Origin of the sequence: Pseudomonas sp. WS 5071, from assembly GCF_012985765.1 — a bacterium.
In the GTDB taxonomy this organism is placed as follows: domain Bacteria; phylum Pseudomonadota; class Gammaproteobacteria; order Pseudomonadales; family Pseudomonadaceae; genus Aquipseudomonas; species Aquipseudomonas lundensis_A.
Genome location: NZ_JAAQWY010000001.1, coordinates 1 through 115,343, shown reverse-complemented (window position 1 = coordinate 115,343; position 115,343 = coordinate 1). Strand labels below are relative to the sequence as shown.

The 115,343-nt window shown below is 58.3% G+C and carries 85 protein-coding genes, 2 tRNA genes, 3 pseudogenes and 1 riboswitch (1 of these 91 running past the window's edge); of the genes and pseudogenes, 33 read left to right on the top strand and 57 right to left on the bottom strand.

The features are described 5' to 3' along the window. The 7 genes from dnaB to rnr form a co-directional block, all read right to left on the bottom strand. A protein-coding gene (gene dnaB / locus HBN61_RS00435) for a replicative DNA helicase (protein ID WP_047273273.1) crosses the window boundary here: on the bottom strand, positions 1–1,015 show its 5' portion. The gene continues 380 nt to the left of window position 1, outside the view; 1,015 of the gene's 1,395 nt are visible here — the first part of the coding sequence; its start codon is at positions 1,013–1,015; its stop codon lies off the left edge, out of view. Between the two features lie 121 nt (positions 1,016–1,136). Beyond that, entirely contained in the window at positions 1,137–1,583 is a 447-nt protein-coding gene (gene rplI / locus HBN61_RS00430) for a 50S ribosomal protein L9 (protein WP_010563337.1), read from the bottom strand. Between the two features lie 19 nt (positions 1,584–1,602). After that, complete coding sequence (locus tag HBN61_RS00425) at positions 1,603–2,499, bottom strand: YybS family protein (RefSeq protein WP_170045953.1); 897 nt, start codon at positions 2,497–2,499, stop codon at positions 1,603–1,605. A 35-nt stretch (positions 2,500–2,534) separates the two neighbouring features. Continuing rightward, positions 2,535–2,765, bottom strand: coding sequence for a 30S ribosomal protein S18 (rpsR, locus tag HBN61_RS00420; protein WP_003171373.1), 231 nt, complete (start codon positions 2,763–2,765; stop codon positions 2,535–2,537). Between the two features lie 28 nt (positions 2,766–2,793). After that, the gene (gene rpsF / locus HBN61_RS00415; RefSeq protein WP_003439045.1) at positions 2,794–3,219 is read right to left on the bottom strand and encodes a 30S ribosomal protein S6; all 426 of its coding nucleotides are present in this window, start codon (positions 3,217–3,219) and stop codon (positions 2,794–2,796) included. 269 nt (positions 3,220–3,488) lie between these two features. Next, positions 3,489–4,256 carry a 23S rRNA (guanosine(2251)-2'-O)-methyltransferase RlmB gene (gene rlmB / locus HBN61_RS00410; protein WP_047273136.1) on the bottom strand — a complete coding sequence of 256 codons (768 nt, stop codon included), beginning with the start codon at positions 4,254–4,256 and terminating at the stop codon, positions 3,489–3,491. After that, entirely contained in the window at positions 4,253–6,919 is a 2,667-nt protein-coding gene (rnr, locus tag HBN61_RS00405) for a ribonuclease R (RefSeq protein WP_170045952.1), read from the bottom strand. Before rnr ends, rlmB begins: the two co-directional genes overlap by 4 nt. A gap of 224 nt (positions 6,920–7,143) precedes the next feature. Between rnr and HBN61_RS00400 the strand changes: the two genes are divergently transcribed. From HBN61_RS00400 to HBN61_RS00365, 8 genes are all read left to right on the top strand, one after another. Continuing rightward, positions 7,144–7,230, top strand: a tRNA-Leu gene (locus HBN61_RS00400). Positions 7,231–7,395: 165 nt separating this feature from the next. After that, positions 7,396–7,482: transfer RNA gene (locus HBN61_RS00395), tRNA-Leu, on the top strand. Between the two features lie 194 nt (positions 7,483–7,676). Next, a complete protein-coding gene (locus tag HBN61_RS00390; protein ID WP_094991966.1) occupies positions 7,677–8,183 on the top strand; it encodes a sigma-70 family RNA polymerase sigma factor in 507 nt (168 codons plus the stop codon). 62 nt (positions 8,184–8,245) lie between these two features. After that, complete coding sequence (locus tag HBN61_RS00385; protein ID WP_170045951.1) at positions 8,246–9,217, top strand: FecR domain-containing protein; 972 nt, start codon at positions 8,246–8,248, stop codon at positions 9,215–9,217. Between the two features lie 318 nt (positions 9,218–9,535). Next, a complete protein-coding gene (locus HBN61_RS00380) occupies positions 9,536–12,178 on the top strand; it encodes a TonB-dependent receptor (protein ID WP_262498655.1) in 2,643 nt (880 codons plus the stop codon). Positions 12,179–12,360: 182 nt separating this feature from the next. Then, positions 12,361–13,287 (top strand): cytochrome-c peroxidase, encoded by a 927-nt coding sequence (locus HBN61_RS00375; protein WP_249275310.1) that lies wholly within the window; start codon positions 12,361–12,363, stop codon positions 13,285–13,287. Positions 13,288–13,408: 121 nt separating this feature from the next. After that, the gene (locus HBN61_RS00370; protein WP_094991963.1) at positions 13,409–14,434 is read left to right on the top strand and encodes an iron ABC transporter substrate-binding protein; all 1,026 of its coding nucleotides are present in this window, start codon (positions 13,409–13,411) and stop codon (positions 14,432–14,434) included. After that, positions 14,434–15,987, top strand: coding sequence for an ABC transporter permease (locus HBN61_RS00365; RefSeq protein WP_094991962.1), 1,554 nt, complete (start codon positions 14,434–14,436; stop codon positions 15,985–15,987). The genes HBN61_RS00370 and HBN61_RS00365 overlap by 1 nt, the downstream gene beginning before the upstream one ends. A 59-nt stretch (positions 15,988–16,046) precedes the next feature. Here HBN61_RS00365 and HBN61_RS22865 read toward each other — a convergent pair. The 13 genes and pseudogenes from HBN61_RS22865 to HBN61_RS00305 form a co-directional block, all read right to left on the bottom strand. Then, positions 16,047–16,541 (bottom strand): annotated as a pseudogene (locus HBN61_RS22865) (methyl-accepting chemotaxis protein); the annotation flags it as partial. 411 nt (positions 16,542–16,952) lie between these two features. Then, a pseudogene (locus HBN61_RS22860) lies at positions 16,953–17,165 on the bottom strand (methyl-accepting chemotaxis protein); the annotation flags it as partial. 955 nt (positions 17,166–18,120) lie between these two features. Further along, positions 18,121–19,410 (bottom strand): adenylosuccinate synthase, encoded by a 1,290-nt coding sequence (locus HBN61_RS00355; RefSeq protein ID WP_047273128.1) that lies wholly within the window; start codon positions 19,408–19,410, stop codon positions 18,121–18,123. A gap of 54 nt (positions 19,411–19,464) precedes the next feature. After that, positions 19,465–20,652: an ATP phosphoribosyltransferase regulatory subunit gene (locus HBN61_RS00350; protein ID WP_094991960.1), complete on the bottom strand. Its 1,188-nt coding sequence runs from the start codon at positions 20,650–20,652 to the stop codon at positions 19,465–19,467. A gap of 323 nt (positions 20,653–20,975) precedes the next feature. Then, entirely contained in the window at positions 20,976–21,854 is an 879-nt protein-coding gene (gene hflC, locus HBN61_RS00345; RefSeq protein ID WP_094991959.1) for a protease modulator HflC, read from the bottom strand. Beyond that, positions 21,854–23,038, bottom strand: coding sequence for an FtsH protease activity modulator HflK (gene hflK / locus HBN61_RS00340; protein ID WP_094991958.1), 1,185 nt, complete (start codon positions 23,036–23,038; stop codon positions 21,854–21,856). Before hflK ends, hflC begins: the two co-directional genes overlap by 1 nt. Before the next feature lie 96 nt (positions 23,039–23,134). Next, positions 23,135–24,436: a ribosome rescue GTPase HflX gene (hflX, locus tag HBN61_RS00335; protein WP_047273124.1), complete on the bottom strand. Its 1,302-nt coding sequence runs from the start codon at positions 24,434–24,436 to the stop codon at positions 23,135–23,137. A gap of 12 nt (positions 24,437–24,448) precedes the next feature. Further along, complete coding sequence (gene hfq / locus HBN61_RS00330; protein WP_047273123.1) at positions 24,449–24,709, bottom strand: RNA chaperone Hfq; 261 nt, start codon at positions 24,707–24,709, stop codon at positions 24,449–24,451. An 89-nt stretch (positions 24,710–24,798) separates the two neighbouring features. Continuing rightward, a complete protein-coding gene (gene miaA / locus HBN61_RS00325; RefSeq protein WP_094991957.1) occupies positions 24,799–25,779 on the bottom strand; it encodes a tRNA (adenosine(37)-N6)-dimethylallyltransferase MiaA in 981 nt (326 codons plus the stop codon). Next, on the bottom strand, positions 25,779–27,692 hold the full coding sequence (gene mutL / locus HBN61_RS00320; RefSeq protein ID WP_170045949.1) for a DNA mismatch repair endonuclease MutL: 1,914 nt from the start codon (positions 27,690–27,692) through the stop codon (positions 25,779–25,781). Before mutL ends, miaA begins: the two co-directional genes overlap by 1 nt. Then, on the bottom strand, positions 27,689–29,113 hold the full coding sequence (locus HBN61_RS00315) for an N-acetylmuramoyl-L-alanine amidase (RefSeq protein WP_222931620.1): 1,425 nt from the start codon (positions 29,111–29,113) through the stop codon (positions 27,689–27,691). The genes mutL and HBN61_RS00315 overlap by 4 nt, the downstream gene beginning before the upstream one ends. Further along, entirely contained in the window at positions 29,113–29,586 is a 474-nt protein-coding gene (gene tsaE, locus HBN61_RS00310) for a tRNA (adenosine(37)-N6)-threonylcarbamoyltransferase complex ATPase subunit type 1 TsaE (RefSeq protein ID WP_094991955.1), read from the bottom strand. The genes HBN61_RS00315 and tsaE overlap by 1 nt, the downstream gene beginning before the upstream one ends. Then, a complete protein-coding gene (locus tag HBN61_RS00305) occupies positions 29,574–30,434 on the bottom strand; it encodes an NAD(P)H-hydrate dehydratase (protein WP_170045948.1) in 861 nt (286 codons plus the stop codon). Before HBN61_RS00305 ends, tsaE begins: the two co-directional genes overlap by 13 nt. Positions 30,435–30,496: 62 nt before the next feature. Here HBN61_RS00305 and queG point away from each other — a divergent pair, with 62 nt between their 5' ends. Further along, complete coding sequence (queG, locus tag HBN61_RS00300) at positions 30,497–31,561, top strand: tRNA epoxyqueuosine(34) reductase QueG (RefSeq protein WP_170045947.1); 1,065 nt, start codon at positions 30,497–30,499, stop codon at positions 31,559–31,561. Between the two features lie 10 nt (positions 31,562–31,571). Here the strand turns inward: queG and HBN61_RS00295 are convergent, their stop codons facing one another. Then, on the bottom strand, positions 31,572–36,254 hold the full coding sequence (locus HBN61_RS00295) for an RHS repeat domain-containing protein (RefSeq protein WP_170045946.1): 4,683 nt from the start codon (positions 36,252–36,254) through the stop codon (positions 31,572–31,574). Between the two features lie 55 nt (positions 36,255–36,309). Beyond that, the gene (locus HBN61_RS00290; RefSeq protein WP_169963720.1) at positions 36,310–37,305 is read right to left on the bottom strand and encodes a hypothetical protein; all 996 of its coding nucleotides are present in this window, start codon (positions 37,303–37,305) and stop codon (positions 36,310–36,312) included. A 597-nt stretch (positions 37,306–37,902) separates the two neighbouring features. Between HBN61_RS00290 and HBN61_RS00285 the strand changes: the two genes are divergently transcribed. After that, entirely contained in the window at positions 37,903–38,187 is a 285-nt protein-coding gene (locus HBN61_RS00285) for a hypothetical protein (RefSeq protein ID WP_170045945.1), read from the top strand. Here HBN61_RS00285 and HBN61_RS00280 read toward each other — a convergent pair. Together HBN61_RS00280 and orn are read right to left on the bottom strand one after the other, a co-directional pair. Next, complete coding sequence (locus tag HBN61_RS00280; protein WP_094991949.1) at positions 38,169–38,780, bottom strand: trimeric intracellular cation channel family protein; 612 nt, start codon at positions 38,778–38,780, stop codon at positions 38,169–38,171. The genes HBN61_RS00285 and HBN61_RS00280 overlap by 19 nt on opposite strands. A gap of 170 nt (positions 38,781–38,950) precedes the next feature. Continuing rightward, complete coding sequence (gene orn, locus HBN61_RS00275; RefSeq protein ID WP_170045944.1) at positions 38,951–39,493, bottom strand: oligoribonuclease; 543 nt, start codon at positions 39,491–39,493, stop codon at positions 38,951–38,953. Positions 39,494–39,599: 106 nt separating this feature from the next. On the opposite strand from orn, the gene rsgA reads away from it, so the two are divergent. Further along, complete coding sequence (gene rsgA / locus HBN61_RS00270) at positions 39,600–40,631, top strand: small ribosomal subunit biogenesis GTPase RsgA (protein ID WP_094991947.1); 1,032 nt, start codon at positions 39,600–39,602, stop codon at positions 40,629–40,631. Between the two features lie 41 nt (positions 40,632–40,672). On the opposite strand, the gene motB is transcribed toward rsgA, so the two are convergent. Then, positions 40,673–41,665 carry a flagellar motor protein MotB gene (gene motB / locus HBN61_RS00265; protein WP_094991946.1) on the bottom strand — a complete coding sequence of 331 codons (993 nt, stop codon included), beginning with the start codon at positions 41,663–41,665 and terminating at the stop codon, positions 40,673–40,675. A 3-nt stretch (positions 41,666–41,668) separates the two neighbouring features. Beyond that, entirely contained in the window at positions 41,669–42,520 is an 852-nt protein-coding gene (gene motA / locus HBN61_RS00260) for a flagellar motor stator protein MotA (RefSeq protein WP_094991945.1), read from the bottom strand. A gap of 165 nt (positions 42,521–42,685) precedes the next feature. Here motA and HBN61_RS00255 point away from each other — a divergent pair, with 165 nt between their 5' ends. The 3 genes from HBN61_RS00255 to asd are packed head-to-tail and all read left to right on the top strand — an operon-like array spanning position 42,686 to position 45,956. Beyond that, the gene (locus tag HBN61_RS00255; RefSeq protein WP_170045943.1) at positions 42,686–44,224 is read left to right on the top strand and encodes an HDOD domain-containing protein; all 1,539 of its coding nucleotides are present in this window, start codon (positions 42,686–42,688) and stop codon (positions 44,222–44,224) included. Positions 44,225–44,267: 43 nt separating this feature from the next. Beyond that, positions 44,268–45,095, top strand: a complete 828-nt coding sequence (locus tag HBN61_RS00250; protein WP_094991944.1) for a rhodanese-like domain-containing protein — start codon at positions 44,268–44,270, stop codon at positions 45,093–45,095. Positions 45,096–45,104: 9 nt separating this feature from the next. Beyond that, positions 45,105–45,956 carry an archaetidylserine decarboxylase gene (asd, locus tag HBN61_RS00245; RefSeq protein WP_169963714.1) on the top strand — a complete coding sequence of 284 codons (852 nt, stop codon included), beginning with the start codon at positions 45,105–45,107 and terminating at the stop codon, positions 45,954–45,956. A gap of 47 nt (positions 45,957–46,003) precedes the next feature. Here the strand turns inward: asd and serB are convergent, their stop codons facing one another. Next, the gene (serB, locus tag HBN61_RS00240) at positions 46,004–47,218 is read right to left on the bottom strand and encodes a phosphoserine phosphatase SerB (protein WP_170045942.1); all 1,215 of its coding nucleotides are present in this window, start codon (positions 47,216–47,218) and stop codon (positions 46,004–46,006) included. Between the two features lie 132 nt (positions 47,219–47,350). Between serB and HBN61_RS00235 the strand changes: the two genes are divergently transcribed. Continuing rightward, positions 47,351–48,883 carry an AhpA/YtjB family protein gene (locus HBN61_RS00235; protein ID WP_170045941.1) on the top strand — a complete coding sequence of 511 codons (1,533 nt, stop codon included), beginning with the start codon at positions 47,351–47,353 and terminating at the stop codon, positions 48,881–48,883. Positions 48,884–48,986: 103 nt separating this feature from the next. Here HBN61_RS00235 and HBN61_RS00230 read toward each other — a convergent pair whose 3' ends face one another. The 9 genes from HBN61_RS00230 to HBN61_RS00190 form a co-directional block, all read right to left on the bottom strand. Next, positions 48,987–49,691: a PqiC family protein gene (locus HBN61_RS00230; RefSeq protein ID WP_169963712.1), complete on the bottom strand. Its 705-nt coding sequence runs from the start codon at positions 49,689–49,691 to the stop codon at positions 48,987–48,989. 180 nt (positions 49,692–49,871) lie between these two features. Continuing rightward, on the bottom strand, positions 49,872–52,136 hold the full coding sequence (gene parC / locus HBN61_RS00225) for a DNA topoisomerase IV subunit A (protein ID WP_170045940.1): 2,265 nt from the start codon (positions 52,134–52,136) through the stop codon (positions 49,872–49,874). 11 nt (positions 52,137–52,147) lie between these two features. Continuing rightward, a complete protein-coding gene (locus HBN61_RS00220; RefSeq protein ID WP_170045939.1) occupies positions 52,148–52,669 on the bottom strand; it encodes a retropepsin-like aspartic protease family protein in 522 nt (173 codons plus the stop codon). After that, the gene (locus HBN61_RS00215; protein WP_094991937.1) at positions 52,666–53,646 is read right to left on the bottom strand and encodes an esterase-like activity of phytase family protein; all 981 of its coding nucleotides are present in this window, start codon (positions 53,644–53,646) and stop codon (positions 52,666–52,668) included. The genes HBN61_RS00220 and HBN61_RS00215 overlap by 4 nt, the downstream gene beginning before the upstream one ends. Continuing rightward, positions 53,646–55,550, bottom strand: coding sequence for a DNA topoisomerase IV subunit B (gene parE / locus HBN61_RS00210; RefSeq protein WP_094991936.1), 1,905 nt, complete (start codon positions 55,548–55,550; stop codon positions 53,646–53,648). Before parE ends, HBN61_RS00215 begins: the two co-directional genes overlap by 1 nt. Positions 55,551–55,604: 54 nt before the next feature. Then, on the bottom strand, positions 55,605–56,213 hold the full coding sequence (locus HBN61_RS00205; RefSeq protein ID WP_094991935.1) for a YqiA/YcfP family alpha/beta fold hydrolase: 609 nt from the start codon (positions 56,211–56,213) through the stop codon (positions 55,605–55,607). A gap of 111 nt (positions 56,214–56,324) precedes the next feature. Then, positions 56,325–57,140 (bottom strand): 3',5'-cyclic-AMP phosphodiesterase, encoded by an 816-nt coding sequence (cpdA, locus tag HBN61_RS00200; RefSeq protein ID WP_169963704.1) that lies wholly within the window; start codon positions 57,138–57,140, stop codon positions 56,325–56,327. A 105-nt stretch (positions 57,141–57,245) separates the two neighbouring features. Continuing rightward, positions 57,246–57,698, bottom strand: coding sequence for a DUF1249 domain-containing protein (locus HBN61_RS00195; RefSeq protein WP_094991933.1), 453 nt, complete (start codon positions 57,696–57,698; stop codon positions 57,246–57,248). Next, complete coding sequence (locus HBN61_RS00190) at positions 57,689–58,312, bottom strand: NUDIX domain-containing protein (protein ID WP_094991932.1); 624 nt, start codon at positions 58,310–58,312, stop codon at positions 57,689–57,691. The genes HBN61_RS00195 and HBN61_RS00190 overlap by 10 nt, the downstream gene beginning before the upstream one ends. Before the next feature lie 220 nt (positions 58,313–58,532). Here HBN61_RS00190 and HBN61_RS00185 point away from each other — a divergent pair, with 220 nt between their 5' ends. After that, positions 58,533–59,279 carry an RsiV family protein gene (locus HBN61_RS00185; protein WP_094991931.1) on the top strand — a complete coding sequence of 249 codons (747 nt, stop codon included), beginning with the start codon at positions 58,533–58,535 and terminating at the stop codon, positions 59,277–59,279. Positions 59,280–59,321: 42 nt separating this feature from the next. Here the strand turns inward: HBN61_RS00185 and HBN61_RS22525 are convergent. Together HBN61_RS22525 and thiC are read right to left on the bottom strand one after the other, a co-directional pair. Next, positions 59,322–59,551 (bottom strand): annotated as a pseudogene (locus HBN61_RS22525) (putative hydroxymethylpyrimidine transporter CytX); the annotation flags it as partial. Positions 59,552–59,581: 30 nt separating this feature from the next. After that, the gene (thiC, locus tag HBN61_RS00180) at positions 59,582–61,471 is read right to left on the bottom strand and encodes a phosphomethylpyrimidine synthase ThiC (RefSeq protein ID WP_094991930.1); all 1,890 of its coding nucleotides are present in this window, start codon (positions 61,469–61,471) and stop codon (positions 59,582–59,584) included. Between the two features lie 154 nt (positions 61,472–61,625). After that, positions 61,626–61,731, bottom strand: a riboswitch (TPP riboswitch). A 182-nt stretch (positions 61,732–61,913) separates the two neighbouring features. On the opposite strand from thiC, the gene HBN61_RS00175 reads away from it, so the two are divergent. The 3 genes from HBN61_RS00175 (at position 61,914) to HBN61_RS22520 (ending at position 68,199) form a co-directional block, all read left to right on the top strand. Continuing rightward, positions 61,914–63,350 (top strand): TolC family outer membrane protein, encoded by a 1,437-nt coding sequence (locus HBN61_RS00175; RefSeq protein WP_094991929.1) that lies wholly within the window; start codon positions 61,914–61,916, stop codon positions 63,348–63,350. Between the two features lie 138 nt (positions 63,351–63,488). After that, complete coding sequence (locus HBN61_RS00170) at positions 63,489–66,677, top strand: dermonecrotic toxin domain-containing protein (RefSeq protein WP_262498654.1); 3,189 nt, start codon at positions 63,489–63,491, stop codon at positions 66,675–66,677. Next, positions 66,631–68,199, top strand: a complete 1,569-nt coding sequence (locus HBN61_RS22520) for a hypothetical protein (protein WP_262498653.1) — start codon at positions 66,631–66,633, stop codon at positions 68,197–68,199. The genes HBN61_RS00170 and HBN61_RS22520 overlap by 47 nt, the downstream gene beginning before the upstream one ends. 30 nt (positions 68,200–68,229) lie before the next feature. On the opposite strand, the gene waaA is transcribed toward HBN61_RS22520, so the two are convergent. Continuing rightward, on the bottom strand, positions 68,230–69,507 hold the full coding sequence (gene waaA / locus HBN61_RS00165) for a lipid IV(A) 3-deoxy-D-manno-octulosonic acid transferase (protein WP_170045938.1): 1,278 nt from the start codon (positions 69,505–69,507) through the stop codon (positions 68,230–68,232). A 147-nt stretch (positions 69,508–69,654) separates the two neighbouring features. On the opposite strand from waaA, the gene HBN61_RS00160 reads away from it, so the two are divergent. The 4 genes from HBN61_RS00160 (at position 69,655) to HBN61_RS00145 (ending at position 73,071) form a co-directional block, all read left to right on the top strand. Further along, positions 69,655–69,987 carry a DMT family transporter gene (locus HBN61_RS00160; protein ID WP_094991926.1) on the top strand — a complete coding sequence of 111 codons (333 nt, stop codon included), beginning with the start codon at positions 69,655–69,657 and terminating at the stop codon, positions 69,985–69,987. Positions 69,988–70,076: 89 nt separating this feature from the next. Continuing rightward, the gene (locus HBN61_RS00155; RefSeq protein ID WP_094991925.1) at positions 70,077–71,252 is read left to right on the top strand and encodes an NAD(P)/FAD-dependent oxidoreductase; all 1,176 of its coding nucleotides are present in this window, start codon (positions 70,077–70,079) and stop codon (positions 71,250–71,252) included. After that, complete coding sequence (locus HBN61_RS00150; RefSeq protein WP_170045937.1) at positions 71,249–72,061, top strand: aldo/keto reductase; 813 nt, start codon at positions 71,249–71,251, stop codon at positions 72,059–72,061. Before HBN61_RS00155 ends, HBN61_RS00150 begins: the two co-directional genes overlap by 4 nt. Positions 72,062–72,102: 41 nt before the next feature. Then, entirely contained in the window at positions 72,103–73,071 is a 969-nt protein-coding gene (locus HBN61_RS00145) for a metal ABC transporter ATPase (RefSeq protein WP_094991923.1), read from the top strand. Between the two features lie 41 nt (positions 73,072–73,112). On the opposite strand, the gene hldE is transcribed toward HBN61_RS00145, so the two are convergent. Both hldE and msbA read right to left on the bottom strand, forming a co-directional pair. Beyond that, positions 73,113–74,534 carry a bifunctional D-glycero-beta-D-manno-heptose-7-phosphate kinase/D-glycero-beta-D-manno-heptose 1-phosphate adenylyltransferase HldE gene (gene hldE, locus HBN61_RS00140; RefSeq protein ID WP_094991922.1) on the bottom strand — a complete coding sequence of 474 codons (1,422 nt, stop codon included), beginning with the start codon at positions 74,532–74,534 and terminating at the stop codon, positions 73,113–73,115. Positions 74,535–74,704: 170 nt separating this feature from the next. Beyond that, the gene (gene msbA / locus HBN61_RS00135) at positions 74,705–76,513 is read right to left on the bottom strand and encodes a lipid A export permease/ATP-binding protein MsbA (RefSeq protein WP_094991921.1); all 1,809 of its coding nucleotides are present in this window, start codon (positions 76,511–76,513) and stop codon (positions 74,705–74,707) included. A 157-nt stretch (positions 76,514–76,670) separates the two neighbouring features. On the opposite strand from msbA, the gene HBN61_RS00130 reads away from it, so the two are divergent. Beyond that, on the top strand, positions 76,671–78,539 hold the full coding sequence (locus HBN61_RS00130; RefSeq protein WP_170046002.1) for a bifunctional O-antigen ligase/aminoglycoside phosphotransferase family protein: 1,869 nt from the start codon (positions 76,671–76,673) through the stop codon (positions 78,537–78,539). A gap of 2 nt (positions 78,540–78,541) precedes the next feature. Further along, positions 78,542–79,759: an acyltransferase family protein gene (locus HBN61_RS00125; protein WP_170046001.1), complete on the top strand. Its 1,218-nt coding sequence runs from the start codon at positions 78,542–78,544 to the stop codon at positions 79,757–79,759. A gap of 3 nt (positions 79,760–79,762) precedes the next feature. Here the strand turns inward: HBN61_RS00125 and HBN61_RS00120 are convergent, their stop codons facing one another. The 7 genes from HBN61_RS00120 to HBN61_RS00090 form a co-directional block, all read right to left on the bottom strand. Then, the gene (locus tag HBN61_RS00120) at positions 79,763–80,647 is read right to left on the bottom strand and encodes a glycosyltransferase (RefSeq protein ID WP_170045936.1); all 885 of its coding nucleotides are present in this window, start codon (positions 80,645–80,647) and stop codon (positions 79,763–79,765) included. After that, on the bottom strand, positions 80,644–81,795 hold the full coding sequence (locus tag HBN61_RS00115) for a glycosyltransferase family 4 protein (protein ID WP_094991917.1): 1,152 nt from the start codon (positions 81,793–81,795) through the stop codon (positions 80,644–80,646). The genes HBN61_RS00120 and HBN61_RS00115 overlap by 4 nt, the downstream gene beginning before the upstream one ends. After that, positions 81,792–82,676 carry a DUF6625 family protein gene (locus HBN61_RS00110; RefSeq protein ID WP_169963683.1) on the bottom strand — a complete coding sequence of 295 codons (885 nt, stop codon included), beginning with the start codon at positions 82,674–82,676 and terminating at the stop codon, positions 81,792–81,794. Before HBN61_RS00110 ends, HBN61_RS00115 begins: the two co-directional genes overlap by 4 nt. A 64-nt stretch (positions 82,677–82,740) precedes the next feature. Then, a complete protein-coding gene (locus tag HBN61_RS00105) occupies positions 82,741–84,135 on the bottom strand; it encodes a PIG-L deacetylase family protein (RefSeq protein WP_170045935.1) in 1,395 nt (464 codons plus the stop codon). Between the two features lie 112 nt (positions 84,136–84,247). Then, complete coding sequence (locus tag HBN61_RS00100) at positions 84,248–85,144, bottom strand: antimicrobial resistance protein Mig-14 (protein ID WP_170045934.1); 897 nt, start codon at positions 85,142–85,144, stop codon at positions 84,248–84,250. Next, positions 85,144–86,274, bottom strand: a complete 1,131-nt coding sequence (locus HBN61_RS00095; RefSeq protein ID WP_094991914.1) for a glycosyltransferase — start codon at positions 86,272–86,274, stop codon at positions 85,144–85,146. Before HBN61_RS00095 ends, HBN61_RS00100 begins: the two co-directional genes overlap by 1 nt. Continuing rightward, entirely contained in the window at positions 86,258–88,015 is a 1,758-nt protein-coding gene (locus HBN61_RS00090; protein ID WP_094991913.1) for a carbamoyltransferase family protein, read from the bottom strand. The genes HBN61_RS00095 and HBN61_RS00090 overlap by 17 nt, the downstream gene beginning before the upstream one ends. 282 nt (positions 88,016–88,297) lie before the next feature. On the opposite strand from HBN61_RS00090, the gene HBN61_RS00085 reads away from it, so the two are divergent. Together HBN61_RS00085 and HBN61_RS00080 are read left to right on the top strand one after the other, a co-directional pair. Further along, on the top strand, positions 88,298–90,400 hold the full coding sequence (locus HBN61_RS00085; RefSeq protein WP_170045933.1) for a TonB-dependent receptor family protein: 2,103 nt from the start codon (positions 88,298–88,300) through the stop codon (positions 90,398–90,400). Between the two features lie 119 nt (positions 90,401–90,519). Then, positions 90,520–94,749 (top strand): membrane-targeted effector domain-containing toxin, encoded by a 4,230-nt coding sequence (locus HBN61_RS00080; RefSeq protein ID WP_170045932.1) that lies wholly within the window; start codon positions 90,520–90,522, stop codon positions 94,747–94,749. A gap of 123 nt (positions 94,750–94,872) precedes the next feature. Here HBN61_RS00080 and HBN61_RS00075 read toward each other — a convergent pair whose 3' ends face one another. From HBN61_RS00075 to glnE, 9 genes are all read right to left on the bottom strand, one after another. Then, a complete protein-coding gene (locus HBN61_RS00075) occupies positions 94,873–96,336 on the bottom strand; it encodes a lipopolysaccharide kinase InaA family protein (RefSeq protein ID WP_170045931.1) in 1,464 nt (487 codons plus the stop codon). Continuing rightward, positions 96,336–97,088, bottom strand: a complete 753-nt coding sequence (locus HBN61_RS00070) for a lipopolysaccharide kinase InaA family protein (RefSeq protein ID WP_170045930.1) — start codon at positions 97,086–97,088, stop codon at positions 96,336–96,338. Before HBN61_RS00070 ends, HBN61_RS00075 begins: the two co-directional genes overlap by 1 nt. Continuing rightward, positions 97,085–97,819: a lipopolysaccharide kinase InaA family protein gene (locus HBN61_RS00065; protein WP_094991908.1), complete on the bottom strand. Its 735-nt coding sequence runs from the start codon at positions 97,817–97,819 to the stop codon at positions 97,085–97,087. Before HBN61_RS00065 ends, HBN61_RS00070 begins: the two co-directional genes overlap by 4 nt. After that, positions 97,819–98,625 carry a lipopolysaccharide core heptose(I) kinase RfaP gene (gene rfaP / locus HBN61_RS00060; RefSeq protein WP_170045929.1) on the bottom strand — a complete coding sequence of 269 codons (807 nt, stop codon included), beginning with the start codon at positions 98,623–98,625 and terminating at the stop codon, positions 97,819–97,821. The genes HBN61_RS00065 and rfaP overlap by 1 nt, the downstream gene beginning before the upstream one ends. Continuing rightward, a complete protein-coding gene (locus tag HBN61_RS00055) occupies positions 98,625–99,746 on the bottom strand; it encodes a glycosyltransferase family 4 protein (RefSeq protein WP_094991906.1) in 1,122 nt (373 codons plus the stop codon). Before HBN61_RS00055 ends, rfaP begins: the two co-directional genes overlap by 1 nt. After that, positions 99,746–100,807 carry a lipopolysaccharide heptosyltransferase I gene (waaC, locus tag HBN61_RS00050; protein ID WP_169963668.1) on the bottom strand — a complete coding sequence of 354 codons (1,062 nt, stop codon included), beginning with the start codon at positions 100,805–100,807 and terminating at the stop codon, positions 99,746–99,748. The genes HBN61_RS00055 and waaC overlap by 1 nt, the downstream gene beginning before the upstream one ends. Beyond that, a complete protein-coding gene (gene waaF / locus HBN61_RS00045) occupies positions 100,808–101,842 on the bottom strand; it encodes a lipopolysaccharide heptosyltransferase II (RefSeq protein WP_094991904.1) in 1,035 nt (344 codons plus the stop codon). A gap of 155 nt (positions 101,843–101,997) precedes the next feature. Beyond that, a complete protein-coding gene (locus HBN61_RS00040; protein WP_047273066.1) occupies positions 101,998–102,921 on the bottom strand; it encodes a branched-chain amino acid transaminase in 924 nt (307 codons plus the stop codon). A gap of 84 nt (positions 102,922–103,005) precedes the next feature. Next, positions 103,006–105,978 carry a bifunctional [glutamate--ammonia ligase]-adenylyl-L-tyrosine phosphorylase/[glutamate--ammonia-ligase] adenylyltransferase gene (glnE, locus tag HBN61_RS00035; protein WP_170045928.1) on the bottom strand — a complete coding sequence of 991 codons (2,973 nt, stop codon included), beginning with the start codon at positions 105,976–105,978 and terminating at the stop codon, positions 103,006–103,008. Positions 105,979–106,361: 383 nt separating this feature from the next. Between glnE and aceE the strand changes: the two genes are divergently transcribed. The 6 genes from aceE to HBN61_RS00005 all read left to right on the top strand — a co-directional run bounded on the left by aceE (position 106,362) and on the right by HBN61_RS00005 (position 115,234). Next, a complete protein-coding gene (aceE, locus tag HBN61_RS00030; RefSeq protein ID WP_094991902.1) occupies positions 106,362–109,007 on the top strand; it encodes a pyruvate dehydrogenase (acetyl-transferring), homodimeric type in 2,646 nt (881 codons plus the stop codon). 11 nt (positions 109,008–109,018) lie between these two features. Continuing rightward, positions 109,019–110,662: a dihydrolipoyllysine-residue acetyltransferase gene (aceF, locus tag HBN61_RS00025; RefSeq protein WP_170045927.1), complete on the top strand. Its 1,644-nt coding sequence runs from the start codon at positions 109,019–109,021 to the stop codon at positions 110,660–110,662. A 437-nt stretch (positions 110,663–111,099) separates the two neighbouring features. Next, entirely contained in the window at positions 111,100–113,181 is a 2,082-nt protein-coding gene (gene tssI / locus HBN61_RS00020; RefSeq protein ID WP_170045926.1) for a type VI secretion system tip protein TssI/VgrG, read from the top strand. Further along, positions 113,178–114,032 carry a DUF4123 domain-containing protein gene (locus tag HBN61_RS00015; RefSeq protein WP_170045925.1) on the top strand — a complete coding sequence of 285 codons (855 nt, stop codon included), beginning with the start codon at positions 113,178–113,180 and terminating at the stop codon, positions 114,030–114,032. The genes tssI and HBN61_RS00015 overlap by 4 nt, the downstream gene beginning before the upstream one ends. Further along, the gene (locus tag HBN61_RS00010) at positions 114,029–114,811 is read left to right on the top strand and encodes a hypothetical protein (protein WP_170045924.1); all 783 of its coding nucleotides are present in this window, start codon (positions 114,029–114,031) and stop codon (positions 114,809–114,811) included. Before HBN61_RS00015 ends, HBN61_RS00010 begins: the two co-directional genes overlap by 4 nt. A gap of 12 nt (positions 114,812–114,823) precedes the next feature. After that, on the top strand, positions 114,824–115,234 hold the full coding sequence (locus tag HBN61_RS00005) for a hypothetical protein (protein ID WP_170045923.1): 411 nt from the start codon (positions 114,824–114,826) through the stop codon (positions 115,232–115,234). The last annotated feature ends 109 nt before the right edge of the window (positions 115,235–115,343 follow it).

Sequence of the window (115,343 nt, the reverse complement as noted above, 5' to 3'; positions counted from 1 at the left end):
GCATCAATTGCAGGTAGTCGATCATGATCAGGCCAATGTCACCGTGCTCACGCACCAGACGCCGGGTCCGCGCACGCATCTCTGACGGGCTGATACCCGCCGTGTCATCGATGAACAGTTTGCGGTCGTTGAGCAGGTTGACTGCCGAGGTGAGGCGCGGCCAGTCATCGTCTTCAAGACGGCCCGCACGCACCTTGCTCTGATCGATACGCCCAAGGGACGACAGCATACGCATGATCAGCGATTCGCCTGGCATCTCGAGGGAGTACACCAGTACGGCTTTTTCACTGCGCAACACGGCGTTTTCTACCAGGTTCATCGCGAACGTGGTTTTACCCATCGAGGGACGACCAGCGACGATGATCAAGTCGGCAGGTTGCAAGCCGCTGGTCATGTTATCGAGGTCGGTGTACCCCGTGGAGAGCCCGGTAATGGCGTTGTCGGTGTTGAACAAGGTATCGATGCGATCGATGGCCTTGGTCAGCAAGTCATTGACGCTTACCGGGCCGCCGGTTTTTGGCCGGGCCTCGGCAATCGCAAAGATCTGGCGCTCGGCCTCATCGAGGATCTCCTCGGCGGTTCGGCCTTCGGGGTTGAATGCACTGTCTGCGATTTCAGTGCTGATGCCGATCAGTTGGCGCAGCGTCGCACGCTGCCGAACGATCTGGGCATACGCCTTGATGTTCGCCACCGACGGGGTGTTTTTCGCCAGTTCGCCGAGGTAGCCCAGCCCCCCAACTTGCGAGGTCTGACCTTCCTTGTCCAACTGCTCGGCAAGGGTCACGACATCAATCGGGGAATTCTGGTCCGCCAGCTTGGCAATCGCCCGGAAGATCAGGCGGTGGTCATGCCGATAGAAATCGCCGTCCGAGACCTGATCCAGCACGCGCTCCCAGGCGTTGTTGTCCAGCATCAAACCACCGAGCACGGCCTGTTCGGCCTCGATGGAATGCGGTGGCACCTTCAGGGATGCGGTTTGCAGGTCATATTGCTCAGGAGCTGAGATATCGTTCATGGCCACGTGTAATTTTGGGGTGAAAATCAGGGTCTGCAGAAAGACAAAGGGCACGACCTGTAAACAGGATCGTGCCCGATGTTAACCGTCCGACACACAAGGTGCCAGTCAGTCAGACTGCTTAAGCAGCTACCACAACAACGCGTACGGTTGCTTCAACTTCGGCGTGCAGGTGCACAGCCACGTCGAATTCGCCAACGTTACGGATAGTGCCGTTCGGCAGACGAACTTCGCTTTTTGCAACTTCAACGCCAGAGGCGGTCAGTGCATCAGCGATGTCGTGAGTACCGATCGAACCGAACAGCTTGCCTTCGTCACCAGCGGTGGCAGTGATAGTCACTTCCAGCTCAGCCAGTTGGGCAGCGCGAGTTTCAGCCGAAGCTTTCTTGTCAGCTGCTGCTTTTTCCAGCTCAGCGCGACGCTCTTCAAACGCAGCCAGGTTGGCAGCGGTTGCAGCGGTAGCTTTGCCGTATGGCAGCAGGTAGTTACGACCGTAACCGGCCTTAACATTTACTTTGTCGCCCAGGTTGCCCAGGTTTGCGACTTTTTCCAGAAGGATCAGTTGCATGTGAAAATCCTCTTAACTTTTAACCTTCACCGTTCGCAGAGTCTTTATCGACGTCTTTCGGCGCCAAACGTCCGCGAAAATCAATCAGGCTGTCGACAATGGCCAAAACCACGAGCAACGGATAGATCAGCTGCATGAACAGCAACAGCGTGACGTACAACCCCACCAGCCAAAATTTGGCCAGTCGCTTTTGCGCCACCAGCCCATGAATCAGGGCCAGCCCGGCGAAGAACAACGCTACGCTGCACAACGGCGTGAGCATGGCCATTTGTGGTCCGAAGTTCGGACCGACCAGCATGCACGCCAGCAACAATAGCGCTGGACCCAGCGGTAGGCGGATGCTGCGAAATTCGCTGGCAAAACCGCCCGGGTTGTACAACCACGCTTGCCAATAACGCCCAAGCATCAGACTCAGCACGCTGACGACCTGCATCAAAGCTGCAATCAAACCGGTCAGGACGGGTGCAATCAGTGCCCCAAGGCGCGCTCGCTCTACGTCAGATAACTTGTCGTAGAGACCATTGAGGACCTGCGGCAAGAGTTTTTCCAACTCCTGCGCCATCGCACCAATGGGTTCGCGGAAAACCGTGCCCAGGATTACGCCATACACACCACCCAACGCCACGCTGACCAGCAGCACGCGATGCCAGGGCTGCCCGGCGCGCAAAAACAACGCCAGACCCAGAGTTCCCAACAACACCATTAAGGTGCGGGGCTCTCCGATAAACCACCAGACCAAGGCCGGCAGTAACGCCCATGAGAGGATGCTTAACGCATCTCTCGGACCGCGCCGCAGGAGCACAAGGCTACCTGCAGCAGCACTCAACCAGAACAAGAACGGCAATGCCGCACATCCGGCCACGACTAACGTGGCCTGCACACGGCCTCGCATGATGAACTCAGCTAAGGCGCGCATGCTTCAATCCTTTACTGCTTGTCGACTGCCCGGTCTCAGCGGCCGTGGCTGTCGGTGTAGGCCAGCAGGGCCAGGAAGCGGGCGCGCTTGATAGCGGTGGCCAGCTGACGCTGATAACGAGCTTTAGTACCGGTGATACGGCTTGGAACAATTTTGCCGGTCTCGGATACGTAAGCTTTCAGAGTGTTGAGATCCTTGTAATCGATCTCTTTCACTTCTTCTGCTGTGAAGCGGCAGAATTTACGACGACGGAAGAAACGTGCCATGTAATTGGCTCCTCAAAAGGTCCGTGGATTACTCGTCAGCGTTATCGCTGGCGTCGCTGTTATCGCTGTCATCGCCATCGGCGCTGTCAGAATGCTCAGGACGGTCACGACGCTCACGGCGCTCACTGCGGTTCTCTTCAGCCTTGAGCATCTCGGACTGGCCAGTTACGGCTTCGTCGCGACGGATGACCAGGTTACGGATCACAGCATCGTTGTAACGGAAGTTGTCTTCCAGCTCAGCCAGGGCTTTGCCAGTGCACTCAACGTTCAGCATCACGTAGTGAGCCTTGTGAACATTGTTGATTGCGTAGGCCAGTTGACGACGGCCCCAATCTTCCAGACGGTGGATTTTGCCGCCGTCTTCTTCGATCAGCTTGGTGTAACGCTCTACCATGCCGCCGACTTGTTCGCTTTGATCCGGGTGGACCAAAAAGATGATTTCGTAATGACGCATGAATGCTCCTTACGGGTTGTAGCCTGCCGCTAACTGAAAAGCGGTCAGACAAGGAGTGAATGACACTTGTGTGTCTTGCCTAGAGAGGCACATATGCGCCCGCCATGACGGCAAGGGGCGCAATTGTAGAGAAGGCACAAGAGAGGCGCAAGGCAATTGGTGATTATTTGAACAATCAACCTATGCCTGTTTTTTTGTAGCCGCTGCTGTTGACTGCACACCGAGCCTCGCGCTCGATCGCAGCCGCAGGCAGCGGCCCCAAAGCTGGTTTATTTCTTTTTCGCGGGCGACTTGGCTTTGACGCTGCGCTGACGCAGGGCTTCGAACAGGCAAACACCCGTAGCCACGGAGACGTTCAAGCTGCTGACGCTACCCGCCATCGGCAAGCGCACCAAGTAGTCGCAGTGCTCGCGCGTCAGGCGGCGCATGCCTTTACCTTCAGCGCCCATGATCAGAATGGTCGGGCCTGTCAGGTCTTGCTCGTACAGCTCTTGCTCGGCTTCGCCGGCAGTGCCGACGATCCAGAGACCGCGCTGTTGAAGCTTTTTCAGGGTTGCCGCGAGATTGGTCACCGCCACCAACGGGATAACTTCCGCCGCACCACAAGCCACTTTTCGCACCGTCGGCGTCAACGTTGCGGACTTGTCTTTAGGCACGATCACAGCCAAAGCACCCGCCGCATCGGCAGTACGCAAGCAAGCACCCAAGTTATGCGGATCCGTTACGCCGTCCAGCACCAGAATCAGCGGAGCCCCTTCAGTGCGATCCAGCAGTTCGTTGAGCATGGCCTCGCCCCACACCTGGCTCGGGCTAACATCTGCCACAACGCCCTGGTGCACGCCTTCGACCCACACGTCCATTTCACGACGCTCAGCATTGCCGACCGGCACACGATTTTCATCGGCCAGCGTGATCAGCGTCTGCACGCGTGGATCGCTACGACCCTCGGCCAACCACACTTGCTTGACGCGCTTTGGGTGATGACGAAGCAACGCTTCTACGGCGTGAATGCCGTAGATTTTTTCCAACTGACTCATGACTTGGCCTTAGGTTTGCGCGACCCGCCGCTTTTAGCAGCTGGCGCGGCGCCCGATTTTGGCGGGCCTTTACGGTGTTTGCTTGGCTTGGAAGGCTTGCCCGCGTCTTTAGCGGGTGCTGCCCTCCCCGACTTTCCCGGCGCCGATGTCCGACCGCCGTTTTTCGATTCGTTCAGCAGTGCCTGCTTCAATTCACGACTTTTGCGCAGCTCGGCATTTTTGGCTGCCGCATCACTGGGGCGATAGGCATCGTCCGTATTCTTGCTGGTCTTTGCAGGAGCGCGACGCGGCGCCTTGGCAGGCTCGACGGCTTTTTCAGTTTCGTACCCGCTTGGCTTGCCCGCAGGCTTGGTCGATTTAGCAGCCGGCTTTTCGGTCCCGCGATTTTTACGACCGATCGGCGCAGTCAGCGTTTTCTCAGCCATTTCGAAGTCGATTTTGCGCTCGTCGAGATCGACGCGCATCACCCGCACTTCAACAGTATCGCCCAGACGGAAGCTGCGACCGGTGCGCTCACCCGCCAGGCGGTGGTGCACAGGGTCGAAGTGGTAATAGTCACCCGGCAAGGCCGTGACATGCACCAGGCCTTCCACATAGATGTCAGTCAATTCCACGAACAGGCCGAAACCGGTCACGGCAGTAACAACACCCGGGAACGATTCGCCTACGCGGTCTTTCATGAATTCGCACTTGAGCCAGTTCGTCACGTCACGCGTGGCTTCGTCTGCACGGCGCTCGCTCATGGAGCATTGCTCGCCGAGTTGCTCAAGAGCGGCTTCGTCGTACGGGTAAATACGCGCTTTCGGAATGGTCATCGCGCCAGCACGACGAACGTGCGGAGTGTCCATTTTGGAATGGATCACACTGCGAATCGCACGGTGCGTGAGCAAGTCCGGGTAGCGACGGATCGGTGAGGTGAAGTGGGTATAGGCTTCGTAATTCAGGCCGAAGTGACCCTGGTTATCAGCGCTGTACACCGCCTGACTCAGCGAACGCAGCATAACGGTCTGGATCAGGTGGAAATCCGGACGGTCCTTGATGCTGGCCAGCAATGCCTGATAGTCCTTGGGCGTAGGGCCGTCCTTGCCTTTATGCAAGGTCAGGCCCAGTTCGCCCAGGAAGGCGCGCAGCTTTTCCAGACGCTCTGGCGGCGGGCCATCATGCACACGGTACAACGCAGGAATTTCATGCTTCTTGAGGAACTCAGCCGTGGCCACGTTGGCCGCCAGCATGCACTCTTCAATCAGCTTATGGGCGTCATTACGTGTAGTTGGGCGAATTTCAGCGATTTTGCGGTCAGCCCCGAAAATAATGCGGGTTTCCTGAGTTTCAAAATCAATCGCGCCCCGAGTGTGACGGGCCGCCAGCAAGACCTTATACAGTGAATAAAGCTGCTTGAGGTGTGGCACCACATCGGCGTATTCACTGCGCAGTTGCTTTGCTTCGCTGGTTTTAGCGTGCTCAAGCATGGTGCTGACCTTGTTGTAGGTCAGACGCGCCTGGGAGTGGATCACCGCCTCATAAAACTGATAGTCAGTCATTTCGCCGGTTTTCGAGATGGTCATCTCGCACACCATCGCCAAACGGTCGACTTTCGGGTTCAGGGAGCACAGGCCGTTGGACAGTTCCTCGGGCAGCATCGGAATCACGCGCTCCGGGAAGTACACCGAGTTGCCACGCACTTGCGCTTCGGTATCCAGCGCCGAACCGATTTTCACGTAACTGGAAACGTCGGCGATGGCCACGTACAGCTTCCAGCCACCCGAGAACAGGCGCAACTTGCCAGGCTTGGCTTCACAGAACACAGCGTCATCGAAGTCACGCGCATCTTCGCCGTCAATGGTGACGAACGGCAGATGACGCAGATCGATGCGCTTCTCTTTGTCTTTCTCTTCTACTTCAGGCTTGAGGCGGCGCGCTTCTTTAACAACGCCCTCAGGCCACACATGCGGAATGTCGTACGTGCGCAGGGCAATGTCGATTTCCATGCCAGGCGCCATGTAGTTACCCACGACCTCGAGCACATCACCCTGCGGCTGGAAACGCGGAGTCGGCCAGTGAGTGATCTTCACTTCAACGAACTGACCGATTTTGGCACCGGCATTGCGCCCCGGTGTCACCAACACTTCTTGCTGGATTTTCGGGTTATCGGCTACGACAAAACCGATGCCGCCTTCTTCGAAGTAACGGCCGACGATGGTTTCGTGAGCGCGGGAGACGACTTCAACAATCACGCCTTCACGACGTCCACGGCGATCAAGCCCCGAAACACGGGCCAGCGCACGGTCACCATCAAACACCAGACGCATTTGCGCCGGGCTCATGAACAAGTCGTCGCTGCCGTCATCCGGGATCAGAAAGCCGAAGCCATCGCGATGACCACTGATACGACCAAGAATCAGGTCAAGCTTATCCACCGGGGCGTAGGTGCCGCGGCGGGTATAAATAAGTTGCGCATCGCGCTCCATCGCTCGCAGGCGACGGCGCAGGGCTTCGATCTGGTCTTCCGTGGTAAGACCAAACTCTTCTACCAACTGCTCGCGAGCAGCCGGCGAACCGCGCTCGGCCAGATGCTGAAGAATCAGCTCGCGGCTAGGAATAGGGTTTTCGTATTTTTCCGCTTCACGTGCGGCCTCGGGATCGAGGGTCTGCCAATCGGCCATTAGATAGTTTTCACCTTGTCTATATGCGGGTTAGTTTGGCATACGCGTATTGAAACGGGAAATTTCGGACTCACTCAGAGCCTTATTAGTCCTTTCTGACGCGCTTTACGCTTGCCGTGTAACCATTCGCGAAAAATTTTCGATATTTTTATCCACAACGCTTTACAGGTCAAAGGGGCATCCGTATAGTGCGCGCCATCGACAACGGCAACGTTGAAGATGCTGCCCAGATGGTGAAATTGGTAGACACGCCAGCTTCAGGTGCTGGTGACCGCAAGGTCGTGGAAGTTCGAGTCTTCTTCTGGGCACCAATTTAGAGATGGAGATTAGTACAATCTTCAGCCTCACACAAAAACCCGCGAAAGCGGGTTTTTGCGTTCTAAGCCACTGATTTAATAAAACTAAAACAGGGGTTTACAGATTTAAAAGTGCTCCGTATAGTGCGCCACATCAACAGCGGCAACGTTGCTGATACTGCCCAGATGGTGAAATTGGTAGACACGCCAGCTTCAGGTGCTGGTGACCGCAAGGTCGTGGAAGTTCGAGTCTTCTTCTGGGCACCAATTCAGGTTTACAGATTTACTCTGTGTAACCCCACAAAAAGCCCGCGAAAGCGGGCTTTTTAGTTTCTGCCATTCCGTTCCCCTCCCCGTTAAAAACCTTCTATTACTCCCCTTAACGCTGTATTTGATAATCCATCTCAATCGCACTAATATCCGGCCATCTTCAGATCGCTCATGCGTACTCCTGGAAACCCGTGCCCGACACCAACGAAAGGCTTCAACTGTACCTCGCGCATCGACATGCTCTGGTGGACTATGCCGCCCCCATCGTGGGCTGCCGCGCCAAGGCAGAAGATGTTGTACAAGACGCCTGGTTGCGATTCAGCCAAGGGGCGGACAACCTCAGCCCCTTGACCCAACCCGTTGGCTACCTCTACCGAATCGTGCGCAACCTGGCGTTTGACCTCAATCGCCGCATCAGCCTTGAGAACCGCCACACCACCCGCGATGACACACCCGACGAGCACATTTCCAGCACCCCATCGCCCGAGCAGCAGGCCCTGCATCTGGACGAGCTGCGCAAATTGCAACATGCTCTGGCCCGGCTTCCGGAACGTACCCGCCAAGCGTTTATCCTGCATCGCTTGCAAGGCCTGACGTTCCAGCAAATCGGCACACAACTGGGGATTTCTGTCAGCCTGGCCCATCAATTGGTACGCGACGCCCTGACCTACTGCGCGGAACAAATGAGCGATGACTGACTTTTTCGATACGCCGCCACCTGCCGCACCCACCCACATGTTTGAATCGGGTGGCGTGCGCCGTGACGTCTGAAACCCCGAACCCGGTCTGGGAGACTGCGCTCGACTGGCTGCTGCTGATTCAGCAGCACCCTGACGACCCCCGCCTGAACAAACAGCTGAGCGAATGGCGTGCCAGTGCACCCGAGCATGAAGCGGCCTACCGTAAAGCCTTGAAAGTCTGGCGCATGAGCGGCGAGGCGCTGAGCCTGCCCGTGGAACCTTCAGCCTCGCCCATGGTGTCGGCCGCGCCTGCCCCAAGACGCTTTAGCCGCCGTAACCGCTCGCTGATCGGCGCAGCCGTCGCAGCCTGCGCGATGTTCATGCTGCTGCCGGACTGGCAAGCCGTGCGTGCCGATTTTCATAGCCCGACGGCCGAACACCGCGACATCACCCTGAGCGACGGCAGCCACGTATTGCTCGACAGCAATAGCGTGGTGGACGTGCAAATCGACCCGCAGCGAAGGGTGGTCACGTTGTTGCGCGGCCAGGCATTTTTCTCGGTAAAGCCCGATGCTGCGCGCGCGTTCTACGTCAATGCTGGCGCTGTGCGCGTGCGGGTAACCGGGACTGAATTTGCCGTGAACCTGAACGATAGCAATGTAGACGTCAGCGTTGAAAGCGGCACGGTGGCCGTCAACACTTCGCAATCATCTGACGGGCCCGACCACGTACTGCACCACGGTGATCAACTTCGCTTCAACGCGTCGGAGCAAAGCACCCGCCTCACTCAACTGCCCGCCGAACACATCGCACCCTGGCGACGCTGGCAACTGGTGGCGATCAACCAAACGGTGGATGACGTAATCGCACAATTGCGGCGCTATCAGCCGGGTCTGATTGTGCTGACAGACAACACACTCGGCCAGCGTCGCATTACAGCCGCCCTCAACCTGCGCGACCCCAAGCGCGCCCTGCAAGCAGCCATCGCGCCGCTTGGCGGACATGTGCAGGACAGCATGCCGTATACGTTGATCGTTTCGACAAAACCCTAGCGGTCACCCCCGCGCGAGGCGATGACAAGCAATACCGGGGCGGGCCTGCGCTCGCCTTTTCGGCTCCCACGATTATTTTCATTTATTTATGGAAATCCTGATTCGTCGGGCGTCTTTACCTACGAACGTCACTGATAAAGATTCGCATTAGTGACTATGACGTTTCATTTCGTAGGTCATCTCATGCCTTGTCCGCGTTTGCGTTGTTGCGTCAGCCTGCCTCGCTACAGGTCGTTTTCCTTTGCTGCGTGCCTGCTTCTACCCTCACTGAGCTGCGCCGCTCTTCCTGAAGCGCAGGCTCAGATTAGTCAGCAGCAGTTGCGCTTTCAGATTCCGGCCCAGTCGTTGGCTACCGCGCTGATTGCGTTTTCACAACAGTCCGGCTGGCAAGTCAGCGCGGAAAGCGCGCTACTGGCAGCCCATGGCAGCGCCGCCGTAAGTGGCAACATGACCCCCGAGAAAGCCCTCGCCCGCCTGATGAGTGGCAGCGGGCTGCAATGGGAAGTCACGTCCGCCGACAGCGTGTCCATCCTGCCGCCCACCGAAAGTGATGTGCTGTTAATTAAAAGCACGCCCATTACCGCTATGGATTCGGTGTACCAAGGTGAGCAAGTCATCGACCGGCAAATGATCGAGAGCCTGCCTTCGGGCAATGGCGACATCACCAGCCTGTTGCGCACCAACCCCAACGTGCAATTCGACAACAATCAGCTCAACAGTAAGTCCCCCGGTGAAATCGCCCCGGCCAACATCAGCATCAACGGTGCCCAGCCCTGGCAGAACCTGTTCATAGTCGACGGCATGAACATGAACAACGACCTGGACCCCGGCAACACCAACGATGACATGGACGAGATACCTGGCCGCAGCCAAGGCCTGGCCCTCGACACTGACCTGCTCAATGACATCAAGGTCTACGACAGCAACGTGCCCGTCGAATATGGTGGCTTCAACGGCGGTGTGGTGCAGGCAGACACACGTGACCCGAGCATGGACCTGCACGGCAAGCTGTCGGTACAAATGACGCGCTCGGAATGGACCCGGTATCACCTGAACGAAGACGACCCCGATCTGGAGAATTACGAGGCGGGGTTCGGCAATAGCTCACAGCCAGAATTTAAAAAAATCATCACCCGCGCCACCCTCGAAGGTCACTTGACCGAGAACTTCGGCTTGCTCGGTAGCTTTTCGCGCAAGGACTCCACGATCCCGACCCGCGTGTTTTCAGTCTCCAACCAGACGGAAACGGCCAATGCCGCCGAGGTTCAGACCCGACGCATCGACAACTACTTCCTCAAGGCCGCTTGGCAGGTCAACGACGACTGGAAGTTGGACGTGAGCATCACCCACGCACCAGAAACTGCTGAAACGTTTGGGCCCAACGCTATTTATTCCGGTCGCATCATGAAAGCCGGCGGTGACAGTATCAGCACTCGCGCGGTCTGGAATGCCCCGCTGGCACGGGTTGAGCAAAATCTCAGCTGGAGCCAGATGAACACCTCCCGCACCTCGGACAGCGATTACATGGTGTTCTGGCGCACCTCTACAACCAAAGACTGGACCAATGCGCTCACGGCCACGGAAGGCGGGTTCGGCGATATCGATGAAGCGCAGAAAACCCTGGCCTACAAGCTCAAGGCAGACTGGAACAGCGTCAACTGGCTGGGCGTCGATCATGCCGTGCAAACCGGTCTGGAGCTGGCGCAAAACTCGGTGATGTACGAACGCGCCACGCCCTACACCAGTTATTCAGTGGCCAAGGCCACGTCCTGCCCGGCCAATGACCCGCTGTGCTCGATGGGCACGACCGTCAATGGTTGGGAAGGGCAATATGCCAACAAAAAAACCGTGACCCAAGGTAAGACGTCCTTCGACACGCGCTCCTGGGCGCTCTATATCCAGGACGAAATGCGCTACAAACGCCTGACCGTGAGACCCGGCTTGCGCATGGACGGCGATGACTACATGAAACAAGTCACACTTGCGCCGCGATTCGCCGTGGAGCTGGATGTATTCGGCAACGGGCAGACCCGACTCACCGCGGGCGCCAATCGTTACTACGGACGCAACCTGTACGCCTACAAACTGCGCGACGGGGTGGGCGCCATGAACACCGAATACACGCGACCCACACCTTCGGCCGATTGGCAAATGACCAAACGCGCGCCCAACGACAGCAAGTTCAACCAATTGAAGGTGCCCTACGACGACGAACTCACCTTGGGCCTGAGCCACGTGCAGTGGGACACCGAATTCGCCGTCAAATACGTCAACCGTAAGGGGCGCGAGCAAGTCAGCCGCGCCTGGGGCTCGCAGATCGGTGCGCCCACCGACGACCCCACCACCCTGGCGGCCAATTACTACACCTATTACAACGGCGGCCAAAGCGAAGCTGACATCTACACCCTGATCATCACCCCGCTGCACCCCCTCGTGGTGGGCAGCACCCGCACCACAGGGCAATTCGCCATGGACTGGAGCAATGTGCAAAACACTGGCCTGTCCAACTACAGCGCTAACATCGGCGCCCTTTATGTGGAAGACCCTACGATCCAGTACGACGGCAAGTTCATGAACTATTCGGACATGCCCGCGAGCAATTACAACCGCCCCTGGACGGCACGCCTGACCACCGTCACCGAGGTGGAACCGTTGCACCTGACGTGGAGCAACTTCCTGCGCTATCGCGACGGCTACCGGCGCATCGCGGCCACGGGTAAAACCACGGCGTTTCAGGGGGATGCCGTGCGCGTCTGGGAAGAGACAGCGTTTTCCGGGGCCTTGACCTGGGATACCCGCCTGGCCTGGAAAATGCCAACAGCCAGGGACCAGTCGGTGTTCGTCAACCTGGATGTCACCAACCTGCTGGACAAACAAATCGTCAGCACCACCGACACCACGGGGCTGACAACCTTTGAAGTGGGTCGCCAATTTATGGTCGAAGTGGGTTACACATTTTGAACAGTCTCCTTCATCGCTGCGTGCTTGGGTTATGGCTGGGCGCACTAGCTTGCAGCGCGCACGCCGCTGAACCCTGCATCGCAGGGTCCGCCGAGTACAAAACCTGCATCGCGAATCTTTATCGCCAGCCCATTGCGCAATGGCCAGCACCTCGCATAGACGCCGACGTGCAATGGCAAGAGATGGCCGCTCTCCCCGCTCATGCCCCAGCGCCCCCCAGCAACCCCTTCAACGAGGACAAGGCCGCCCTGGGTAAAAAACTGTTCAACGACCCCAAGCTGTCGCGCTCAGGGCAGATTGCCTGTGCGTCCTGCCATGAAGCCGACATGGCGTTTGCCGATGGCCGACGCGTATCTTTTGGCCATGACCGCCAAAGCGGCCGCCGCAATGCGCCCAGCCTGGTGATGAGCGGCTACAGCACTGCGCTGTTCTGGGATGGCCGCGGCGGTAATCTTGAACAACAGGCCATGCACCCGATCACTGACCCAGTGGAAATGGCCTTCGACATCCCGCAACTGTTGCAACGACTCAACTCAGACACGTCCTACGTGGCGCAGTTTGCCCGCGTCTTTGGGCCCGGGCCGATTACCCAGGAAAAAACCGCACACGCATTGGCGACCTTTCAACGCACGCTGGTAACGGCTACCCGCACGACCGCCTTTGAACAATTACTGCGCGGGCGCCCGCAGCGCATGAGCGAGGAGCAACTTTACGGCCTGCACCTGTTCCGCACCAAAGCGCGTTGCATGAACTGCCACTTCGGCCCCGCCTTGAGCGACGAACAATTCCATAACGTGGGACTGAGTTATTACGGACGTAAATATGAGGACCTGGGACGTTACGAAGTGACCCACAAGCCCGAAGACGTCGGCGCCTTCCGTACGCCGTCCCTGCGACTAGTCAGCAAAACCGCGCCGTGGATGCATAACGGTCTGTTCGTGAACATGGAAGGCACGCTGGCGTTTTACAACATGGGCATGCCGCGCCCACGGCCCACCGCGCAACAAATCAACGATCCGCTGTTCCCCACCACCAGCGAACGTCTGAAAGCCCTGAACATGGATAAGGAAGAATTACGGGCCTTGCGCAGTTTTCTCGACACGCTATGAGGGCAACGGCATCACAGTTGGTCGCGTTTGCGCAATTGGACGCTGGGTCAAGCGCACATGAGAAACAATATCGTTTATTATTGTTACAAGTTTTGTAGTACCCAAGCGAGGAACCCAGCGAATGATGCTCCGAAATACCCAGCTTGCGACATTCCTACTGCGCGGCCTGTCGATCGCCGCTATCGGTCTCACACTCACCGCACCTACCGCCTACGCCGCCGACAAAGTCTCCCTGACGCTCTACAACGGTCAGCACAAGGAGGTCGGTGATAACCTCGCCGCCGCGTTCGAAGCCAAGACCGGCATTCATGTGAATGTGCGCAAAGGCAGCAGCAACCAGCTGGCCAGCCAAATCATGGAAGAAGGTGATCGCTCGCCCGCCGACGTGTTCTACGCCGAGGAATCCCCGCCACTGAACAACCTGGGCGAACAGGGTTTCCTGGCCAAGGCTGATGACGCCACCCTGCAAGCACTGCCCAAGGAATACGTGGCCGCCAATGGCACGTGGATCGGCGTGACTGCACGTACTCGCGTGGTTGCGTTCAACCCGAAAAAGATTGATGAAAAGGACCTCCCCAAGTCGGTACTGGACTTTGCTGACCCCGAATGGCAAGGCAAGATCGGTTTCGTGCCCACCAGCGGCGCGTTTCAGGAACAAGCCGTGGCCATCATCAAACTGCATGGCCGTGAAGCCGCAGAAGAATGGCTGACTGGCCTGCGTGCCTTCGGCAAGACCTACACCAACAACATGGTGGCGCTCAAAGCTGTCGAGAATGGCGAAGTGGCGGCAGTGTTGGTCAATAACTACTACTGGTTTGCCTTGCAGCGTGAAAAAGGCCAACTGGACTCCAAGCTGCATTACTTCACCGACGGTGATGCGGGCGGCTTGATTACCGTGTCCAGCGCAGGTGTGCTCAAAGCCAGCAAGCATCCGAAAGAAGCCCAGCAATTGCTGGCGTACATGGCCAGCGAAGAAGGCCAGCGCGTGATTACCAACACCACTGCGGAATACCCGATGCGCAAAGGCATGGTCTCGGAGCGCGGGCTCAAGCCGTTCGATGAGTTGCAACCGCCTAAAGTAACCCCGGCCGATCTGGGCAACGCCGAAGAAGCGCTGGACCTCGAACGCGACGTTGGCCTGCTCTAATGCTCGCGGCCACCCAACCTGCCCGCTTCACCCTGAAACGCAAACGGCCTTCGATCTGGTTGCTGTTGCCCGTCCTGTTGCTGGTGGGTCTGAGCCTGTTGCCGCTGCTGTATGTCGGCACCAAAGCCTGGCAAGCCGGATGGGCGCAAGCGGCGCATATGTTGTGGCGGCCTTATGTGTTCGGCCTGATGCGCAACACGTTACTGCTGATGGTAGGCGTAACCGTGACCTGCGCACTGGTCGGTCTGTCACTGGCGTGGTTGCTGGAACGCAGCAACCTGCCGGGACGCCGTTTGTGGGGGGTGATTTTGTGCCTGCCGTTCGCGGTCCCGGCGTTTGTTAGCAGCTTCACTTGGGTGTCGCTCAGCTCCAGTTTTGAAGGGTTGGGCGGCGCCATTCTGGTGATGAGCCTGTCCAAGTACCCGCTGATTTTCCTCCCGGTTGCGGCCACGTTGCGCAACCTCGACCCGGCCCTGGAAGAGTCGGCCCGCACTTTGGGCCAGAACCGCTGGGGCGTGTTTTTCAGGATCACCCTGCCGCTGTTGTGGCCATCGCTACTGGCCGGTTCGCTGCTGATTGCACTGCATATGCTGGTGGAGTTCGGCGCGCTGTCGATCATCGGCCTGCAAACGTTCACCACTGCGATTTATCAGCAGTTCGAACTGGAATTCAGTAATGCCAATGCGGCAATGCTGTCAGCCGTGCTGCTGGTGATGTGCCTGACGTTGTTGTGGCTGGAACTCAAAGTGCGCGGCAAGGGGCGCCATGTGCGCATCGGCCAGGGTGCCGCACGTCATGCCGAACAAGTGCGTCTGGGCACGTTTGCGTTGGCAGGTCAGTTGTATTGCCTGGTACTGGCGATCATTGGCAGCGGGATTCCGTTGGGTATGTTGGTGTACTGGCTGGTCAAAGGCAGCTCGGCCGCCTTCCCGATGGCGGAGATTGGCGAAGCTTTGTTCTCATCGCTGTCCTTGGCATTGGGCGGTGCAGCGCTGTGTCTGGTACTGGCGGTGCCGGTGGGATTGCTGGTGGTGCGTTATAAAGGTCAGTTGGCGATCTGGGCCGAACGTTTACCGTATCTGCTGCACGCCTTGCCGGGCCTGGTGATTGCCTTGGCGCTGGTGTACTTCGCCCTGCATTACGTGCCTGCGCTGTACCAAACCTCGGCCTTGCTGCTGATCGCATACGCGTTGTTGTTTTTACCGCTGGCTCAAGCCCCGATCCGCACGGCGCTGAACAAGGCCGCGCCGCAACTTGAAGAGGCGGCACGCACGCTGGGGGCTTCATCGTTCTCGGCATTTTGCCGCGTGACATTGCCGATTATCTTCCCGGCCTTGGGCGCAGCGTTTGCGCTGGTGTTCCTCGATGCGATGAAAGAACTGACGGCGACATTGCTGCTGAGCCCGACCGGGCTTAATACGCTGGCTACGCAAGTGTGGTCGCACACCTCAAACATCGAATTCGCTGCGGCGGCGCCGTATGCCGCGCTGTTGATTCTGGTGTCAGGGTTGCCGGTGTATTTGCTGACCACACGGATGTATTTAAGCCGGTAAACAGTAGGCCCTCACCCCGCCCCACTCACGCAATGAGAGGCAGGGTGAGGCCTTGGCTTTCAGGCACGAAACTGCCCAAGACTCGCCTTCAACTGCGCTGCCAACCCATCCAGCACCCTTCCACTGGCCGTAGTTTCACTCACAGCCTGCGCCGCCCGCTCGGTCTGCGCATGGATCACTTGCACCCGCGCACGCACCGCATGGGCACCCTGCGCCTGATGAGCTGCGGCTCGGGTGGCGTCGTCAATGGCGGCATGCACCTTCTCCACCGAGGCCTGGACGGTTTTCTGTAATTGCACGCTGCCACGCAGCACCGCCAGCCCCTCATCCGCTTGACGCCCCGCTAGCCCGATAGCAGTGACCGCTTCTTTAGCACCTTGCTGCAAGGCCACGATGTGCGCCTGGATATCGCCCGTCGAGCTTTGCGTTTTGCTCGCCAGTGCCCGCACCTCGTCTGCCACAACCGCAAAGCCCCGACCGGTCTCTCCCGCTCGCGCCGCCTCAATGGCTGCGTTAAGGGCCAGCAAGTTAGTTTGCTCTGCGATACCGTGAATCACAGTCAGGACCACTTCGATCTGCTCGCTTTGCTGTGCCAATCGCTCGATCACTTTGGCCCCGGCACCGACCTGCTCGGCCAGCGCTTCGATCAGACCGCCTACCTGCGCGGAGGTACGGGTGTTTTCATCAGTGGCCTGGCGAATATCCATCACCTGTTGCAGCGCTGCCTGCATCGCCTGGCTTTCCGTTTGCGCGTCATCGGCCATGGTCGACAAGGCGTCCAGACTTTGAGCCACCTCATCACGCTGCAATTGCGCGGCGGCGTCCGCTCCGGCATTGCGCAGGGTCATGGCACCGATTTCGACACCGGTGCGCTGCGCCACGTCCCCTGCTTCACGCACGATGGGCTGTAATTTATCGACAAAGCGGTTGACCGCGCCCGCCATGTCACCGATTTCATCTTTACTGGTAAGCCCTACGCGCTTGGTCAGGTCGCCCTCCCCGGCAGCCAAGTCATCCAGTGCCGCGATCAGCAACAAGAGCTTGTTGACCACGCGCCGCCCCAGCACTACGGCCACCAGCAGCAGGACAGCAAAGCCGACAATCGCCAGCCCCAGCCCGATGCGCCAGCGCAGGGTGTCCGCCGCATCACGCACAGTGCTGGCGGTATTGGCCTGCATCTGGGCGGCTGCGGCTTGGGCCGATTCCAGTCGCGAACGCAATGCGCCCGCACTGTCGGCGGCCGCCCCTTGCAGACTTTCGCTGACCAACTGCTCACTGCTGGCAATCAACCCGTTAAAACGTTTATCGAGCGCCACCACGTCCTGCTCAATCGTCGCGGTGGAAACCCCCATGAGAACTTTGCCAATCTCCACACCATTGGGGCTGATAGGGGCTTCGAGGTAATACACCGCCGGATCATGGCGTGCCGCATCCAGCACTTTATCCAGCGCACGCTCCCCCTGACCCTTTTCCAGCAGCGCTTTGTTGATTGGGTTTTCACGGTTGAGGTAACGCGTGAGGTGCTGGCCGGTGGCGTCGTCGTAGACCACAAACAGCACGTTGGGATTACGCTGAGCACGACGGGCGAATTCAGACAGGGTAGGCACGTCGCTGTCCCACATCGCACGCGGCGCTACGGCGGCAAGGAGTTGCGCCATGTCGTTCGCGGAATCCATCAAGCTTTTTTCAAGGGTCGTACGCACCTGCGCCTGCTCGGCTTTCAAGCGCGGGGATAACCCTGCTGTCAGGCGTTGCCGCGTACTCGCCGACAAGCCTTCCAGACTGCCCTTTACTTCGTTTCCGGCTTGCTCCAGTTCCGCCGAGAGTTTTTGACTGTCGGCCCCCAAACGCGTGTGCAGATCCGACTCCAACGCCGTGACCGTGCTCCGTGTCAGTGCAACCGCGACCAGTACTTGCACCAAAAGGGCGATACCAAGGGTAACGAACACGGGCCGCAACAGTCGGCTTCGTAACAGAGAAAGAATGGCTGACATGACGAACCCCTCTACGACGGTGCCATTACATTGATGGCACCTTTGATGGGTTCTCTACAGCAAGGGTCATGCCGTGAACTGCATTCGCGGCAAAAACAACAAAGGGCCCCGAAGGGCCCTTTGTTTGACAGCGTACGACTTAAGCGAACGGGTGACGCAGAACGATGGTTTCGTTGCGGTCCGGGCCAGTCGAAATGATGTCGATCGGTGCGCCGATCAGTGCTTCTACGCGCTTGATGTAAGCACGTGCGTTAGCTGGCAGCTCTTCCAGGGTTTTGGCGCCCACGGTCGATTCAGTCCAGCCCGGCACTTCTTCGTACACAGGCTGCAGGCCCACGTAGCTGTCAGCGTCGGTCGGTGCGATCTCGTTACCGTCTGCGTCTTTGTAACCTACGCAGATGTTGATGGTTTCCAGACCGTCCAGTACGTCCAGCTTGGTCAGGCAGATGCCCGAGATGCTGTTCACGTCGATAGCGCGACGCAGGATAACGGCGTCGAACCAGCCGCAACGACGGGCACGGCCAGTGGTGGCACCGAACTCGTGACCTTGCTTGGCCAGGTGAGCGCCGACGTCGTCGAACAGCTCAGTCGGGAATGGACCCGAGCCCACACGCGTGGTGTAAGCCTTGGTGATGCCCAAGATGTAATCCAGGAACATCGGGCCTACGCCCGAACCGGTCGCAACGCCACCGGCAGTGGTGTTGGAGCTGGTCACGTACGGGTAGGTGCCGTGGTCGATGTCGAGCAACGAACCTTGCGCGCCTTCGAACATGATGTCTTTGCCAGCGCGACGCAGGTCGTGCAGCTCGGCAGTCACGTCGAGCATCAGCGGCTTGAGCAGCTCGGCGTATTCCTTGCACTCGGCCAGGGTCTTGTCGAAGTCGATGGCTGGCTCTTTGTAGAAACCCACCAGCATGAAGTTGTGGTATTCCACCAATTCACGCAGCTTGGCTTCGAAACGCGGCATGTTCAGCAGGTCACCGACACGCAGGCCACGACGTGCAACCTTGTCTTCGTAAGCCGGGCCGATGCCGCGACCGGTTGTACCGATCTTCAGCTCGCCACGGGCCTTTTCACGGGCCTGGTCCAGCGCCACGTGGAAGGACAGGATCAGCGGGCAGGACGGGCTGATACGCAGGCGCTCACGCACCGGTACGCCTTTCTCTTCCAGCTTGATGATTTCACGCAGCAAGGCATCGGGAGCAACCACGACGCCGTTGCCGATCAGGCATTGCACGCCTTCGCGCAACACGCCCGACGGAATCAGGTGCAATACGGTTTTTTCGCCGTCGATAACCAGCGTGTGGCCAGCGTTGTGGCCACCCTGGTAACGCACTACAGCGGCAGCATGTTCGGTCAGCAGATCAACGATCTTGCCTTTGCCCTCATCACCCCATTGGGTGCCCAGGACTACGACATTCTTACCCATAACACTTGTCCTCATTCGCGCAAACTTGGTGCCGGCAGCCGCCGGCGGGAAAACTCAAGAAGCGAGCGGCATCACTTGCCACACGCCGTTCTGCAGAATCAATTGGCGATCACAATCGGCCTCGCGGGCGGCGGTCAACGCCTGCCCAGGCAATGCCTGGACCACGCGCTGGCCTTGGCTGCGAAGCTGGCAAACGTGCTGCCAGAGTGCCGCATCCGTGCTGTCAGGCATCCAGATACCGCCAGACGGTAGCTCGACTTCAGCACGCCCCAGGGTTACCAGGGTTTTCAAATCGGTCGAGAAGCCGGTTGCCGGACGGGCACGACCGAAGTCGGCGCCGATGTCGTCATACCGCCCCCCCTGAGCAATGGAGTCCCCAACGCCCGGTACAAAAACCGCAAACACCACACCTGTGTGGTAGTGATACCCACGCAACTCACCCAGGTCGAAATACAACGGCAACTGCGGGAAACGCACAGACAACCGCTCGGCAATCGCCAGCAAGTCATCCAGAGCAGCCATGACCTGCGCCGGAGCCCTGGCCAGTCGCTCACGCGCAGCAGCCAGTACCTCACGACCGCCACACAAATCAACCAATGCCCGCAGCATGTCCGCCAGATCGGCAGGCAAGCCTTCGGTCAAGGCCGTTACTTCGTCGATCGCCTTGCGCTGCAGGGCGTCGAACAATTGTTGTTCCACTTCAACCGACAGTCGGGCCGCACGGGCCAAACCACGGTAAATACCGACATGCCCCAGGTCCATGTGGACATCCGGGACGTCAGCCAGTTGCAGCATTGCCAGCATCAGGCTGATGACTTCAACATCGCTGCTCGGGCTCGCATCGCCATACAGCTCGGCACCCAGCTGGATCGGGCTGCGCGAAGATGACAGGGCACGCGGCTGAGCATGCAACACGCTGCCGGCGTAGCACAAACGGCTAGGACCGGCACGGCGCAAGGTATGCGCGTCGATCCGCGCTACTTGCGGCGTGATGTCGGCACGAAAACCCATCTGGCGACCCGTCTGCGGGTCAATAACCTTGAAGGTCCGCAGGTCGAGATCCTGGCCAGCCCCGGTTAGCAGGGACTCCAGGTATTCGATATGCGGGGTGACGACGAACTCATAGCCCCAGCTCTGGAACAGATCCAACACCTGACGGCGCGCCACTTCGATGCGGGCTGCTTCAGGTGGAAGTACTTCTTCGATGCCATCTGGCAAGAGCCAGCGGTCTACCGTTGCCATTACGCCATTCCCCTATGATCCGGGCGGCCAGCCAGCAGGCGAGCCTTGAGTAAAGCAGAACGTGGCTGCGTCTTGAACGCGCACAGCAAAAAAGCCTTAAACGAAAGGCTCACACAGCACATTCCTCGAAAAATCTGCCGACGCTGTACCAGCCGATCGGTCAATCAAACATGCAGACGCAAAAAAGCCGGGAATTTCCCGGCTGCCGCATCATACACACGTTTTCTTAAAGGATCACCCCGCCAGGCCATTTGCCCGCCAGGCGGAGTGAAAGCATGCGCCCGATTGTTACGTCAGAGACCACAATCGGACGGCATGACGCCTTATTGTTGCTGCGGCTTGGACTTTTCCAGGTAACGGAAGAAGTCGCTGCTCGGGTCAAGAACCAGTACGTCGCTCTTGTTCGCAAAGCTTTCGCGGTAAGCGCGCAGGCTGCGATAGAACTTGTAGAACTCTTGATCCTGACCGTAAGCCTTGGAGTAAATCGAAGCAGCCTGGGCATCACCATCACCGCGCAACTCTTCAGACTGACGATATGCCTCAGCCAGCAGAACACGACGTTGACGATCGGCGTCGGCACGAATGCCTTCTGCCAGCTCATTACCCTTGGCCCGGTGCTCGCGCGCTTCGCGCTCACGCTCGGTGCTCATGCGCTCGAACACGCTGCGGTTTACTTCTTTTGGCAGGTCAATGGCCTTGACGCGAACGTCGACCACTTCGATGCCCAGCTCTTTTTCAGCCATTTTGTTCAGCGACGCAGTGATGTCAGCCATCAAAGCATCACGCTCACCCGACACCACTTCGTGCAGGGTGCGCTTACCAAACTGGTCACGCAGGCCGGATTCCAGACGACGCGACAAGCGCTCGTCAGCAATCTGCTTCATGCCGGAGGTGGCGGTGTAGAAGCGCTCGGCATCTTTCACACGCCACTTGGCGAAGGCATCAACCATTACAGCTTTCTTTTCCAGCGTCAGAAAACGCTGGGTCGGCGCATCCAGCGTCATCAGGCGGGCGTCGAACTTGCGCACCTGGTTAACGTAAGGAATCTTCACGTGCAGGCCGGGCTGGACATCTGCCTGAACCACACGGCCGAAGCGCAGCAGAACCGCACGTTCTGTTTGCGAGACGATGTAGAAGCTGTTCCAGGCCACCACTGCCACGACTACGCCGACAATAAGGGCGATCAGCGATTTATTGCTCATCAGCGGCTCTCCCTGGTACGCGGCTGTTGCGGCAGATCGGTGCTGGTATGTGAAGCAGCATCATTATTGGTGCTCGCTGCAGCGCCAGAACCCGTTGCCGGCGTGCTGTTGCCATTACGGCCTTCGATCATTTTGTCCAGCGGCAGGTAAAGCAGGTTGCTCTGGCCGTTTTTATTGCCGGTCACGAGTACCTTGCTGGTATTGCTGAAGACGTCCTGCATGGTGTCCAGGTAGAGACGATCACGCGTGACTTCCGGCGCCTTGCGGTACTCGGCAACCAGTTTGGTAAAGCGGTCAGCCTCACCCTTGGCGCGAGAAACCACTTCGTCGCGGTAGCCGTTGGCATCTTCGATGATGCGCTGAGCCTGACCACGTGCTTCCGGCACCACACCATTGGCATAGCTTTCAGCCTGGTTGCGAGCACGTTGCTCGTCTTCACGGGCACGGATCACGTCATCAAAGGCTTCCTGCACTTCACGCGGTGCTGCGGCGTTCTGCACGTTGACCTGAGTCACAGTGATGCCCGTTTTGTAGGTATCGAGGAAGCGCTGCAAGCGTTCCTTGATTTCTATCGCCATCTGCTCACGGCCTTCGGTCAGAACCTTGTCCATCGAGGTCGAACCCACGACGTGACGCAAGGCACTGTCGGTCGCCTGTTGCAGACTGACTTCCGGTTGATCGACATTCAGCACGAAGTCGCGCAGGTTGCTGATCTTGTACTGCACGGTCAGCGGCACTTCGACGATGTTTTCGTCTTCAGTCAGCATCTGGCCCTGCTTGGTATACGCACGCTCACGCGTCACGTTTTCCATGTACTTTTTATCGAACGGCGGGAAGTAGATATTCAGGCCCGGCCCAACTGTGTCGTAGTACTTGCCCAGGCGCAGCACCACGGCTTGCTCCTGTTCGTCGACCACGTAAACAGCGCTGTACAGCCAGATGGCTGCCATGACGACCAGTACGATGCCCAGCACGCCAAAGCCGGCGCTTTTGCCGCCGTTTGAACCGCCATCGCTACCGCCTGTACGTTTTTTCCCACCACCGAACAACCCATTCAGGCTTTCCTGCAGCTTTCGGAAGGCCTCGTCGAGATCTGGTGGTCCCTTGCGGTCGCCATTTTTAGGGCGTTTGCTACCCCAAGGATCCTGATTGTTCGAGTTGCCACCCGGCTCATTCCAAGCCATAGCGCTCTCCATCTGATAAAGCAAAGACGCGCCCACGGCGCGCCGACCAATGCTACAGAATGCCTATCACAGCGGCACGACCGCTTTGCGAGGCTTTTATTGCAAAGTGTGTTCTTCGATGAACACTGCTGGCTCCATCCCTTCGCGGCTGACCAGGCGGTTAAGCTCGGCTCGCGGCAGGCGTACATCCAGCAGGCACACACCTTCATCGTCGTGTTCTTCTTTTTGCACCGCGCCCAGCTCAAAGAACTGTGCACGCAGTCGAGCAAAACGCTGCGGCAAGCGCAAGGTGCCAACGAACAATTCATTGCCCAACAACTCGGCGATGGCTTGTTGCAGCAGCTCCAACCCCTCACCGTCGCGGGCCGACAACCAGACCCGCTGCGGTTTGCCATCGGCATCACGCTGGATCTGCGGCTCAACCGCTTCGAGCAAATCGATTTTGTTGTAGACCTCAAGGATCGGCAAGTCCTGAGCGCCAATCTCGTTCAGCACCACCATCACCTGCTCGATCTGCGCCATGCGCTCCGGCTCGTGTGCATCAATTACATGCAGCAACAAATCCGAATTGCTCGACTCTTCGAGCGTAGACCGGAAAGCTTCAACTAGCTTGTGCGGAAGATGACGAATGAAGCCCACGGTGTCAGCCAGTACGATGGGGCCAAGGTCGTCGAGATCGAGACGGCGCAAGGTCGGATCGAGTGTGGCGAACAACTGGTCGGCGGCAAACACGTCAGAGCCGGTCACCGCATTAAACAGCGTGGACTTCCCGGCGTTGGTATAGCCCACTAACGAAACCGTAGGAATGTCGGCGCGTTGGCGCCCTCTACGGGACTGCTCGCGTTGACTGCGGACTTTTTTCAGACGGGCCTTGATCTGGCTGATGCGTACACGCAGCAGACGCCGGTCGGTTTCGAGCTGGGTTTCACCCGGCCCGCGCAAACCGATACCGCCACCCTGACGCTCAAGGTGGGTCCAGCCGCGCACAAGACGCGTGCTCATGTGATCAAGCTGTGCAAGTTCGACCTGCAGCTTGCCTTCATGGGTACGGGCGCGTTGAGCGAAGATATCGAGGATCAGCCCGGTACGGTCAAGCACGCGACACTCGAAAACACGTTCGAGGTTTCGCTCCTGACTGGGCGTGAGGACATGATTGAAAATCACAATGTCGACCTTCTCGGCCTTGACCAGGTCGCGCAACTCCTCGACCTTGCCACTGCCAATCAGGTACTTGGCCGATGGCCGATGACGCGGCACGTTAAAAAACGCGACGGTCTCGGCGCCGGCCGACACAGCTAACTCCTGGAACTCCTGCGGATCTTCGCGCGCCTCAGGGTCCTGACCTTCCAAGTGAACGAGGATTGCTCGCTCACCACCACCGTGGCGCTCAAAGAACAAAGCAGACTCCTATCAGGCGTTACCTGGCTCAGCGTCTGCTTGTTCCGATTCTGCTGCGCTTGGCAGACGAATTGGACGCACAGGAACGACTGTCGAGATAGCGTGTTTATAAACCATTTGGCTGACGGTGTTTTTCAACAGAATCACGAACTGGTCGAAAGACTCAATAGTCCCCTGCAGCTTGATCCCGTTGACCAGGTAGATGGAAACGCCAACCTTCTCTTTACGCAAAGTATTCAAGTAAGGGTCTTGTAGCGAATGCCCTTTTGACATATGCCGCACTCCTGTAAGGATAAAAAAAGAAACAAAATTTAGAGGGTCGATGACGCCACACCCATAGGATAGACGGCATTTCCGGAGACTCAGCTCAATATGGAGACCGATCCCAGGTATTTCAAGGCTCGTGGCAGATTGTCGCAGGCCAGGCTGTCAAGCCAATGCAGGTCATCCCAGCTGCGCAACCAGGTGAACTGCCGCTTGGCCAACTGGCGCGTGGCAATGATGCCGCGCTCCTTCATCTCGGCCTGCGACAGCTTGCCGTCGAGGTAGTCCCAGACTTGTCGATAGCCCACTGCACGTATAGACGGCAACCCTGCATGAAGGTCACTTCTATTACGCAGGGCTAGGACCTCATCTATGAACCCCTGTTCCAGCATTTGCCCGAATCTTTGTGCAATTCGTTCATGCAGTACCTGACGTTCCGCCGGAGCGATGGCCAAGTGCGCGACAGTATAGGGCAATTGGCTAGCGCCTGAAGCCGCTGCTTTAGTAGATTGCTCAGATTGTTTCAGACGATGTTCAGTCATGCTCAGACCACTCACCCGATAGACCTCAAGCGCGCGCGTCAAACGCTGAGGATCGTTGGGGTGAATCCGCGCTGCCGACTCCGGATCGATCGCCGCCAACTGATCGTGCAGAGCTTGCCAGCCCAGGCGCTGTGCCTCTTCTTCGAGCTGCGCACGCACCTCGGGATCGGCAGCCGGCATGTCTGCCAGCCCATCAATCAATGCCTTGTAATACAGCATGGTACCGCCCACCAGCAGCGGAATATTGCCGCGAGCAGTGATTTCGGCCATGGCTTTTAGGGCATCGGCACGGAAGTCGGCCGCTGAATAGCTCTGTGCCGGATCGAGAATGTCGATCAATTGGTGCGGATGTTTGGCCAATATGTCGCGGGAGGGTTTGGCAGTGCCAATGTCCATGCCGCGGTACACCAGCGCCGAATCCACACTGATCAACTCGCAGGGCAGAACTTTGCTCAGTTCAATGGCGAGGTCAGTCTTGCCGGCCGCCGTCGGCCCCATCAAAAAAATGGCGGGAGGTAATGCGTTGGAACCTGTCATCAGCGACCGCGCAAAAAGAGTTTGTCCAAATCGTCCAGGCCCATTTGGGTCCAGGTGGGACGACCATGATTGCACTGACCACTGCGCTCGGTGTTTTCCATGTCACGCAACAAGCCGTTCATTTCCGGGATCGCCAAGCGGCGGTTGGCCCGAATCGCACCGTGGCACGCCATGGTGCCGAGCAGTTCGTTGAGGTGCGCCTGAATCCGGTCACTGGTGCCATATTCCATCAAGTCCGCGAGTACGTCATGCACCAGACGCTGGGCCTCTGCTTGCTTGAGCAATGCCGGGATCTGGCGGATGGCCAATGTTTCCGGGCCCAGACGCTGCAGTTCAAAGCCCAGACGCTGGAACCATTCGGCATGCTCTTCAGCACAATCGGCTTCGCGCTGACTGACGGCGATCGATTCGGGCACCAGCAATGGCTGCCCGCTCAAACCCTCGCTGGCCATAGCGATTTTCAACCGCTCGTACATGATCCGCTCATGCGCTGCGTGCATGTCTACCAACACCAACCCCAGAGCATTTTCGGCCAGGATATAAATGCCTTTAAGCTGCGCCAGCGCAAAACCCAGCGGCGGGATATCACCCTGCCCCTCAGGCAGCGGCGATGCATTGGCTTCGGGCAACGGCGCGAAAAATTCGCGGTAGGCATTGCGCGCCTCTTCGGCGGGCACCGAGGGCGTGGAAGGCTGCGGGCGATATTGATACTGATAACCGGCCCCGGCGCCTGATCCGGCAACGTGCGGGGTGGGCGCGGACTGCGGCTGCTCCAGTACGTGGGCGGCCAGGCGCATTTCACCTTGCGGACCAAACTCACCCGCACCCAGACCGGTCGGGCGTTCAGCCCCCGGCACCGGCGCCGGGGCGGCCAATTGGTCTTCGGGGCGTACATCACCCAGCGCGCGGTGCAAGGTGCCGTACAAAAAGTCATGCACCATGCGCCCATCACGGAAACGCACTTCGTGTTTGGTCGGGTGAACGTTAACGTCGACCACCGCAGGGTCGACCTCGAAAAACAGTACAAACGTCGGATGACGGCCGTTAAACAGTACGTCGCGGTACGCCTGACGCACCGCATGCGCAACCAGCTTGTCGCGCACGGCCCGGCCATTCACGTAGAAATATTGCAAGTCGGCCTGGCTACGCGAGAACGTTGGTAAGCCCACCCACCCCCATAAATGCAAGCCGTTGCGCTCGACTTCAATCGGCAACGCCTGCTCCAGGAACGCCGAACCGCAGACTGCGGCCACACGCCGGGCTCGCGCCACATCGTCGCGGGCTTCATGCAGGTTGAGGATCGGCTTGCCGTTGTGACGCAAATTAAATGCCACGTCGAAGCGCGCCAGCGCCAAGCGTTTGATCACTTCTTGCAGGTGATCGAATTCGGTTTTTTCGGTCTTGAGAAACTTGCGCCGCGCAGGCGTATTGAAGAACAGGTCGCGCACTTCAACCGATGTACCCACGGGATGGGCAGCCGGCTGAACCCGGGGCGCCATGTCGCGGCCTTCAGTTTCAACTTGCCACGCCTGGTCGGCGCCACGGGTGCGCGAGGTCAGGGTCAACCGCGCTACGGAACTGATGGACGCGAGCGCCTCCCCGCGAAAACCGAGGCTCATCACCCGCTCAAGGTCTTCAAGGTCACGAATTTTGCTGGTGGCGTGCCGCGCCAGTGCCAGAGGCAAATCGTCGCTTGAGATACCGCTACCATCGTCGCGCACACGCAACAACTTGATACCGGCCTGCTCAACGTCCACATCAATGCGCTTGGCGCCGGAGTCCAGGCTGTTTTCCAGCAGCTCCTTGATCACCGACGCGGGGCGCTCAACCACCTCGCCCGCAGCAATCTGGTTGGCCAGGCGCGGGCTGAGCAGCTCAATCCGCGCACTGCTCGTGAGTTCAATCTCACTCATTGCTTGGACACCAGTTCAGCAGCGGGAATGCTGAGGGTCTGACCCACCTTGAGTTCATCGCTTTTCAGGCTGTTGCTGGAGCGCAGCGTGGCCACGCCGACCTGATAACGCACGGCGATCATGGCCAGGGTTTCGCCCGGCAACACACGGTGCTCGCGGGCGCTTTGGGCAATTTTGCCCGTATCACGCAGCCAGGCAATATAGGTGCCCGGCGGCGGGTTTTGCTGGAAGAACTGACGAACACCGCTGCTGATCGAACGCGCCAGTGCCTGCTGGTGGTTCGCCGACGCCAGCTTCGAGGCTTCGTTGGCATTGGAGATAAAGCCGGTTTCCACGAGGATCGACGGGATGTCCGGCGATTTAAGCACCATAAACCCGGCCTGCTCCACGCGTTGCTTGTGCAACGGGGTTACGCGGCCAATGTTGGTCAGGACTTTCTGGCCCACGTTCAAGCTGGAGGTCAACGACGCCGTCATCGACAGGTCGAGCAGCACACCGGCCAGCATGCGGTCTTTGTCGTCCAGGCTGACGTTACCGGCACCGCCGATCAAGTCAGAACGGTTTTCACTGTCGGCCAGCCAACGCGCCGTTTCAGACGTGGCCCCGCGTTCAGACAATGCAAACACCGAAGCGCCAAACGCGGCCTTGGAAGGCGCGGCGTCAGCGTGGATCGAGACGAACAGATCGGCGCCCTTCTTGCGGGCAATCTCAGTACGGCCACGCAGAGGAATGAAATAGTCGCCCGTCCGGGTCAGCTCGGCGCGGAAGCCTTTCATGCCGTTGACCTGACGCTGCAATTCTTTGGCAATCGCCAAGACCACATCTTTCTCGCGTTGACCGCGGGAACCTGAAGCTCCCGGGTCTTCACCGCCGTGGCCGGCGTCAATCACGACCACAACACTGCGCTTGCCACTCGGAATCGGGGGCAATGCGACATCAGGCTGCGCAGGGGTCACTGGCACCACGGGCACTTTCGCCACGTTGGTGGCAGGCAGGCTTGGCGCCAGATCAACGCCCTGATCATAAAGGTCAACCACAAGACGGTTGCCGTACTGGGCGTTAGGCGCCAGCACGAAACTCTTCGGGGTAACGGACTTTTTCAGGTCGATCACCACGCGCAGGTCGGTAGGTGTTCGTTGCGCCGAGCGCAAGCTGGTAATCGGCGTGTTGGCCGTCGGCACATTCAATGCGCCTGCCAGAGTAGCGCCGTTGATGTCGATCACCAGCCGGTCGGGCGATGTGAGGGTAAACACGCTGTGTTGCACCGGGCCTGTCAGGTCAAACACCAGACGTGTGTTGTCCGGTGCGCGCCACAGTCGCACGCTTTTTACCTGGGTCGCGGCCAAGGCGTTGACGGCCATGACACTGAGCAACACTCCAACGACACTCACTAACGCGCGAAAGCGCATACCAAACCCCATCATTGATTGTTTTCCGGTGCCAAGGCGGCACACCAAGACTCGCCACGCGAACCTTGGGGCGTCAGCGTCAGCAAACGCCCGGTGTTATAAGGGGTAATGGTAATGGTCAGGTCGGGCTTTGGCAAAAAGCCTGCACCCTTTTCGGGCCACTCGATCAAACACAGTGCGTCATCTTCGAAATAGTCGCGAATGCCCAGAAATTCCAGCTCTTCAGGGTCAACCAAGCGATAAAGGTCGAAATGGAAGGCGCGAATGTCGCCAATCTCGTAGGGCTCAACCAACGTAAAGGTCGGACTTTTAACCGCACCCACATGCCCAAGCCCGCGAATCAAGCCGCGTGACAGGGTGGTTTTGCCCATTCCAAGGTTGCCTTCAAGGAAGATCAGACCATGGCCTTCGGTGATACTCGCCAGCTTTGCGCCAAACGCGGTCATGGCCGCTTCATCGTCCAGTTGCAGTTTTAATGTGTGCACGGTGCGTGTTCCTCCAACAACTGACGAATGGCTGGAATCAAATCAGTGGCCGCCAGCCCTCTGCCCAGAATCCCTTGTTGCTCTCCGGCGCGGGCATGCAGCCACACCGCCAGACACGCCGCATCAAACGCTGACATGCCTTGTGCCAGGAATGCGCCAATCACGCCTGCCAACACATCACCCAACCCGGCTGTGGCCATGGCAGGATGCCCGAGATCGCAGAGCGCCAATTGGCCATCCACCCCGGCAATCAAACTGCCTGCGCCTTTAAGCACGCACACAGCTGAGTATTTTTTAACCAGTGCCCGCGCCGCCGCAGGACGATCGGCCTGCACCTGTTCAGCGCTGATGCCCAACAACCGCGCCGCTTCGCCAGGATGCGGCGTCATCACGGAGCCCGGCGCCAATGCAAGGTCAGCGTTGGACAACAGATTCAACGCATCGGCATCCCACACCTGCGGGATTTTTGCCTGCGCCGCTGCAGACAGCAGGCTGCGGCCCCATGCTGCCTGCCCCAAACCGGGGCCAACCACCAACACCGAGGCCTGCACCAAAAGGCTCATCAACTGATTGGCAGACGACACACCTAAGGTCATCACTTCCGGCAGGCGGGTCAACGCCGCGGGCACATGCTCCGGGCGCGTGGCCAGTGACACCAGCCCGGCGCCGCTGCGTAAGGCTGCCTGGGCACTCAAGGTGATGGAACCGCCGAAACCTCGATCTCCACCTATGAGCAGCACGTGCCCGAACTGGCCTTTATGCGCATCAGGCGCGCGTGCAGGCAGGCGCGGCAAGGTGGCTACGTGCAGGAGGTCGGGTTCAGATAACAGGTGTTTGGTCTGCGGCATACGTGTCGGGCTCCGATGTCTGGCAGAATTATACGCATCTCAGCCCCGGTTTCTCTTGCCTCATGCCTGCTATTACTGTCGACCTACCCGCTCTCGCTCAATCCATCAAGGAATGGGGCCGCGAGCTGGGCTTTCAACATGTCGCCATTGCCGGCCTCGATCTGGGAGAGCACGAGCAACACCTCGAACGCTGGCTCGCAGCGGGTTATCACGGCGAGATGGACTACATGGGTGCTCACGGCAGCAAACGCTCGCACCCTGAAGAGCTGGTGCCCGGTACCTTGCGCGTGGTGTCGCTGCGCATGGACTACCTGCCCGGCGACACGCACATGGCGCAATTACTGGCCCAGCCAGAAAAAGCCTACGTGTCGCGTTACGCCTTGGGGCGCGACTACCACAAACTGATCCGCAAGCGCGTGCAACAACTGGCGGACCGTATTCAAGCCCAGATCGGCCCGTTCGGCTTTCGTGCCTTCGTCGACAGCGCACCGGTGCTGGAAAAAGCCATCGCTCAAAAAGCCGGTTTGGGCTGGATCGGCAAGAACACCTTGATCCTCAATCGCAAGGCGGGCAGTTACTTCTTTTTGAGCGAGCTGTTTGTCGACCTGCCGTTGCCCGAAGATGCACCGCACGAAACCGAACACTGCGGGCGTTGCACGGCCTGCCTGGATATTTGCCCGACCAATGCGTTTGTCGGGCCGTATGTGCTGGATGCACGGCGGTGTATTTCGTACCTCACTATTGAGCTAAAAAGCGCCATACCGGTAGAACTGCGCGCCATGATCGGCAATCGGGTGTTTGGTTGCGATGACTGCCAGATCGTATGCCCCTGGAACCGCTTCGCCCGCACCACGGCTGAAGGTGACTTCAAGCCGCGGCACAACCTGGACAACGCTGAGCTGGCCGAATTGTTCATGTGGGATGAGGACACATTCCTGCGCAGCACAGAAGGCTCGCCACTGCGACGGGCTGGTTATGAGCGCTGGCTGCGCAATCTGGCCGTGGGGCTGGGCAATGCGCCGTCGACCATTCCTGTGCTGGAAGCATTGAAGGCACGCCGCGATTACCCGTCAGCACTGGTGCAGGAGCATGTGCAGTGGGCGCTTGATCAGCACGCGGCGCGCTAGAGGCTTTGGCTTACTTCTTCATCAGTGCGTGCCCGCCAACCTGGAGTATTTCTACTGAATCCTTGTGTAATAAAAACGTGACGCGGTCCTTTCCACCTATACGAATCTCATATTGATGTATGTTTTTAGCCGTGCCACTCATTCTGGTGTACTTGGCGTCACCGAGTTTTTGCGCGGCTATACCCGGGTGCAAATTCTGCTCTTCGATGCTTTTAACAAACCGGTGATAGTCATTCAGCGCACTCTCACTCAAATCTGAACGTATATTTTTCGGCTTGGGCGCAATAACTTTCCATTTGACAGCGGGTGCCGTCGTTTTCCCCTTGGCACCGCTTGCCATTGCCTTGCCCCCCTTTAGCGCCCCTTTTCCATCGAGCCCACTCTTAAAGGCGTCGTGCAAACGATTACCAAAATGGCTGAAAACTTTACCCGAGGCTGCAAGGCCTACACCCACTGATAGAAGCCCAAGCCCCAGGCTTACATAACCCAATATTTCGCCTGCACCTGACTCCGGGCAAGCCCCTTGAAACACAGCACTGGCAATCCCCGCAATGCCACTGGTCACGCCCGCCACGAGTCCCGCGATTGCCAGCGGGGTAGCCACACCAAACGTTGCAATGCTTGCCAGGATACCCAGCGCAGCTATACCGGCGCCTACGATAGCTTCCCAAACGGAATGCCCTGTAGGATCGCTTCGATTGATCGGATCACCCAAACAATAGGCATAGGGATTCAACCCTCCGGCGCCAAACGGACTCTGGTTGTCCGGGCTCTGAAAACGCATCAGTAAAGGATCGTATGCCCGATAGCCATTCCCCAGCAGGTAACACTCAGTCACGGAGTCAAAACGCTCGCCATTGAAACCGAGCCCGGTCAGCACCTCACCTTGCATCGACCGGTTGCCATAAGGGTCATATGCAACCGAGGAAACATGATCATTCACAGAGGCACCCAGCACGGTCTTCTGTGAGTCACCCGCCAGTAAGACTGTACGTGTCGCGCCCCCTTGCTCCTCCTGCCCCAGCAGCGTATTCCCCATGCGCAGAAACGTCGTGGTATCCGAGCCCTGAACTTCATTGACCAAACAGTCATCGCGATAAAAAAAATGCCGGGGGGCCGTGTCGCTATCGATCATCTCGACCAAACGGTCCCCCGCGTCGTAGCCGTACTTGCGAACGGCAGCATTCACGGCCAGCGACACCTGTGTGAGACGACCCAAGCCGTCATAACTCAACGTCCGTCCGGCAGCATCCAGAATCAAATGCCCATTGGCCTCGTAGCGCAACGTAACCGGCGCCGGATAGTCCGCATGAGAGTGCTCAACCTTGATCAACTGCGTCGGGTCACTCTCGCTCATGGTGTAGGTCGTGGTGTTTTGGCCGCCCTCGAAGGTTGTCTGCAGCGACACAATGTTGTCCCAAGCATCAAATTCGAAGCGCTGGGCCACAATCTCTTTACCCAACGGGTTACAGGGGCGCTGGGTGCCATTACACCGGTAATGGACAAGTCGCCCCCGACGGTCATAGTCGAAATACTCATCGCGCAGGACGACCCCGTTATTCAACAGGCTGCGCTGAGCAACTTTACTGGCGCGGGTGTAACGGGTTTTCAAGGTGAATTTTTCGACACCATTGGCGTGCACCATGCGCTGCACTTCCCGCCCCACCTCGTCATAGCTCATGGTCGTTGTAAGCTGTTGTTGCGCGGCATCACTGGCCTTGATGATGTGCATCTGACCCAGGGCGTTGTACTCGCACTCGGCCTTTAAAGCGTCGCAACTCATGGTTTTCAGCCGGCCGTATGCGTCATAACCGTGCTCACTGCGCGAACCGTCTACACCCACATGGCTCAGCACGCGCCCCCCCAGGGAGTAGGTGTAAAAAGCTTCGTACAACTTCCCCGCCAGGGCCCATTGCTCCCGCTTCAGCCTTCCCGCCCGTGAGTATTCATAGGTGCTGGTACGTCCCAGTTCGCTGGCGCGAGTGAGCAAGCCGGAACGGGGGTCATAACCATAAACAGAAGTTTGATTCGCACTCGTACGCCCGACCACTGCCCCATCAAGCATCGCTTCATAGTCGCGGGTGCTACGCTGACCGTCGGGTCGACTGACCGCACGTGGAAGTGAGCTACCCGGTGCATATTCATAAGTCGTTTTCCGCCCCCCGGTGTTGCTTGCGACCAAACGCCCCAAGCCATCGAACGTCTGGGTGCCGATCACTTTGTCAGCCGCTTGAATTTGCACCGGCAGTTCTTCGCTGCTGAACAACGCATACCGGGTCTCTACAACCGTCGCGTCGGGCAAAGTGCTTCGACAGAGGCGCCCAAAGGCGTCGTACTCAAATGCCGTCTCATTGCCTGCGGGATCCGTCTGCCGAATGCATCGACCAAACCCATCATAGGCATGGGTCGTTTTGGACTGGCTAACGCCCTGCAAATCGAAGGTCTCAACACTTAGAGGTTTGCCTTGAGTATTAAAAAACGTGACCGTTTTACCCTGCCCCTGTTTCCAGCAGGTCTGCGATAAATGCTCAGGGGATCGCTCGACATGCGCCTGCACACCTTCAGGATGAAGCGTTGTTTTGACCTGTCCCCAATCGTCATAGGCATAGCGTGTCTGAAGCACCAACGGCCTGACACCCAGCCAGTCTGTAACGGTTTCGCTATGAAGCTGACCCAGGCTGTTGTACTGGTTGCGCTTGATGAGCCGCAATGGCTGTTCGTTCGAAGTGCTTTCTACGTCTTGCTCCTCAATCGTGCAGACACGCCCAATACCGTCGTATGTCACTCGCTGCTGCATGCCATTGACATCAGTAATGAGGAGCGTGGGGTACTGCGTCTCGGATTGAGGGAGCTGGTAAGCCCTGGTTTTTGAGGCTTGGTACGACGAAGCCTTCGACACCGTTTCGCGTGTCACCCGCCCCAATGCGTCATATTCATACTCGACTGGTGCCTTGTCTTCTTCGCTAAGCGATAAACAGCCCCCCGTAAATGCGCAGTAAACAACCCGGTCCGTTGCGCGGCTTTCGTCATGGCCTGTCAGTACAGTTTCTACCGTCACTGCATGATGGCTGATGGCATAGCTTCGGGTTTCTTTGGTAGCCAAGCCGTTGAGGGTCGAAGTTTTGGCTACCGGGCGTCCATGGAGAGTGGGGTCCTGAGGTGTTGCAGCGTATTCATAATCGGTTTGCTCATGCAAAACCTCGGTTTCACCAACACGCACATAGAACTGCTCGCGCTCGGGAATAATCGAAGCAACTGTCGCGCCCTCAAGCAGCGCCAATGCGGTATACCGAAATCGTGTGATGTGATGAGGTTCTTGCGGGTGAGTGCCAGAGAAGACCGTTTTTTGACGTGGAAACCGGACAAACATCAAGGGATCCGCCGGGCAACCGTCAGCACCTTCACTCGGGAAGTAGTCAGTCAGCGTGGTAAGGCCATCAGGTGTGACACGTTTGACTTCATTGCCATACGTGTCGAACTCAAACTGCGTAACCTCCTCACGGAAAATGCCTGTTTTGACATCCTCGTAGCGCTTCAGCGAGCGCTTTGGCAGTCGGCATTGCGCAGGCTGGTCCCTGAAGCACTTGCCTGCCTCGGTGTGATAATCCACCCGCTCGGATATTTTTTTTGCACCGCACCGAGTCACTTCAGCGTCCAGCAAATGAAATTTGTTAAAGGTGCGCACTGTTTCACTGTGCACCTCCCCCCCTGACATCAGGGTTTCGGTCGATGCATAGCTGTAATCTCCAACGACTTTGTAAAGCCTGTCGCCAGACGTTTCTGATGAGAAACCGGCCGCGCCAAAGCCCAGGAAGTTGGTATCTGAAAAGTTGAAGTGTTTATGAATAGAGGGCTGCCCATTACCCGGGAATACCGAGTGTGTCGCCACTGAAGCCATTGCAGGCATGCTGCTTCCTTCAGGAAAGCGCAGCCCCATTGTTTTGTAACTTATATGTTCAATCGCTCCCAGGGGCGAGTACAAACGCGACAGATAGGCCAGCCCGTTGAGCACCAGATAACGTATTTCCCATCGCCCACCACCGGGCAACGTAATACTGGAGAGGCGGCCATTGACTAAATGAATAACGAAAGTGGCCTCCTTATCGGAACCGGGAAAGCGCTTGAGCTCTAATCCTGCGCCCGTACGCGTGATCGACAACAGCGTTCGACGGCTATCGCGCACCTCGCTCAACATCGGATGACCGTTATAAAGCGTGTAAGCCAGTTCAATACTTGCCCCGTTGGCACTCCATATTCGTTGCGTCATCGCCACGTTGCTGAGCCCCATCATGGCCAGTTCTTCACATTGACCATTTTGGGTAGACAAGAGAAAGCGTTTTTCCCCTGTGACATGCAACTTGTGGTGCTCAAGCTTCTGATCCGTCAGCAAAACCCTGGACGGTAACTCCTGCGTTTTATAGGTTTCTCCGCTTGCCAGCGATAGCGTTTTAGCTGTCCGGTCATAACGCGTACCCGTCAGCATCCAGCCGATACCAAAACCGCGATCAAAGGAATTAAGCGGATTAAAGTGAAGACTCAGTGGTAGGGCTGGACCATTGAGCGCTTGAGACTGGATGTTGCCCAACGACAACCTGCAACTGTAAATACCTGTGCGAGGATCCACCCCTCCCGACAGGAAACTGTCGAAGTTAAAAGCATTTGAATAAATATCGTTATTTCCCGCAACTGGCATTACGCACCCCTTTCATATTTTATTTATCACGCAGAATAGACCCCCCCTTTTTTTGCTACTTCAACTCGAAACCCTGTTCATATTCATTCACAAAAATATGCAGCGCATGTTCCGTCCCGAAAGCGTCAATAACGGTGATAAAACAAGGATTTTTTTTGACCGGACAAGATCGATCCCCCCATCCAGAAAGCCCTTGAACAAGTGTCAGTTCTCCAGGCCTGTCATTCACATTAACGATGTAGTCCTGCCGGAAACGCCCTGAATGGTCTGCCGAATCTGTAGGCAGCCAGACATGAGTTAATTGGGTACCTGCATGAATGAGAGTACCCACAACATATAAGGGAGAGTTGATTACATTGCCCGTCCAAGGATCGCAGTAAAACGGTTGCCCTCTGAATACATCGATATCGTTAGTCATCCAGTCTTGTAGGGGAATGTTACTTGCACCCACACGCAACCCCAAATACCACTTGTAAATCTTGTGCCCAACCCCCGCAGGTTCAGCAACTTTCTCCAACCTGAAATACTCCGCACCATAACGAACTGGCGCAATCGCCTCCAAGGTCACCGAGCTGTCACTTCCACCCATCAAAGAGTGAGGGTTATTGCTCTTTGCCACCCGACCATTGGGGAGGGTAATAGCAACCGCGATCCTGGTTTCATCAATTTGATCACAGCTGACCCAGCGCTCAACCACCACCCCGCGCTCATCTTCATCACTGGCGTCACGACGCTGACGCCCTGCCACGCCCGAGATGTCATGCCTGTATTGGTTGGGTACTTCACGAACGGTCCACTGCGACCCAAGATCATGGCCTCCGTTATAGTGAATAAGTTTAAGGCTTTTGAGCATGGCGTCCGGAGGCCGAACATCACGGCCATTATTATCGATACAATTTATTAATACAGTGATTCGCGCCTGCATCCGCGCATTCGCAAAAATCTTTTTAGACACATTATTGGGGTGCGAGTCAAAAACCACACTTAGCCTTGAAACACCTACAATTTCGCCCTCATCGACTGCAGCACTACCCTTTAATAATTCGCTCACAAGCACTCTCCCTGATTAACGGTGACCGCACAGATCCTTCCATGCCTTTGCAGATTAGTTCAGCCACTCAGCAACAGCGCACCGCAAATTCTCTATAAGGTGTAGGCTGATTCAGCGTAATCGCAGCAAACTATGTTACCCAGCCACTGAATACCGTTCAGGCGCGCCTAAAACAAAATACTCAACAAAGAAAATCCTTATCAGGATAATTGAGTTATACGCTGTTGTTCACAAAAAATAGTTATATCAACATGACGGCCAAACATTCGCCTACAAAGACCGCGTTAAGTTATGAAAAACCTCCTACAGAAGTTGCAACGTCTGCACCTGGATCATCGCTTTCGTTCGGGGCAAGTTCCCGAGAGAATCCTCCCGCCTTGTGACACGCATCATCCGAGAACAGTCTCGCCGCGTCGCTGAAATCAGTGACCGGTTTTGACAGACCGCAAGAGGACAAGCAAGGCAACCGCTAGCAACCCTTCACCGTGTTATGGCTGTTGAGCGCGCCGGGTCTTGGTTGTTCTCGCACACAACTGCCACCTTTCGATTGACAGCGAATAACAGCAGTTTTTCCAACTTATTTATGAGAGCAAATCAATGAAAGCAATCGCCCTCGATCCACTTCTCAATTCTTTACACACCACACCCCATTGCGGCTCTTCCTTATTCAGCATCAACCCCGGTGTCACGGCTGAGGAAGCCTTGTACCAGCTCTCACTATTGCTCGAAGGGGCGGAACTGAACGCCGACAACACCAGCCCCCACCTCAGCCGCTTTGAAGCCGAGCGGTTATGGCGCGTGGCTCACAACGTAGAGAGGGCGCGCGCCGTGGTCGACGCGCTATTGGCAGGTGTGCAGCCGACTCAGTGCGCGTCGTTGTAGACGAACTTGGGCATTTCCCAGTTAAAGCGAATTGCCAGCAAGCGCAGCAAAAGACCACCGAACAAGGTGACGAAAATCGCCTGTTCGTTGGGCATGTTCAGGTAAGTGCAAAGCAAAAAGCACCACGCAGCCGCAAATGACACGCTGGCATACAGCTCACGACGAAAGATCAACGGGATGTCATTGCAGAAGATGTCACGCAGGATGCCGCCAAAGACGCCGGTAATCACCCCACTGACTGACGCCACCAGCATGCCTTGGCCCATTTCCAGCGCGGTCATGCAGCCGATCAGGGTAAACGCCACCAACCCCAGCGCATCGAGTACCAAAAACAGCGAGCGTAAATGGCGCATCAGCGGTGCGATAAAAATCGTCACCAGCGCGGCAAAAGTGGTGAGCACCAGGTATTCCGGGTGCTTGACCCACGTTAGCGGGTAATGCCCCAGCAGCACATCGCGCACCGAACCGCCGCCGAGCGCCGTGACGCACGCAATCAGCACCACACCAAACCAGTCCATGCCCCGACGCCCGGCAGACAACGCGCCGGTCATGGCTTCGGCAGTAATGGCAACTAAATAGAGCATCAGCAACATGGCGGCGTTCCTTGCAATAAGGCGCGCAGTCTACTCAGTTGGCGCGGGCACCAAAAGGGGGCAGCGGGGGCAGTACTTTTGTAAACGATGCCGGCAGGCCGCGAACCCCTTCGCAAACGGGTTGCGGCGCAGCATTTGGCAGCCCATGGCAGCGGCCAGGGACACGATCTTCAGAACTTGATGAAATGTTTACGGTAGTGCTGCAACTCGGCAATCGACTCCCGGATGTCGTCCAGTGCCAGATGCGTGCCTTTTTTCACTAGGCTGTCGCGCACTTCAGGTGCCCAGCGGGCAACCAGTTCCTTAAGCGTCGAGACGTCGAGGTTGCGGTAATGAAAGTAGCTTTCCAGGGTTTTCATGTGGGTATAAAGGAAGCGACGGTCCTGGCAGATGCTGTTGCCGCAGATCGGCGATTTGCCTTTAGGCACCCATTGTTCGAGGAAGGCAATGGTTTGTGCCTCGGCCTCGGCCATGCTGGTGGTGCTGTCTTTGACGCGCTGGGTCAGGCCGCTGCTGCCGTGGGTGCGGGTGTTCCACTCGTCCATGCGCGCCAGTACGTCGTCGCTGTGGTGGATGGCGATGACCGGGCCTTCAGCCAGGGTATTGAGGTTGCTGTCAGTGACGATGGTGGCCATTTCGATAATGACGTCGTTGTCTGGGTCCAGACCGGTCATTTCCAGGTCAATCCAAATCAAATTCTGTGGGTTTTGCATAGAAGGCTCCTGGGCTTAGTCGCGCAGTTTAGCTTAGGCACGCAGCCCACGTGCTAAACTCGCCAGCGTTTTACCCTCCTTATCGTTTTATCAACACGGAACACCCATGGCCAAACGCCAGCTCAACCGTCGCCAAAACTGGCGCATCGAAAAGATCCAGGGCGAGCGCGCTGCCCGCGCCGCCAAACGCGAATCCAGTGCCGTAGAAGCGCTTGAAGGGGGCGATCTGGGCCCCGAGCAACTCGGTCTGGTGATCGCGCACTTCGGTGTGCAGGTCGAGGTCGAGGCCCAAGAAGGCGAGCTCAAAGGCCAGATGTTCCGCTGCCACTTGCGCGCCAACCTGCCAGCGCTGGTGACCGGCGATACCGTCGTATGGCGCGCGGGCAATCAAGGGATTGGCGTGATCGTCGCCCAATTGCCGCGCAAAACCGAACTGTGTCGCCCGGACAGCCGTGGCCAGCTCAAGCCGGTTGCCGCCAACGTCGACATGATCGTTATTGTGTTTGCGCCGATGCCCGAGCCGCACGCCAATCTGATCGACCGTTATCTGGTAGCTGCCGAGCACGCGGGGATTCGCCCGTTGCTGCTGCTCAACAAAGCCGACCTGATCGACGAACAAAACGCCCCGGCGCTGAATGCGCTGCTGGGCGTTTATCGTCAGCTGGGTTATCCGGTGCTGGAAGTGTCCGCGCACCACGGCGACGGCATGCAGCAGTTGCAGGCCAAGCTGGACGGGCATATCAGCGTGTTTGTGGGTCAGTCAGGCGTGGGCAAATCGTCGCTGGTCAACAGCTTGCTGCCTGAGGTCAACCTGCGGGTCGGCCCGCTGTCCGAGATTTCCGGTCAGGGCACGCACACCACGACCACGGCGCGGCTGTTCCACTTCCCGGGCGGCGGCGAGCTGATCGACTCCCCCGGTATTCGCGAGTTTGGTCTGGGCCACGTGAGCCGGGCGGATGTGGAAGCCGGGTTTATCGAGTTCCACGACTTGATCGGCCGTTGCCGTTTCCGCGACTGCAAGCACGACCGCGAGCCGGGATGTGCCTTGCTGATGGCGCTGGACGATGGCCGCGTGCAGCAACAACGCATGAACAGCTACCGTTCGATCATTGCCAGCTTGCCTGAGTCGAGCTACTGAACGGTGCCCTCACCCTCTGTGCGGGGTGAGGGCACGCGGGATCAAGGCTTCGGTGTCACTGGCGCCTTGTCATCAAACAGGTTCAGTTTTTCCCGCTCTTCATGCATGGCGGGCGGCACTTGGTCAGCAGGCAAGGTGATCGGGTCAATCGGGGTGGTCGGCGTTTCCGGCTTGGCCATCTCGGCGCCCTGCTCACCTTCAATCGCCCGCTGCGCTTTCTTCGTCAACACCACGATGTCGATGCGGCGGTTGATCGGGTTCAACGGGTTGACCTTGTCGAACAGTACTGACGAGGCATAACCCACGATCCGCGCGACTTGATCCTGCGGATAACTGCCCGCAATCAATGCCCGGCGCGCTGCGTTTGCTCGGTTGGCCGACAACTCCCAGTTACCAAACTCTGCATCGCTGGCATAGGGCGTGGCATCGGTGTGCCCGCTGATGCTGACTTTGTTCGGCACGGCTTTGATGGTGTCCGCCATGGCCAGCAATATGTCTTCAAAGTAAGGCTTGAGCCGCGCACTGCCGACGTCGAACATCGGGCGGTTTTCCGCGTCCATGATCTGAATGCGCAAGCCGTCGGGGGTGATTTCGAACAACAGTTGGTCTTTGAATTTGCGCAGTTGCGGATTTTCTTCAACCTTGTTCTGCAACTCCTGAAGCAACAGTTCGAGGCGTTCTTTCTCGACCTGCTCGGCCATGCCTTCGACTTGATCGGTGTCGACCGTGATCTTGTCGGGCTGGGGCTGCATTTTTTCTTCAGGGTTGAGCGTGGTGTCCGGCGCCAGGGTGGGCGTGCCGCCTAGGTCAATGATGTACGGCGTGCCGGTTTCGGTGAACCCGATCGGGTCTTTGAAGTAACCGGCAATGGCGATTTTCTGTTCCGGGGTGGCTGTGGATAACAGCCACAGCACCAGGAAGAACGCCATCATCGCCGTAGCAAAGTCAGCAAACGCAATTTTCCAGGCGCCACCGTGGTGGCCCGCCGCGAAGCGCTTGACGCGCTTAATGATGATTGGCTGATTGTTTTCCATGGATCAGCGACCGCGGACTACTTGTTCCAGCTCGGCGAAGCTCGGACGGTGCTTGGGATACAGCACTTTACGGCCGAACTCGACCGCCAGCGAAGGCGGCATGCCCGAGGCAGAGGCGACCAGTGACGCCTTGATGGATTCGTACACGTTGAGTTCTTCTTTCGCATCGTGGGACAGCGAGGTCGCCAGCGGGCCGAAGAAACCGTAAGCCGCCAAAATACCGAAGAAGGTACCCACCAGCGCCGCGCCTACGTGCACGCCGATCATCGCCTGATCGCCATCACCCAGGGAGGCCATCGTCACCACGATACCCAATACCGCGGCCACAATACCGAAGCCCGGCATGCCATCGGCAACCCCGGTCACGGCATGGGAAGGATGCTCAAGCTCTTCTTTAAGGCTGAACAGCTCCATGTCGAACAGACCTTCCAGCTCGTGGGGCGCCATGTTGCCCGACGACATGATGCGCAAGTAATCGCAGACAAACGCGGTCATGCGGTCATCTTTGAGCACGGAAGGGTATTTGGCGAAGATCGGGCTGGCCGCGGCGTCTTCAATGTCGCCTTCGATGGCCATCATGCCTTCGCGACGACTTTTGTTGAGAATCTCGTAAACCAGGCCCAGCACTTCCAGATAGAACGTGTGGGTGAAGCGCGAACCGAACATGCCCAGCGATTTTTTGATCACGTGCATGGTCATGTAGCCGGGGTTCGCCTGCAGGAACGCACCAAACGCCGCCCCGCCGATAATCAAGACCTCGAACGGCTGAATCAGCGCCCCGATCTTGCCGTGGGAAAGCACGTATCCGCCGAGCACGCTCGCGAACACGACAATGATGCCGATAATTTTAGCCATAGGTATTCAGGTACTTCTGCGTCGGGTTCAAGGTCATATTCGAGAGTTAAAAAACTCTTCTTCTACTTATCGGCAAAACTGCGCCAGACTATAGGCCATAAAGGCGAAAAGCCAGTTGGGCCCGCTCCGGGCGTGTAAACAATGGATGATGACCACTCTCCCATCATGGCTAATGAAACCGGCAACGCGACTCCAACTCCCAATACCCTCGATGCGTGGGTCAAACAGCTCGATGCTGTTCGTCTGCCCATCCCGCAAGACAGCCACGAGCGCGTCTGCAAGGCAATCAACGACAATCGCCGCTCGTTACGCGACATTGCCGAGCTGATGCAGGACAGTCCTGCACTGGCGCTGAGCTTGATACGGGACGCCAATCACCACACGCACGGCAGTTTGAGTGAGCCTGCCGAGAGCCTGGAAGTCGCGATCAATCGCCTGGGGTTGGCCCGCACGCAAGAATTGCTTGAACGCCTCCCCGCGTTGCCGTGGGAAGAAATCCCGCAGGCTTTTCGCCAGATTCAGCTGATTAGTCAGCACGCTGCGCAACAAGCCAGCGGCCTGTTTGGCAATCGTCTGGCACGCCTGTGGCAAGAAATCTATTGGGGCAGCCTACTGTTTCTGTCGCCGCTGTGGGCGATGGCCCTCACGCACCCCGAACAGCTCGAAGAGTGGGAGCTGCGTGTGATTCACAAAGGTGAATGCGCAAGCACGGTGGAGCTAAAACTGTTCGGCGTGCGCCTGTTTGAAATATGCCGCGCACTGGCGCAATTGTGGCGACTGCCGGAGTGGGTGTTGCAGGGTTATACCGTCATTACCGATGAGCAGCGCACCTTGGTCAAGGTGCTGCACATTGCCCGCGACAATCATCATCGCTTGCGCCAGCAACAACGCCTGGACGCTGACCCGGCCCTGCGCCGCTGGTTGAATCAGCCCTCGAATACGGTATTGCTGGCCAATGGCCTGGCACTCTCAGCCCAGCAAGCATGGGATACACCTCACAACTTGCGCTGGCAATACCTGACCAGTCTGTACCTGCAAATGCCACTGGAAGAACTGCAACAACTGGTCCACCAGAATGCGGCCAGCAGTGCACGTTATCACTCGATGCCCGACCTCTGGCACCCGGCCGAATCGCTGTTGTGGCCATGGGGCATGCGGCGCATGCACCGGGGTTTGTTGCCTGCCCCGCCGCCGTCGGCCGAATCGCTGGTGGTGTGGCGCAAGCAATGCAGGCAACTGCTGGCCGAACCGAGTTCGTTCACTAATTCGATGCACCTGACCACCTGCGCCCGTGATGCGCTGGTGGCCTGCGGCATGCGCCGCGTGCTGCTATTGATGGCCGATAAAACATCGACCAGCCTGAGCGTGCATCAGATTGCCGGCCTGCCCAAGGCAGCCTTCGACTTGAGCCTGCAAATCAACCAGAGCGCAGTCCTGCAGCGCTTGATGGCACAACCTGCACAATTTCGCCTGACGCCAGAGAACAATGCGCAAATTTCAGCGGTCTTACCCAAGAGTTTGCGTAACCTGTTCCCCGGCGAGCACCTGCTGTTGCGCTCGCTCAGTAACCACGGCCGCATGGTGATGCTGGTGCTGGCCGATCAGGGCGGCGGGCCGTTTTCGGAGACCACCGTGCAGGCCTTCGGCAAAACCGTGCAGTGCATCGAAAAAGCGCTCAACAGCTTTACCACGCGCGGACGCTGACGCTTGCGCTACAATCCGCCCCTTTTCGCCCTGGAGACCTCACATGCCTGACTTCTCTGGCTTGCCATTGGTGATTGAGCCCAGCGACCTGTATGCGCGGCTCGACGCACCAAACCTGATTATTGTCGACCTGACCAGCGAGGCACGCTACGCCAAAGGCCACGTGCCAGGCGCACGCTTCGTGGACCCCAAGCGCACCCAGCTCGGCCTGCCGCCTGCTCCGGGTTTATTGCCCACTCAAGCAGCGCTCGAAAAACTGTTCAGCGAATTGGGGCACTGCTCAAACGCCGTTTACGTGGTGTATGACGATGAAGGCGGCGGTTGGGCTGGCCGGTTTATCTGGTTGCTGGATGTGATCGGGCACAAGGCTTATCACTATATGGACGGTGGCATTCACGCATGGATCGCCGATGGCCTGCGCGAATCGACCGAGGTGCCGACGCCTAAAAACGCACAGGTCTCGTTGACTCTGCACGATGAACCCACTGCCACCCGCGAATACCTGCAAAGCCGGTTGGGTGCTGCAGATCTGGCCATTTGGGACGCACGCAGCTTCGCCGAGTACAGCGGAGAAAAAGTGTTGGCGGCGAAAGGCGGCCACATCCCCGGCGCGAAAAATTTCGAATGGACCGCAGGCATGGATAAAACCCGCAACCTGCGCATCCGCAAGGACATGCCGCAGATCCTCGAAGATCTGGGCATTACGCCCGACAAAGAAGTGATTACCCACTGCCAGACTCACCATCGTTCTGGCTTTACGTATCTGGTGGCCAAGGCGCTCGGTTACCCGCGCGTCAAAGGCTATGCAGGCTCCTGGGGCGAATGGGGCAACCACCCCGACACCCCCGTCGAGCTGCCTGCCAAACATTAAGGACCCGTCATGAAAAAACGTTTGTTTCTCCTGAGTCAGTACCTGTTGCCGCACCACCTGCTGTCGCGCCTGGCTGGTTGCGTTGCCGAGTGCCGCGTGCGCTGGTTCAAAAATGCGTTCACCACCTGGTTCGCCAAGCGTTATCAAGTGGACATGTCTCAGGCGCTGGTTGAAGACATCACTGCTTACGAGCACTTCAATGCGTTCTTCACCCGTGCCCTGAAAGAAGGCGCACGCCCGCTCGACCCGACGCCAGGAGCCATTTTGAGCCCGGCCGATGGTGCTGTCAGCCAACTGGGCGCGATTGAACACGGTCGCGTGTTCCAAGCCAAGGGCCACAGCTACAGCGTGCTGGAACTGGTGGGCGGCGATCCGGCCGTGGCCTCGCAGTTCATGGGCGGTGAATTCGCCACCATTTACCTGTCGCCCAAGGACTACCACCGCGTGCACATGCCATTGGCCGGCACGCTGCGCGAAATGATCTACGTGCCGGGCCGCCTGTTCTCGGTCAACCAGACCACGGCTGAAAACGTGCCGGAACTGTTTGCCCGCAACGAACGCGCAGTGTGCATTTTCGACACTGAGCGCGGCCCGATGGCCGTGGTGCTGGTGGGCGCGATGATTGTGGCTTCGATTGAAACCGTGTTCGCAGGCTTGGTCACGCCGCCCAAGCGCGAGCTCAAAACATTCCGATACGACGAAGCTGCGCGTGCGCCGATCCACCTGGAAAAAGGTGCCGAGCTGGGTCGCTTCAAGTTGGGTTCGACCGCCATTGTGTTGTTCGGGCCAGAACAGGTGAAATGGGCGCAAGAGCTGACGGCGGGTTCGCCGGTGATGATGGGTCAGAAGATCGGCGAGTAAAGCGTGGCGTCGCTGCTGCAAGGTGCGGCAGCGACGCCAATGGCGCTTTAGCCTTGGCTATTGCGGTCGCGCTGCCCCAACAGGTACAGCACGCCATCCAGGCCCAGCGTTGAAATTGCGTGCTTGGCCGACTTCTTCACCAACGGCTTGGCACGGAATGCGACCCCCAGCCCCGCGATGGCCAGCATGGCCAGATCGTTGGCCCCGTCCCCGACCGCAATGGTCTGTTCCAGGCTCAAACCTTCCTTTTGCGCCAGTTCACGCAGCAAGTCTGCTTTGCGCTGCGCATCGACAATCGGCTCAACCGCCACGCCGGTCACTTTGCCGTCCACCACTTCCAGCTCATTGGCGAACACATAGTCGATACCGAGTCTGGCCTGCAACTGCTTGGCAAAATAGGTGAACCCGCCGGACAGAATCGCGGTTTTGTAGCCCAAACGCTTGAGTTCGGCGAACAGCACTTCTGCGCCTTCGGTCAAGCGCAACGATGCGCCGATGGCATCCAGCACGCCTACGTCCAACCCTTTGAGCAATGCCAGACGTTCTTTGAAACTGGCCTTGAAGTCCAGCTCACCCGCCATGGCGCGCTCGGTGATTTCCGACACTTTATCGCCCACGCCCGCGGCTTTCGCCAGCTCGTCGATGACTTCGGCTTCAATCAGGGTCGAGTCCATGTCAAACACTGCCAGGCGGCGGTTACGACGGAACAGGGTGTCTTCTTGCAAGGCGATGTCGATGTTGAGCGCCTGCGACAACTCAAAGAACTCGGCGCGCAAGGCTTCAAGGTCTGCGACTTCGCCCGTGACGCGCAGTTCGATGCAGCTCTTGCTCAATCGGATTGGCGCATCCAGCGGCACACGCCCGGACAGGCGATCAGTCTGCTCAATGTTCAAACCGTGCTGGCTGATCACCGATGTCACTCGTAGCAGTTCTTGCGCGGTGACCCGGCGGCTCATCAATGTCACCACGTGACGCTTCTGGCTTTGTTCGTTCACCCAACGCTGGTAATGCGCTTCGCTAATGGGGTCAAAACGCAGTTGCAGCCCTTCATTGGCAATCAAGGGTTGCAGGTCTTTGAGCACGGCCGACACTTGATCGGCTTGCTCGATTTCAACCAGATAACCCAACGACAAAACGCCATGAATGACGGCCTGGCCGATGTCGAGCATGTTCACACCATTGTTGGCCAACACACCGGTGATGGCCGCAGTGAGACCCGGACGGTCCTCACCCGTGATGTTTATCAAGACGATTTCGCGCAAGGCACACCCCCATTCGCTAAAAAAAACGCATTCTACCCACTTTCAGTGACCATCGGGCATCGCCAAGGCTTTGCCGCCTGTGGGCCGCTCGCTATACTGCGCACCAATTTAACGGACTAAGAGCCGCGCTCAGTGAACCGGCCATCGCCTGTCAAAACCGATAACTTCTTCCTGCTGATCTTCCGGGCCCTGCGCGATCGTCGCATTCCGCTTGCTCTGCGCATTGCCAGCCATAACGTGATCCTGGTCGCCCTGGCGCTGGTGATTTATGCCGTGGTCATGGGCCTGCAATTCAAGCAGGCCATGCATGATCAGGCCGACGCCCTGGGCCAGAGCCTGACCACGCAAACCGCGACGTCCGCTACCGAGCTGCTGGTGTCCAATGACATCCTCAGCCTCAACGTGCTGCTCAATAACCTGACGAAAAACCCGTTGGTGGCGCACGCAGCTATTTATAGCGTTGACAACCGCATCCTCGCAGAAGCCGGTGAACGTCCGAAAAACGGCCTGCTGGGCGAAGCCAAAGGCATGTACCAGACCAAGATCACATTCCAGGACGTGACCGCAGGGCATCTGCGCATCAGCCTCGACATGAATCAGTTCCAGCAACCGATGACCATCAGCCTGCAAAGCATGGGCATCCTCAGCGCCATTCTGCTGGCTCTTGCCCTGGCTTTGAGCCTGCGTCTGGGCCGTCACATCTCCACCCCGCTGCTGCAACTGCGCGTGTGGCTGCGTGAGCCCGACCCTTACACCCCGGCGATTAACCGCCAGGATGAGATCGGTGATCTGGCGCGCCAGCTTCACACCCGCCTGGCACCGCCTGCGCCGGAACCCGAGCCAGAACCCGAGCCGGATTACGACGACAGCGACTACGAAGACAACGAGCCAGAGCCCGCGTTTGAAGTGCGCAACCTGCGCGACCCGGACTTTGACGAAACGCCTGCTGCGCCCGCCCCTAAAGCGGCCGCGCGGCACGTGGTTCATGCTGAAGAAGACGAGAACGACGAAGACCCGTTTGCCGACCTGCGCGATTCCAGCAGTGCCACCCCGGCGACACTGGCCAAACCACAGCCCGCCGCGCCATCCGCTCCGCAGCCGAGCGCTGTGCTGGCCGTGCAACTGGGTGCACAGGACCAACTGCGCCGCTTGCCGCGCGCGCGCCTGACTGAGTTGCTGGAACGCTATCGCGACTGCCTGGAGCAAGCCGCCTCGTTGTATGACAGCGAGCTGCACACGCTCAACGATGGCAGCACGCTGATGCTGTTCCACAGCGAAGACAGCGGCGACGACTACCTGACCAACGCCATTTGCTGCGGTGAGCTGTTGCGCGCACTGGGTCACGCCTTGCAAATCGAAGTGGCAGACAGTGGCATCACCTTGCAACTGCAATTGGGACTGGTATTGGGCGAAGGCCTGACAGGCATGAGCCAAATCGACTTGTTACTGACTGAAACCGCGCAAGACGCGCTGGCGCTGTCACAGCACAGCCGCAACTTGTTGCTGGTCGAGCGCAAAATCAGTGACGACGCGTTGATTCGCCAGCGCGCCCGCATCCGCCCGATTGCCAGCCCTGAAGGAGCGTGCTGTGTAGAGCGCCTGATGGAGCCCTACCCGTCGATGCTCGAACGCCAACTGGCACGCATGCACGAGAAGCGCGGGTAAATTCACAGATGCCCTCACCCTCAGGAAGAGGGTTGAAGTGAAGCAATTTTGACCTGCAAAAAAAATCCCGCACATTCGCGGGATTTTTTTATTGGCCACTGACTCAGAAGCGGAACACTTCCATGTCTGTACGAATCGGGGAAGCCATCGGAATGCGCGGCTTGTCAGATTCATCCTTGCGGGCTGGCTTGGGCTCCGGTTTACGGGCGTCCACCAATGGCGGCTGGTTGGCCAACGGCTTGAGGGCCACAGCCAACTGTTGACTCAACTGTTGCAACAACTCGCCTTGCGCCTTGACCTGAGAGGCCGTGGTGCCATCGTGCTGTTTTTCCAGATGCACCATGCGGTTGTCGCGCACCTGACCGCGACGGTCGAGCAGACGCCACTGCGCATCGAGGATGGCTGGCTGATTTTTGCCAGAGTCCAGACGCGTGATCGACAACAGCACTTGGACGTCAGGGGCGAAGCTCGCAGGCGCCGGGGCCAACACCACGCGCTGGCTGTCCAGGCGCCAGGCCAGTTGGCGAAGCAATAATTGGTCGATATCAGCCGACAGGCTACCCGCCCAACGGCCATCGGTGGCCGCGCTCAGGCTGCCGTCGGTTTGACGTTGCAGCAGGGTTTCACGTTGCAGGTAGTCAGCCACGGTGACCGGGCCGAGTACCACAGCCATGCCGGCGCTTTGCGCGGGCTGACCGGGAGTGCCGCTGTCCAGCTGGTACAAGGCAGCTGGCTGATGCGTGGAGCACCCCGCCAGGCCGAGCACACCGGTCAGCAACGCAATTAAAGGAAGGCGCAGAACGTTCATCATTCCATCCAGGTGGCAGCCATCAGGCGCGCCACAGTGTGATTCTCGAAAAAGTCGCTGGCCACAGCGCCATGGGGCGGTGCCGCAAGTGCGCCATATCATCCGCGAATATCCAGCCCGACTCCAGCGCCGCAAAGCCGATCTACGCGAAAAAACGCAGATCGGGTGCTCTAAACCGGCTTAATTGGGCGTTTCTACCAACATCGCGTCCACACGCTGGAAACCACGGGGCAATTTATTGCCCCGACGTCCACGTTCGCCTTTGTAATGTTCGAGGTCATCAGGCTTGAGCGACAGGTTGCGTTTGCCCGCCTGCAACACCAGCGTGGCGTGGTCAGGTAACACGGCAATATCGGTCACGTACTCTTCGCGACTGGCTACGCGATCGCCGGGGATACCGATGATCTTGTTGCCTTTACCTTTACCCAACTGAGGCAGGTCGCTGACCTTGAAAATCAGCAAACGCCCTTCCGTCGTTACGGCCGCCAGCCAGTTATGCTCGCGATCGGTGACCGGACGCGGCTGCATGACCTTGGCGCCCTTGGGCAGGCTGAGTAAGGCTTTACCCGCCTTGTTCTTGGCTTGCAGATCCTCACCTTTAACCACAAACCCGTAACCTGCGTCGGAGGCAATGACGAACAGCGCATCGTCCTCAGGCAACAGCACGCATTCAAAGCTGGCTCCCGGTGGCGGCGTCAGGCGACCGGTCAACGGTTCGCCCTGACCACGGGCCGATGGCAGGGTGTGCGCCGCCACGGAATAACTCCGCCCGGTGGAGTCGATAAACACCGCAAACTGGTTGGAACGCCCCGCCGCAGCGGTCTTGTAGCCGTCGCCCGCTTTATAGGACAGGCCGGTCGCGTCGAGGTCATGACCCTTACCACAACGTACCCAGCCCTTTTCAGACAGCACAACGGTTACCGGCTCAGTCGGAACAAGCTCGTTTTCCGACAGCGCCTTGGCCTCTGCACGGGCCACGATTGGCGAACGGCGGTCATCGCCGTAGGTTTTGGCATCTTCCAGCAGCTCGCTGCGCACCAGCTTTTTCAGCTTGGCTTCGCTGCCGAGCAACGCTTGCAACTTGGCTTGTTCTTTACGCAATGCATCCTGCTCGTCCCGCAGCTTCATCTCTTCGAGACGGGCCAGCTGACGCAAGCGCGTGTCGAGGATGTAGTCGGCCTGGGTTTCGGTCAGTGCAAACCGTGCAATCAATTCGGCCTTGGGGTGCTCCTCGGTGCGGATGATGTGAATCACTTCATCGAGGTTCAAGTACGCCGTCAGCAAACCGTCCAACAGGTGCAGACGACGCTCGACTTTGTCGAGGCGGAACTGCAGGCGGCGGCGCACGGTGTTAATGCGGAATTCCAGCCACTCCACCAACAGGGCCCGCAGGTTTTTCAACTGCGGCTTGCCGTCCAGGCCAATGATGTTGATGTTGACCCGGAACGTGGACTCCAGATCAGTCACGGCGAACAGGTGTTGCATCAGCTCGTCGAGATCCACCTTGTTGTTGCGCGGAATGATGACGATGCGGCACGGGTTTTCGTGGTCCGATTCGTCACGCAGGTCAGTCACCATCGCCAGCTTGGTCGGCTTGGCCTGCATCAAGGCTGCAATTTGCTCCAGCACCTTGGCACCCGAGACCTGGTGCGGCAAGGCGGTGACGACAACGTCGCCGTCTTCAACGTGATACACCGCACGCATGCGCACCGAGCCACGGCCGGTCTGGTAGATCTTCAGCAGGTCGGCACGCGGGGTGATGATTTCGGCTTCGGTCGGGTAGTCCGGGCCTTGAATGTGTTCGCACAGTTGTTCAACCGTAGCCTTGGGCTCGTCGAGCAAGCGCACGCAGGCGGTGGCGACTTCTCGCAAGTTGTGCGGCGGCACGTCGGTGGCCATGCCCACGGCAATACCGGTGGTGCCATTGAGCAGGATATTCGGCAAACGTGCGGGCAACACAGCAGGTTCGTCCAGCGTACCGTCGAAGTTCGGCACCCAGTCCGCCGTCCCCTGACCCAGCTCGCTGAGCAGGACTTCGGAGTAACGCGACAAACGCGCTTCGGTGTAACGCATGGCAGCGAACGACTTGGGATCGTCCGGCGCCCCCCAGTTGCCCTGACCGTCAACCAGTGTGTAGCGATAGCTGAACGGCTGTGCCATCAACACCATGGCTTCGTAGCAGGCCGAGTCGCCGTGGGGGTGAAACTTGCCAAGTACGTCACCAACGGTACGCGCCGATTTCTTGTGCTTGGCGTCGGCGTCCAGCCCCAACTCGCTCATGGCGTAGACGATACGCCGCTGTACGGGCTTGAGGCCGTCGCCAATGTGCGGCAAGGCCCGGTCCATGATTACGTACATGGAATAGTTGAGGTAGGCCTGTTCTGTGAAGTCGGCCAGTGACCGGCGTTCTACGCCGTCCAGGCTGAGATCAAGGGAGTCGCTCATGCGGACCTCATTCAGTTCGTTGTCTGGCGCAGCAGCATGGTGCCGCCGCGCTGGGTGAATTCAAGTGTGTTCAATGCGCTCATGCCCAGCAGCACCTGTTCGCCTTCTAGCCCCGGTGCAGCCACTGCGCGCACGTTGCGCAACACAATGGCGCCGAGTTGCAGACGGTCGATTTGCGTGCGATAGCCCTGCGCCCGCCCGTTAGCGGTGTTCAGGGTCACGGGCACGCCCTTGGGCAATGCCAGTTGCCGGGCCAAATCCAGCGGGACCGCCACATCGGTGGCCCCGGTATCCAGTAAAAATTCCACCGGCACGTTGTTGATACGGCCGCTGGCGACGAAGTGCCCCTGCACGTTGGCTTGCAGTTTGACGTCGATGAAGCCTTCGCCCTGCTCCGAGACCACCTCGCGGTTGGGGTTTTCCTGACGCTGTTCCCAACGCCCGAAAAATTGGGTCGCCAGGTACAAACCGGCACACCAGGCCACGATCATCAGTACACGACCGGCACGCTTGCCCGGTGGTTGCTGACTCATGACCGGGCGCTCCAGCCACCCGGCGGCGCCGCAAAGCGCCAGACCACCGGGCGCGCCTCGCCATCGGCACGCACGTGATTGCCATTGTCGACACCGATCCAGGCACCTTGGGCGTCGACACTCAAGGCCTCGGCATTCCCGTAAGCCGACGCGTAACGGCGCGGCGCGGTCAGCGCGTCAGCGGCAAATGACCAGCAGCGCTCCACTTGCCCGGTCGCAGGCGTGCGGCGGCACACGCGATAAGCCATGCGCTCCAGGGTAAACAGCTTGCCCTCGAACACCGCCAGATCGGCGAAATCCTTGGCCTGCGGTTTGGCCTTAAGTTGCGGTGGCGGCTGTTCCGGCCCCGCTTCACTCATGATCACGCAGCCGTCTTCGCAGTCCCACACGCTTTGTTTTTTGCGGATGGTCAGCAAGCCACGGCGCTCGCGCTCTGCCGCCAGCCAGATCTGGTTGCCTTGCGGGTTGATCGCAATGCCTTCAAACAAGGCATTGAAATGCAGCAGCATGCCGCTGGCCCGCGCCTGACGCACCAGACCGGCGTCGATTTTCAGCCATGAGGCGTTGCCCTGCGGCGCTATCAACAGCACGCTCGCATGGGATTCACTGACCACGTAACGGTTGCCCGCCGCGTCGCAGGTGATGCCTTCAAAGTCCAGATCGCCACCCCGCAGCGGGCTGATGGCTTTGCCCATCATGCGCACACCCCACGGCAAACCGCTTTGCGGCGGCCGGGGTAAATGGATTTTCACCGCTTCGGCCAGCCACTCGGGATAACGGGTGTCGAGTCGGTAGATCTGATCATCATCTCGATCAGACACAGCCCACACTTCGCCCTGGCACATCGCCAAGCCCGACAAATTGCCGCCGCGCATCCCTTCAACCGGGTGTTCAGACGCCAACACCAGTTCAGGCCATGTTTCAGCCATCAGCGGCGTGGTGCCCAGCATCAGCAGCGCCAGAAAGGCTCTGCGCATCAGGCCAGCACCTGCGCCAGGTTACCTTTGGACTCCAGCCAGGTCTTGCGGTCGCCCGCACGTTTCTTCGCCAGCAGCATGTCCATCATCTCGGAGGTCGCGGCGAAGTCTTCCAGCGTGAGCTGCACCAGACGACGCGTGTTGGGGTCCATGGTGGTTTCGCGCAGTTGCGGCGGGTTCATTTCACCCAAGCCCTTGAATCGCGTGACTTGCGGTTTGCCGCGTTTTTTCTCGGCCACCAGACGGTCAAGAATGCCATCACGTTCCGCCTCATCCAGGGCGTAGAAAATCTCTTTGCCCAAATCGATGCGGTACAGCGGCGGCATCGCTACGTACACGTGGCCGGCGTCCACCAACGGCCGGAAGTGTTGTACAAACAACGCGCAGAGCAGCGTTGCAATGTGCAAACCGTCGGAGTCGGCGTCGGCCAGGATGCAGATTTTGCCGTAACGCAGCTGGCTCATGTCCGCTGCGCCAGGGTCCACGCCAATCGCCACGGCGATGTTGTGCACCTCCTGACTGGCCAGCACTTCGCTGCCATCGACTTCCCACGTATTGAGGATCTTGCCGCGCAAGGGCAGGATCGCCTGAAACTCTTTGTCCCGCGCTTGCTTGGCGGAACCGCCAGCGGAATCGCCTTCCACCAGAAACAGTTCAGCGCGCATCGGGTCCTGGCCCGCGCAGTCAGCCAGTTTGCCCGGCAACGCTGGCCCTTGGGTGATGCGTTTGCGCTCGACCTTTTTGCTGGCTTTGAGACGGCGTCCGGCGTTGTTGATCGCCAGCTCTGCCAACTGCATGCCCAGTTCAGGGTGCGCGTTGAGCCACAGGCTGAAAGCGTCCTTGACCACACCGGAAACAAACGCGGCGGCTTCGCGGGACGACAAGCGTTCTTTGGTCTGGCCGGAGAATTGCGGCTCCTGCATTTTCATCGACAGTACGAACGCAATGCGCTCCCACACGTCTTCCGGGGCCAGTTTCACGCCACGCGGCAGCAGGCTGCGGAACTCACAAAATTCACGCATTGCATCAAGCAGGCCCTGACGCAAACCGTTGACGTGGGTCCCGCCCTGCGCCGTTGGAATCAGGTTGACGTAGCTTTCCTGAACGCTGTCGCCGCCTTCTGGCAGCCACAGCAGCGCCCAGTCGACCGCTTCTTTATTGCCTGCCAGGGCGCCGCAGAAGGGCTCGTCTGGCAGCCGCTCGAACTCACTGACCGCATCGACCAAATAGGAGCGCAGGCCATCTTCGTAATGCCACTCGACCTTTTCGCCGGTGTTTTTGTCTTCAAATGTGACCAGTAAGCCGGGGCACAAGACGGCCTTGGCTTTAAGAACATGCTTGAGGCGGCTGACCGAGAATTTCGGTGAGTCGAAGTATTTCGGGTCCGGTGCAAAGTAGACGCTGGTGCCGGTGTTGCGTTTGCCCACGGTGCCGATGATTTCCAGGTCGGTGGCTTTGTAGCCATCGGCGAAGGTCATCTGGTACTCGTTGCCGTCACGCTTGACCTTGACCCGAACCTGGGTCGACAAGGCGTTCACGACCGAGATCCCCACGCCGTGAAGGCCGCCAGAGAACTGATAGTTCTTGTTCGAGAATTTACCGCCCGCATGGAGCTTGGTGAGGATCAGCTCGACGCCTGAGACGCCTTCTTCGGGGTGGATGTCCACCGGCATGCCGCGCCCGTCGTCGCTGACTTCCAGCGAGTGGTCGGCGTGCAGGATGACGTTGACCGATTTGGCGTGACCGGCCAGAGCTTCGTCGACACTGTTGTCGATGACTTCCTGGGCCAGGTGGTTGGGCCGACTGGTGTCGGTGTACATACCGGGGCGTTTGCGCACCGGGTCGAGGCCCGAGAGGACTTCGATGGCGTCGGCGTTATAAGAGCTAGCGCTGGGAGTGGCCATAGGGTCTCGTCGTCAGTCGTAAATGAAGAAAATAAAGGCCATTCGACGGGTGCCTCACAGGGCTGCAAAGTCGATGGCTTGGTACTGTTCTGCTGCTATTCCAGCAAAGCTCAGCAACGCAGGCAGTTGCCGGGCAAATCCCTGATAACTGTGATCGCCCCCGGCCTGAATGCGCAAGGCACACGCTGCGTAGTACTTTTCAGCGTAGCGGTAGTCGAGGGTTTCATCGGCGGTTTGCAGCCACACTTGAATGCGCTGCGGGTCACGTGGAGCTGCGACTTCAAGCTCGGCCAGGGCGTTCACGTGATCGTGGGTCAGCTCCCAGGTCTCGCCGCTGTACAGGTTGGTCTGAGTACCCAGATAACCGTCAAACATGCGGTGCGGGCTGACGGCCGGATTCACCAGCAAGGCTTTAAGGCCATGGCGCTCAGCGAGGTACGTCGCATAGTAGCCGCCGAGGGAGCTCCCCACCAGCAACGGGCTATCCAGCTCGCCGATGGCCGCTTCCAGCTGTGCCAGCGCCTGACGCGGGTGATGATGCAAGGCAGGCACACGTAACTGCTCGCCAAGGCCCATTCGCTGCATCACCGACGTCAACTGCGAGGCCTTCTTCGACTCGGGCGCACTATTGAATCCGTGGATATACAAGATGGAACCCGACATGCCATTACTCCCGAGTACAAATTCAGCCAGACACAGCCTTGAGAAAGACGCGCAGTTTAGCCTGACTCGGGGTGAATGACTCGACCCATCATCTGTAAGTTTGTCCAGTAGTCAATATTTGTCCGTGCTGTAGTCGGGTTCAAAGTCAAAGTCCGCTACTCGCGAGATCCCGGTATGCAAAGTGCCATCAGGATTGAGGCGTATCCAGCGGTAGCCGGGCGCCTCGCTGCTAACCTTGAAATCCATGCTGTTCGCCGCGAATTGGAAACACGTTGAAGGCGTGGCCAACAACCTGACTGCCTTGCGTCGCTGATCGAAAGGCTGGTGCACATGCCCCCACAGCACAGCTTTGACTTGAGGAAAGCGGTCGATCACGGCCCAAAATGCTTCGGCGTTAAGCAAGCCGATCGGCTCAATCCATTGGCAACCTACCGGGACCGGATGATGATGCAGGCCAATCAGGTGATGACGCTGCGGCGCTTCGCTCAGCGATTGCGCCAGCAACTGAAGCTGGTCGTCTTCCAGATAACCATGGCTTTTTTTCAGCACGTTGGAGTGCAGCATCGTGATACGCCAATTGCCCACATCCACTCGCGGGTCCATCAGACGGCTTTGAATGGCCGCCTCGCGCATCTGCTGCACATCGTCATGATTGCCGGGAATCCAGCGCGCCACTGGCGCCAGCGAAGCGGTAACCTGGCGAAAATATTGGTAGGCCTGGACGCTGCCGTCCTGAGCCAGATCGCCGGTGGCCAGCAGCACGTCGACAGACGGCTGTTCGGCCCCTACCAAGTCGATAACCTGCTGCAGGCTGCGAGCGGTGTTAAGCCCCAGTAGCGAGCCGTTTGCGTCAGCAAACAAGTGGCTGTCAGAGAGCTGCACCAGCAGCACCGGGTCTTCAGTGGTCAGGGTGGAAACACTCGGCAAGGTGGCTCTCCCGGGAGAAGTCGATGAATGGCGCGATTATGCCATTAGCCTGCTTGCGCTGCCGATCACAGCCTCGTTCATGGACAGCGACTGGACACTTCGTCTTTATCTGACTTGTGCGTATTCATGACCACACGCCAGGCAATGGCTCAGCCATTCACCCAGAAACACGTTGAGCTGGGCTTTTTCGTCCGGCTGGTGCATGGCGACATTGGGATAAGGGTAGATGCTGCGAAAGCGTCGTGCATGCTCGGCGCCAATCACTTCCGCCATGCGTGCGTCGTGGTACACCTGCACCTGCAACTCAGGCACCGGCAACCACGGCAAGCTGTGTTCCTGGCGCACGCGCAAAGTGCTGGTGTAGGGGCAGTCGAGTACCACTTCGAGGGTCAAAACGCCGAGCATTTGGTCGCCCTGGGTCACGGCAATGCGCCGCGCATCAGGCTGCTCGCGCATGTCGGGCAACAAACGCATCAGGCGCGCGTAATTGGCCTCGCAGGCAGCCTGCAAGCCAATCAGATCGACCCGATAACGGTCGCGCACCCCGTTTACGACCATAACCCCCTCACCTCGGCGCGATTGAGCGCCAGCCATTGCAAGGCAATGATGCTTGCCGCATTGGAAATTCGACCATCGCGTACTGCCTGTAGCGCATCTTCGTACGCCCAAACCGTCACTCGAATATCTTCCGCTTCTTCCTCAAGGCCGTGCAAGCCACCAATGCCGTGCGTACTGCAACGCCCCAAGAACAGGTGCACAAATTCGGTGCTGCCACCCGGTGACGGAAAGTAGCGGGTGATCGGCCGCAGCGACGTGAACGTCACACCGGCCTCTTCTTCGCCTTCACGGTGAGCCACGTGTTCAGGCTCGTTTTCACCTTCCTTGTCGATCAAACCGGCCACCAGTTCGATCAACCAAGGGTTTTCAGTTTTGCCCATGGCACCGACGCGGAACTGCTCGATCAACACCACTTCGTCGCGCTGTGGGTCGTAGGGCAACACGCAAACCGCATCATGGCGCACAAACACTTCACGACTGATCTCACGGCTCATGCCACCGGCAAACAATTCGTGGCGCAGGTGCACGCGGTCCAGCTGATAGAAACCCTTGAAACACTGTTCGCGCTTTACGATCTCGACACTGCTGGGCGTAGCGTTGGTGATATCCGTCATTCAAACCTCTTGCTGGCAAATGGCTGCCGGGGTGGCCCGCGGCATCGCGCATCCTAACGCGCATAAGCGCCGTGATGCAGCCACTTTTCTGACACAGGGATAGACGGATCACCTGTAAACCAACTCTAATTGGCACCTTTAAGCTTAGTGGCGAACGGATGCCCTCGCAGGCAGTCAAACCCCCATAACTTTGCTTTTCTTTTGTTGATGAAGGACGACCATGTCGCTTTTAAAGTTTGCTTCCCTGACCTGCATCGCCCTGACCCTGGGCGCGTGCCAAAGCGTATTTCAAGCGTCTGCACCAAAACCGCTGACCTTCACTCCTGACGCATCGGAGCAGCTTAAGGCCGGCTGCAAGGGCCAGGACTGCCCGTTGGTGAATATCGACACCGTGCACCCGCAGGGCGATCCCAAACTGGACGCACTGATCGAAAGCCGCCTGTTGAAAATGACCGTCAACTCGCCCGAAGACAAACTGGCGCCGTCCCTCAATGCCTACCGCGAGCAGTTTTTGCGTACCGCTGACAGCCGCAACAGCAGCTACTTGCAGGCCAAGGTACGTGAGCAGCATGACGACCTCGTGATTGTGGAGCTGTCGAGCTACCTGGACACCGGTGGCGCACATGGCATGCCGGGCCGCGGGTTCATCAACTACTCACGCAAGGATCAGCGGGAAGTGACCTTGCAGGACATGCTGATTCCGGGTCAGGAAAAAGCTTTCTGGGCCGCAGGCAAAGTCGCGCATAACAACTGGTTGATCAGCACCCGCTTTGGCAACGATCCTGAATATGTAAAAACCTGGCCGTTCCAGCAGACCCCGCACGTGGCCTTGCTCAAGGACAATGTTGTACTCAAGTACGATGTGTACAGCATTGCGCCGTACTCCGAAGGTCATGTCGAACTGAAAATCCCTTACTCGCGCCTCAACGGGATTCTCAAGCCTGAGTGGTTCCCTGCACAGCGGTAAGCGCCACGACCCAACGCTCTCCCGACAGCAGAGCGTTGGGTTTTAGCGGCGACGCCCAAAAGTCCACTGCAACACCGCGGCCACCAGCAACGCAGGCAACGTCGCCCCCATGTCGGGTGCCACACTGGCCAGCAGGTGATAGACGCTCACCCCGCCCAACCATGCCAACAACGTCGGCCAGCGAAACAGGGCCGGGGTGACTTGCGCACAATGAAGTGATCCTCCAGCACCACGCCAAACAACGGCGCAAACAAACCGCTGACGAGGTGCAGCAACGCGCCCCGGCAGCGATTGCGCTTACATCACACTTTTTTGTACAGCTGACTGCCTTCCTGCTTGAAGCGCGCGGCTTGCTCGGCCAGCCCTTGGGCAACGTCGACGTCAATCGCGTCGATGCGCTGATTAGCGGCGTAAATGCGCACTTCCTGAGTGATTTTCATCGAGCAGAATTTCGGCCCGCACATCGAACAGAAATGCGCGACCTTGGCCGAGTCCTTGGGCAGGGTTTCGTCGTGGTACGAGCGCGCGGTGTCAGGGTCCAGCCCGAGGTTGAACTGGTCTTCCCAGCGGAACTCGAAACGCGCCTTGCTCAAGGCGTTGTCACGGATTTGCGCCCCCGGATGGCCTTTGGCCAAGTCGGCGGCATGGGCCGCGATTTTGTATGTGATGATCCCGGTCTTCACGTCATCCTTGTTCGGCAACCCCAAGTGTTCCTTGGGCGTCACGTAGCACAGCATGGCGCAACCGAACCAGCCGATCATCGCCGCGCCAATGCCCGAGGTGATGTGGTCGTAGCCCGGCGCAATGTCCGTGGTCAGCGGGCCGAGGGTGTAGAACGGCGCTTCGTCACAGCACTCCAGCTGCTTGTCCATGTTTTCTTTGATCAACTGCATCGGCACGTGGCCGGGGCCTTCGATCATGCACTGCACATCGTGTTTCCACGCGATCTTGGTCAGCTCGCCCAGGGTTTCAAGCTCACCGAATTGCGCCGCGTCATTGGCATCGGCAATCGACCCCGGACGCAGGCCGTCGCCGAGCGAGAAGCTGACGTCGTAGGCCTTCATGATTTCGCAGATTTCGTCGAAATGGGTGTAGAGGAAGTTCTCTTTATGGTGCGCCAGGCACCACTTGGCCATGATCGAGCCGCCACGGGACACGATGCCGGTCACGCGTTTGGCCGTCAGTGGCACGTAGCGCAACAGCACGCCCGCGTGAATGGTGAAGTAATCAACGCCTTGCTCAGCTTGTTCGATCAGGGTGTCGCGGAACAGCTCCCACGTCAGGTCTTCGGCCACGCCGTTGACCTTTTCCAGCGCCTGATAAATCGGCACCGTACCAATCGGCACCGGCGAGTTGCGAATGATCCACTCGCGGGTTTCGTGGATGTGCTTGCCGGTGGACAAGTCCATGACGGTGTCCGACCCCCAACGAATGCCCCAGGTCAGCTTGGCCACTTCTTCTTCAATCGAAGAACCCAGTGCGCTGTTGCCGATGTTGCCGTTGACCTTCACCAGAAAGTTGCGCCCGATGATCATCGGTTCCAGCTCAACGTGGTTGATGTTGGCCGGGATGATGGCGCGGCCGCGGGCGATTTCTTCGCGCACGAACTCGGGGGTGATTTCTTTCGGGATATTGGCACCGAAGCTGTGGCCCGCGTGTTGCTGGTCCAGCAACCCCGCGGCCCGTGCCTCTTGCAGCTTCATGTTTTCGCGAATGGCGACGTATTCCATCTCGGCGGTGATGATGCCCTGACGCGCATAGTGCATTTGGCTAACGTTGGCACCGGCCTTGGCCCGGCGCGGGTTCTTGACGTGGGCGAAACGCAGTGTGGTCAGTTCAGCGTCTTCAAGGCGCATTTGCCCGAAGTTCGAACTCAGGCCCGGCAGGCGCTCGGTGTCGTTCCGGTCGTCGATCCAGGCCGAACGCACATCACCCAGGCCCTTGCGCACGTCGATCTGCACTGACGGGTCGGTATACGGGCCCGAGGTGTCGTAGATCAATACCGGGGCGTTGATTTCGCCGCCAAAATCAGTGGGTGTAACATCCAGGCTAACTTCACGCATCGGCACCAGAATGTCCGGGCGCGAACCCTGTACGTAGACTTTTTGCGAGCGGGTAAACGGCTTGACCGACTGCTCATCGACTTTTGCCGAATCACTGAGGTTGATCGCGTTTTTTGGTTTTGTACTCATCACGGCTCTCCAGACTGCATCCAGGCGGATTGTCGGAGGGAGAACCTGAAATAAGTACGGAATTACCCAAGGACTGGGTGCTGAGTCACGGCCTCGAACGATTGATCATTTTTTGAACAATCGATCCCGGACGGTACTCAAGAGGACTCGCCGGGAGACGAGAAATCTTGTTCCCTACGCAGGCGCTAACCTGATCAGGTTCAACGGGATCCGAAATTATTCGATCTCAGCCTCATAGCAAGGCACCCCGACAAGAACCCGGCCAGTCTAGACAAGACTGAGGCAGAACGCCAACCCCGGAATAATCAGCGTGAGAAAAGTCGCAACAACGGCATTGTTGCAAGGTGTCACCGCTACTACACTCGCTACGTCTTGACGCCACGAGCGCCACACGAGGCCTCGGGAGTTTATTTTCTCCGCATTATTGAACTAGGGATCGCTCATGCTGCGCAAACTCTCACTGGCTATCGCCGTGTCTTGTGCGACCAACGTTATGGCCATGGAAACCCAGGCCCCTTTGGCCAGCCAGACAGGGCTGGTCAGCGTTTATCACGAGGCGGTGGACAACAACGCCGACCTGGCAGCCGCCCGTGCCGATTACGCCGCACGCAAGGAAGTGGTGCCACAGGCCCGCGCCGGCTTGCTGCCCAACCTCTCCGGGGGGGCCGAGTCGAGCAGTGTGCGCACGTCCATCGATCAGCCTTCGCTGACCACCACGCGCAGTGCCGTGGTGTATCAAGCGACGCTGGCGCAGCCAATCTTCCGGATCGACCGCTGGTTCCAGTTAAAAGCGGCAGAGTCGGTCAATGAGCAGGCCGCGCTGCAACTGTCAGCCACGGAGCAAAACCTGATCCTGCAAACCGCCGAGTCTTATTTCTCGGTACTGCGCGCCCAAGACACGCTGGCCGCGACCAAGGCCGAAGAAGCGGCTTTCAAGCGCCAGTTGGATCAATCCCGCGAACGTTTTGACGTGGGCCTGTCAGACAAGACTGACGTGCTGCAATCCCAAGCCAGTTATGACACCTCGCGGGCTAACCGGATCGTCGCGCAGCGTCAGGTCGATGATGCCTTTGAGGCGCTCATCACCCTGACCAACCGTCAGTACAACGCGATTGAAGGCATGCGCCACACGCTGCCTATCCTGCCGCCCTCCCCGAACAACGCCAAAATATGGGTTGAAACGGCAGCGCAGCAAAACCTCAATCTGCTGGCCAGTAACTTTGCCGTGGATGCCGCTCAGGAAACCCTCAAGCAACGCAAAGCAGGCCACGCGCCGACACTCGACGCGGTGGCGCAATACAAGACCGGCGACAACGACGGTTTCGGCTTGAGCAACCCCAATGCCTTGCAGCAGCGCTACAGCGGTGATGTCTCTCAACGCAGCATCGGTATTCAGCTAAACATCCCTATCTACAGCGGCGGGCTGACCAGCTCGCAAGTGCGCGAGTCGTATTCACGCCTTGATCAGACCGAGCAACAGCGTGAGGGATTGCGCCGTCAGGTGGTCGAGAACACCCGTAACCTGCACCGCGCGGTGAACACCGACGTCGAGCAGGTACAGGCACGCAAGCAGTCGATCATCTCCAATCAGAGCGCGCTGGAAGCCACCGAAATCGGCTATCAGGTGGGCACGCGCAACATCGTTGATGTGCTGGACGCCCAGCGCCAGCTGTACAACTCCGTGCGCGACTACAACAACACCCGTTATGACTACATCCTCGACAACCTGCGCCTCAAGCAAGTCGCCGGTACGCTGAACCCCGGTGATCTGGAGGCGCTGTCGCGCTACCTGAAAGCCGACTACAACCCCGATAAAGACTTCCTGCCGCCCGACCTGGCACAAGCCGCCGAAGCCAACATGCGCTCGCCCGGCAACTGAGTCTGCGCCGTGTGGTCGCAGCTCACCGGCTGCGACCACAGCGTCTGCGTCATATCCCGCTACCACCTGCGCTTGAGTATTCCCGCCCTTAATACGGCACCGGTCGTGTGACCTCTGGAACTCAACACAGGTACGCTCATGTCAACATCCTCTGCCCTCGCCTCGACAACAGACCCCCTCACCCCTGTCGCAAGCGCCATCAACGCTCAGTTCGCCAACCCGCCTGATCTGCAGACGGTGGTGCGCACAATGCTGGAAGCCGCCCTCAAAGAAAAATACCCGACCCTCGTCTTCGACCTGCAAAACACTCATCTAGCGATACCGCGCACGACCACGGGGTGGGACTTTCACCTCTTGATGCCCAAGGTGATGGATTACCTGGGGAGTGGTATCGAGCTGGATGTTACGCCCCGCAACAATCAGCCCTACTACCTCTGTGACGAACCCTATAAATGGCTCGCACCTGCCAACGGTGTACTGGACATGCACATCGTCAAAACCCTGGTCGAAGAATTGAGCTGGCGTGTGCCCATCGGCTTACAAAACGCGTTAAGCGACTTCTGGTCAGCGCGGGGCAATACCGGGAGCAGTCGCTGGCAATGGTTCAGTCTTCTGCTCAAAGACATGTTGAGTTTGAGTGCGGCCCAACAAGACAACTTGAAAGACAATCATCGCGCACTGATCAAGCAACTGCTGGACTGCCCCGTACGACAGGACAGGGTTGCCCAATATGGTGAAAAAGCGGCCCGTGTCTACTTGGTCAAGGCCACGTTGACCCAACCCGCTCGCACGTCGCGGCTCAGTACCATCATGCTCATCGAAGGTCCGGGTCAATTGATCGCCTGGTTTGCAACAGGCCCCCTGACTTTATTCAGTAGCCTGGACGCGTTTATTAAAAAGGCTGGCCGTATCTTGGGCCTGCCAAAACCTACCCAACCTATCGAGTTCGAACGCTTTGAACTGGAAGGTGACGTCTTCGAAATCCGCAGTGCCACCCTCCTGAATCGTCAACTGGAAAACCTGAACCGACTCAAACTGCCTGCCAGCATCGGCTGGGCTCAGTTAGAGGAAGTTTATAAAGACATGACCAACGTTTCGACGGGGTATCTCAAGTTCCAGCCGGTTGACCCCAAGCTGCTCCTCTCACTCCAACAACACCTGCCGGATTGGCTGAAAACAGCGTCTTTCTCGGATCAGGCGCTTTATCGCCACTTCAGCCTGGCGCTGGCATCTACGAAAAAAAGCCATCAAGGCAGAACGTTCTTGAGCGGCATCAGCGATGTCCGCACGTATACCGTCGACGTTCTCAAACAGCTGCTGTTCAGAGACAAACTGCAGTACGAGCCAGAAAGCCAGGGTCAAACATTTGATGCGCAATTAGCCCCTGATGACATTGAGCTGACATTTCATAGCGTGGTGGGGTTACCGGGCGCCGTGGGCATCGAAGAGCCGGTCACCATGAGCCTGACCGATCTGGCCCTGAAGAACTTGCAAGGCCGCCCCACGGGCCGATTAACACTGCGTCATCGCCGCGGGCTTGAGCTGCCAGCCTGGCTGACACCGGCCTACATCACCCGACGCAGCGGCCTGATCGAGCAGGCTAACATCGGTGAGGCCTACCCCAAACGCCTTGAAAGCCTGCTGTTAAGTGACACACCCGACGCCCAGGAGCGCGAGCGTCTGTACGCTCAATACCTGCGGGTTCAGTTGCCTCTGCACGCGCTGGAATTGAGCCTGAAAAAAGAAAGCGGCGTCACGCCGCTTGGCGCCCGTTATGTCGCCGCATTAGTGAAAACCCTTCCCGCCGACCGGATCATCGATGGGCAAACGGTTGTCATCCGCCAGTTGGCCTTGATCCGCGAACATGAGGCCACGCCGGATATCGTCAGCAACATGTTCATCATCGAACCCGTCAATATTGCAGTGGGTCCTCACCTGCTTTATCGACCGTTTTATGCGCAATCCCTGATCGAATTCGCGACCCGTGACGCATTGCTCAGCGCGCTGGCGGAACCCGGAGAGCTGCAAGACAGTGTGCTGACCTGGCTGAGTGACAGCGCCCGTCCGATCTACGACAACGGCGGCTTCAAAGAGCCCCATTACGTACGATTCGGTATAGGCGATGAGTTCGCACCAATCGAAGTGCCCGCACCTGCCTCGCTTGCCACCAACGGTACCAGCAACGAGTTACTGCATTACCTGCATAATGGCCAAGTGATGCTCTACCTCTATGGCAGTAACGCCAAAGCGCTGGTGGATCAGGCAGACGCTGACTCGGTCTCGAACAGCGAAAGCCGCTGGCGTGTTTTGCTGCAAGGCGGTGGCCTGATTTTTGACAGCCTGTTAGTACTACCCGGCTTACCCCGCACTTTTATGTTGACCGGATGGCTATTGAGCCTGGCGCATTCAGCGACGCAAGACATCCCTGCACTCGCCAGCGATTCCCCCACAGAACGGGAACTGGCGATGGTCGACGTGCTCATCAATCTGGGCATGCTGCTCTTGCATATGGCTCCCGGGAGCAAACCCGGACGCCCGGCACAAATCGAAGCCCTCAGGGCTGAAAGCCTGCACCCGCTCCTCATGAGCCCTCAAGTACCCGAGTGGCCAGAGCCTGAGATCATCCCCGTACGTTCTGGGCCCGTGCGATTACCAGGTGAATACCCCGACCCTCAAAGCACGCTCCTGGACTTCAGTTTTGCCAACGCAAGCAACCGCCTGACACGCAGCCAACGCGCACGGCTGGCCACCTTTGAAGTCACGCGCCCGGCGACGCTGCCATCCCCCCAAACCTATGGCGCGAGCAAAGGCTTGTACCGCATCCAGCAGAAATGGCACGCCGAGATCGATCAAGCGTTGTACGAGGTTGAACTGGAAGCTGATGGCAGGGCCACCATCGTTGCGCCTTCAGACAGCAACACACGTGGGCCCGGCATTCGCGCTGATGCGAATGGCACGTGGGCACTGGACTTGCGTCTGCGCCTGAACGGCGGCATGCCGCCCAGGCGTATCGCCGCGTATCAGCACCAAAAGCAGGCACGAATCGAAGCGCTGAATACCACTTTGCAAACCATTTACGGGCAAGAGAGAACGCTTTACGACAATGTCCTTAAAACCCAGCAGTTCTATGTCCGCGCGAGCAATGACCCGCGTTTTACTTTTGAGCAGCTTGAACAGTTTCGTGCACGGTTTGAAATGGCACTGTCGCAAGAAATGATGGCCTATCAAGAACTCATCGGCAGTATCAACTATCAACGAGCGTATCGAGCTGAAAATTCCGTTGAGCGAGGCGGTTGTCATCGGGTTGCTGGAAAAGGCGTTCGATAATCGCGCCACGGGCTTGTCGAGCATAGCGACCGAGCAACGAATTGCCGCCAGAAAGTGGCCCCAGTTCGCAACACCTCTGTCCCCACAGGCAGCCACAGCGGCCGCAGAAGCCGACCCGGCAGGGATTTTGCAGTTCGCAAAGGAGCAGATTGCAATCAATGAACGCGCTATCGAACGCCTCGCTCAAAGAACCAGTATCCTCGACCAACTGAACAACCTGAGCAATGCAGGCTCCGAGGCCGCAAATCGCTTAACGGCCAACCTGTCCGAACATGAACTCACCAGCCTGACACTCAAGAACTTCCAGCTCAGTTGCCTGAAACTCGCCAGTGCTAAACCCTTGGTCAGCTTCAAGATTGAAGAAAGCCTGGAAAATGCCATCGACCCCGTCAGGGAATATGTCCATACCCATAATCAGCTCAACACGCTAGAACTTGAACCTGGAAAACGCCTTGAGGTACTGGACAGCCTGGTGGAGCACTACGGCCAGGCGCTGGATGCTGTTCAAGGTATCGGGCTGATCCACAGCGACGAGCTGGATATCGAATATTTCAGCAAACTGCGCCAACTGATTACGGAGCTGTATCAGGAAGCCACCGAGCAACTGGCCGCAGAAATCAAACCGCCGCCAAAACCCCGCAAGAAAATCCGTAGACGCCAGCCTTCCGCCACCAGCAGGACACAACGCAAAGTGATCAATGCCCGCGGCAAAGGGAGTTTGATTGGTAGCGTGCGCCCTGCGGGCGGGGAGTGGCCCATTGAGGTGGTTGAAATACGTGCAGAGTACGACAACAAATTGTTGTCGACCTATACGCAACATGGAGACGAATGGGTCGAAATAAAATCGCCACGTCACATTGCGCCCACGCCCAAGCGCAGCCTGGAAGTCATCAAAGGCCAAGCCCGAAAACTGTTCGGCATGTTTGAGCAAATCCAACGCAAGGTGAAGCAATACAAACGCCAGACACGACACCCGCAGGAAATAGAGGAAATCCTCAGCCACGAAGCAACGAAGTTCGACAGATTGGCGGACGAACTACACGCCGCGTGGCTGGAGCAACCCGAAGCCGCGCGTCTGCCCGCCGACCAAATATTGGTCAACGACATGCATACGGCTGCCCAACAGCTCGATCAGGAAGGCAAGGCGCTGCGCCTTCAACTCTGCCTTGAGCTGCCGCCGACCCACGGCAACCTGCAATTCTTGCTGGACCAGAGACGTGTGCAGATATCCCGCATGGGGGAGCGCGTTCCGTTATCCGGCGAGCGTAAGGATTACATCCAGGAATACGCCATCAGCGAACCGGGAAAAACGCCTTTGTGGTATGCCCATTTTCACTATGAACGCGCTGACACCCCCAAAGAGGTGTACACCGTGGCTCACCTGAAAACCCGAGAACAACGCACGATGAGCTACTTCTCACAACTCAACACGGCACAAAATGAGCAAGCGGTTGTGACGATTCACCGTGGCCAAATCGGTAAAGCACTGGCAGAGCGCTGGTTCTTGCCCTTGGCAGACTAAAAGCAATTACCCCTGGACGGCCTGGACGGATTAGCGCGTCAGCAAACGCGCCAATCCGTCCAGTAAACGCTGCAAGGCGCCTTGATTGGCGAGCATCACGTTCAGGCCGGCCTGCGCCCGGTGCTGCGCATCCTGAGGCAGTTCGAACAACCGTTGAACGACCACGGCCAATCCTTGGGCATCGTCCACTTCCTCCAACGCACCTGCATCACGCAGCAACGTTGCTATTTCCAGAAAGTTGAACAAGTGCGGCCCGCTGAGTATCGGTTTCCCCAGCGCAGCAGGCTCCAGCAGGTTATGCCCGCCGTTGGGCACCAGACTGCCGCCAACGAATGCGCTGTCTGCCAGCGCGTACAAAAACAGCAACTCGCCCATGGTGTCGCCCAACAACACCTGCGTCTGCGGGCCAACCGGGTCGGCCGCAGCACGTCGCACCGTGTTGAAACCTTCGCGCTGGCAAAGCTCAAAAACGCGGTTGAAACGCTCGGGGTGACGCGGGACCAGAATCAGCAACGCATCGGGGTAATGCCCAAGCAATTGCCGATGGGCCGCGAGGATAATTTCGTCTTCCCCTTCATGGGTGCTGGCGGCGATCCAAATCGGACGTTCCATGGCGTGCCACTGCGTACGCAACTCACGTGCCCTGATCAACAACTGCGGGTCGATGGTCAGGTCGAACTTGATTGAGCCGGTCACTTGCACGCAGTCAGGCCGCGCGCCCAACTGACGAAAACGCTCGGCTTCGGCTTGCGTCTGCACCGCGATCAAGCTCATCTCTTCAAGCATGGGCCGGGTGAGCCTGGCGAAACGTGCATAGCCTTTGGCCGAACGCGCCGATAACCGCGCATTGGCCAGCGCCACCGGAATGCCACGTTTGGCGCACTGGTGAATATGGTTGGGCCACAGCTCGGTTTCCATGATCACGGCCAGTTTTGGCTGCACCCGCGACACAAAGCGCGCCGCCGCCCAAGGCAAGTCATACGGCAGGTAGCAGTGCTGAATGCGCGGCTCATCGGCGAACAGTGCCTGAATCCGCTCTGAACCCGTCGGCGTCATGCAGGTCACAGTGATCGGCATCTGTGGATAACGTTTGAGTAGCGCCCGAATCATCGGCGCGGCAGCAATGCTTTCCCCTACGGACACGGCATGCACCCAAATCCCGCCGGGCTGCAGCGCGGGCAGGTTCAAGGCGAACCGTTCACCGATACGTTGTGCATACGCAGGTGCCTTGCGGGCCCGCAGCCACAAACGAATCGCCACCAGCGGCAGCCCCAGATGAAACAGCAAGGTGTAGAGAGTTCTATTCATGGGCGCGGAGTTTACTTGAAAACGACACCTACGATGATGGCACCGAACATGGCTCTCGCAAGGGGCAACAAAAAACCACTACACACTTTTACAACCACTAGAATGCCGTGCTGTTAAATTGCTGCGCCCCACCTTCAGGACTCCAATATGAACGCTTACTACTACTTGGCCATCGCCATTTGCGCTGAAGTGATTGCCACCGTATCGATGAAAGCGATCAAAGGCTTCAGCACGCCCCTGCCCCTTATCCTTGTCATTGCCGGCTACGCCACAGCGTTCTGGATGCTGACGCTGGTGGTGCGCACGATTCCGGTGGGCGTTGCCTACGCCGTGTGGGCAGGCATGGGGATCGTGATGGTGAGCATCGCCGCGCTGTTTATCTACGGCCAAAAGCTCGATGTACCGGCCATGCTCGGCATGGGCCTGATTGTGCTGGGCGTGGTTGTGATTCAGTTATTTTCCAAAACAGCGGGGCATTAACGCTGGTCGATGCGCTGTCGCCCTGCTCAAGATAGAGGCGCGATCACGATGTATACTCCCGGCCTTGTCTTTGAACGCTGAGGTCGCCCATGCCATCTGTAATTTCCACCGACGTGCTGATTGTCGGCGCTGGTGTCGCCGGCCTCTGGCTCAATGCCCGCCTGCGCAAACAGGGGTTTTCGACGATCGTAGTCGAGCGCGAGAGCCTGGGCGGCGGCCAAAGTGTGAAGTCTCAAGGCATCATTCATGGCGGCGCCAAGTACGCGCTGCACGGCGCACTGACCGGCGCCTCCGAAGCCATTGCCGACATGCCGCGTCGCTGGCGTGAAGCGCTGGCCGGTGACGGCGAGCTGGATTTAACCGGCGTCCGCATCCTTTCCCAAGCCCATTACCTCTGGTCGCCGGGCACCCTGGCGGGCAATCTCACCAGCTTCTTTGCCAGCAAGGCTGTGCGCGGGCGTGTCGATCAGGTCAAGGGCGACCAATTGCCCCCTGCCCTGCAAGACCCACGCTTTAAGGGCAAGGTGTACCGCCTGGCCGAACTGGTGGTCGACGTGCCCAGCCTGATCGAACGCCTGGCCACCCTCGCAGGTGATGGCTTGCTGGCCGGACAATCCATCGAGCCGTGGTTTGAGAACAACGAGCTGGTGGGCTTGCAGGTCGACGGGCGCAACATCCACGCGCAACGTATCGTCTTCAGCGCAGGGGCCGGGAACGCCGAGTTGCTGGCCAGTACGGGTATCCGTGTTCCGGCGCAACAGTTGCGCCCGCTGCACATGGTGCTGGTCAAAGGCCCAAGCCTCAAGCCGCTGTACGCGCACTGCCTGGGCGGCGGCCCCAAGCCGCGTATTACCGTGACCACACACCCGGCCGCCAATGGCGAATGGGTGTGGTACTTGGGTGGTGATATTGCCGAGGCGGAAGGTGTGGCCCGTGAGCCGGCCGCGCAAATCGCCGTGGCGCAAAAAGAGCTGGGCAACCTGCTGCCGTGGGTCGACCTGAGCCAGGCGCAATGGGCCACGCTGCGGGTCAATCGTGCCGAGCCCGCGCAATCGGGCCTGGTGCGCCCGGACAACGCATTTCTGGCCGATCAGGGCCGTTTGCTGGTGGGCTGGCCGACCAAACTGGCTTTGGCCCCGGACTTCTCGGACCGGGTATTGCAAGCCCTGGCGCAGGACGGCATCAAGCCGGGTAACGCTCCTGCCCTGCCAGAGCTGCCGCGCCCTCCTCTGGGCCAGACCCCATGGGAGCAACTGCTGCCATGAGTCAACCGACCTTGCACGACCTGCACCGCCCACTGGGCAGTACCGGCCTGATGGTGTCCCCGCTGGGACTGGGTACCGTCAAACTGGGCCGTGATCAAGGGGTGAAATACCCCAGCGGTTTTCAGATCCCGGATGATGACGAAGCGCGCATGCTCCTGAAACTCGCCCGCGACCTGGGTATCAACCTGATCGACACTGCACCCGCTTATGGCCGCAGTGAAGAACGGCTGGGACCGCTGTTGCGGGGGCAACGCCAGGCGTGGGTGATCGTCAGCAAGGTCGGGGAAGAATTCGTCAACGGTCAGTCAACCCATGATTTCAGCGCTGCCCACACCCGTCAGTCCGTGGAACGCAGCCTCCAGCGTTTAGAGACCGATTTCATTGATCTGGTGCTGGTGCATTCCGATGGCAATGATCTGGCCATTCTTAACAACGGCGAGGTCTATGAAACACTGGCCGAACTCAAGCGTGAGGGCAAGATTCGGGGTTTTGGCCTATCAGGCAAAACCGTTGAAGGCGGACTGAAAGCGCTGCAAACCGGTGATTGCGCCATGGTCACGTACAACCTGAATGAACAGGCCGAAAAGCCAGTGATTGATTACGCGGCAGCGCATGGCAAAGCGATTCTGGTCAAAAAAGCCCTCGCCAGTGGCCACGTTTGCTTGAGCCCGGGGGTTGATCCGGTGCGGGCCAGTTTCGAACTGGTGTTTGGCCATGATGGGGTTGCCAGTGCTATTGTCGGCACGATCAATCCCTTGCACCTGGCCCACAACGTGGCAACGGTTGCGCAGGTGTTGCGCACACCCTGATGCCGCCGACGCGGCCGACCCCGACGCAAGAAGGAGCCGACATGCCGCGTTCGCTTATCCGCAAAAATCCCAGCGACTTCAAAACCCTGCCGCTCTTCGTTGAGGCCACGGCCGAAGGCTTGAGTTATCAAAGCGTCGGCATGCCGCTCAACTTTGCACAAATCCTGCAAAAGCGCCGCCCAGTCGAGGTGGCCGACCCTCAACGTTTCGGGTTGGAGCTGGCGAATCTGGGTGTGTCTGTACGCCTGACATTGCAGTGGCAAGGTCGCGATTACTGGGTACTGGTGCGCCAGCGTCGTCAGGATCGTGGCGATGTGGTGCTCAAACTGATCTCTGGCTACGTCCCGGCGCACGAGGTGAATCTGCCACTGCACACTGCCATTCAGGAAGTGGCCGAAGAATGCTTGCTGGAAACGCCCGAAGGCTGGCTGGGCGGGCGCTTCAACGAGACATGGTTGCCCGCCCCCTACATCAGCGCGCTGCATTACCGCGAAGCCCTGCCCTTTCGCCTGACGCCCAACTCGGGCGCGGCGCGTCCCGTGCGATGTGGCAGCCAGCCCTTACTGGAACGTCCACGGGCGTACGTGCATTTACCGACGGCTTCGCTGCAACTGGTCTATGACTTGCGGCTGGAAGTGCCCAAAGAAGCCAAATCCTTGAGCCTGTTTCATGTCGATGAACGGCTGGAAGGGGATCAACTGGTGGCGCGCCTTGATCGCAAAAGGCCTGATTTGTACCTGATCCCGTTGACTGATGGCCAGCCATGCGCCGAGCTGTACACCCTGAGCAAAGACAAATTGCACGCGGCAAGTACCCGTGGGCTGCATCTGGCAGAGAGTTTTGCGCGTCAGGAAGGCTGGGTCGTGCGCGAAGAGCGGATTCGCTGGAAGGACTGGCTCAAACAGCAGGGCTTGAGCGAACCGGACAAAGCGTCGAGGCTTAAACGCCTGACCGGAAAAGCGCGGCAGATGTTCAGAAAAGTAGTGAAGCGCAAAAGCCCCTCACCCTGACCCTCTCCTGAAGGGAGAGAGCCTTGGTGAGATCGCTTGCATCACTGGCCGCGGATTTTCTCGACGATGGCCGTGGTCGAGCTGTTCTCAACCAGCCCCAGCACTTTCACCGTGCCGCCATAGGCCGACACGATGTCAGCGCCGACCACCTGGTCAATCCCGTAGTCGCCACCTTTGACCAGCACGTCGGGCTTGACCTGAGCCAGCAGGTTTTCCGGAGTGCCTTCAGGGAAGCTGATCACCCAGTCCACCGCGCCCAGCCCGGCCAGTACCGCCATGCGCCGGTCAACGCTGTTGATCGGACGGCCAGGGCCTTTCAGGCGGCTCACCGACGCATCATCGTTGACCGCGACGATCAAACGATCACCTTGGGCACGGGCCTGTTCCAGATAGGTGACATGACCCGCGTGCAGGATGTCGAAGCAGCCGTTGGTGAACACGATTTTCTCGTTATGGGCACGTGCATCGTCGATAGCCAGCAGCAGTTGCTCCAGGCTCAATACACCCCGCTCTGAGCCTTCTTCGCGCTGGATAGCGCGGCGCAGTTCCGGCGCGCTGATGGCCGCCGTACCGAGCTTGCCAACCACAATGCCGGCGGCCAGATTGGCCAGCGCAACGGCGTGGGGCAGCTCTTCACCTGCCGCAATGGCGGCCGCCAGGGTAGAAATGACGGTATCGCCAGCACCGGTCACGTCAAACACCTCACGGGCACGGGCTGGCAAGTGCATGGCCGGGAAGCCCGGACGCAACAGGGTCATGCCGTGCTCGCCACGGGTTACCAGCAACGCACCCAGGTCGAGATCGCCCATCAGGCTGGCGCCTTTGGCGACCAGATCGGCCTCATCGGTGCAGCCGCCCACAATGGTTTCGAATTCGCTGAGGTTAGGTGTGATCAGGCTGGCGCCACGGTACACCGAGAAGTCCTTGCCCTTGGGGTCAGCCAGCACCGGAATGCCTTTGGCGCGTGCGGCCTGGATCAGCACTTGATGGTTTTTCAGCGCACCTTTGCCGTAATCCGACAGCACCAGCACCTTAATGCCTTCAAGCAGTTTGTCGACCTCAGCGCCCAATGCCAGCGCATCCGTGGCGAAGGGTTCTTCAAAATCGATGCGCAGCAATTGCTGGTGACGGCTCATGACCCGCAGCTTGACGATGGTCGGCTGATGAGCAATACGCTGGAACAGTGCGCGCACGCCCGCACCTTCAAGGCTATTGGCCAGACTGTCGGCGGCTTCATCATCGCCAGTCACGCCGACCAGTGATGCCGGCGCACCCAGTGCAGCAATGTTGAGCGCAACGTTGGCAGCGCCGCCCGGACGGTCTTCGATTTGCTCGACCTTGACTACCGGTACTGGCGCTTCAGGGGAAATCCGTGAGGTTCCGCCATGCCAATAACGGTCGAGCATGACATCGCCTACCACCAAGACAGGGGCTTGATCGAATCGCGGCATGGACAACTTCATGGAGAACCCACATACAAAATGAACAGGGGCGCGATATTAACACAGGGTGAACGCTGGTCAGTTCACGGTATTTATCGCGGGGAATGAGAATCAGACGTGACTTACACCACCCGTATTGACGTACACACGGGCAAACGCGGGAGAGGGGCATGCCCTTCTCCCGCGCATGATCAGGCGATGTCGCCCGAGGTCAGGGGCGCATCCAGCCCCATGGAGTGCAGGCGCGCGTAGTAACCGTTTTGCGCCAGCAGCTCGGCATGGGTGCCACGTTCAACGATCTGGCCCTGATCCATGACCAGAATCAGGTCAGCCTTCTCGATGGTCGAAAGACGGTGCGCGATCACTAATGTCGTGCGCCCTTCCATGACGTGATCCAGTGCGGCCTGAATATGACGCTCGGACTCTGTGTCCAGGGCCGAGGTCGCTTCATCCAGAATCAGCAGCGGGGCGTTTTTCAACAAGGCCCGCGCGATTGCCAGGCGCTGGCGCTGACCACCGGAGAGCAACACGCCATTTTCACCGACCTGAGTATCAAGGCCTTGGGGCAGTTGCTCGATAAAGTCCATCGCGTAAGCATCGCGCGCGGCTTTTTCGATATCGGCCCGCGGCGCCCCCGCCAGGTCGCCATAAGCAATGTTGTTGGCGACCGTGTCACTGAACAGGGTTACATGCTGAGTCACCTGCGCAATATGGCGGCGCAGGTTCAGCAAGCGGTACTGCTCGATATCAATGCCGTCGAGCAGGATGTCACCCGAGTTGTGATGATAGAAACGCGGAATCAGGTTGGCCAGCGTCGACTTGCCGCTGCCCGAACGCCCGACCAACGCTACCATTTGGCCCGGCTCGGCCGTGAACGTCACGTCCTTGAGCACTTGACGATCCGTGTCCGGGTAGGTGAAGTTCAAGTGACGGACTTCGAGGCGACCGTTGACGTGGTCACGCTCTACCGTACCGGTGTCCACTTCCGGTTTTTCGTCCAGTTGCTCAAAGATGCTTTCAGCACCGGCCACACCTTTCTGGATGGTGGAGCTGACTTCGGACAGTTGGCGAATCGGCTTGGGCAACAGGCCCGCCAGGGTGATGTAGGCAATCATGTCGCCCGCCGAAGCGTCGCCGCGCATGTACAGCACCAGAAACATCAGGATGCCCATGGCCACGTAGATCACCAATTGCAGCATCGGCGTGTAGATGGCCCCGGTGCGGGTCATGCGCAGTTGCTTGTCAGTGTTGCTCTGACTGGCTTTGAGGAAGCGCTGTTGCTCGTACTTCTCACCGCCGAAGCTGCGCACCACCCGGTAACCCTGAATGGTTTCGGACGCCACGTGCGTCACGTCGCCCATTGCTACTTGAATCTTCTTGCTTTGTTTGCGGAATTTTTTGCTGGCAGTGCTGACCATCACTGCGATCAGCGGCAGGATGGCGATCATTACCAGCGTCAGACGCCAGTTCATCCACAGCAGCGACGCAAACAGGAACACCACGGTCATGCCTTCACGGATGACCACTTTGATCGCATCCGTGGCCGCACCGGTGACCATGGTCACGTTGAAGGTGATGCGGGAGATCAGGTGCCCCGAGTTGTGTTTGTCGAAATAACGGTTGGGCAGTACCAGCAAGTTGTTGAACAACTGAACCCGCAGGTCATGGACCAGGCCCAAGGAGACTTTGGCCAGGAAGTAGTTACCCAGGAACGAGCCGAAACCTTGCCACGCCGCAATCAGCACGATCAGCAGCGGAACCGCCTGCAGCAGGCGCAAATCACGCAAGTAAGGAACCGACGGGAACAACACCGCATCCGGGTTGGACAAGCCGTCAACGAAGTATTTGAGGATGTAGCCCAGCATCGGCTGGGTGGACGCAAAAATGAGGAAGCCGACAATACTCAGCAGAAACAGACCGATATAAGGCCGGACATAACTGAGGAGGCGCAGATAGATCTTCAAGCTCGATTCGCTTGAGCTGGGGTTGGATTCGGTCATATCACGCGACAGTTGTGAAAAAAGGTTGCTGACTTTATCACAGCTTCTCTGGTGTACTGCCAGCCGGTTGGGACAAGGTCTCACAGGACGCCTAAAACGACATTAAATGGCCATTACGTTAGTATGGTCATCCAAAACCTGGAATGAACCTTTCAGCATGCAATTCAGTTACTTGAGCTACTCAAAACATCGGATGTTCGATTTCATTTGCCTGTGGCTGTTGCCTGTCGGGCTTTTTTTGCTTCTATCTGATTTGTATTTTGTGCCTGACCGCAGTATCCACCACAAACTGTATTACGGATTCTTCAGCATCCCGACACTGATCGCAGTTCTATTGCGACCGCGCGAGATGAAGACATTGCTTCAGGAGCCGTTGATCCTGGGCCTGTTGGCGTTTATCGCCTGGGCAATGATCACCCTGATATGGAGCCCGACTGACAACCATCCGCTCGGTCTGTTAAAACCACCACTGCACATCTTGATGCTGTTTTTGGGCTGCTCCCTGCTGGTCAAATACCGCAGCGAAAGCCTTCAGCCCGTGTTTTTCAGCGCCGCTGTCGTTGTGCTTGGGATCACGGTTTACAACTTGTATGTGTTCGTCGGCATCTACTCGCCCGATGTGCGCATGGTCGGGACCGGCGCCTTCGACAACCCGCTTCTCAGCTCCCATGCATTCGGGTTCTTTTGCATTTATTGGCTGACGTTGGGGATGACAAGCAAGCGCTTGGCCACCGTCATGGCAGCGGCTCCGGCTTTTCTGATTATGTTTGCCGCGCTGCTTGCCACAGGATCAAGAACGCCTCTGGTAGCCCTTGTATTGAGCATGATCTGGCTCAGTTTTATTTGCTGGAATCGTCGTTCATTAGCGTTGGTGGGCATGCTCATCGCTGGCGCTGTCGTGGTTTTTGCACTGTTCTCCGAAATGATTTTCAGCCGTGGCAGCTCATTCCGTTTTGAATTATGGGGCATGGCACTTGAACTCATCGGCCAACATCCATTCTTTGGTCATGGTTATGAGGCGCCGCTGGCACTGAGGCTTGAAAATTCCGATTCTTTCTTCAGCGAGCCGCATAACTTTGCCTTGGGCGTTCTCTACTACGTGGGCATCGTCGGCCTGATCCCCTGGGCGTTTATGCAGCTATGGGGCCTATATAACAGCTGGCGCCATCGGGCAAATCCATTGTTCATCATGGCTTCCGCATGGCTGGTGTACGGCATTGGCGCTGCCCTGACCGAGGGCGGCGGGATCCTGCCACGCCCTAAAGAACACTGGTATTTGCTATGGATTCCCCTGGCGTTTATCGCGGCATTGAGTGTCGGCCAGCGGCTCAAGGCCATCCTCGATCGCCCCGTCAAATGCGTGAACAAGGCTGATTTCAACGCCCTTCAGGTCAATGCCAACGTCATTGAAGAGGACGGTCTGGGGCCAAAAGTGCTTCGACTGGAAAACGGCAGCTTCCTCAAACTCTTTCGCGAGCGACGCTGCTATACCTCTGGCAGTTTCAATCCTTATTCGCAGCGCTTTGCGGTCAACAGCGAACGCTTGCAAGCACTGGGCATTACCACCCCTACCATCCTCGATCTGTATCAGTTTGCCGATGGCAGCAGCGGCGTGCTGTATCAGCCATTGCCGGGGCAAACGCTGCGTCAAGTGATGCAGTCAATGGGGTCGGGCGCGATGCGGGAGGCGTTGGTAGAACGTTTCGGCAAGTTTCTGGCACGACTTCATGAACAAGGCGTTTACTTCCGCTCGCTGCATTTGGGCAACGTCTTGCTAATGGACGACGGTGAGTTTGGCCTGATCGACATTGCCGATCTGCACCTTTACCCGTCGCCACTAAGGCTTGCATTACGCCAACGCAACCTGCGCCACATGCAACGCTACCCTGAAGACCGCCGCTGGCTGTTCGAAGAGCAGCTGCAAGCCTTGCTCGACGGTTACGCCAGCCTTGCGCCGGATATTGCCGTGAGACGTTTGAAGCAGCAGATTGAACAACTGGGCCAAAGTGGGAGCAACGTCAGTTGAGCCTGGGGAGCAACAACCCGTTATGGGCGGTGATTGCTTACGCGCTGGCTATTACGACTTCAGCGTTGTTGCTCCGTTATTTCCCGCGAATTCGGCAGAGCCTTGAACATACCGGAGAAAACCGTTTTTCAAGTGTGGACGGATTGCGCGGGTATTTGGCGTTCGGGGTATTTATCCATCACAGCGCCATTACCTGGATATACCTGCATACCGGTGTGTTTAACGTGCCGGAAAACTACTTTTACGCACAAATCGGGCTGGCCAGTGTTGCGCTGTTTTTCATGATCACCGGGTTCCTGTTCTGGAGCCGACTGATCAAGCATGGCCGTGAACATGACTGGCTAGCCTTTGCCGTGTCGCGCGTATTTCGTCTTTATCCGCTCTATTTGCCGCTGTTGCTGGTCGTTATTCTTTGCGTGTTTTACCTGCAAGGCTGGAGCTTCAAGGATGAACCACTGGTGGTGGCCAAGCAGATTCTGGCTTGGCTTGTATTCGATCGGCCCGACATCAATCAGTACCCCCAAACTGGCATGCTGATTTCCAATGTCACTTGGACGCTCAGCTATGAAATGTTTTTCTACATGGCATTGCCACTGTTCGGGATGGTGTTCCTCTACCGCAAAAGCTGGAAACACACTGTGCTCTGCCTGCTGGGCATTTATGCGCTTTATCAGATTGTCGGCTGGGAGCACTCGCTAAAAAAACACATCCTGATGAGTTTCCTTGGCGGCATTGCAGCGGCGTACTGGGTGCGTCAGCCCAAATGGGTTGCATGGGGCCAATCCCGCACCGCTACCTGTATTGCCCTGCTGTTGATCGTCGTGCTGCTGTTCATGTTCCGCAAAAGCTTTGCAGTTGCACCACTGCTGCTGTTAACAGGCTTCTTTTGCATCGTCGCATCGGGCAATACCCTGTTCGGTGCCTTGAAGCTGCGCAGCATTCGCTGGATGGGAGAAATCAGCTACAGCACTTACCTGTTGCATGGGTTGATCATCTGGCTTTTGATGAACCGCATGCCGCTGGTGATGCAGTGGGATACCAAACAACCGCTGACCTTTCTTGCACTGGGTGCAGTGGGTAGCGTGTTGCTGATAATTATCAGCAGCCTGACGTTCTCATTCATCGAGAAGCCAGGCATGCAAGCAGGCAAGAACGTCACACACTGGTTGCGCAAGCGTCTTGCATTCAAAGCTGCCGCACCTTTGAAGGATGAAGCCTGAGCCTCAGCTTTTTTCCAACGGCGAAAAATACAAACGACCCAGGCCGCGCCAGGTTTTGCCGGTCCAGTGTTTGAACGGGATCTGCTTGAGCAGCTCGCGGGCCAGCGCCCGGTCACGGTTAGCTGTTTTTAGGAACATGGAGTTGAGAAACTTGTACCGCACTTCGTCGTAGAGCGGGTGATCGCTGAACAAGGCGTAGATGCGCAGAATGCTATCGATCATGAAACGGTGGTTTTTGTACGAGTTGGTCGCGTGTTTGCGGTATTGCGCCATCACCACGTTCAGGCCGTCGATGAAGTACCCGGCGTGTGTGATTTTCAGCTCGATGTACAAATCTTCCAGACGGATGCTCGGGTCGAAGCCCCCCACTTTGTCCAGCGCTTCGCGGCGTATCATCAGGGTGGTGGCAGGCGGGTATGGCTTGCGTTCCAGGAACATGTCGTCAAAGTCCAGCCGTCGAAACGGAACATCACGACGCTGGCGCTTCTCGGGATACAAATTGCCCTGGGCATCGATTAGTTCGATATTACCCGCGCAAATGCCCACCTCGGGCTTGCCGTCCATGTACTCAACCTGAACCGCAATGCGGTCCGGCTTCATGATGTCGTCGGAGCCGAACGGTACGATCAATGATCCCTTGGCTCGCGCAATGGCGCCATTAAGGGTGTTGGTCAGGCCCTGGTTCTGTTGCACGCGAAAATCAAAACCATGGGCCGCCTGCAAACGCTGTATACGTTCCACGCTATCGTCGGTAGAGCCGTCATCGACCACCAGCAATTCGATGTTCGTATACGTCTGATCCAGAACGCTTTGAATGCTCTGTTCGATATAAGGGCCGTGGTTGTATGAGGCGATGATCACCGTCACCAAGGGTTGAGCGTGTGTCATGAGCGTTCCTTGCGAGCTTGACTCAAGCCTGAGTCGATCAAATCCAAATACGCTTGGCGGAACACCTCGATGTCATGGTGCTCCTGCAAATAACGGTAAGCCTGTTCGCCCTTGGCGCGCAGGGCTTCGTCCGGCAGCGACAGGTATTGATCGAGCGCTGCGGTCAGGGTGGCGACATCACTGGGTTTGACGGCCAGCCCGCCAGCACCCTGAATCAGCGGCAACATTGCTGGCACATCGGTAGCAATCACTGGCAAGTGGCCGCTCATGCCCTCCAGCAACGCCAGCCCCAGGCCTTCAGCCAGTGAAGGCATGGTCCAGATGTCGAAAGCGCGCACGTACTGCAAGGCGTTTTCCTGAAAACCCAGCAGATGCGCTCGACCATTGAGGCCCAACTGCTGAATTTGCTCACGCAAGCGCGACTCTTCTCGCCCGGCGCCAATGATCGCCAATTGCGCATTCGGGTATTTGTCTTTCAACGCGGCAAAAGCCTGTAACAGGAAGCGATGCCCCTTGATAGGCACCAGTCGCCCTAAAGCCCCCACCATGCGGGCATTTTGATCCAGCCCAAGTTTTTCGCGTGCCTGAACACGTGGCAATTGCAAGGCTTCGGCCTGTTCAATGTCGATGGCATTGGTAATCGCGTAGGTATTTTGGTCAGTAAAGCCGCACTTGCAGTCCAGCAGGTATTGCTTGACCGCAGGCGATACACCAACAAAACGCCATGCCTTATCGATCAGGCGCTTGGCCTGGCTGCGGCGATAGACGCGATCGTATTCACCGAAACCGTGAGAAATCCCCACGCACAATGGGATTTTCAACCAGCGATTGAGCTGCAACATCATGTTGACTGGCTTGAAACGGTTGCAGATCACGACGTCGAATTGCTCTTTGCGGCAGAACTTATACAGCGCCCACATCGCGCGAATGCGCATGCCTTTGAGCGCCTTGTCGCTGAATTCGAAGTACACGGAGTGATCCGCTTTGCTCACCGGCTCGCCCGGACCGGGACGTCCGCGCAAAAAAGCAGCGGTAATCTCATAACGCTCACTGGGCAGGGCACGCACGATCTGCTCGGCGAGGTCGGCAAAGTCGTGGGATTTGACGTTGTAATCAGGCTGCAACTGCAGAACCTTGGAACGTTTCATAGCTCTCCCCGGTGAAATCCGGTGGCATCAATAATCCAGGATGGCTCAGCGGCCAATCGCTGGACAGTGACGGGATCAGGTATGGGCAAGGCCGCCCATTCATTGCGCTTCCAGCAGACGAAGTGAAAGTACGGAAAGGTGTGGTCGCCGTCACGATCATTCGTTAATTGGCCGTTCTTCCAGAACCATTGGCCCGGGAAATTTTCTGTGCCGTCATGCCATTTGATGCAGCCACCCGGCGTACTGAACGCCTCGGTGAAGTCGCTGGTACGGCGCAATGGGTTGAACTTGCCTACAAGATCAAACAAAGGCTTCGGAAAATTCTTGCGCCACAAGAAGATGCGGCTGAATGCGCCTTCATCCAGTGCATGATGTTGATCATCGGTAAAACGCTGCTGCCAGTTTTCGATTTTCATGAACAACTCGCGCTTGCAACGGGTATTGCGCATCAGGCACAGATGACCCGCCACGCGGCGTTCATGGGTCGAAAACAGGTCATAGCGCGACAGACGCTCAGCCGTGAAATAACTGCGCAAGTTGCCGTACACCAGATCAATGTCGCCAAACGCCCAAAAATCGTAACCCTGCAGGCTGTCCTCATGGATGTAACCCAGCGCGGGTTTGATGTCGCATAACTTGTAAGCGGCTTTGGGCGCGAAGTTGATATTCAGACGCGCTGACACGGTACGGCAATAATCGCCAAAACTGATGCTCTGGATGTTTACGTTAGGCGGCAGGTTGTCAGGCACACCACAATCGCTGAACAGCAGCCAGTCAATGTCAGGGTTGCGCCGGCAACTTTCCAGAAAAAAGGGCATCCAGAACGGCCACTGGCCGAAGTATGGAATGACAAACACAATACGCGGCGATGGTTTTATCACGGGGAACTCAATGTAAAGGTCGAGATAGAGGACAACGCTATGCCCCTGTTTACGGTGTTTCTTATTAGTTGAGCCGCCAAAACAGCTCATGGCGGCGAACCGCTTTTCGGAAAAACTCGTTTTCACCCCAAGGTGATGGCTTTCGGCCAGCCAAGAGCTTCTGTATCGACCGACGAACGCGGCGCTTGAGCGCAGCACGAGGTTGCAGGTCATGCATCATGCCCAAGGCCATCGCCTTGTCACGCTGCTGTGCTGAACTCAGCAACAGGCAGTGGGGCCGCAACGTCAGTGTGGTGTCGAACACCGGCGGCAGCGCAATGCCATCACCACTGTTACCCATTGGCCAGCGGTCATTGTCATGCAAGTGATTGGCATAACCCAATACCGTTTGCGGCTGCCACTCAAGCCCGTCAAGCGCCTCGATCACGGCTGCATGGGAGCAAATATGGTCGGGGTGCGGGTCGATGGCGGGATGCGGCAACACCAGCACTTCAGGGCGGGCCCGCAGAATTAACGCGCGCAGGTCCGCCAGCAAGTTGTTCCAGGTCGGCGCACCGTCCAGATCGCCCGGCAGTGGGAAGGTATTCAACTGGCGAAACAGGCGAGTATCGGTCAGGTCGGCCTCGCGTGAAGGTACCGGCTGGTCAGGAGCCGCCTGCATGGCAGGCAGTTGCAGGCAGAAATAGCCGAGCTGCGCGCAATGCGCTTCTGGCACCCCGGCCCAGCGTGGCACTGCCAAACTGTCCCAGGCCCGCAAACGGCCCTTGAGCCGAGCCGCTTCGGCGCGCCCAAAGCCCATCTGTTGATAGTGCTCGGCCTCGATTTCACCTGCCGTCAGGGTCACGATCCATGCTTCTTTGGCCTGGCTGTACAAACCAAAAGCTGCCAGCTCGGCATCGTCGGCGTGAGGTGCAATCACCATGACCCGCTGCTCACGGTAGTCAGGCTGGCGCATGACCCACAGTTGAGGCTGGCCCATGATCCGGCAATAACGACCACGAATACTCAATTGACCTGCGATCAATGCGTCGGCATTGCCAGTGAGATTCACGTAGCGCAGGCCATTAACGCCCCGCTCGAAGGTTTGTCGGTCGTCGGAAAACATTACAAACGGGTCAATAAAACGCCCCAACCAACCACTTTTGACCTTAAGCGCGAGGATCATGGTTTCGTTGCCGCAAAGGTCAATGGGGGCGTCCAGGCGCAAGTGACTGCCTTCAAGGCGAACCGCCGGGCACTCGCTGTCGGCTGCAAAGCGGTATTGATAGTCGTCTTTGGGGGAGTAAAACAAGTGGTCGGCAAACCACGCTTCGTGGGCAACCCAGGCCAATACAGCCAGCGCAAGCGGCAGCCACCAGACCACCAGCACACCGCTGGCAATCAATATCACCAGACCGACCAGCAAACTGATGCGCTTGTTGCGTCGATGGCGCTTTAAGAGGTGTTGTTTGCGAGTCATCACTGGGCTCTTGTTTGCTAGCGGTTTGCCTGTAGGAGCGCGCTCACCCCGCGATGGCATCAACCCGGTCTAAACACCGTGTACGTTGCATCGCGAAGCGCGCCTGCCCCAATCACACCTTGAAGACAGGCACCGAATTGCACCAGCGCTCTTTGTATTCGCGGTCTGCGCGGCCGAACGAGAATCGCAGAGGCTTTTCGACGCTACGGGCCTGTTCCCAGGCCGACTGCGTATTGAGAAAACTCAGCACACTGCCGGGACTGAACGCGCGGGTTTCGGGGTCGACGCCGCCATTGACGTATTCGACGCTGATCCATTGCGGCGATTCAACCCGATACACCAGTTGGATTGCAATCGGGGCATCGTTGAGGAAGATCACCGAGCCGATCAAAAACTCACGCAGCAACTCAATCACTTCAGCCATGCGCTCGGCCCCCGTGGCGACAAACCCCCAACGGCGCAGAAACAAATCGCAATAAATTGCCGCCAGTTCGACGCTGGAAAACGTCGAAACCGGACGTATCACGCCGCCCGCCTCCTCCAGCAAACGCAGTTCGCGGCGCTGGTTGTAGCGGAATTTTTTCGAGAGTTCTTCCGGGGTACGCGCCATGGCCAATTGTTCGGCTTGCGGCTGCAAGGTGCTGAAACGCCCCTCATTAAGTTGCGACAGGTAACGCCCACGATGGCGCAACGGCGCTTGCGCGTCTTCGGCAGCAGGCAGGATCAACTCGGCATTGCCCAGATCGAACAGCCCTTTTTTGCCGTGACGCTTGAGCACATCTTTGGATAACGCCAGATCGCGCCCCCAGGTGGGGATTGCAGCTTTCAACTCGCCGTTGTGCTCCCAGGCCAAGTAACGCACCGGGATGCCGGCCAGGTCTGCCAGACGTTCTACCACCTGCGGGTGGGTCGCGACGCTGCCACCAAAACGCTGCCAGGCAGCGGCATAGGTGTGAGCGTCAACTGCGCGCCAGCCGCGCTCGCGCCAGCCCTGAAATCGATTAAGCATCAGGACTCCGCAGTCAGGTCGGTGACTTGCGGCAACTGCCAAAACGTGTCGCGTACAGCCTGATCGGAAAAACGCTCGTGCAGGCGCGCCAGCATCAGTTCAGCACATGCTTGACGCTGAGCGTCATCGAGTTGCGCCAAATGCTGTAAACCTTGAGCCAAATGGTCAGCGTCGCCCAGCGGGAATAAAATCCCCACGCCTTCGACCACTTCCTTGGCACCGCCACACGCCGTGGCCAGCAGGGGAACACCTGCCGCCATGGCCTCAAGCAGCACCATGCCAAAGGGCTCGTGGTCCGAACTCAGAGCAAACACGTCGAATGCGCGGAAAAAGCGGCGCGCGTCGGGGACTTGCCCGAGAAAATTCACCTGAGCGGCGATCCCGAGTTCGTTGGCCTGCGCCTTGAGGTCATGCTCCAGACGGCCCTTGCCCATAATCACCAACTGACTGCCAGCAGGCAGTTGCGGCAATGCCTTGGCAAAACCCTGAATCAGGGTGGCCTGGTCCTTGTCCGGATGCAGACGGCCGACGTTGCCCACGATGAAGGCTTGAGCAGGCAAACCCAGGTCGGCACGGGCTTCGGCACGTGGCAACTGGCTGGCTTGAACTGCCTGGATGTCGAGACGGTTGTAGAGCGTACGAATACGCCCGGTCGGCCACTTGGGCAGGCACTTGCGCATGTCATCGCGCACAGCATCCGAGACGCCCAGCAGGCTCAGACGCTTACGGAACAGGTGCGCAAACAGCTTGCGACTGCGGCGCTGGTAGTCACCAAAGGCGTGATGCACGCCGATCACCGGCAAGTCGGTGGCCAACAAAGCGATATAAATCGGCTTGAAGCGGTGGGCGATGCAAAAACTGAACGAGCGCGAGGCGGCGATTTTGCGCAACGCGCGAATGGCCCCCAGCTTCAGGCCACGAATGGCGCTGGAGCTGAATTCCATGAACAGCACTTCGTCCGACTCGCAGCCCGCCGCCACTTCGGGATCGGCCGCCCCGGTCAGAAAGACCGTGGTGACCTTGTACCCGGTGCCCGCGAACAGGCTGGCGTATTGACGGGCACAGTCCAGAAACGGCCCGTCATAGCCGTGGCAGAACTGCAACACATGACGCTCAGTCGAGCGAGTCATAAGCATCCGCGCCGTCTTTGACTACCAGAATGTCTTCCATGATCAAGTACTGCAGATCAGAGCCAAAGAACATGTTCAGTGCGTCAGTGGGCGAGCACACCATCGGCTCGCCACGGCGGTTCAGCGAGGTGTTTAGCGACACGCCGTTGCCGGTCAGTACTTCAAGGGCTTTCATCATGTCGTAGTAGCGCGGGTTGTATTCACGCTTGAGCACTTGCGCGCGCGAGGTGCCGTCTTCGTGCACAACTTCCGGCACGCGGGTTTTCCACTCTTCTGCCACTTCAAACGTGAAGGTCATGAACGGTGCCGGGTGATCGACCTTGATCATCTGCGGGGCCACGGTATCGAGCATCGACGGGCAGAAAGGCCTCCAGCGCTCACGGAACTTGATTTGCTCGTTGATGCGGTCAGCTACGCCTTCGCTGCTCGGGCAACCGATGATCGAACGGCCGCCCAATGCACGCGGACCGAACTCCATACGGCCCTGGAACCAGGCTACCGGATTGCCATCCACCATGATTTTGGCGATGTTCTCAGGCGTGTTGTTGATCTTGCGGTACGCCGGTTTGCCCGGGTGACGGGCACACGCGGCAATCACGTCTTCGTTGCTGTACGCGGGGCCAAGGTACACGTGCTCCATCTTCTCGACCGGCACGCCACGGGCTTCAGACACATAGGCCGCCGCCCCCACTGCCGTGCCTGCGTCGCCGGAGGCAGGTTGTACAAACAGCTCCTTGACGTCAGGACGGGCAATGATCTTCTGGTTCAGCTTCACGTTCAGCGCACAACCGCCAGCGAATGCCAGCTTGCCGCTTTCCTTGAGGATGTCACCCAGGTAATAGTCGATCATCTGCAGCGAGAGTTTTTCGAACAGCGCCTGCATGCTGGCCGCGTAGTGGATGTAAGGTTCATCGGCGATGTCGCCTTCACGCTTTGGCCCCAGCCACTCGATCAGTTTTGGCGAGAAGTAGAACCCCTTGCCTTTCTCTTTGTAACGACGCAGGCCGATCACGTTGGCGTATTCGGTGTTGATCACCAGCTCGCCGTTTTCGAACGAGGCCAGACGCGAAAAATCATATTTGCTGGCATCGCCATACGGCGCCATGCCCATGACCTTGAACTCGCCGTCGAGCATCTCGAACCCGAGGAACTCGGTGATCGCGCCATACAGGCCGCCGAGGGAGTCCGGGTCGTAGAATTCTTTGATCTTGGTGATCTTGCCGTTTTCGCCATAGCCGAAGAAGGTGGTGGCGTATTCACCCTTGCCGTCGATGCCCAGAATCGCGGTTTTCTCTTTGAAACCGGAGCAGTGGTAAGCACTGGACGCGTGCGCCAGGTGGTGTTCAACCGGTTCGATCTTGATTTTTTTCGGGTCGAAACCCAGTTGCTCAAGGCACCAGACAATTTTGTTGCGGTAGCGTTTGTAGCGACGATTGCCCATCAGGATCGCGTCGAGCGCACGGTCCGGGGCGTACCAGTAACGCTTGGCATAGTGCCAGCGCGCCTCACCGAACAAGCTGATCGGGGCGAAAGGAATCGCGACCACGTCAACGTCGGATGGCTTGATACCCGCTTGTTCAAGGCAGAATTTTGCGGACTCGTAAGGCATGCGGTGCTTTGCATGCTTGTCGCGGACAAAGCGCTCTTCTTCGGCCGCTGCTACCAGCTTGCCGTCGATATAGAGGGCCGCTGAGGGGTCATGGCTCAGGGCGCCGGACAGGCCAAGAATCGTCAATGCCACAGGTTGTGCCTCTTTTGAATGCAGGCAGGCGGCGGGCGCCTGAAAAAATGAAGTGCTCCCCGCACCGCAGGAAACAACTAAAGGGCGGGATTATAGCGTAAAGAGCGCGGTAATGACCCAGCGCTATTTGCCGCGCCTGCGCGCCGGAACCGACAGAATCGCAGGTCATGCGTTCTGAAGTTCTCGTCTGATGCCTCTTACGCCCGCTAAACTGCGCGCCCTCTGCTAGCCTGAAACCCGTCGCCCTGCCGGGTCGCGTCACACGGAACCCCGATATCCCCCATGAAATGCTTTGTACCCGCCCGCTTTGCCCTTTTACTGCCGGGCCTTTGCCTTGTGCAGCCCAGCTTCGCTGAAACACTTGAACTCGACCCCAGCGTCATCACCGGATCACGCAGTGTCAGCCCGAGTTTTGACTTGCCTTATTCGGTCGATAGCATCAACCAACAGCAAATCAGCGATGGCCAATTGGGCATCAACGCCTCGGAAGTGCTGTCCCGCGTGCCGGGGCTGGTGGTGCAAAACCGGCAGAACTATGCGCAGGACCTGCAAATTTCGTCCCGCGGATTTGGTGCGCGCTCCGCATTTGGCGTGCGCGGCATCAAACTGATTGCAGACGGTATTCCCGCCAGCACCCCGGACGGTCAGGGTCAGGCCGCGACATTTAACCTCGACACAGCCGAGCGCATCGAAGTCCTTCGAGGCCCGGCAGCCACGCTGTACGGCAGCAATGCCGGTGGCGTGATCCAGATGTTTTCCCGCGATGGCGAAGGCCCGCCCCGCATCGGCGCTGAAACCCTGGTGGGCAGCGACGGGCTGAGCAAAAACCACCTGACGGCAGAAGGCGCCGCTGAGGGCGTTGGCTTTGTGCTCGATGCTTCGCGCATGGACACCGACGGCTACCGCGACCACAGCGCCGCGCGCCGCGATCAGACGTTCGCCAAGCTCAACCTCAAGCCCGATGACGACAGCAAACTGGCGCTGATCTACAGCAGCCTTGAGCAAAACGGCACACAGGATCCACTGGGCCAAAGCTGGGAGGCCTACAAGGCAGACCCGCGCTCGGTCACGCCCAATGCAATCAAGTACAACACGCGCAAAAGCATCGATCATCAGCAACTGGGCATGAACTACGAGCGCTACTTCGGCGACGCGACCTTGCAGGTCAATGCGTACACCGGCACGCGCAGCGTGATTCAGTATTTGGCGATTCCTAAGTACATCGGGAATACCAATACACTCAACCCGGCAAACGCTCGCGGTGGAGGTGTCGTTCAATTTGACCGTAAGTTTTACGGTGCCAATGTGCATTGGATTCAACCCATAGATAGTGCACCGGGTGAACTGGTTATCATCAGCGGCCTGGACTTTGATCAGAGTCGTGATAACCGTCATGGCTATCAAAACTACAATGGCGACCAGCTAGGCGTTAAAGGTGAAATGCGTCGCGACGAAGTAGACACAGCACGCAGCCTGGACCCATTCGTGCAAGCAAACTGGGCCATAGATGATTGGACACTTCAAGCCGGGTTGCGCTACAGCACTATGGAAATGGATGTCGACGATCACTTTTTGAGCAACGGTGACGCCAGCGGCACCAAACGTTATGAAAAAGCAACGCCGTCGATGAGCGTGATGTATGCCTTCACACCTGAGCTGCATGGCTATATCAGTGCTGGAAAAGGGTTCGAAACACCCACTCAAGCCGAACTGGCCTACGCGCCGGGAAACCAGGAAGGCTTCAACTTCGGCCTGAAACCTTCTGAAAGCACGCAGTACGAAGTGGGCCTCAAAGCACAGCTCAACAACACACGCATTAACGCCGCCATTTTTCAAATCACTACTGAAGATGAATTAGTGGTGGCAGGCTCGGTCGGTGGACGTACCAGTTACCAAAACGCCGGTCGCACCCTGCGTCGCGGCTTCGAGCTGGGCGTCGAAAGTCAGCTCAGCGAACACTGGACCACCTCCCTCGCCTACACCCGCCTGCAAGCGACCTACGACAGTGATTTCGCCAGCACCAAAGGCCCGGTAGACAAAGGCAATTACCTGCCCGGCGTACCTCAAACCACGCTGTTTGCCGAAGTGAACTGGAAGCCCGCTGACTGGGTCAGCACTGCCGTCGAAGGCATGTACCGCAGCAAGGTGTACGTCGAGGACACCAACAGCAAAAAAGCGGCACCGGCTTACAGCGTCTTCAACTGGCGGGCACGCTTTGAGCAGAAGGTCGAACACTGGACCTTCCACCAGACCCTGCGCCTGGACAACCTGCTGGACCGCCAGTACGTGGGCTCGGTGATTGTGGCCGACGGTAACGAACGCTTCTACGAGGCCGCCCCCGGCCGCTCGTGGTATGCGGGAGCCGGTGCGCAATACAGCTTTTAAAGCGGGATGAGGGCGCGCCATCGCGCGCTATCTATCTAATGCCATGAGCTGAATGTTCTGAGATCCCCTGTCAGCACAGACCCGCGCGATTCCCGCGCGGGCATTGACAGGGATGCCTCATGACCCTTCACCTGAACCGCCTCAAAAGTGCCGCGCTGAAACTGCACACCCTGCGCGGGCATTTGCCTACGCTTGAAGACGCGTTTAATCATCGGCTGCGCGCACGCTTCCCGCGGATACCCCGCGACAGCCGCACGCAGGACTTGCACATCAACCATCCTGCGCCACCCGAGCCCGGGCAATCACCGGTGCTCATCAGCAGAACCATCAGCTCTCATATTGAGGAATGCTTTTCGACTCAAAGCACTCCTACCTTCGTACAAGGCTCAACCCACGTTTACAGCCACGCTTACTCATTAATCGAGCAGCAACGCCTCGCGGGGCTGCCCCCTGCCGACCTCGAAAGCTACCTTGAATATGTCATTCGCAATTATGACTTTTGCGCACGCGATGCCCTGGCTGAATTTTGGCAAACACCGCATGCCGCTTACGCGTCTCTGGCGCCTCAACAATGGCTGACACAGTGCCTGACAGATCTTGTGCTGGACGAAGCGGCGGTGCGCCTTGCGGACCAGACCCTCAGCCGTACAGCGGTCGAGGCCATTCAGCACTTTTTCGGCACTCAGGCATCTGTTCCCCAGTCGCAAGCCCAACTGACTGTGTATGAAGTGTTCCTGAAAGCTGAAAGACCCATGCTCGATATCAAGCTGGCAGGCACCTTCGTCATTGCCGATAAAACCCTGGACCAAAAGACGGCCAATGCATCGAGTCAGATGGTGCTCTATACGCCGGATAACGGTATTGAGGCATTCGATTCACTTCAGCAGTTCACGCACGAACTCCACGCAAGGCTCAAGGACCCTTACCAACGAGCGGCGTTGCTCAGAGGGGTTCTGGCCAAGGAGCAGACACAGGTTCACGCGCTGGAGCATGTCACGCTGGTTGCAACTGACCGGAACGCCCCGGAGCTCTATACCGGGCATTTAATCGACAAACTCGCGCATGACGTGATGCATGCCTGCGCCCTCGCCCGACGCGGCCAGACGGCAGGGCTTGCAGCCGTTAGCCCCGACACGCTGTTTGAGCAGATCGAACAGGCCCTGACTGCTGGCTGGTTCGTAAACCCCGCAGCCATCCTGCGCGCGCGATATGCCCGCCTGTTTGAACAACAGTTGCCGCAGTGGCTCAAAACCGCCACGGACGATGAAAAGGCACAGTGGCGTCTGGCCACAAATCAACTGATTCACGCACAAGAAGCCTCAGAATCCCTGCACGCGCAGCCCATCGCCCACAGCGGTAAAAAACAAACCCTGCTGGAGTACGCCAAGGCTCAACTCAAACAGCAGGTCAACATTGACCTTGGCATTGAGATTAATCCAGATGCCGTTTACGTCCTGACCACAGAGGCCATCCAGACAGGGCCTGTTATCTACCCTATTTTTGGCTCGGCCTACACAGCGGGGAACAGTATTGGCAGGACAGGCCCCTCCATCAGCTACAAGACCACACGACTCAGCCTTACCCAATTAGCGCTGTCCAATGTCGGCGTGTGGGACGTAACGTTTGCCCTCACGGCTCAGGTCATCGACGTCAACGGCGCACCACACGCGCGACTGACCAAACATTACGTCAAAGGGCTGGTGCGTACGGTCGATGTGGGCGAGCGCTATAAGGCTCACCTCAACGAGATGCTGGTCAACTCGGCTCAGGCGGGCTGGCGCAAAGAGCGCTATGTGGCGCTCAGGCGGGCGCAGCTACAGCTGGATATGCTTGAAGCCCGGCTGGCAGGCACCCTGAGTCCGGATCAGGCAGCCCGGATTCAGACCGTCCTCGATCAACCCGGCAACCCATTGCGGGCACCGTTCAGGGCGCACCTGCTACAGGTGAATAAAAACCTGCTGCCCGGCGTGCTGGTGTTCAGCTCGACCGACTCAACAGACCTGCTCTGCTACTTGCCCGATGCGCCCGACAAGACCTGGTTTGTGGTTGCACACTCGCGCAGTGAGTTGGGCCAGATGCTGTCGCGACCCACGCTGCACAACTACCTGCAACAGCGCGTGACCTCTGCCAGTTGGCCTTATCTCAAGCCCCTGCTGAAAACAGGACTGGACGCAGCCACGGTCCAGTTGCCGATCATCCCGGAGAACGTATTCGAGGCGTCTTATAACAACGAAGTGTCCTACGCCTTCAGGGATGCGGATGAACAAACCACCTCCACGTATGAAAGCAATGTCAACACCGCCAAGGAGGCTGCACTGGCAATTGTTGACGTTGTTTCCTTCGTACTGCCCACCAAGTTTCTACTCCCTCTGGTCGCGGCACGCTTTGTGTTTCAAGTCGCACAAGGCGTTGACGCACTGAAGCGCGACGAAGAACACGAAGCCTTTCTGCACTTCATGGGGGCTATTTCCCACGTAACCGATGGCGTATCGGACTTTGCAGGCTCGGCGGTTTTCGCACGCGCCATACGCCAGCGCGTCAAATCACCCGCGCCACGGCTCAACGCCGGGGCCGCCAGTCAAGGTGACTCGACAGGCCTGACTTTGCGCACGGGCGCAGAATATGGCGCAGGCGTGTACGAATCGACCTCAGGCACCTCGGGCACGGCCCTGCACTATGTGGAAGATGCCAAGGGTCATCGGTATCGCGCCCGCTACGACAGCCTGGATACCACGTGGCGCATCATTGACGAACGCCATCCTGGCGCACGCCATCAAACACCCGTGCGGGAACTGTCAGCAGGGCGCTGGGACGTGGACGATCAATCCCCCTTGCTGACACAGAACAGCGGCATTACACGGCTAATCAAACATGCGCGGGTGAGCGATATTGACCTCAGCGCACACAGCGCAGACGCCCATGGCATTTATCAGGTAAGCGACAAACACTACATCGAACAAAGTGGCCTGGTATTTGAAGTTTACAAAGGCTGGATGGGCCGCCATTGGTACCTGAAGACACCCCTGGGCACCGCCACTGTGACAGGCCCATTCAAGGTGCGCCTGGAGTCAAGGCGCTGGGAAATCAAATCGGGATCAGGCGCTCAAAAGCGTTGGGAACCGTTGACACTCCATCATCTTGATGTGCCCGTCGAGGCACCGGCCAGCCTGCTGAGCGAGTACGATGTGCCTGCACATGTTCATGCCCAGGTGCAAAACCTGATCGCTCACCACCCCCGCCTGCTTGACGCTCACTATTTCTCCATCAATCCCGAGCATGCGCGCACGGCGAATTTTTTTACTCAACTGCGCCTTAAGCTGTTTGCCGACGCCCAGACATTTTTCGCCAAAGAGCCTGTAAAACCTCGACCCACGCGCCCTGCACTGCCGGTAAAAACAACGCCCGACGATCTGTTCAGATCGTTGTTTGAAGAGTCCCGAGGCATTGTCATCGGGGAAAGTCATTCCGACCTGAGTGCCAAGAAAGTGCTTATCAAACACATGGGGGAATTGGCCGCCCATGATGTGAAGGTGATTTACCTGGAGCACCTTCAAACCGATCTGCATCAATCGATGCTGGATGACTATGCCAAAACCGGAAAAATGCCCCCGGCCTTAAAGTCGTTCCTTAAAGATCAGGACAGAGGGCACCAACTTCCGGCTTCCAGCGATCACACGTATAGCCAGTTGGTACGAGAGGCAAGGCGCCACGGCCTGGAGATCGTCGCACTCGATTGCATGGCCAGCTATAACCCGCAAGGCATGAACACGGATGGCCCCAATATTCAACGCCATGCCATGTTTAGCTACTTCGCCTCACAGGTTATCCGAACCCATCAGGCAAAAAACGGCGGCCAAAAGTGGATTGCTTTGACGGGAAATACCCATGCGAACCGGTTCAAGGGGGTGCCCGGACTCGCAGAACTGCAAGGCGTGATCGGCGTTCGCGTTTCAGACTCGGCTTCGGGCAGCAAATATCAACTGCGGCAAAACATTAGCCAAATAGTGCCTAAAAGCGGCATCCTCGGGCATAACTTCCTGAAAAACGATTACTGGCTTGAAGTCAAAATCAGCGGCGCGGAGCCAATAAAACTGGGCCTGACGCCTGAGCACATCGAAGCAAAACTGCACCAGCCCGGTCTATTTCTATTTGATAACGCGCCGGACGGGGGGCAAATCATTCACCGATCCACATCTAACGAGATTATCCGTACGCCCATCCGCACTCAGGATGACGGGCAGTTTTATATTGACCGTCCCGGCTGGGGCAGCATTCACCAAAAACGCTACGACTTTCTCGTCGACCTTAAACATGATCTGCACAGGATAGGCGTGCGGCTGGTTCACTGAACCCCGCTCGCCGTCTGCACAGCTGCGGCCTGACCTCATTGACGAGGGCGAGGTCTGTGAAGCGTCTACCAAAAGAGCGCACACTTCCCCGCCCCTCGGCAACGACGATACGAGGGCCGGGCGTTATGACTCGACACCGGGTTTCTTGGGCAGGCGACCGTCGATTACCTGATACAGCGCGCTGTCTGCTGGCCAGTTGCGCATAAACCGCGCCCGATCACGGGCGTAGGCCGGCGCAAAGCTGGCATCGCTACGGTGCTGGCACATTGAGTCGAGATCAATCAGCGCCCAACGACCGGGAGCCGGCTCTGTTTGCCAAAACACATTGTGACCCTTCAAATCACCGTGGCTGATGCGCTCGCGGATCAAGTCCGCGAACAGGTGATCCAGCGCCTGCAGTTCGGCTTCTGGCGCGTCGCCGCTGTCGACGTAAGGCGCAAAACGCTCAATGATGTCCGGGCCGGGCAAGAAGTCGGTCACCAGATACGCCTTGCCACGCAGCCACAAAAAGCGGGTTTCCAATAACGCCAGCGGCTTGGGCGTTGCGATCCCGAGGAATGCCAGCCGGTTGCCTTCACGCCAGGAGTGCCAGGCACGACTCGGCCGCCAGAAACGCTTGAGCCAATGGGCAAAGCCTTTGATGTTGTAACGCTTGATCACCAGCGTGCGACCGTCCACCTCGACCTTGCCGACACTGGCTGCGCCGCCGGTTTTGTAAAGATGGCCCTGATCGAGCAACGCATCCGCCCTGGCCAGCACCGGCAGCATGGCGGACTCTTCTCCACGTCGTACGGCGCGCAAGGCCATCGCCCCACGCTGCACGCTGAACAACGAACAATCGCGCCCCACTTTGTTGAGGAAGTCATTCAGGCGCCAGGCGCGCACTTTCTCGACCTGTTTAAGTAACGCTTCGAGCGGCAGGGCGTGCTCACCGTTGCTGAGCAGGTAATGCACCAGCAACTCCTCGATATAAGGCTCAAGGCTTTTGGGCAACTGGGCAAAGAACACCCCAAGGTTTTCCAGCACTTTTTGCCGCGACAGCGGCTTGCCCGCCGTCTCGACGCAAATGCCATCACCGTCGATCACATACAGCTTGCCGTTCTGACGCAGCAGGTTGTCAAGATGAAGATCTTGCTGCCAGACCCCTTTGAGGTGCATCTGGCCAATGACCTCAAGGGCTTGTGCCAATACGGTTTGTTGCTCGTCCGCCAGCACCGGTAAGTCCTGCACGGCACGCCAGGCAGCGCCCAGGCTCTCGGCGTGCTCCAGAAACTCAAACAGCAGCCAGCCGCCCTCACCTTCCTGCAAACCGTCTGCCAATAACAACGGCGTCGTCAGCCCTTGCTCGGCCAGCACACGGACGCCCGCCAGCTCCCGCTCAAAGTTGCGAGCAGCCTTGCTGCCTACCATCAATTTGGCCAGCACCGTACGACCTCGCCATACGCCTGCACCGACATAACGCTGGCCCGGCAAAACGCGCAACAACGTGAGCAATTGCAACTGCGCAGGCCCGGCCGCATCCGCCAGCTCAATACTCAACGGCAAACCCGGGGCGCGCCCGGCTTTTTGCAGTTCGGATAGACGCATCAGCGGTTCTCCTTTTGATGACGGCGCACATTCAGACGTTGATACCACGCGTTGACCAGACCGCTGTCCAGCGGTTGGTCGAGGTAGGCCGCCAGCATCGCGCGCACGTCGGCCTCGGTCCAGACCTGAGCGCGGCGTAATAACGGCTCAAGGTCTTTAACCCGATCACGTTGGCCCAGCAGCAAAGGCCGGGTTTTCTCCAGGTCGATCAACTGAGCGCGATACGCCTGGCCATCGGGCTGCAAGAAGATGTGCTTGGGATAAAAACAACCATGCACCTGACGCACCGCATGCAGACGCTGCGCCAACTGACCACACGCCTGCAAGATGGCCTGGCGCTGTTCGGCCGTCAGTTGCGTCCATTGCTCCAGCAGCGAGTCGAGGTCGTTCCAACCATCCAGCGCACGGGTCATCAGAATTGCCCGACGCTCGCCGCCGACTTTGCGCTCACCAAAAAACACCGCTTCCAGCGCCGGAATACCCAGCTGCTGATAGCGTTGAATATTGCGAAATTCACGGGCAAAACTCGGTTCACCCAACGGGCTATGCAACGTCCGGGTCAGGTAATTGCTCTGACGTTTGAGGTAAAAACCCTGACCGTCGAGGTCCATGCGAAACACGCTGCTCCAGCCGCCGCGGCTGGTATTGGGCTCGTCAACGGCCTCGAGTTGCAAGTTCCATAACGCGTCGAAGTCAGCCAGACCCTGGCGCTCCAACAGTGCGCGATCAGCGTCTGCCACAAAATCAGTCATTCCCGGCCCTCAAAAAAACGCACGATATGACGGACGCGTTCCTTGTCCGCCCCAGTAAGTCGCGTGCGTCCGGTGTATTGGAAATAAAAACGCAGGCGCTGGGTGGCCGAAAGGTGGTATTTGGCCACTTTGTCGAGGCACGCCAAGTCTTTGGTGATGCGGTACTTGAGCCAGAAACCGCGCCAGAAGTCGCCGTTGGGGCAGTCGATCAAATACAACTGCGCCTGATCGTCGATCAGCAAGTTGCGCCATTTCAAATCGTTATGGGTAAAGCGGTGGTCGTGCATGGTTTTGGTGTAGCGCGCCAATTGGCGGCTGACACCGTCTACCCACGCGCGATCTTTGAGCAGCGGATCGTTGTTGTCTGCCAGCTCGGACAAGTCGCGGGTGTTGGGCAATTCGCGGGTGATCATGGCGCCGCGGTCGTAAGCCAGGCCTTTACGCTCAAGACCCCAGGCCACCACGTCAGCCGTCGGAATGCCCCACTTGGCAAACCGCTTGAGGTTTTGCCATTCGGACTTCACGCGTGGGCGGCCCAAATAGCGACGCAGCCCTTTGCCAGCACCGGTGTAGCGTTTGACGTAGTAATTGACGCCCTCGCGTTGAACACGGATGACCTCGGACAGCGGGTCGCGGGTCAGGTGCTCGCCCTTGAGGGCGAACACGGCGTCCAGCGTGCCGAAGTCGCGGGCCAGCGCGCTGTAAGCGGGGTCCAGATTCCAGCCCGCCATTAGAGTGCATCCCCATAACGCACTTTGCGTTCGTAGAGTTTTTTTGCCTTGCCTTCCAGCCAGGCCAGCAGGCGAGCTTCATCACGCAAAATCTGACGCAATGGCATCTGGAAGTAACCGCGCAAAAAACGCAATTTGTCGCGCCGGGTCAAACCGATGTCCAGCGCCGAGAAATACAGGGCGGCCAGATCCTTGTTACGCCAGCGGCGGCTGATGACCGGGCGGGTTTGGGCACGGTGCAGGTCGATGATCGACAAACGGAAATTATCCGCCGTCACCTGCTTATCGGTGTGCAGCAAAAAGTGGCAGATGTAACAGTCGCGGTGGTTAACGCCAGCGCGATGCATCATGCCGGTCATGCGTGCCACTTCAGCGATCAGCGCATGTTTGAGCGAGGGCTGCGGCGGTTGCTTGACCCAGTTGAGGCTGAAATCTTCGAGGCTGACGGTCGGTGCCAGCTCTTCGGTGATGATGAACGAGTGCTGTGCGGCCGGGTTACTGCCTTTCTCGCCGTAGGCCACAGCAGTCATGGTGGGGACGCCGACCTCGTGCAGACGGTTGATGGCACGCCACTCCTGACCTGCGCCGAGCACAGGCAACTTGGCGGTCAGCAGATTCTTGAACACTTCGCCCCAGCCAATGCCACGGTGGATTTTTACAAAGAAACCACGCCCGTCGACCTCAGTACGCAACGTACGTCGGCCTTCCAGCTCGCGGTAAACCTCGCCTTCCAGACGCTCGACTTCGGTGAACGCATCGCGTCCGGCCCACAAGCGCTTGAACGGTTCGGCAAGTATCAGTTTCATCAGTGTTGCTCCGCCAGAATCACATCCGCAGCGTGCTGCGGCATGCTATAGAGGTCGGCCGTCTGCGCGAAGGCCAGGCCGTTTTGGCTCCAGGCCGCGCGCGCAGCATCATCGGACAACATGTGGGTCAGGTACTCATTGAGTTGCGCCTGCTCAAACGGCTCGTCCAGCACACGCCCGGCATCTGCTTCGGCAATGTAGTGGGCATAACCGCATACCGCGCTGACCAGCACCGGCAAGCCGGCTACCAGCGCTTCAAGCAGTACGGTGCCAGTGTTTTCGTTGTAGGCCGGGTGAATCAGCACGTCCGCGCCCAACAAAAAGCGCGGGATGTCGCTGCGCCCTTTCATGAACTGCACATGCTCGCCCAGCCCCAATGTGGCGCTTTGCAATTGAAAGACTTTGGGGTCGTCCTGACCGATTACAAACAATCGGGTACGTTTTTTAAGCTCGGCGGGCAATGCTGCCAGCGCTTTAAGGCTGCGATCCACGCCTTTGGTCTTGAAGCCTGAGCCAATCTGCACCAGCAGCAAATCATCGTCCGCGAGCTTGAATTCACGCCGGAAATCCGCGCGAATGTCGGCCGCATTCGGCGGCGCACGGCGATCCAGCGCAATGCCCGGCGGCAGCAAATGGAAACGCTCGATCGGGGTGCCATAGTGCTTGATGAACAAAGGTTGCTGGACTTCGGAAATCATCAGGATTTCGGTTTTGGCCTGCTTGTCGAACACCGCACGCTCGTACTCGGCAAAGTGCCTGTAGCGCTTGAAATAGCGGTACATCGAGTGCCGCAGGTTTTGCGCCTTGTCTTCAAAACAGCCGTCGGCAGCGTAATACACGTCCAGCCCCGGCATTTTGTTGAAGCCAATCAGACGATCCACCGGGCGTTTGGCCAGATCGGCCTGCATCCAGGCGAGCATTTTTTCATTGCGCGTGTGATTGAAGAACGCCTTGACCGGCGCCACCAGCACTTCAAAACCCGGCGGGATATCACCTTCCCAGATCATGGTGTAGACGCGGATCTGGTGCCCGCGCTTCTGGCACTCCAGCGCAATGCGCATAAAGTCCCGCTGCAGACCGCCAAACGGAAAGTATTTGTACAGGACAAAAGCCAGTTGCATCAGCGCAGTTCCTCAGCCAGTAACAACGTGCTTAATCGACTTGCAACACGCTCGGGGTTCAAACGAGTGAAGCACAAGGGCCACTCGGCTTTCAGGTCAAACCGCTGCTGGTCCTGTGCAGTCGGCTGGTACGTGCATTTTTTCTGCAGGCACGGGGCGCACGGAAAATCGCTGGCGAGGTGGATTTGCACCTTGCCGTAGGCGCCTGTCAGACCGGGATTTGTCGGGCCGAACAGGGAAATGGTCGGCACATCCAGTGCCGCCGCCAGGTGCCCGAGGCCCGTGTCCACTGCCACACAGGCACTGGCGCTGGCCAGCACTTTGGCAACGCCCGCCAGATTCAACTTGGGCAGCACGACGACGTGGGGCAACTCACTGGCGATACGTTGCGCACGGGCCTTCTCGACCGGATTGCCCCAAGGCAAGCGCACCTGAACGCCCAAGTGCCCCATGCGAATGGCCAGGTCACGCCAGTACACTTCGGGCCAGTGCTTGGTGTCCCACGTAGTGCCGTGCAGAAACAGGACAAACGGCTTTTGACGCGGCAACTCGACCAACCGGTCGACATCCAGCCCGTAATCGCCCAAGCCTTTGGGCAAGTCGTAACCCAGCGCAACAGCAAACAACTGACGCAACCGTTCGACGGCGTGCTGGCCGCGGGCCACAGCCAGGCGGCGCTGGTAAAAGCGGCTTGCCAGAGGCTCACGGGCTGAGTCACGATCAAGCCCCGCGACCGGTGCTTTGACGTAGCGCGTCAGCCACGCACTTTTGAGCAAGCCCTGCGCGTCGATGACAAGATCGTATTTTTCAGCGCGCAGGCTTTGCTTGAAACGTCGCCATTCACCGCTTTTGAAGGTTTCCCAGATATTTTTGCGCCAGCGGCGAATTGCCACGGGAATCACTTTGCCCACTGACGGGTGCCAAGTCGGGATCTCGGCAAAACCTTCTTCCACCACCCAGTCAAACGTGATGCCCGGAATCGCTCGCGCGGCGTCGGTCAGCGCAGGCAAGGCATGAATCACATCCCCAAGGGATGAGGTTTTCACCAACAGAACACGCACCTAGTGAACCTCGACCGGTGAGCCCTGCAAACGCTGCAAGGCATCCACGACGAGTTGCGGCAGCAGTTCGCGCAGGCAGTTGTAATGACCGAAACGGCAGGTGCGCTCAAAACACGGGCTGCATTCGAGCCCCAGGCGCACGATCTCGACCTTGTCCGCGAGCGGGGGCGTGAAACCTGGCGAGGTTGAGCCGTACACCGCCACCAGCGGGCGGTTCAGCGCAGCCGCCACGTGCATCAGGCCCGAGTCGTTGGACACGACCGAATCTGCGCAGGACAGCAGATCAATCGCCTCGGCCAACGATGTGTCGCCGCTGAGGTTGACCGCCTCTTCACGCAAGCCGGGGATCAAGCGCGCGCGGATGTCTTCGCCCACCGCGTGATCGTTTTTCGAACCGAACAACCACACTTGCCAGCCTTCACGGATTTTCTGCTCGGCAACTTTGGCGTAGTGCTCGGACGGCCAGCGTTTGGACTCACCAAATTCGGCGCCCGGGCACAGCGCCAGCACCGGGCGATCAAGGGTCAGACCGAATTTGTTCAACGCGGCATCGCGGCTTTGCGGGTCGATCTGCAAAGAGGGCCGCGGGTACGGCGTGGGCAATTCGACGCCCGGTTCATACGCCAGCGCCATGAAACGCTCGATCATCAGCGGATAGCGCTCTTTGTCGAGCGTGCGCACATCGTTCAGCAGGCCGTAGCGAAATTCGCCGCGCCAGCCTGTACGTTTAGCAATTGCGGCAAAAAACGGCACCAGCGCCGATTTCAGCGAATTGGGCAGCAGGATGGCCTGATCGTACTGACCCTTGAGGGACTTGCCGATCTTGCGCCGCGTGGCCAGTTCCAGTGCGCCGTGGCCGAGCGGGAAGCTCAAGGCCTGGCGAACTTCAGGCATGCGTTCGAGTATCGGCCGGCTCCACTCGGGGGCCAGCACATCGATTTCGCACTCCGGGTGACGCTGTTTCAGGCACTGGAACAGTGTCTGCGCCATCACCATGTCACCGACCCAGCTGGGCCCAACGATCAAAATTTTCATAAGTTTCCATAAACAAGCAAGGGAGGCATTCGCCTGATGCTCGCCAGTCAAGCGCAATCAACCGCAGGAGTGAGCGAACTCACTCGTGCAGGGGCAGCCTTTTCTTAACTGGCGGGACTCAGGCTTTCGCCTCCCCGCTGTGATGCCATTTCGCTTTATTTGACCAGTGTACGCCACTCGGCGTGGGCCGACGTTTTGCCGGTGACCAGATCAAAGTAAGCCTTTTGCAGTTTTTCGGTGATCGGGCCACGGCGGCCGATCCCGATTTGACGCCCGTCGACTTCACGAATCGGCGTCACCTCAGCGGCGGTGCCGGTGAAGAACGCTTCGTCGGCGATGTACACCTCGTCGCGGGTGATGCGTTTTTCAACAAATTTGTAACCCAGCTCGGTGGCCAGGGTCAGGATCGTGCTGCGGGTGATGCCGTTGAGGCACGCCGTCACGTCCGGGGTGTAGATCACACCATCCTTGACCAGAAACACGTTCTCGCCCGAGCCTTCGGCCACGAAACCTTCCGGGTCCAGCAACAGCGCTTCATCGGCACCGCCGGAAATCGCTTCCTGCAGGGCCAGCATCGAGTTGATGTAGTGACCGTTGGCCTTGGCACGGGTCATGGAAATGTTCACATGGTGACGGGTGAAGGAGCTGGTACGCACCTTGATCCCGACTTCCAGTGCTTCGGCGCCCATGTAGGCTCCCCAGCTCCACGGCGCGATGATTACGTGGACTTTCAGCCCGGTGGCACGCAGGCCCATGGCTTCAGATCCGTAGAACACCATCGGGCGAATGTAGGCGCTGTCGAGGTTGTTTTCACGCACCGCTACGCGGGTCGCTTCGTTGATTTCGTCTTTGCTGAACGGGATCTTCATGCCCATGATGTGGGCCGAATCGAACAGGCGGTCAGTGTGTGCCTGCAGGCGGAAAATCGCCGCGCCCTGCGGGGTTTCGTAGGCACGCACACCTTCAAACACGCCCATGCCGTAGTGCAGGGTATGGGTCAGCACGTGGGTTGTCGCGTCACGCCACGGCACCAGCTTGCCGTCATACCAGATCACACCATCACGATCAGCCATCGACATCATTACGCTCCTCAAAGAATCCAGCACCTGCGCCTTGAGACGACAGGCAAATTGGACGGACCTTATGGGCCCGCCGGATACGTTTTACAGCTTTAACTCTGTGTTCTGGCTGACCGGGCCCAGGCCCAGCTCAGACCAAATGCGCCGTACGTTCTGACGTTCGACGACAAACTGATCGCCCGTGACCACCCCGGCTTCCTTCTGCAAAGCCTGGCGGTGGGCAACCGCGCGAAAGGCCTTGTACGCCTCACGCAACAGGCTGGCATCGGCAGCGGGCATCAACCCGGCCTCCTCCAGCCCTTCCAGAATGCGGATGTTATCGGTGAAACGAAGCAACTGCGGGTACTCCCGCGCCCATGCAAGGGTCGCGTATTGCACCATAAATTCAATATCGACGATACCTCCGGCGTCCTGCTTGAGGTCGAACGGCACCGTGGCCTCGAAGGCATTTTCACCCAGGCCGGCGGCGGTCATGCGGGTGCCAAGGTTGTCGCGCATCTTGGCCCGCATCTCGCTGACCTCCTGACGCAACGTGGGCAAGTCCCGTTCGCGGCCCAGCACACCGGCGCGCACCTTCTCAAATGCGCTGCCCACTTGCTTGCAGCCCACCAGCACACGGGCCCGTACCAATGCTTGATGCTCCCAGGTCCAGGCTTCATTTTCCTGATACCGCTCAAAGGCTCCGAGCGAACTGACCAGCAACCCGGAAGCGCCCGACGGACGCAAGCGCATATCGACGTCATACAACTGGCCAGAGGTCGTTTGCGCGGTGAGCAAGTGAATGATTCGCTGCCCCAGGCGAGTAAAGAACTGGGCGCTGTCGATGGGTTTAGGTCCGTCGGTATCGGCATTCGGGTCACCGTCGTGGATGAATACAAGGTCCAGATCCGAACCGTGTCCCAGCTCGATCCCACCCACTTTTCCGTAGCCGACAATAATAAAGCCCGGGTCGCACAGACTGCCGTCGGTACGCTGCGGGGTGCCATATTTGGCAACCGTCTGCCGCCAGGCCAGCGCCAGCACTTGCTCCAGAATGGCTTCGGCCAGCCAGGTCAGGTAGTCGCTGACCTTCATCAACGGCAGGCTGCCCGCAATTTCCGACGCAGCCACGCGCAAGCGGTGCGCAAGCTTGAAGTTACGCAGTGCTTCCATCTGTTGTTCAAGGTCGTCCTCGGGAATGCGCGTCAGGCGCTCACGCAACTCCGCTGCCAGCTCCGGCGCCAGGGGCGGCTTGAACAGACGGCCTTCATTGAGCAATTCATCAAGCAGCAGCGGGAAACGCGTGATTTGCTCGGCAATCCACGGGCTCGCCGCGCACAAGGTCAACAGACGGCGCAGGGCGTCGGGGTTTTCGGTCAACAGCACCAGATACGCCGAGCGTCGGGCCACGGCTTCCACCAGCGGCAACACCCGCTCCAGAACCAAGTCCGGGTTGGCATGCTCAACCGCCTGGGCCAGCAAGCGCGGGATAAACGCGTCGAGACGCTCACGCCCCAAGCGCTGCATCGCGCGCAATTGCGGGCTTGAACGCAGGCTGGCCAGTTGTTTCAGCGCTTTCGGCGCATCGACAAACCCGGCCTCTTCCAGTTGAACGCACGCCGCTGCGTCGTCCTGAACTTCTTCCCACAGCGGCAACCACTCCCCGCCGACAATCAACTCACCCTCATCGATGTCTTCTTCATCGTCCGGGTCGGCAATCACCTGACGGAAATGCCAGTCAATTCGCCCTCGCCACGCCATGAGTTGCGTGTGGAAGGCGGCCCAATTGGTAAACCCCATCATGAAAGCAATGCGCGCCTGATCCAGCTCGCTGTCGGGCAGCATCTGGGTCTGACGATCGGCAATCGCCTGAATCGCGTGTTCGGTGTAGCGCAGAAATTCATAGCCCTCGCGCAGTTCACTGACCACCGCAGGTGGCAAATAGCCCTGCCCCTCCAGAATGCTCAACACTTTCAGCAGCGGGCGTTGTTGCAAACTCAGGTCGCGCCCCCCGTGAATCAACTGGAAGGCTTGGGCAATGAATTCAACTTCGCGAATCCCGCCCGCCCCCAGCTTGATGTTGTCGGCCATGCCTTTGCGTCGTACTTCCTGCTGAATCAGCTGTTTCATGGTGCGCAGCGCTTCAATCGCAGAAAAATCGAGGTAGCGCCGGTACACGAACGGGCGCAACAGATCGAGCAATTGCGCGCCCATGACTTGATCGCCCGCCACCACGCGGGCCTTGATCATTGCGTAACGCTCCCAGTCGCGGCCCTGATCCTGGTAATACTGCTCCAGCGCATTGAAGCTCAGCACCAACGCCCCCGACGACCCATACGGGCGCAAGCGCATGTCGACGCGGAACACGAAGCCGTCGACGGTCATCGGGTCCAGCGCTTTGATCAGCCGCTGCCCCAAACGAATGAAGAACTCCTGATTATCCAGCGGGCGCTTGGCCCCGACCGTTTCACCGCCTTCGGGATAGGCGAAGATCAGGTCGATGTCCGATGAGAGGTTCAGCTCCACAGCCCCGAGCTTGCCCATGCCCAGAATTACCATCGGCTGCGGCTCGCCGCTGCGCTGCCCGATCGGCGTGCCGAACTGCTGGCAGTGACGCTCGTACAGCCAGCGGTAGGCCTGATCGATGCAAGCATCGGCCATGTCCGACAGGTCGCGGCAGGTTTCGATCAAATCCGCCTGGCGAGTCAGGTCGCGCCAGATGATGCGGACTTGGTGACGCGTGCGCTGGCGACGCAATACGCGGCCCAACTCCTCATCGGTTTGCGCCTGCTGCACGGCAGCAGCAATTTGCCCGCACAGCTCACCGGGAGCGAAGTTGCGGTCCAGTTCGCCGAAGCTCGCCAATTCCAGCAACATCACAGGGTCACGCAATGCCTGCTCAATAAAGAAGTCGCTGGCCGCACTGACGCGACTGAATGCTGCCCATCGCGCGTCAGACCAATCTTCCAGCCCTGGCCCACTGTCAAGCCCGGCCACTGCAGCGCGCCACGACTGTTCAGCACGCTTAGCAACGGGCAATAAAAGAGAGGGAATGGGGGCAAGCGACGGAAGGCTCATGGTCTATCCTTGATCGGCTAAGGGATTGCCGGGTACGGTGACAGGAAGAAACAGCGGTTTAATCCGACTGTCGAACAAAGGTTATAAATAGCTGACAATTATTTTTTCTTGGCACAGAACCTTCACACAGAAGGCAAAAATCTAAATTTCGCACCAACAGTATCGATTTTTCGCACAACCAAACAGGTGGCCGTTGAAGCCTATCCTGTAGTTTTACTACTGACTCACCCATTTGAAAGGCTGAAATGGCCAACGATTTGTAGTAAAACTACACAACCCCGGAATCTACTTCCGGCTATCCAAGAATTTATGTCGTCTGCCCACAAGGCCAGTCGCAAACTCAGGCAACCGATTCTGGAAGCCTTTCCGCCCTGGAGCAAGCCATGCAAGACCTCGATCCCGTCGAAACCCAGGAATGGCTGGACGCCCTGGAATCGGTTCTCGACAAAGAAGGCGAAGACCGTGCTCACTATCTGATGACCCGTATGGGTGAGCTCGCTACTCGCACCGGTTCGCAGCTGCCGTACGCCATCACAACGCCATACCGCAACACCATTCCCGTTACCCACGAAGCACGCATGCCTGGCGACCTGTTCATGGAACGCCGCATTCGCTCGTTGGTTCGCTGGAACGCCATGGCAATGGTAATGCGCACGAACTTGAAAGATTCTGACCTGGGCGGTCACATCTCCAGCTTCGCCTCCAGCGCAACCCTGTATGACATCGGCTTCAACTACTTCTTCCAGGCCCCGACCGAAGAACACGGCGGCGACCTGATCTACTTCCAGGGCCATACCTCCCCGGGCGTTTACGCGCGTGCCTTCATGGAAGGCCGTATCACTGAAGACCAGATGAACAACTTCCGCCAGGAAGTCGACGGTCAGGGCCTCTCGTCCTACCCGCACCCATGGCTGATGCCTGACTTCTGGCAGTTCCCGACCGTTTCCATGGGTCTGGGTCCGATTCAGGCGATCTACCAGGCGCGCTTCATGAAGTACCTGGAAGCGCGCGGGTACATCCCGGCCGGCAAGCAGAAAGTCTGGTGTTTCCTGGGCGATGGCGAGTGTGACGAGCCGGAATCCCTGGGCGCCATCTCGCTGGCAGGCCGTGAAAACCTCGACAACCTGATTTTTGTCATCAACTGCAACCTGCAGCGCCTCGACGGCCCGGTTCGCGGCAACGGCAAAATCATTCAGGAACTCGAAGGCGTGTTCCGCGGTGCTCAGTGGAACGTAACCAAAGTCATCTGGGGCCGTTTCTGGGACCCGCTGCTGGCCAAAGACGTCGACGGCATCCTGCAACGCCGCATGGACGAAGTCATCGACGGCGAGTACCAGAACTACAAAGCCAAAGACGGCGCATTCGTGCGTGAACACTTCTTCAACACGCCTGAACTCAAGGCGATGGTTGCAGACCTGTCCGACGACGAAATCTGGAAACTCAACCGGGGCGGCCACGACCCATACAAGGTCTACGCGGCGTACCACGAAGCGGTCAACCACAAAGACCAGCCAACCGTCATCCTGGCCAAGACCATCAAGGGTTATGGCACCGGTGCGGGCGAAGCGAAAAACACGGCGCACAACACCAAGAAAGTCGACGTCGACAGCCTGAAGTTGTTCCGCGACCGTTTCGACATCCCGGTCAAAGACGAAGAAATCGAAAACCTGCCGTTCTTCAAACCAGAAGAAGGCAGCGCTGAAGCCCGCTACCTGAGCGAGCGTCGCACGGCACTGGGCGGTTTCGTGCCACAGCGTCGCGCCAAGAGCATGAGCATTCCGACCCCGCCACTGGACACCCTCAAGGCCATCCTTGACGGCTCCGGCGACCGCGAAATCTCCACCACCATGGCCTTCGTGCGTATCTTGGCGCAGCTGGTCAAGGACAAGGACATCGGCCAGCGCATCGTGCCGATCATCCCGGACGAAGCCCGTACCTTCGGTATGGAAGGCATGTTCCGTCAGTTGGGCATCTACTCGTCCGCCGGCCAGCTCTACGAGCCCGTCGATAAAGACCAGGTGATGTTCTACCGCGAAGACAAGAAAGGTCAGATCCTCGAAGAAGGCATCAACGAAGCAGGCGCCATGAGCTCCTTCATCGCCGCCGGTACTTCGTACTCCAACCACAACCAGCCAATGCTGCCGTTTTACATCTTCTACTCGATGTTCGGCTTCCAGCGTATTGGCGACCTGGCCTGGGCCGCTGGCGACAGCCGCACCCGTGGCTTCCTGATCGGCGGCACCGCCGGGCGCACCACGCTCAACGGTGAAGGCCTGCAACACGAAGACGGTCACAGCCACATCCTGGCTGCCACCATCCCGAACTGCCGCACCTACGATCCGACCTACGGCTATGAGCTGGCGGTGATCATTCAGGACGGCATGAAGAAGATGACCGAAGAGCAACAGGACGTCTTCTACTACATCACCGTGATGAACGAGTCCTACCAGCAGCCAGCCATGCCGGCCGGTGTCGAGGAAGGCATCGTCAAAGGTATGTACCTGCTGGAAGAAGACACCCGGGAAGCCGCTCACCACGTTCAACTGATGGGCTCCGGCACCATCCTGCGTGAAGTGCGTGAAGCTGCGAAGATCCTGCGTGACGAGTTCAACATCGGTGCGGACGTGTGGAGCGTTACCAGCTTCAACGAACTGCGTCGCGACGGCCTGGCCGTTGAACGTGCCAACCGTTTGCACCCTGGTCAGAAGCCACAGGTCAGCTACGTTGAAGAGTGCCTGAGCGGCCGTAAAGGTCCGGTCATCGCTTCGACTGACTACATGAAGCTGTTCGCCGAACAGATTCGCCAGTGGGTACCGGTCAAGGAATTCAAAGTGCTGGGCACTGACGGTTTCGGCCGCAGCGACAGCCGCAAAAAACTGCGTCACTTCTTTGAAGTAGACCGTCACTTCGTGGTGTTGGCAGCCCTTGAAGCACTGGCTGACCGTGGCGATATCGAACCGAAGGTGGTAGCAGAAGCCATCGTCAAGTTCGGCATCAACCCGGAAAAACGCAACCCACTGGACTGCTGAGGAGAATATTTGTGAGCGAACTCATTCGAGTACCTGACATCGGCAGCGGTGAAGGTGAAGTCATCGAACTGTTTGTAAAGGTCGGCGACCGCATTGAAGCCGACCAGAGCATCCTGACGCTGGAATCGGACAAGGCGAGCATGGAAATCCCTGCGCCCAAGGCCGGTATCGTCAAGAGCCTGAAAGTAAACCTGGGCGACCGCCTCAAAGAAGGCGACGAACTGCTGGAGCTGGAAGTCGAGGGCGCCAGCGCGGCGCCTGAAGCCGCTGCTCCGGCCGCCGCTGAAGAACCCGCCAAAGCCCCTGCCGCAGAAGCGCCAGCCGCCCAGGCACCCGCAGCTGCGGCCCCGGCAGAAGCCACCGTGCAGGACATTCACGTCCCGGACATCGGCTCGTCGGGCAAAGCCAAAATCATCGAGATTCTGGTCAAGGCAGGCGACACCGTTGAGGCCGATCAATCGCTGATCACCCTCGAATCCGACAAGGCCAGCATGGAAATTCCATCGCCAGCTGCCGGTGTGGTGGAAAGCATTTCGGTCAAGCTCGATGACGAAGTCGGCACTGGCGATTTCATCCTCAAGCTCAAGGTTCAAGGCGCTGCGGCACCTGCGGCACCTGCCGCACCTGCGCCAGCAGCCCCGGCTCCGGCCAAAGCTGAAGCGCCTGCCGCTGCAGCCCCTGCGCCAGCCGCCAAAGCCGAGGCAGCCCCTGCCCCGGCCGCCGCGCCTGCGCCAAAAGGCGCGAAAGTTCACGCAGGCCCTGCTGTCCGTCAACTGGCCCGCGAGTTCGGCGTCGAGCTGAACGCAGTGAGCCCGAGCGGCCCGCACGGTCGCGTGTTGAAAGAAGACGTGCAGGCCTACGTCAAGGCCATGATGCAGAAGGCCAAGGACGCTCCGGCCGCCGGTGCAACCGCTGGTGCTGGCATTCCGCCGATTCCGGCTGTCGATTTCAGCCGTTTCGGTGAAGTCGAAGAAGTGGCCATGACCCGCCTGATGCAAATCGGCGCGTCGAGCCTGCACCGCAGCTGGCTGAACATCCCGCACGTGACGCAGTTCGATCAGGCTGACATCACTGAGCTGGAAGCTTTCCGCGTCGCGCAAAAAGCCGTTGCTGAAAAGGCTGGCGTGAAACTGACCGTACTGCCCCTGCTGCTCAAGTCGTGCGCCCACCTGCTCAAGGAAATGCCCGACTTCAACAGCTCGCTGGCGCCAAGCGGCAAAGCCATCATCCGCAAGAAATACGTGCACATCGGTTTCGCCGTGGACACACCGGACGGCTTGCTGGTTCCTGTGATCAAGAACGTTGATCAGAAGAGCCTGCTGCAATTGGCTGCCGAAGCCGCTGCGCTGGCTGCCAAAGCCCGCGACAAGAAACTCACCGCTGACGACATGCAAGGCGCCTGCTTCACCATTTCCAGCCTCGGCCACATTGGCGGCACCGGCTTCACGCCGATCGTCAACGCGCCGGAAGTGGCGATCCTGGGTGTCTCCAAGGCAACCATTCAGCCTGTCTGGGACGGCAAAGCCTTCCAGCCCAAGCTGATGCTCCCTCTGTCGCTGTCCTACGATCACCGCGTGATCAACGGCGCTGCAGCTGCACGTTTCACCCAGCGCCTGAGCCAGTTGCTGGCCGATATCCGCACCATCTTGCTGTAAGCCAGACCCCGGTCTTCTTCACCGAAGACCGGGGCCGCGCACTGTTTTCCGAGCGCCACGCTCGTACCTCAACCCCGCCCAGTAGGCGGGGCTTTTTTTGCCCGAAAAACACCCTCAAATACATAATAGCCATAGGCCATTATGCGCAACTTCTTGCACACCTCATTGTGGATAAGTGTGTGGACACATCGCTGCAGCCCTCACCGTTCAATACGTACAAGCAAGTGCGCAAGAAGTTGCGCAGTACTGCGCAACTTCTTGCACACTTTTTCGAACTTTCCCCAACTTTTTACGGGCAAATACCCCCTCTAAAAATCCAAAAAAAATAATTCCCGTGTAAACAAGGCTTTAAAAAACAGTGGCATGAAAGTTGATTACCCACTTAGCTCCCATTCAGGCCTGCGGGGCTGAATTCACTCTTTTCATGGGTAAAAAACATGTTCGCGCAGGCCAATGCAGCTCACTTTTCCTTGCTCATCCCGAACGTGCGCAACGACTTCAAAGTCTTGGCATTTAACGGCAAAGAAGCGATCAGCGAGCTGTACGCCATTCGCATCGAGCTAGTCAGCGAACATTCGAATATCGATCTTGAACCGTTATTGTGCCAGCCCGCTTTTCTACAGTTCGGCTTTAAAGGCGAAGGGCTCCACGGCCATATCGAAGATGTCTACGTCGGGGAATCCGGCAAGCGCCTGACGCGTTATATCGTCAGCCTTGTACCCGCCCTGCACTATTTGCAGTTCAGCCAGAACCCGCGCATTTTCCAGCACCTGAGTGTGCCGCAAGTGCTGGCCAAGGTGCTTGAGGGCCATGGTATCCAGGCAGATGCGTATGCCTTCAACGTCCTCCACAGCCCAGTGCGTGAATACTGCACGCAATACGCCGAGACTGATTTTGAGTTCCTGCAGCGCCTGTGCGCCGAAGAGGGCATCGCCTGGCATCACCAGCACAGTAAAGACAGCCACTTGCTGGTATTCACAGACACCCAGACCTACTTTCCTCTTTTGGGAGAAACGCCTTACCAACCAGGCACTGGCACCGCGGCCGACCACCCTGTGATTCAGCAGTTCTCCCAGCGCCTGAGCACCCGGACCAGCACCGTTACGCGTCGCGACTACGACCTCAAGCGCCCCAGCCTGCTGCTGCAAAGCGCGTTTACAGCGGACTTTGCTCCCGCCCTCGAGGACTATCACTACCCGGCGCTGATCGACACCGAGAAGCGCGGCAGGCAACTGGCCCGGCAAGCCCTGGAGCGCCATCGCAGCGACTATCGCCTGGCTGAAGGCCACAGCGATCAGCCAATCTTGCGCAGCGGCCACTTCTTCACCCTGACCGAACACCCGCGTAAAGCCTGTAACGACTTGTGGCTGCTGCTCAGCGTCCATCACGAAGGCAAACAGCCGCAGGCACTGGAAGAGTCGGTCAGCAGCGATGTGCAGCCCGCAGACGGCTTCACTCAGGGTTACCGTAACCAGTTCAGCGCCATCCCTTGGGACGTTTTCTATCGACCGCCCCTGACACCCCCGCGCCCTCCGCTCGTGACCCAGACCGCCCGTGTGACCGGCCCGGAGGGCCAAGAGATTTTTTGCGACGAACTGGGACGCGTACGGATCGAGCTGCCCTGGGACCGGGCCGAACTGGACAGCGACAAAAGCAGTTGCTGGGTACGCGTGTCATCAAGCTGGGCGGGCGAGCATTTCGGTGCCAGTACCATCCCCCGCGTTGGCATGGAAGTGGTGGTCACCTATGTCGAAGGTGACCCCGACAAGCCGCTGATCACCGGCTGCGTGCCCAACACATCCACGCCTGTGCCCTACCCGCTGCCGGCCAATAAAACCAAAACGGTGATGCGCAGCCACAGCTCGCCGCACACCGGCGGTTACAACGAACTGTCGATTGAAGACCGTGCCGGGCAGGAAAAAATCTTTCTGCGGGCACAGCGCGATATCGAACACATGGTGCTGAACGACAGCGACACAAAAATCGGCCGCGACCGTGCCGAGCAAATCACCCGCGACAGCCGCAGCCTGATCGAAAACGACCGTTTCGAGCAGGTTGGCGGCAACAGCACCAGCCTCATTAAAGGCAACGAACAGCACACCACCCAAGGGTTGCGCGACACCGTCATCGAAGGCAACGAACAACTCTCGGTCACCGGCAACAGCAGTACCCAAGTCGACGGCACGTTGGTGATGCAAGGAGGAACCCACACCCACGTCACCGCCACCCACGTGGTAATCAACGCCGGCGCCAGCTTGACCCTGAGCGCGGGCGGCCAACACATCGTGATTAATGGCGGGGGCATTCTCAGCAGCGTGCCGATTGTGGTCGGCGGTGCGCCAGTGCCCGGCGTCGCACCATTACAGGCAGCCCAGGCACAAGCCATCGCTGCCAAACCTCTGATTGCGCCCACACTGGCGGCCCTGATGAAGGCCAGTAAAGCCAAGGGAGCTGACTTCTGCCCCCTCTGCGAGGCGTGCAAAGACGGCGTCTGCCTGCCACAAGGAGCCACCTCATGAGCCTCACCACCGTCGTCCAATGGATGAGCGAACAACGCCAGCTCGGCCAGGCAATTGCCCTGGTGCTGGACTCCGAAGACGAGCGCGAGCCCCGTCAACAGTTGTTGCGAAGCTGCGATTACGAACGCTACTGCGGGGTCTATCACCAGACCCCGGTCAGCGAACTGGCCGATGCCGGGCCCTATATCTTCATCATCGAGCCCCGGGAATACGCAGTTCTGGACACGCTACTGGCCGAGCCGCAGCGCCACTGGGGCTGGCTGGCAAGCCTGCCCCAACAGCAACTGCCCGCCCTGACCCGGCACTGGCGCGAACGCATCATCACCGGCACCCGCCCGAATCAGGCGCTGTATCGGTTCCATGACAACCGGGTGCTCGCCCGGGCCTTGGCGTTCATGACCGAGGAGGCGCTGCCCGGCTACCTGGGGCCTGTCACCAGCGTGTGTTACTGGGCCGAATCGCGCTGGGACGTCACCCACAACCCCGCGCCCGGTGAACACCCCGTGCCCGACCAACCGGCCTGGCTCAACGTCCCGGCCCCGCAGTTGCTGGCCATCGACATCCTGCACACCAATATCTACCGCTACCTGTGGGCCGAACGCAGCGATGGCATGCTCGCACTCAGCCAGCATCGAGACCCGGACGAGTGGCTGGCTGAGCAACTGACCCAAGCGCGGCACTGGAACTGGAACACGTCCGAACAACTGCAGTTTTTAGTGCTGCATCGTTTAGAAACCCTGGAGCGACCAGTGATAAAAAACTGGTCACCCCGCGAGCACGAGACGCCACAGACTCACTTTGAGCGACTGTTGAGCGAAGTGCAGTTCTGGGCGGGAGCAACCCCCGTATGAAGCTCAACCTGCGCGAATGGCTTTTGAGTGCAAGTCTGTGCTTCCTTACTGGCTGCTCGCTGACGCCACCCAAAACCTTCACCTTTCAGGCTGACGTGCCTGAAGACTTCACGGTGACGGGCACAGCCAACTACAAACCCGCGCCCGGTGAGACCTGCATCGCCCCCTCCGGCGAAGCGTTCACTACAGGCAGCCTGTTCTTCAAGCCGGAACAACCCAAAACAGCCCATCAGGTTGAGTTCAAAGTGCCACTGACCGACAACGACCATGGCTGCTCGATGGTACTGCGAGGGTTGAAGCTGAAGATTGAAGGGCAGTGGGGCAAGCGTGAATTGGACATGAGTTTGGCGTCTGCCGGTTTTTCTATCAGTGATGAGCCCTCAGCAAATTTGCCCGCCAATTCGACACCACCGGTCCGAGTCTTTAAGAAGCAATGTCAGTGGTTTTTTCGAACAGCCGGCCCTGAGCGATTTATCAGAAAAATACTGCAATGCAGGGCCCTTGGTGCAAACGGCGACATGGAGAAACGCATGATCGGTGGCAGCTTGCATCGCGATCAGATGGCGGATTCGACAGTCAGATTGGTGCTGAGTGTGGCCAACAGTGAAAAGCCTTACTACAAAGGCTGGTGGATTGAAACTCCAAAAGGATGGAAAGCCTGTACAGGTGTTTGGGGCACTCAAAATGAGGAGCCTTGCATCAAGCCGTATAAATTCCTTGAGTCTTTCAAAATGCCGGGCGGTCGAGAGTGCACCGTTTATCCGAACTGCACTGAATAAGGACATTAAAAAATGAAAACATATGTAAACACGGAAAATTATAAGCCGCTTATACCCACCATCAACTGGGGGCAGGCTTTGTGCCTGGGCGCTTTTGCTTTGGTGATGTCGGGCTGCTCCGTTACCCCACCCAAAACCTTCACCTTTCAGGCTGACGTGCCTGAAAACTTCACGGTGACGGGCACCGCCAACTATAAACCCGCGCCCGGTGAGACCTGCACTGGGCGATCCGGAAAACCGTTCCGCGTCGGTCGTCTGCACTTCAAGCCGGAACAACCTAAAACGGCCCATCAAGTTGAATTTAAAGTGCCATTGACCGAGAACAAACTCGGTTGCTCGGCGGTGCTGCACAGTCTGAGGCTGACAATTGAGGGTCGCTGGGGCCCAGGCAGAGAGCATACTTCACGGCGTTTTGCAAGGTAGTTGTCGCGTCAGCCGTGTTTTTAAGCTGCTATTTTCACTGCCGGCTGCTCCCTCTCTGGGTTGAGTGTGACGGCGCCGATAGGTTGCCAATTTCGCGTTGCACCTGACC

Excerpts from the sequence above, each read along its gene's own strand:
- rplI (WP_010563337.1), bottom strand. The coding sequence starts at position 1,583 with ATGCAACTGATCCTTCTGGAAAAAGTCGCAAACCTGGGCAACCTGGGC.
- HBN61_RS00425 (WP_170045953.1), bottom strand. The coding sequence starts at position 2,499 with ATGCGCGCCTTAGCTGAGTTCATCATGCGAGGCCGTGTGCAGGCCACG.
- rpsR (WP_003171373.1), bottom strand. The coding sequence starts at position 2,765 with ATGGCACGTTTCTTCCGTCGTCGTAAATTCTGCCGCTTCACAGCAGAA.
- rpsF (WP_003439045.1), bottom strand. The coding sequence starts at position 3,219 with ATGCGTCATTACGAAATCATCTTTTTGGTCCACCCGGATCAAAGCGAA.
- rlmB (WP_047273136.1), bottom strand. The coding sequence starts at position 4,256 with ATGAGTCAGTTGGAAAAAATCTACGGCATTCACGCCGTAGAAGCGTTG.
- rnr (WP_170045952.1), bottom strand. The coding sequence starts at position 6,919 with ATGGCCGATTGGCAGACCCTCGATCCCGAGGCCGCACGTGAAGCGGAA.
- HBN61_RS00375 (WP_249275310.1), top strand. The coding sequence starts at position 12,361 with ATGGCCGCTCTCCCCGCTCATGCCCCAGCGCCCCCCAGCAACCCCTTC.
- HBN61_RS00370 (WP_094991963.1), top strand. The coding sequence starts at position 13,409 with ATGATGCTCCGAAATACCCAGCTTGCGACATTCCTACTGCGCGGCCTG.
- HBN61_RS00365 (WP_094991962.1), top strand. The coding sequence starts at position 14,434 with ATGCTCGCGGCCACCCAACCTGCCCGCTTCACCCTGAAACGCAAACGG.
- HBN61_RS00355 (WP_047273128.1), bottom strand. The coding sequence starts at position 19,410 with ATGGGTAAGAATGTCGTAGTCCTGGGCACCCAATGGGGTGATGAGGGC.
- HBN61_RS00350 (WP_094991960.1), bottom strand. The coding sequence starts at position 20,652 with ATGGCAACGGTAGACCGCTGGCTCTTGCCAGATGGCATCGAAGAAGTA.
- hflC (WP_094991959.1), bottom strand. The coding sequence starts at position 21,854 with ATGAGCAATAAATCGCTGATCGCCCTTATTGTCGGCGTAGTCGTGGCA.
- hflK (WP_094991958.1), bottom strand. The coding sequence starts at position 23,038 with ATGGCTTGGAATGAGCCGGGTGGCAACTCGAACAATCAGGATCCTTGG.
- hfq (WP_047273123.1), bottom strand. The coding sequence starts at position 24,709 with ATGTCAAAAGGGCATTCGCTACAAGACCCTTACTTGAATACTTTGCGT.
- miaA (WP_094991957.1), bottom strand. The coding sequence starts at position 25,779 with ATGACAGGTTCCAACGCATTACCTCCCGCCATTTTTTTGATGGGGCCG.
- mutL (WP_170045949.1), bottom strand. The coding sequence starts at position 27,692 with ATGAGTGAGATTGAACTCACGAGCAGTGCGCGGATTGAGCTGCTCAGC.
- HBN61_RS00315 (WP_222931620.1), bottom strand. The coding sequence starts at position 29,113 with ATGGGGTTTGGTATGCGCTTTCGCGCGTTAGTGAGTGTCGTTGGAGTG.
- HBN61_RS00305 (WP_170045948.1), bottom strand. The coding sequence starts at position 30,434 with ATGCCGCAGACCAAACACCTGTTATCTGAACCCGACCTCCTGCACGTA.
- queG (WP_170045947.1), top strand. The coding sequence starts at position 30,497 with ATGCCTGCTATTACTGTCGACCTACCCGCTCTCGCTCAATCCATCAAG.
- HBN61_RS00295 (WP_170045946.1), bottom strand. The coding sequence starts at position 36,254 with ATGCCAGTTGCGGGAAATAACGATATTTATTCAAATGCTTTTAACTTC.
- HBN61_RS00285 (WP_170045945.1), top strand. The coding sequence starts at position 37,903 with ATGAAAGCAATCGCCCTCGATCCACTTCTCAATTCTTTACACACCACA.
- HBN61_RS00280 (WP_094991949.1), bottom strand. The coding sequence starts at position 38,780 with ATGTTGCTGATGCTCTATTTAGTTGCCATTACTGCCGAAGCCATGACC.
- orn (WP_170045944.1), bottom strand. The coding sequence starts at position 39,493 with ATGCAAAACCCACAGAATTTGATTTGGATTGACCTGGAAATGACCGGT.
- rsgA (WP_094991947.1), top strand. The coding sequence starts at position 39,600 with ATGGCCAAACGCCAGCTCAACCGTCGCCAAAACTGGCGCATCGAAAAG.
- motB (WP_094991946.1), bottom strand. The coding sequence starts at position 41,665 with ATGGAAAACAATCAGCCAATCATCATTAAGCGCGTCAAGCGCTTCGCG.
- motA (WP_094991945.1), bottom strand. The coding sequence starts at position 42,520 with ATGGCTAAAATTATCGGCATCATTGTCGTGTTCGCGAGCGTGCTCGGC.
- HBN61_RS00255 (WP_170045943.1), top strand. The coding sequence starts at position 42,686 with ATGGCTAATGAAACCGGCAACGCGACTCCAACTCCCAATACCCTCGAT.
- HBN61_RS00250 (WP_094991944.1), top strand. The coding sequence starts at position 44,268 with ATGCCTGACTTCTCTGGCTTGCCATTGGTGATTGAGCCCAGCGACCTG.
- asd (WP_169963714.1), top strand. The coding sequence starts at position 45,105 with ATGAAAAAACGTTTGTTTCTCCTGAGTCAGTACCTGTTGCCGCACCAC.
- HBN61_RS00230 (WP_169963712.1), bottom strand. The coding sequence starts at position 49,691 with ATGAACGTTCTGCGCCTTCCTTTAATTGCGTTGCTGACCGGTGTGCTC.
- parC (WP_170045940.1), bottom strand. The coding sequence starts at position 52,136 with ATGAGCGACTCCCTTGATCTCAGCCTGGACGGCGTAGAACGCCGGTCA.
- HBN61_RS00220 (WP_170045939.1), bottom strand. The coding sequence starts at position 52,669 with ATGAGTCAGCAACCACCGGGCAAGCGTGCCGGTCGTGTACTGATGATC.
- HBN61_RS00215 (WP_094991937.1), bottom strand. The coding sequence starts at position 53,646 with ATGCGCAGAGCCTTTCTGGCGCTGCTGATGCTGGGCACCACGCCGCTG.
- parE (WP_094991936.1), bottom strand. The coding sequence starts at position 55,550 with ATGGCCACTCCCAGCGCTAGCTCTTATAACGCCGACGCCATCGAAGTC.
- HBN61_RS00205 (WP_094991935.1), bottom strand. The coding sequence starts at position 56,213 with ATGTCGGGTTCCATCTTGTATATCCACGGATTCAATAGTGCGCCCGAG.
- HBN61_RS00195 (WP_094991933.1), bottom strand. The coding sequence starts at position 57,698 with ATGGTCGTAAACGGGGTGCGCGACCGTTATCGGGTCGATCTGATTGGC.
- HBN61_RS00190 (WP_094991932.1), bottom strand. The coding sequence starts at position 58,312 with ATGACGGATATCACCAACGCTACGCCCAGCAGTGTCGAGATCGTAAAG.
- HBN61_RS00185 (WP_094991931.1), top strand. The coding sequence starts at position 58,533 with ATGTCGCTTTTAAAGTTTGCTTCCCTGACCTGCATCGCCCTGACCCTG.
- thiC (WP_094991930.1), bottom strand. The coding sequence starts at position 61,471 with ATGAGTACAAAACCAAAAAACGCGATCAACCTCAGTGATTCGGCAAAA.
- HBN61_RS00175 (WP_094991929.1), top strand. The coding sequence starts at position 61,914 with ATGCTGCGCAAACTCTCACTGGCTATCGCCGTGTCTTGTGCGACCAAC.
- HBN61_RS00170 (WP_262498654.1), top strand. The coding sequence starts at position 63,489 with ATGTCAACATCCTCTGCCCTCGCCTCGACAACAGACCCCCTCACCCCT.
- waaA (WP_170045938.1), bottom strand. The coding sequence starts at position 69,507 with ATGAATAGAACTCTCTACACCTTGCTGTTTCATCTGGGGCTGCCGCTG.
- HBN61_RS00160 (WP_094991926.1), top strand. The coding sequence starts at position 69,655 with ATGAACGCTTACTACTACTTGGCCATCGCCATTTGCGCTGAAGTGATT.
- HBN61_RS00155 (WP_094991925.1), top strand. The coding sequence starts at position 70,077 with ATGCCATCTGTAATTTCCACCGACGTGCTGATTGTCGGCGCTGGTGTC.
- HBN61_RS00150 (WP_170045937.1), top strand. The coding sequence starts at position 71,249 with ATGAGTCAACCGACCTTGCACGACCTGCACCGCCCACTGGGCAGTACC.
- HBN61_RS00145 (WP_094991923.1), top strand. The coding sequence starts at position 72,103 with ATGCCGCGTTCGCTTATCCGCAAAAATCCCAGCGACTTCAAAACCCTG.
- hldE (WP_094991922.1), bottom strand. The coding sequence starts at position 74,534 with ATGAAGTTGTCCATGCCGCGATTCGATCAAGCCCCTGTCTTGGTGGTA.
- msbA (WP_094991921.1), bottom strand. The coding sequence starts at position 76,513 with ATGACCGAATCCAACCCCAGCTCAAGCGAATCGAGCTTGAAGATCTAT.
- HBN61_RS00130 (WP_170046002.1), top strand. The coding sequence starts at position 76,671 with ATGCAATTCAGTTACTTGAGCTACTCAAAACATCGGATGTTCGATTTC.
- HBN61_RS00120 (WP_170045936.1), bottom strand. The coding sequence starts at position 80,647 with ATGACACACGCTCAACCCTTGGTGACGGTGATCATCGCCTCATACAAC.
- HBN61_RS00115 (WP_094991917.1), bottom strand. The coding sequence starts at position 81,795 with ATGAAACGTTCCAAGGTTCTGCAGTTGCAGCCTGATTACAACGTCAAA.
- HBN61_RS00105 (WP_170045935.1), bottom strand. The coding sequence starts at position 84,135 with ATGACTCGCAAACAACACCTCTTAAAGCGCCATCGACGCAACAAGCGC.
- HBN61_RS00100 (WP_170045934.1), bottom strand. The coding sequence starts at position 85,144 with ATGCTTAATCGATTTCAGGGCTGGCGCGAGCGCGGCTGGCGCGCAGTT.
- HBN61_RS00095 (WP_094991914.1), bottom strand. The coding sequence starts at position 86,274 with ATGACTCGCTCGACTGAGCGTCATGTGTTGCAGTTCTGCCACGGCTAT.
- HBN61_RS00085 (WP_170045933.1), top strand. The coding sequence starts at position 88,298 with ATGAAATGCTTTGTACCCGCCCGCTTTGCCCTTTTACTGCCGGGCCTT.
- HBN61_RS00080 (WP_170045932.1), top strand. The coding sequence starts at position 90,520 with ATGACCCTTCACCTGAACCGCCTCAAAAGTGCCGCGCTGAAACTGCAC.
- HBN61_RS00075 (WP_170045931.1), bottom strand. The coding sequence starts at position 96,336 with ATGCGTCTATCCGAACTGCAAAAAGCCGGGCGCGCCCCGGGTTTGCCG.
- HBN61_RS00070 (WP_170045930.1), bottom strand. The coding sequence starts at position 97,088 with ATGACTGATTTTGTGGCAGACGCTGATCGCGCACTGTTGGAGCGCCAG.
- HBN61_RS00065 (WP_094991908.1), bottom strand. The coding sequence starts at position 97,819 with ATGGCGGGCTGGAATCTGGACCCCGCTTACAGCGCGCTGGCCCGCGAC.
- rfaP (WP_170045929.1), bottom strand. The coding sequence starts at position 98,625 with ATGAAACTGATACTTGCCGAACCGTTCAAGCGCTTGTGGGCCGGACGC.
- HBN61_RS00055 (WP_094991906.1), bottom strand. The coding sequence starts at position 99,746 with ATGCAACTGGCTTTTGTCCTGTACAAATACTTTCCGTTTGGCGGTCTG.
- waaF (WP_094991904.1), bottom strand. The coding sequence starts at position 101,842 with ATGAAAATTTTGATCGTTGGGCCCAGCTGGGTCGGTGACATGGTGATG.
- HBN61_RS00040 (WP_047273066.1), bottom strand. The coding sequence starts at position 102,921 with ATGTCGATGGCTGATCGTGATGGTGTGATCTGGTATGACGGCAAGCTG.
- glnE (WP_170045928.1), bottom strand. The coding sequence starts at position 105,978 with ATGAGCCTTCCGTCGCTTGCCCCCATTCCCTCTCTTTTATTGCCCGTT.
- aceE (WP_094991902.1), top strand. The coding sequence starts at position 106,362 with ATGCAAGACCTCGATCCCGTCGAAACCCAGGAATGGCTGGACGCCCTG.
- tssI (WP_170045926.1), top strand. The coding sequence starts at position 111,100 with ATGTTCGCGCAGGCCAATGCAGCTCACTTTTCCTTGCTCATCCCGAAC.
- HBN61_RS00015 (WP_170045925.1), top strand. The coding sequence starts at position 113,178 with ATGAGCCTCACCACCGTCGTCCAATGGATGAGCGAACAACGCCAGCTC.
- HBN61_RS00010 (WP_170045924.1), top strand. The coding sequence starts at position 114,029 with ATGAAGCTCAACCTGCGCGAATGGCTTTTGAGTGCAAGTCTGTGCTTC.
- HBN61_RS00005 (WP_170045923.1), top strand. The coding sequence starts at position 114,824 with ATGAAAACATATGTAAACACGGAAAATTATAAGCCGCTTATACCCACC.